The organism is Aquimarina sp. MMG015 (genome assembly GCF_018100855.1).
In the GTDB taxonomy this organism is placed as follows: Bacteria; Bacteroidota; Bacteroidia; order Flavobacteriales; family Flavobacteriaceae; genus Aquimarina; species Aquimarina latercula.
This window is the reverse complement of the sequence record NZ_JAGJEB010000008.1, coordinates 57672-173014: the sequence shown is the minus strand read 5'-3', so window position 1 is coordinate 173014 and position 115343 is coordinate 57672. Positions and strand designations below refer to the sequence as shown.

The 115343-nt window shown below is 32.3% G+C and carries 95 protein-coding genes and 5 tRNA genes (2 of these 100 cut by a window edge); 62 read left to right on the top strand and 38 right to left on the bottom strand.

The window, feature by feature from the left end:
• The 19 genes from J8L88_RS16475 to J8L88_RS16385 form a co-directional block, all read right to left on the bottom strand.
• Positions 1–3181: the 5' portion of a DUF6531 domain-containing protein gene (locus J8L88_RS16475; protein WP_211061302.1), read on the bottom strand. It extends 926 nt beyond the left edge of the window; only the first 3181 of its 4107 coding nucleotides appear in the window; its start codon is at positions 3179–3181; its stop codon lies beyond the left edge, outside the window.
• A 2-nt stretch (positions 3182–3183) separates the two neighbouring features.
• Entirely contained in the window at positions 3184–4545 is a 1362-nt protein-coding gene (locus tag J8L88_RS16470; RefSeq protein WP_211061301.1) for a hypothetical protein, read from the bottom strand.
• A 6-nt stretch (positions 4546–4551) separates the two neighbouring features.
• On the bottom strand, positions 4552–6339 hold the full coding sequence (locus J8L88_RS16465; RefSeq protein WP_211061300.1) for a type VI secretion system Vgr family protein: 1788 nt from the start codon (positions 6337–6339) through the stop codon (positions 4552–4554).
• Positions 6340–6766: 427 nt separating this feature from the next.
• Positions 6767–8239 (bottom strand): SH3 domain-containing protein, encoded by a 1473-nt coding sequence (locus tag J8L88_RS16460; RefSeq protein WP_211061299.1) that lies wholly within the window; start codon positions 8237–8239, stop codon positions 6767–6769.
• Between the two features lie 90 nt (positions 8240–8329).
• On the bottom strand, positions 8330–8926 hold the full coding sequence (locus J8L88_RS16455) for a hypothetical protein (protein WP_211061298.1): 597 nt from the start codon (positions 8924–8926) through the stop codon (positions 8330–8332).
• A complete protein-coding gene (locus J8L88_RS16450; RefSeq protein ID WP_211061297.1) occupies positions 8927–9910 on the bottom strand; it encodes a hypothetical protein in 984 nt (327 codons plus the stop codon).
• Between the two features lie 156 nt (positions 9911–10066).
• The gene (locus J8L88_RS16445; RefSeq protein ID WP_211061296.1) at positions 10067–10801 is read right to left on the bottom strand and encodes a hypothetical protein; all 735 of its coding nucleotides are present in this window, start codon (positions 10799–10801) and stop codon (positions 10067–10069) included.
• A 1-nt stretch (position 10802) separates the two neighbouring features.
• Entirely contained in the window at positions 10803–13001 is a 2199-nt protein-coding gene (locus J8L88_RS16440) for a hypothetical protein (protein ID WP_211061295.1), read from the bottom strand.
• Positions 13002–13009: 8 nt separating this feature from the next.
• Positions 13010–13669, bottom strand: coding sequence for a hypothetical protein (locus J8L88_RS16435; RefSeq protein WP_211061294.1), 660 nt, complete (start codon positions 13667–13669; stop codon positions 13010–13012).
• Positions 13666–15198, bottom strand: a complete 1533-nt coding sequence (locus J8L88_RS16430; protein ID WP_211061293.1) for a PAAR-like protein — start codon at positions 15196–15198, stop codon at positions 13666–13668. Before J8L88_RS16430 ends, J8L88_RS16435 begins: the two co-directional genes overlap by 4 nt.
• The gene (locus J8L88_RS16425; protein WP_211061292.1) at positions 15191–16078 is read right to left on the bottom strand and encodes a hypothetical protein; all 888 of its coding nucleotides are present in this window, start codon (positions 16076–16078) and stop codon (positions 15191–15193) included. Before J8L88_RS16425 ends, J8L88_RS16430 begins: the two co-directional genes overlap by 8 nt.
• Before the next feature lie 10 nt (positions 16079–16088).
• Positions 16089–17528 (bottom strand): DUF2235 domain-containing protein, encoded by a 1440-nt coding sequence (locus J8L88_RS16420; protein ID WP_211061291.1) that lies wholly within the window; start codon positions 17526–17528, stop codon positions 16089–16091.
• Positions 17529–17536: 8 nt separating this feature from the next.
• Positions 17537–18616 carry a DUF2931 family protein gene (locus J8L88_RS16415; RefSeq protein ID WP_211061290.1) on the bottom strand — a complete coding sequence of 360 codons (1080 nt, stop codon included), beginning with the start codon at positions 18614–18616 and terminating at the stop codon, positions 17537–17539.
• Complete coding sequence (locus J8L88_RS16410) at positions 18606–20390, bottom strand: type VI secretion system Vgr family protein (RefSeq protein WP_211061289.1); 1785 nt, start codon at positions 20388–20390, stop codon at positions 18606–18608. Before J8L88_RS16410 ends, J8L88_RS16415 begins: the two co-directional genes overlap by 11 nt.
• A gap of 450 nt (positions 20391–20840) precedes the next feature.
• Positions 20841–21236 (bottom strand): type VI secretion system tube protein TssD, encoded by a 396-nt coding sequence (gene tssD, locus J8L88_RS16405; protein WP_027392886.1) that lies wholly within the window; start codon positions 21234–21236, stop codon positions 20841–20843.
• Between the two features lie 147 nt (positions 21237–21383).
• Positions 21384–21770, bottom strand: a complete 387-nt coding sequence (gene tssD / locus J8L88_RS16400; protein ID WP_027392885.1) for a type VI secretion system tube protein TssD — start codon at positions 21768–21770, stop codon at positions 21384–21386.
• 256 nt (positions 21771–22026) lie between these two features.
• A complete protein-coding gene (locus J8L88_RS16395) occupies positions 22027–22902 on the bottom strand; it encodes a TssN family type VI secretion system protein (RefSeq protein ID WP_211061288.1) in 876 nt (291 codons plus the stop codon).
• Positions 22899–23822 carry a hypothetical protein gene (locus J8L88_RS16390; protein WP_108803058.1) on the bottom strand — a complete coding sequence of 308 codons (924 nt, stop codon included), beginning with the start codon at positions 23820–23822 and terminating at the stop codon, positions 22899–22901. The genes J8L88_RS16395 and J8L88_RS16390 overlap by 4 nt, the downstream gene beginning before the upstream one ends.
• A 35-nt stretch (positions 23823–23857) precedes the next feature.
• Positions 23858–24487 (bottom strand): C40 family peptidase, encoded by a 630-nt coding sequence (locus J8L88_RS16385; RefSeq protein ID WP_108803059.1) that lies wholly within the window; start codon positions 24485–24487, stop codon positions 23858–23860.
• 202 nt (positions 24488–24689) lie between these two features.
• Here J8L88_RS16385 and J8L88_RS16380 point away from each other — a divergent pair, with 202 nt between their 5' ends.
• Genes J8L88_RS16380 through tssO form a run of 5 tightly spaced genes read left to right on the top strand, consistent with a single transcriptional unit; the run spans position 24690 to position 29712 of the window.
• Positions 24690–25121, top strand: a complete 432-nt coding sequence (locus tag J8L88_RS16380) for a GPW/gp25 family protein (protein WP_027392882.1) — start codon at positions 24690–24692, stop codon at positions 25119–25121.
• 8 nt (positions 25122–25129) lie between these two features.
• Complete coding sequence (locus J8L88_RS16375) at positions 25130–26965, top strand: type VI secretion system baseplate subunit TssF (protein WP_211061287.1); 1836 nt, start codon at positions 25130–25132, stop codon at positions 26963–26965.
• Positions 26966–26988: 23 nt separating this feature from the next.
• Complete coding sequence (locus J8L88_RS16370) at positions 26989–27978, top strand: PKD domain-containing protein (protein WP_027392880.1); 990 nt, start codon at positions 26989–26991, stop codon at positions 27976–27978.
• A 33-nt stretch (positions 27979–28011) separates the two neighbouring features.
• Positions 28012–29169, top strand: coding sequence for a hypothetical protein (locus J8L88_RS16365; RefSeq protein WP_027392879.1), 1158 nt, complete (start codon positions 28012–28014; stop codon positions 29167–29169).
• A 27-nt stretch (positions 29170–29196) separates the two neighbouring features.
• Complete coding sequence (tssO, locus tag J8L88_RS16360) at positions 29197–29712, top strand: type VI secretion system TssO (RefSeq protein ID WP_027392878.1); 516 nt, start codon at positions 29197–29199, stop codon at positions 29710–29712.
• Positions 29713–29778: 66 nt separating this feature from the next.
• Here tssO and J8L88_RS16355 read toward each other — a convergent pair whose 3' ends face one another.
• Positions 29779–31587 (bottom strand): M61 family metallopeptidase, encoded by a 1809-nt coding sequence (locus J8L88_RS16355; protein WP_118386539.1) that lies wholly within the window; start codon positions 31585–31587, stop codon positions 29779–29781.
• Between the two features lie 394 nt (positions 31588–31981).
• Between J8L88_RS16355 and folE the strand changes: the two genes are divergently transcribed.
• The 9 genes from folE (at position 31982) to J8L88_RS16310 (ending at position 39098) form a co-directional block, all read left to right on the top strand.
• Positions 31982–32680: a GTP cyclohydrolase I FolE gene (gene folE, locus J8L88_RS16350; protein ID WP_027392876.1), complete on the top strand. Its 699-nt coding sequence runs from the start codon at positions 31982–31984 to the stop codon at positions 32678–32680.
• Between the two features lie 43 nt (positions 32681–32723).
• On the top strand, positions 32724–33356 hold the full coding sequence (locus J8L88_RS16345) for a flavin reductase family protein (RefSeq protein WP_211061286.1): 633 nt from the start codon (positions 32724–32726) through the stop codon (positions 33354–33356).
• A gap of 1 nt (position 33357) precedes the next feature.
• Positions 33358–33774, top strand: a complete 417-nt coding sequence (locus J8L88_RS16340) for a hypothetical protein (protein WP_211061285.1) — start codon at positions 33358–33360, stop codon at positions 33772–33774.
• 169 nt (positions 33775–33943) lie between these two features.
• The gene (locus J8L88_RS16335) at positions 33944–34093 is read left to right on the top strand and encodes a DUF2256 domain-containing protein (RefSeq protein WP_081415588.1); all 150 of its coding nucleotides are present in this window, start codon (positions 33944–33946) and stop codon (positions 34091–34093) included.
• A 15-nt stretch (positions 34094–34108) separates the two neighbouring features.
• Entirely contained in the window at positions 34109–35407 is a 1299-nt protein-coding gene (locus tag J8L88_RS16330; protein WP_211061321.1) for a DASH family cryptochrome, read from the top strand.
• Positions 35408–35410: 3 nt separating this feature from the next.
• Positions 35411–36943, top strand: coding sequence for a cryptochrome/photolyase family protein (locus J8L88_RS16325; RefSeq protein WP_211061284.1), 1533 nt, complete (start codon positions 35411–35413; stop codon positions 36941–36943).
• Positions 36933–38411 carry a cryptochrome/deoxyribodipyrimidine photo-lyase family protein gene (locus tag J8L88_RS16320; RefSeq protein WP_027392871.1) on the top strand — a complete coding sequence of 493 codons (1479 nt, stop codon included), beginning with the start codon at positions 36933–36935 and terminating at the stop codon, positions 38409–38411. The genes J8L88_RS16325 and J8L88_RS16320 overlap by 11 nt, the downstream gene beginning before the upstream one ends.
• Positions 38412–38415: 4 nt before the next feature.
• Positions 38416–38697, top strand: a complete 282-nt coding sequence (locus J8L88_RS16315; RefSeq protein ID WP_118386534.1) for a TIGR03643 family protein — start codon at positions 38416–38418, stop codon at positions 38695–38697.
• Positions 38697–39098: a DUF2452 domain-containing protein gene (locus J8L88_RS16310; RefSeq protein ID WP_211061283.1), complete on the top strand. Its 402-nt coding sequence runs from the start codon at positions 38697–38699 to the stop codon at positions 39096–39098. The genes J8L88_RS16315 and J8L88_RS16310 overlap by 1 nt, the downstream gene beginning before the upstream one ends.
• A gap of 138 nt (positions 39099–39236) precedes the next feature.
• On the opposite strand, the gene J8L88_RS16305 is transcribed toward J8L88_RS16310, so the two are convergent.
• Positions 39237–39321 (bottom strand) — tRNA-Ser (locus J8L88_RS16305).
• A gap of 170 nt (positions 39322–39491) precedes the next feature.
• Here J8L88_RS16305 and J8L88_RS16300 point away from each other — a divergent pair.
• Entirely contained in the window at positions 39492–40538 is a 1047-nt protein-coding gene (locus tag J8L88_RS16300; RefSeq protein WP_211061282.1) for a M28 family metallopeptidase, read from the top strand.
• Positions 40539–40608: 70 nt separating this feature from the next.
• Here J8L88_RS16300 and J8L88_RS16295 read toward each other — a convergent pair.
• The 4 genes from J8L88_RS16295 to J8L88_RS16280 form a co-directional block, all read right to left on the bottom strand.
• Positions 40609–40684, bottom strand: a tRNA-His gene (locus J8L88_RS16295).
• Positions 40685–40743: 59 nt separating this feature from the next.
• The gene (gene bshB1 / locus J8L88_RS16290) at positions 40744–41460 is read right to left on the bottom strand and encodes a bacillithiol biosynthesis deacetylase BshB1 (protein WP_027392867.1); all 717 of its coding nucleotides are present in this window, start codon (positions 41458–41460) and stop codon (positions 40744–40746) included.
• 1 nt (position 41461) lies between these two features.
• Positions 41462–42631: a PLP-dependent aspartate aminotransferase family protein gene (locus J8L88_RS16285; RefSeq protein ID WP_027392866.1), complete on the bottom strand. Its 1170-nt coding sequence runs from the start codon at positions 42629–42631 to the stop codon at positions 41462–41464.
• Positions 42632–42728: 97 nt separating this feature from the next.
• On the bottom strand, positions 42729–44978 hold the full coding sequence (locus J8L88_RS16280) for a response regulator (RefSeq protein ID WP_211061281.1): 2250 nt from the start codon (positions 44976–44978) through the stop codon (positions 42729–42731).
• Positions 44979–45253: 275 nt separating this feature from the next.
• Here J8L88_RS16280 and J8L88_RS16275 point away from each other — a divergent pair, with 275 nt between their 5' ends.
• The 3 genes from J8L88_RS16275 to J8L88_RS16265 all read left to right on the top strand — a co-directional run bounded on the left by J8L88_RS16275 (position 45254) and on the right by J8L88_RS16265 (position 46514).
• Positions 45254–45892, top strand: a complete 639-nt coding sequence (locus J8L88_RS16275; protein ID WP_027392864.1) for a peroxiredoxin — start codon at positions 45254–45256, stop codon at positions 45890–45892.
• A gap of 69 nt (positions 45893–45961) precedes the next feature.
• Positions 45962–46276: a co-chaperone YbbN gene (locus tag J8L88_RS16270; protein WP_027392863.1), complete on the top strand. Its 315-nt coding sequence runs from the start codon at positions 45962–45964 to the stop codon at positions 46274–46276.
• Positions 46257–46514: a hypothetical protein gene (locus J8L88_RS16265; protein ID WP_027392862.1), complete on the top strand. Its 258-nt coding sequence runs from the start codon at positions 46257–46259 to the stop codon at positions 46512–46514. The genes J8L88_RS16270 and J8L88_RS16265 overlap by 20 nt, the downstream gene beginning before the upstream one ends.
• 82 nt (positions 46515–46596) lie before the next feature.
• Here J8L88_RS16265 and J8L88_RS16260 read toward each other — a convergent pair whose 3' ends face one another.
• Entirely contained in the window at positions 46597–48696 is a 2100-nt protein-coding gene (locus J8L88_RS16260) for a T9SS type A sorting domain-containing protein (RefSeq protein WP_211061280.1), read from the bottom strand.
• Between the two features lie 135 nt (positions 48697–48831).
• Between J8L88_RS16260 and tpx the strand changes: the two genes are divergently transcribed.
• The 6 genes from tpx to ribB all read left to right on the top strand — a co-directional run bounded on the left by tpx (position 48832) and on the right by ribB (position 56070).
• Positions 48832–49332 carry a thiol peroxidase gene (gene tpx / locus J8L88_RS16255; protein ID WP_211061279.1) on the top strand — a complete coding sequence of 167 codons (501 nt, stop codon included), beginning with the start codon at positions 48832–48834 and terminating at the stop codon, positions 49330–49332.
• 9 nt (positions 49333–49341) lie between these two features.
• Complete coding sequence (locus tag J8L88_RS16250; protein WP_211061278.1) at positions 49342–49710, top strand: diacylglycerol kinase; 369 nt, start codon at positions 49342–49344, stop codon at positions 49708–49710.
• Between the two features lie 67 nt (positions 49711–49777).
• Positions 49778–52252, top strand: coding sequence for a DNA translocase FtsK (locus tag J8L88_RS16245; RefSeq protein ID WP_211061277.1), 2475 nt, complete (start codon positions 49778–49780; stop codon positions 52250–52252).
• 45 nt (positions 52253–52297) lie between these two features.
• Positions 52298–52933, top strand: coding sequence for an outer membrane lipoprotein carrier protein LolA (locus J8L88_RS16240; RefSeq protein WP_118386529.1), 636 nt, complete (start codon positions 52298–52300; stop codon positions 52931–52933).
• Positions 52934–53076: 143 nt separating this feature from the next.
• The gene (locus J8L88_RS16235; protein WP_371813677.1) at positions 53077–54849 is read left to right on the top strand and encodes an LptF/LptG family permease; all 1773 of its coding nucleotides are present in this window, start codon (positions 53077–53079) and stop codon (positions 54847–54849) included.
• A 69-nt stretch (positions 54850–54918) separates the two neighbouring features.
• Positions 54919–56070, top strand: a complete 1152-nt coding sequence (gene ribB, locus J8L88_RS16230; protein ID WP_211061275.1) for a 3,4-dihydroxy-2-butanone-4-phosphate synthase — start codon at positions 54919–54921, stop codon at positions 56068–56070.
• Positions 56071–56084: 14 nt separating this feature from the next.
• Here ribB and J8L88_RS16225 read toward each other — a convergent pair whose 3' ends face one another.
• The 3 genes from J8L88_RS16225 to J8L88_RS16215 form a co-directional block, all read right to left on the bottom strand.
• Positions 56085–57275 (bottom strand): DegT/DnrJ/EryC1/StrS aminotransferase family protein, encoded by a 1191-nt coding sequence (locus J8L88_RS16225; protein ID WP_118386526.1) that lies wholly within the window; start codon positions 57273–57275, stop codon positions 56085–56087.
• Positions 57276–57359: 84 nt separating this feature from the next.
• A complete protein-coding gene (locus tag J8L88_RS16220; protein WP_211061274.1) occupies positions 57360–57815 on the bottom strand; it encodes a thioredoxin family protein in 456 nt (151 codons plus the stop codon).
• Between the two features lie 71 nt (positions 57816–57886).
• Positions 57887–58516, bottom strand: coding sequence for an NAD(P)H-dependent oxidoreductase (locus J8L88_RS16215; protein WP_211061273.1), 630 nt, complete (start codon positions 58514–58516; stop codon positions 57887–57889).
• A 91-nt stretch (positions 58517–58607) separates the two neighbouring features.
• On the opposite strand from J8L88_RS16215, the gene J8L88_RS16210 reads away from it, so the two are divergent.
• Positions 58608–59003, top strand: a complete 396-nt coding sequence (locus tag J8L88_RS16210) for an acyl-CoA thioesterase (RefSeq protein ID WP_027392852.1) — start codon at positions 58608–58610, stop codon at positions 59001–59003.
• Positions 59004–59059: 56 nt separating this feature from the next.
• On the opposite strand, the gene nhaC is transcribed toward J8L88_RS16210, so the two are convergent.
• Positions 59060–60544 carry a Na+/H+ antiporter NhaC gene (gene nhaC / locus J8L88_RS16205; RefSeq protein WP_027392851.1) on the bottom strand — a complete coding sequence of 495 codons (1485 nt, stop codon included), beginning with the start codon at positions 60542–60544 and terminating at the stop codon, positions 59060–59062.
• Between the two features lie 964 nt (positions 60545–61508).
• On the opposite strand from nhaC, the gene J8L88_RS16200 reads away from it, so the two are divergent.
• Entirely contained in the window at positions 61509–62189 is a 681-nt protein-coding gene (locus tag J8L88_RS16200; RefSeq protein ID WP_233557438.1) for a type II CAAX prenyl endopeptidase Rce1 family protein, read from the top strand.
• On the opposite strand, the gene J8L88_RS16195 is transcribed toward J8L88_RS16200, so the two are convergent.
• Genes J8L88_RS16195 through J8L88_RS16185 form a run of 3 tightly spaced genes read right to left on the bottom strand, consistent with a single transcriptional unit; the run spans position 62186 to position 64060 of the window.
• The gene (locus J8L88_RS16195; protein WP_211061272.1) at positions 62186–62758 is read right to left on the bottom strand and encodes a non-canonical purine NTP diphosphatase; all 573 of its coding nucleotides are present in this window, start codon (positions 62756–62758) and stop codon (positions 62186–62188) included. The genes J8L88_RS16200 and J8L88_RS16195 overlap by 4 nt on opposite strands.
• A 29-nt stretch (positions 62759–62787) precedes the next feature.
• On the bottom strand, positions 62788–63312 hold the full coding sequence (locus J8L88_RS16190; protein ID WP_027392848.1) for an HAD family hydrolase: 525 nt from the start codon (positions 63310–63312) through the stop codon (positions 62788–62790).
• Positions 63296–64060 carry a Rossmann-like and DUF2520 domain-containing protein gene (locus J8L88_RS16185; RefSeq protein ID WP_027392847.1) on the bottom strand — a complete coding sequence of 255 codons (765 nt, stop codon included), beginning with the start codon at positions 64058–64060 and terminating at the stop codon, positions 63296–63298. Before J8L88_RS16185 ends, J8L88_RS16190 begins: the two co-directional genes overlap by 17 nt.
• Before the next feature lie 132 nt (positions 64061–64192).
• On the opposite strand from J8L88_RS16185, the gene ccsA reads away from it, so the two are divergent.
• The 11 genes from ccsA to J8L88_RS16130 all read left to right on the top strand — a co-directional run bounded on the left by ccsA (position 64193) and on the right by J8L88_RS16130 (position 91576).
• Positions 64193–67387, top strand: coding sequence for a cytochrome c biogenesis protein CcsA (gene ccsA / locus J8L88_RS16180; protein WP_211061271.1), 3195 nt, complete (start codon positions 64193–64195; stop codon positions 67385–67387).
• Positions 67388–67535: 148 nt separating this feature from the next.
• The gene (locus J8L88_RS16175) at positions 67536–69182 is read left to right on the top strand and encodes a solute:sodium symporter family transporter (protein ID WP_027392845.1); all 1647 of its coding nucleotides are present in this window, start codon (positions 67536–67538) and stop codon (positions 69180–69182) included.
• Complete coding sequence (locus J8L88_RS16170; RefSeq protein ID WP_211061270.1) at positions 69183–71990, top strand: triple tyrosine motif-containing protein; 2808 nt, start codon at positions 69183–69185, stop codon at positions 71988–71990.
• Between the two features lie 254 nt (positions 71991–72244).
• Positions 72245–75262, top strand: coding sequence for a TonB-dependent receptor (locus J8L88_RS16165; RefSeq protein ID WP_211061269.1), 3018 nt, complete (start codon positions 72245–72247; stop codon positions 75260–75262).
• 14 nt (positions 75263–75276) lie between these two features.
• Positions 75277–76737, top strand: coding sequence for a RagB/SusD family nutrient uptake outer membrane protein (locus J8L88_RS16160; RefSeq protein ID WP_371813680.1), 1461 nt, complete (start codon positions 75277–75279; stop codon positions 76735–76737).
• Positions 76738–76757: 20 nt separating this feature from the next.
• The gene (locus J8L88_RS16155; protein WP_211061267.1) at positions 76758–78815 is read left to right on the top strand and encodes a hypothetical protein; all 2058 of its coding nucleotides are present in this window, start codon (positions 76758–76760) and stop codon (positions 78813–78815) included.
• 46 nt (positions 78816–78861) lie between these two features.
• Positions 78862–80478, top strand: a complete 1617-nt coding sequence (locus tag J8L88_RS16150; protein WP_211061266.1) for a family 16 glycosylhydrolase — start codon at positions 78862–78864, stop codon at positions 80476–80478.
• A 106-nt stretch (positions 80479–80584) separates the two neighbouring features.
• A complete protein-coding gene (gene bglX / locus J8L88_RS16145; protein WP_211061265.1) occupies positions 80585–82909 on the top strand; it encodes a beta-glucosidase BglX in 2325 nt (774 codons plus the stop codon).
• Position 82910: 1 nt separating this feature from the next.
• Positions 82911–83669, top strand: a complete 759-nt coding sequence (locus tag J8L88_RS16140; RefSeq protein ID WP_027392838.1) for a family 16 glycosylhydrolase — start codon at positions 82911–82913, stop codon at positions 83667–83669.
• A gap of 319 nt (positions 83670–83988) precedes the next feature.
• On the top strand, positions 83989–87903 hold the full coding sequence (locus J8L88_RS16135; RefSeq protein ID WP_211061264.1) for a family 16 glycosylhydrolase: 3915 nt from the start codon (positions 83989–83991) through the stop codon (positions 87901–87903).
• Between the two features lie 205 nt (positions 87904–88108).
• Positions 88109–91576 (top strand): glycosyl hydrolase, encoded by a 3468-nt coding sequence (locus J8L88_RS16130; RefSeq protein WP_211061263.1) that lies wholly within the window; start codon positions 88109–88111, stop codon positions 91574–91576.
• 97 nt (positions 91577–91673) lie between these two features.
• Here J8L88_RS16130 and J8L88_RS16125 read toward each other — a convergent pair whose 3' ends face one another.
• The 4 genes from J8L88_RS16125 to J8L88_RS16110 form a co-directional block, all read right to left on the bottom strand.
• Positions 91674–92282, bottom strand: a complete 609-nt coding sequence (locus J8L88_RS16125) for a hypothetical protein (protein ID WP_211061262.1) — start codon at positions 92280–92282, stop codon at positions 91674–91676.
• A gap of 172 nt (positions 92283–92454) precedes the next feature.
• A tRNA-Arg gene (locus J8L88_RS16120) sits at positions 92455–92528 on the bottom strand.
• 26 nt (positions 92529–92554) lie between these two features.
• Positions 92555–92629 (bottom strand) — tRNA-Pro (locus J8L88_RS16115).
• Positions 92630–92660: 31 nt separating this feature from the next.
• Positions 92661–92744 (bottom strand) — tRNA-Ser (locus tag J8L88_RS16110).
• Between the two features lie 256 nt (positions 92745–93000).
• Between J8L88_RS16110 and J8L88_RS16105 the strand changes: the two genes are divergently transcribed.
• Positions 93001–94623, top strand: a complete 1623-nt coding sequence (locus J8L88_RS16105) for a hypothetical protein (RefSeq protein WP_211061261.1) — start codon at positions 93001–93003, stop codon at positions 94621–94623.
• Between the two features lie 81 nt (positions 94624–94704).
• Here the strand turns inward: J8L88_RS16105 and J8L88_RS16100 are convergent, their stop codons facing one another.
• Positions 94705–95946 carry an NAD(P)/FAD-dependent oxidoreductase gene (locus J8L88_RS16100; protein WP_027392763.1) on the bottom strand — a complete coding sequence of 414 codons (1242 nt, stop codon included), beginning with the start codon at positions 95944–95946 and terminating at the stop codon, positions 94705–94707.
• 103 nt (positions 95947–96049) lie between these two features.
• On the opposite strand from J8L88_RS16100, the gene hutH reads away from it, so the two are divergent.
• The 24 genes from hutH to J8L88_RS15980 form a co-directional block, all read left to right on the top strand.
• Positions 96050–97579, top strand: coding sequence for a histidine ammonia-lyase (gene hutH, locus J8L88_RS16095; RefSeq protein WP_118386511.1), 1530 nt, complete (start codon positions 96050–96052; stop codon positions 97577–97579).
• A 98-nt stretch (positions 97580–97677) separates the two neighbouring features.
• A complete protein-coding gene (locus tag J8L88_RS16090) occupies positions 97678–98817 on the top strand; it encodes a WG repeat-containing protein (RefSeq protein ID WP_158594391.1) in 1140 nt (379 codons plus the stop codon).
• Between the two features lie 140 nt (positions 98818–98957).
• Positions 98958–99689 carry a 3-oxoacyl-ACP reductase FabG gene (gene fabG / locus J8L88_RS16085; RefSeq protein ID WP_027392760.1) on the top strand — a complete coding sequence of 244 codons (732 nt, stop codon included), beginning with the start codon at positions 98958–98960 and terminating at the stop codon, positions 99687–99689.
• Between the two features lie 9 nt (positions 99690–99698).
• On the top strand, positions 99699–100916 hold the full coding sequence (locus J8L88_RS16080; RefSeq protein ID WP_027392759.1) for a beta-ketoacyl synthase: 1218 nt from the start codon (positions 99699–99701) through the stop codon (positions 100914–100916).
• A gap of 26 nt (positions 100917–100942) precedes the next feature.
• A complete protein-coding gene (locus J8L88_RS16075) occupies positions 100943–101188 on the top strand; it encodes a phosphopantetheine-binding protein (protein ID WP_027392758.1) in 246 nt (81 codons plus the stop codon).
• A gap of 8 nt (positions 101189–101196) precedes the next feature.
• Positions 101197–102087 (top strand): lipid A biosynthesis acyltransferase, encoded by an 891-nt coding sequence (locus tag J8L88_RS16070; RefSeq protein ID WP_027392757.1) that lies wholly within the window; start codon positions 101197–101199, stop codon positions 102085–102087.
• A 3-nt stretch (positions 102088–102090) separates the two neighbouring features.
• A complete protein-coding gene (locus tag J8L88_RS16065; protein WP_211061260.1) occupies positions 102091–103014 on the top strand; it encodes a flavodoxin in 924 nt (307 codons plus the stop codon).
• Positions 103015–103027: 13 nt separating this feature from the next.
• Positions 103028–104164, top strand: coding sequence for a beta-ketoacyl-ACP synthase III (locus J8L88_RS16060; RefSeq protein ID WP_027392755.1), 1137 nt, complete (start codon positions 103028–103030; stop codon positions 104162–104164).
• Positions 104164–104619: a hypothetical protein gene (locus J8L88_RS16055; RefSeq protein WP_035085073.1), complete on the top strand. Its 456-nt coding sequence runs from the start codon at positions 104164–104166 to the stop codon at positions 104617–104619. The genes J8L88_RS16060 and J8L88_RS16055 overlap by 1 nt, the downstream gene beginning before the upstream one ends.
• A 35-nt stretch (positions 104620–104654) precedes the next feature.
• The gene (locus tag J8L88_RS16050; protein ID WP_027392753.1) at positions 104655–105056 is read left to right on the top strand and encodes a hypothetical protein; all 402 of its coding nucleotides are present in this window, start codon (positions 104655–104657) and stop codon (positions 105054–105056) included.
• The gene (locus J8L88_RS16045; protein WP_027392752.1) at positions 105053–106051 is read left to right on the top strand and encodes a BtrH N-terminal domain-containing protein; all 999 of its coding nucleotides are present in this window, start codon (positions 105053–105055) and stop codon (positions 106049–106051) included. Before J8L88_RS16050 ends, J8L88_RS16045 begins: the two co-directional genes overlap by 4 nt.
• Positions 106052–106057: 6 nt before the next feature.
• Complete coding sequence (locus J8L88_RS16040; RefSeq protein WP_118386506.1) at positions 106058–106816, top strand: ABC transporter ATP-binding protein; 759 nt, start codon at positions 106058–106060, stop codon at positions 106814–106816.
• Positions 106809–108101 (top strand): ABC transporter permease, encoded by a 1293-nt coding sequence (locus tag J8L88_RS16035; RefSeq protein WP_211061259.1) that lies wholly within the window; start codon positions 106809–106811, stop codon positions 108099–108101. Before J8L88_RS16040 ends, J8L88_RS16035 begins: the two co-directional genes overlap by 8 nt.
• On the top strand, positions 108079–108525 hold the full coding sequence (locus tag J8L88_RS16030; RefSeq protein WP_027392749.1) for a thioesterase family protein: 447 nt from the start codon (positions 108079–108081) through the stop codon (positions 108523–108525). Before J8L88_RS16035 ends, J8L88_RS16030 begins: the two co-directional genes overlap by 23 nt.
• Positions 108522–109661 (top strand): beta-ketoacyl synthase N-terminal-like domain-containing protein, encoded by a 1140-nt coding sequence (locus J8L88_RS16025; protein WP_211061258.1) that lies wholly within the window; start codon positions 108522–108524, stop codon positions 109659–109661. Before J8L88_RS16030 ends, J8L88_RS16025 begins: the two co-directional genes overlap by 4 nt.
• Positions 109658–110272, top strand: a complete 615-nt coding sequence (locus J8L88_RS16020; RefSeq protein WP_371813676.1) for a hypothetical protein — start codon at positions 109658–109660, stop codon at positions 110270–110272. The genes J8L88_RS16025 and J8L88_RS16020 overlap by 4 nt, the downstream gene beginning before the upstream one ends.
• Before the next feature lie 2 nt (positions 110273–110274).
• Complete coding sequence (locus tag J8L88_RS16015; protein ID WP_027392746.1) at positions 110275–110532, top strand: phosphopantetheine-binding protein; 258 nt, start codon at positions 110275–110277, stop codon at positions 110530–110532.
• A 1-nt stretch (position 110533) separates the two neighbouring features.
• Positions 110534–111730, top strand: coding sequence for a beta-ketoacyl-[acyl-carrier-protein] synthase family protein (locus J8L88_RS16010; RefSeq protein ID WP_211061257.1), 1197 nt, complete (start codon positions 110534–110536; stop codon positions 111728–111730).
• Positions 111730–112794 (top strand): beta-ketoacyl synthase N-terminal-like domain-containing protein, encoded by a 1065-nt coding sequence (locus J8L88_RS16005; protein ID WP_211061256.1) that lies wholly within the window; start codon positions 111730–111732, stop codon positions 112792–112794. Before J8L88_RS16010 ends, J8L88_RS16005 begins: the two co-directional genes overlap by 1 nt.
• Positions 112788–113561 (top strand): polysaccharide deacetylase family protein, encoded by a 774-nt coding sequence (locus tag J8L88_RS16000; RefSeq protein ID WP_211061255.1) that lies wholly within the window; start codon positions 112788–112790, stop codon positions 113559–113561. The genes J8L88_RS16005 and J8L88_RS16000 overlap by 7 nt, the downstream gene beginning before the upstream one ends.
• Positions 113554–114183, top strand: coding sequence for an outer membrane lipoprotein carrier protein LolA (locus J8L88_RS15995; RefSeq protein ID WP_027392742.1), 630 nt, complete (start codon positions 113554–113556; stop codon positions 114181–114183). Before J8L88_RS16000 ends, J8L88_RS15995 begins: the two co-directional genes overlap by 8 nt.
• Entirely contained in the window at positions 114164–114787 is a 624-nt protein-coding gene (locus tag J8L88_RS15990) for a hypothetical protein (RefSeq protein ID WP_211061254.1), read from the top strand. The genes J8L88_RS15995 and J8L88_RS15990 overlap by 20 nt, the downstream gene beginning before the upstream one ends.
• Position 114788: 1 nt before the next feature.
• The gene (locus J8L88_RS15985) at positions 114789–115154 is read left to right on the top strand and encodes a 3-hydroxyacyl-ACP dehydratase (RefSeq protein ID WP_027392740.1); all 366 of its coding nucleotides are present in this window, start codon (positions 114789–114791) and stop codon (positions 115152–115154) included.
• A 10-nt stretch (positions 115155–115164) separates the two neighbouring features.
• Positions 115165–115343: the 5' end (the start) of a hypothetical protein gene (locus tag J8L88_RS15980; RefSeq protein WP_211061253.1), read on the top strand. 292 nt of this gene lie beyond the right edge of the window; 179 of the gene's 471 nt are visible here — the first part of the coding sequence; its start codon is at positions 115165–115167; its stop codon lies beyond the right edge, outside the window.

Here is a 115343-nt window from a genome sequence, read left to right as displayed (position 1 = left end):
CCGTGATCTTAGCTGTACGACGACCAAGTGCGTCGTATTCAAATTCAGTAGTGCTATTTTTTGGATCAGTAACTGATCGTAGCATTCCGTTGCCGTACCAAGAATATTCAAATGTGCCAGTGGCACTGATTTTGGTGATTAGATTTCCTTCGGCATCGTACTTAAACTTATTTCCATTGGCTTCCAGTAATTGTCCTCCAGTTCCATATTTTCGATCTCCTTTACCCTCGGTTCTGTATAAATTACCTACTTCGTCTGGTAGTTTATAGTCAAACTGTTTGTTTTCATATCGTGCTCCTGCCAAATTATTGAACTCGTCATAACTATAGGCTACAGTTCCATTGGTTAATTGATCTACCATTTTGGTCAGTCGATCATTTACGTTCCAGGTATAGGTGCGATGACGCATTTCTTTATTGGTAGCCGTTACTTTGTGTTGTATTGGTCTGCCCGCTTGATCATATTCGATATGATTAATGATACCACCAGGAAGCATTCTTTCTACTTCCATTCCTAAGCTATTGTGTGCAAATTGTGCATTCCAAGCTTTCGTTGATTCTTCAGTTTGAGATAGATTGCTAGCATTTATTTTTTCTACCAATCCAAGTTTATTTCTTGTCAACGCAATATTGGCTCCAAGACTACTTGTAATGTTGGTTCGGTTGCTTAAAGAGTCGTATTCACTTTCTACCAGGTGTCCGTCTTGATTTTCAGCGATTATGCGTCCTGCAGTATCTCGTATGAGTTGCACACGACTATTTTCATTTACAGCTTCAATCAGATTACCGTTAAGATCATAACTATAGGTTTCCCATGTACCATCGCTGTATTCTGCTCTTGTAATTCTACCGTTAAAATCATATTCGTACTCCGTGTATTTATCATCGGGTCTATTTACTTTTAATACTTTTCCTGCTCGGTCCCGATCATATTTTCGGGTAAGTCCATCAAAACCAATTTCTCTAATAATTTCTCCTTTTTCATTTCTAGAAAAACGATAATATTCATTGTGCTCATTGGTAATGGTATTCAGTTGTTCTTCTGTATCATATTTAAAGTAAACTTTTCTACTATTTTCTTCTCTCATTTTGAGACTTCCCATAGGAGTGTAGTCAAAATTAACTTCTCGTTTCTTTTGATCTATGGTCTGGATTACCTCATCATAGGCATTATACTTTAATTTAATAAGATTATTATCTGCTTGTCGTATTTGATAAATACGGTCTAATTCATCATAAAAGAATTGTTGTTGATGGTCTTCAGAATTTTTGGTATGTAAACATCTTCCCCAAGGGTCATATTCCCAAGTAGATTCAGCATTATTAGGTAGTGTTAATTTATTTAGGTTATGATCTTCATCATAATTTAGAAAAGTTCTATTCCCTGCATTATCTCTTACTTCCTGAATTAACCCTTTATTATTGTACTCAAAAGAAGTAACGCCTCCATCTAATCCAATTACAGCGTGTAGACGGTCATTTTCAAAAGTTTTTACTACAGATCCTCCAACTGGGTCTTTGGTAAGAACCAATCTATCTTTTTTGTCGTAAACAAATCCAATTACAGAACCATCTGGCTGATGTAACCCGGTTAGATTTCCACGTTCGTCATAACTATATCCTGTTATATTTCCTTCTTCATCAATATCCCGATAGGGTTCCATATATGGCGTATATTCATGGAAAATATGATCTCCCATTGGATCGGTAACTTGTGTACAAAGATTTTGATTGTTAAAGTAATAGATACTCTCTTGATCTAGTGAATTGGTAATTACATTATACCCTTGGTTATATTCAATTGTTCCTGATAATATGCCTCCATCTCCCCAGGTTCTAATACATTTAGCACCAGTTTTTTTTCCGTCATATTCCCAATAGAATGCCTGACCATTACGATCAGTTTTCTTTATCATTAGGTGATTTTCATATTCCATCACCGTTTTTTGATCTAATGCGTCAATGATTTCAATTAAATCTCCTTCTTCATTATAAGAATATTTTACTAGCGTTCTGGTTTCTCCCTGATGCGTAGCGGAAACTTTAGTTATTTTGTTTTCTTCATTTAGATCTAAATCAATTCTTCTGCCAGCAGTATCGATGATTTGTTCTAATTTATAAACAGCGTTATAAATGAATTGAATTTCAAAACCTTCAGGATTTTTTAAACTTGTCGGTTTGTATAATGTATCCGTATATTTCTTAAATGTATATGTTTGTTGTGATTCATTGTCAATAACTTCATAGGTGCTTCCATCAATAAAGGTAAGTGTTAGTTTTTCCGTTCTGTTATAAGAAGTTTCATTTTCTGTAAGCAACATTGGGAAAGAAGTTATTCTTCCATCTGGTAATCGCATTACAATGGAATCCTCATCATAATCAACGTGTAATGAGAGATCATAATTGCAATGCATTCCATGTCCCATCATTCCTTCATATCCAGAATCTGAATACCAATTTCGTTCCCAACGAATAGGTATTTGTCCAGCAATGCTAAAATCTTCTCCTTCATATACCATACGACCTGTAATTAGGTCAACCGGTTCGAATCCCATTTTACACATTTTTTTACTAAGACCTTGTGTGGCAGGAAATTTCTTTAATACTTTATGATTTAATTTGGTCAATCCTTTTCCAGCTCCTTTCATAAGAGCTCCAAAACCGTATGACATCACTAAAGCCATTAGCATTCCCATCAAATCTGGAGCGTAGGGTCCTCCAACATTAACAGGCTTTCCCATTGGTAAAGGAACACTCATTGACGATGGTAGATACAAACTAGGAATTGGTTTCATCTTTTTTCCAGGAGTCAATGACAACGGCATCCCGATGTCATTACATGTCATTGTCATATATCCTGCAGGAGTAAAATAGGCATCTTCTGCGCTTACTTTTGTGCTTCCAAAAAAGTTCATAGAATCGTGACCAATCATCGGAGCCATTGCAAACGGACCTCCCATAGGTATATGAACTACTGTTCCGATCATTCCTGCTGTTCCACTATTTCCTTTGGGAACACAGTTTACATTTACGGTAGATCCAATAATAGGAACATAATCCATAGGATCAATAACCATACCTATGTATGGATGAGGAATTGGAATAGGAACTCCAGGCGGAACGATTATGATATGTATATCAATTCCGATGACAGGAGTAAAGTGTTTACTTGCTAATAACATATCTAGAACCAGTTTAAAATTGAAAGACTTTTTTTCTCCATTTCTTTACGATGTGTTTCTACTTGTTCTCTCCATTCTTCTCCTTCAATTTCTTTCATAAAGAGATCAATAGATTCACATTCTTCAGTATTTCTGTTTTTTTCGCAATTGTTATAATAATCCGCTGCGATATATGCCATACACGTAGATTTTATTAGCTCTGTTGGCAGTGTTACTCCATATTGGTATGCCTCAGTAATAATAGCTGTATAGCGTTTCTTGTCTCTTTTTTTTATGACATTATATCCCAACCACCATGCTGTCAATGCTTGTGGACCAAAACCATATTCAATAGACATCTGTGCTTGTTTACAAAATAAATCTGCTGCTGTGTCTTTTTGTTTTTGTAATTGCTTACAACTTGCTTGATACCCATAATTTTGCACAATAATTGGCTTACAAGTATCATCACCTACAGATAGACCTTGTTTTGCTATAGCCAGACCTTTTTGTAGTAGTTCTTCAATAGTTTGATATTCTTTGAAATTGAAAAGCATTCCAGCATATATGACATGAGCAGTAGCAAAGGCAGATTTACTTCCAGATTTCTGAGTAACCATTAATCCTTTTTTACCCCAATTATGAAGTCGTGGGAGATTTTTTTTAGTTACACTTTTGGACATTTCTATCATGCATTGTCTAAATTGAACTTCTGGATCATTTGGATCCCCCGCTGCTGCTATTTTGTTAATAGCACCTTGTAAATCAATGGGCACAGCTAAAGATTTAGAAACATCCTGATGTGTTTTTATAAGTTGATCAAAATGCCTTTCTTCTACATAATCAAAAAACATAAGTCTCACTTTATCGGGTATCCCTAATTGTATAAGATTGTCAATCCATTTACCATAATCCTTAGTGTCTTCTATAGAGTAGGGATAAAGCGATAAAGTTAAATGTAGTTGAGGGTTAGGCATTGCTTTTTGAAAAGTACTGAGCATCTCCAATAATAAAATATTAGAATCAGTATTCTCATTCTCTAGTTTTGCCTCATAGTCTGTAATATTCCAATTGAATTTTAAGTTCCTAACTTTTAGTTCTTGTTGTAATTTTTCGTCTTTTTTAAAAGTTTCAATCCAATCTTCTATTAATTTTCTGCTGTGAGTTTCTTTTGTTTCGAAAGCTGTAAGCAGCACAATTGGAACATCGGGAAGTCCTCCATTTGGAGTAGATTCTAATCTTAGAAAACCTTCATATAGTCTAGCTTGATCAGGTTTGATTAACCATCGCACCAATTGAATATGATTGTGCGGACTTACCTCATCAATCCATTTTTGTTGAATTGTGGTAATTAATTGCGCTATGGGATTATGCTCATTATTCATGATATATTACCCACAATTTAGATTTAACAAACCTCCTTTTACATTAGTCATTGCAGTACCATCAATATCCGTCATTCCTTTACTAGTAAGCTTTAGTTCTGCTTTTCCTTCTACCAAAGTACTAGGTGCTCCGACTTCAACTTTAGCTCCACTATTGATAGTAACTTTAGCACTACCATCATTAAGGATTTCTTTGGACTTAACATTTACCTTATTTGTACCGTCAATATTTACGGTCTCCGATGCATTAATATTAATTTCTTTAGACGAAAAATTAATTTTTTCTGGAGCACTGATGTTTATTTCTTTTTTGGAAGTGTCTAAGATGATAGAATTTCCATTTTTGTCAGTTATCGTAATGGTTTCTTTTCCGTCTTCATCAGAGAAGGATAGTGTATGACCACCTCGAGTTTTGATCGCTTTGATATCATTCTTTTCAGTTTTCCAATCACCTGCATTGCTACTTCCTGTAAAAAGAGCTCCCATTACATAAGGTCTTTCTGCATTACCTCCTTCAAAACCTACGATAACTTCTTCATCTTTTTCAGGTGTAAATTGAAAACCTTTACCACCTCCTGCATGCGGAGTTAAAACACGAAGCCATGGGGTTTCTTCTCCGGTTGCTTTTTGCCATGGAAACTGAACTTTTATTCGACTCATTCCTTCTGGATCGGCATTATCCATTACAGTAGCTACTTGTGATTCACTCTTTGGAAATGCCATCATATTAGTATTAGGATAGACATCTAAATCAGCAGTTACTCCTACAAAACGATTTTGATACTTTCCATTTTCCGTAGAATTATGAGATACACTTATAATTCTAAAACTTCCATAATCAGAGTTTTCTCCTTTTATTTTTACAACTTGACCAAGATTTACACCAGGATTATCACTTACTCCATGTATTTCAACTTGTCTTACTTCTGTTGCTTTCTTTTGTTGCTCTACGTGTTTGTCTAGTCGTTTTTTTAATTGCGGATCATAATATGAGTTTACGTAGATGCTTGTTTCTTTAGCAAAGATTGCCTCACTTTTTTGACTTGTAAAACCATTAAATCCATTGACACCAGAATTTATTTGAGCAGTAGCCATTTCGTGCTGCTCATCGGTTAGGTAATCATTCGTAAAATATTTAAAATTATTAGGAGTAGGATTGAGATTTAAAGAGAATTCTTGTAAATCATGGCCGTAATTTAGTTCTGTTGCTTCTTTATCTTCGGGTTTTCCGAATACTAGTTTACTACCATCATAAAAAAACCATTCGCTGTACTGGGCAGCTAATCTACTAGCATATTTGAAAGCGCTCTCATTATGCTGTACGCTATAATGAAGACTTTCTGAGTTTTGAGGACTAATATTAGTATCAAGTTTAGACTTATCATATCCCTGAAAAGTTTTATCCAATATTTCAGAAAGTCCAACATCACTATGAGAGTCATAATGTGGACCATCATCCGTAATAATGCTGCAAGAATGTGCTTTTATAGAAACTAGATCACCGCTTTGTTGATGAAATCCTTTTGTATTACTTACTGAGGTAACAATACCTTTAAACTCTAATTCTTTATATCCGTTTACAGTATCTAAAGAGGATACTTTTACGGTTAGAATTTCGCCAAGATAATTTTTGCTTTCCGAGGCAATTTCTCCTGCGATAGTTTCTAATACATCCATTCGACATAAAAGTTCTAACGCATGATGTGCATCAATTTCTTGATGTAACATTAGTCTTTTATAGGCTTTTATAGGAGATCCTCCGATAAAAATTTGTGTGTTTGATTGCAGTGCCATGATTTTCCTTATTTCCAGTTTTGTAAAATGCCCTAATGCTAAAAATTCATTGTTTAGTCAACTATTAGTATACGATTTATAGTGATAGTTAACAGTTCGAACGATTTGGGGAAAGAATGTATATTCGAATTGCGTAAAAACTATCAAAAATAGTACCTAACTATTCTCTTATAAAAATACTTAAAATTTTAAAAATCTTATAGTTAGCAACGTTATATTTACGTTTTCTTACACAAAAATGGGTTGTTTTCCCCCTTTATTTTGTACGTTCTACTTTATATACAATCTATAGTGTAATTGTTACCCCTATACATTAGAAAATGTTTTATAGGTGTGTGATAGAAATTTATGGAAGGGAAGCGGGGATTCTATTTTGGACAGACTAGAACCTCTAAGATTATTGGAATAAAATGTTATATTAAGTTTTTTATTTATGTATTCTAATATGTATATTCTGATAGGATTTATTATAATTCCCTGAGCTTTCCCACATCGTGGCTATAGGAGTTGCTTTTACTAGAAAAGAGAGATTAGAAGTCCAGAGAATTTCTGTGTTCTCCATATTTTGTCCCCAATAAACTATTTCTATTATACGTTTTAAAGTAATTTGATTCTTATTGTCTATTGTATAAATGAAAAACTCAGAACGATGATTATACGGATTAAAATAAAAACAAATTATAGTTTTTTTGTCTGGCGAAATATGTGGGTAATTTGGGAACCTAGTTTTTATTTCTCCATTATTTTGATCAACAAAAAAGAAATCTCCTTCTTCAAAATAACTTCCTGTTATTAAGTGGTAATTGAATGATTCTAAAAATCCGATATATTCATAAGATTCCGTGCTCTCTAAGTATTTTGTGTTATTAACGAATGTTTTTTTCTTCCCATTTGTTAACGGTAGAGTTATTTCTCCTTTTTCTATTATTACGTCATTATTCTTATTGATAAAACTAGTTGGGATACTATCGTATGATTTATCTAAAACAATGGAATAAGTGTCATCTAAACAAACCTTCTCTCCACTATTAAAAGGAGCCTTATCATCCTCTATATGTGTATTAGAACATAATTGAGTATTATATAATTTTAAATCTGTATCATCAACAAGGTATCCATCAAAAACATATCTTCTTTTGTTGTAACCAGATTCATAATTACATATTTCTACTATAGAGCCATTTATGATTTTTCCATTATCATTTACAGATAATTCTTTATTGGTATATTTTATAATATTTACTTTTTCTCCATACAGTAATTTTCCAATTTTGTTTCCATTTTCATCTCTGATATTAAGCCCATTTAATGCTTGTACATATTTTACTGCTAATGGATCAAAATAATGAATACAGGTATCTGGGATGTCTCCATTGTAATATTCTTTTTCACTAACAATTTCACCTGTATCTTTAAAAATAAAATTTATGTATTCTATCTGTTCTGGTTCGATATATAATGCATCCATTCTGTGAATACGGTGTCGGGTAATAGTACTTTCTGATAAAGTCCATCCTTCTGCATTTTCATCCAATGCAAGTTCTTCTGAATCGATAAAGTTATATTCTAAATCGTAATTTACAAGGGTGGTATGAAGTTCTTCGCCCCAATAATAATAAACAACCCAAGTTTTATAATTCTCGGATAGATCAATACTATAAAGAACACCACAATCTAATCGCTCCCAATCTTCTGTGATTTTATCAAAATGAAGTGCTTTTTTTTGAATTAATGTAATGTGATTCGTCGGTGCGTTCTGATCTAATTTCGTTTTTTCTTCTAGTGGAACTTCTTTTGTAGAATAATCATTTAAAAACTTATAATTAAACTTCTCTTGTCCAAAAGATAAGGTTACAGTAACGATAGAAATGAGCAAAATGAATGTTTTAAGTCTTTTCATAAGATTAATAAACTCCTGTTAGATAATTGTTTTCGAATTGATATAATAGTTTTTCTACTTGAATAGTATTTTCTTATTCGTTATGAAACATTAACATGGAAAGAAATAACGAAGCTCCACTAGTTTTTCGTTTCGAAATGTAAATATATAAAGATCATCAGATAAAGGATGTGTCATCATATGAATTGTAGTAATCCCGTTTTTTTCGTCATCCTTATTTTTCTTAAAAGATACTGGGAAATCTTGTTTAAAATTTAGCAGCGTATATTTTTTTGAAAAAATAACATTCTTATGTTTAATGGTAAAATTGGAAGATTTTAAATCTATTTCTCTGAATGCATATTCAGTTTTTGATACTTCAATTTCACAATTTAGATAATTCCATATTTCATAGGAGTCTTCTATAACATAACCACAATCGTCTTGTTGTTTTCTTATGGAATCAGCTTTTTTTATTAAAGGTTTTAGAATATTTATTTCTCCTTGTAATGGGTATTTGTTATTTATAAATATGATTTCTGACAAATACTCAATATCCGATTGTTGATGCGAAAGAGTACCTTGTTCTATAATTGAAGAAATACTATCTTTTTTAATTATACTTATATCAATTTCTTGAGAACTTATCTTTGTTGTATAACTACTAAGAAATAAAATACATAGTATTAAAGGTAATATGTTTTTCATTTACTTATTTCCAATAATTTCTCTTTTAAGTAGAACTCCTTTATCTGAATATTCTTCGGTCATTAGAAGTTTATCTGTTTTTTTGGTAATGGTATTTATTACGTATCCTTCGTCATTTACCTCCTCAATAGTTTCTAACATATAATAATACCATTTTTTAACAGGAATTCCATTGGAATATTTGGCTTCAACATAAGTTTCTGAATTGACATAACCATAATTTGGTTTTTTTTCTACCCAAGATCCATGTTTTAAATGATCTTTTATTAAACCTTTTTCATATTTGTTTTCATATGATCCATCAGATTTCTCAAAATAATTGATTAAAGTCCCTTCATCATTTAGGGTAAACTTATTTAACATATGAACATAATATTCATCATTTCCAGAGACACTACTTACGGTTCTTGTGTTAATGATATAGTTATTGTCGATAAACCAATATTTAGAGGTTTCTGTTAAATCCCCAAATAAAGTATAACCAATATTATAAAGTTTGATTAATTTGTTTTGTTTTTTTATCACTAAACAATATTGAATTTCCAAGTTACTATTATCATTACATTTCTTAGAGACTTTTTCAATAGAAATATCTAATCCCTTTTTTTGAGGAAGTTTTAAAATATGTTCAAACGAAACAGATTTGGAATCTTCTAATAGTTCTTTTATTTCATAATATGGATATTCGATAGGTATGTTAGAGGTTAAACATTTTGATTCTTTTGTAGAACTGATTTTATCAAAATGATTTGATATAGAATCTAATGTCGAACTTAATTTTTTGTTGTCAAAACTTATAACTTCTGGGAAATCAGTAAGTATTAGTATATTTCCTACGGGTAAAGAAATAGAAAAAGAATCGAAATTAGGTGCATCATAACTACTAATCGATATAACTTCACTTGTTTTATTGTTATAATATTTTTTTTTATAACAACTATTCAGAGAAGTGAAGAGTATTAGCAATATAAATATGGACTTCAATATTTTTATTGTTTTTTGTATATATTATAACGAAAGTAGGTTAATCATTTTTTTTTTAAACCTAATACCGTAAATAATTTGTTTTTTTGATTTGCAAGATTTCATATTAAGTTTGCATGGTCAATAACAAGAAAAATTAAGTGTAAGAATACTTAATTAGGGTTTAATGGATAAAATTTCACCTTCATTAGTTATTTTGAATTTTTCAATATCCGAAAAGTTCACTTTCCCTTCTTCATCTTCCATATAGTATCTAATTGAAATGGAATAATCTTTATCAATAAAAAACAACTTGGTCTTTGCAAAAATACCATCACTATAACTATAATAAATATTAAGAGCATCTACAATATTATTTTTATTATCAAGAATGACTAAATCTTTTCTATTAGTAAAAATCATATTACCATCGTAATCTAAACTTGAAGATTTCCCTTCAAAAATTGATAGTTTTTTGTCGTTTATAATAGATAATTCTTTTACTAATTTAAAGAAGTTATATCCTTCTTCTGATTTTAGAAAAACTGAATCTTTTGAATCTTTTGAATCAGATAAATCAGGTTTGTAAAAAGAATTTAAATTTACGTCGTCAATAGTCTTAAAATGAATACTTGCAATACCATTGATGGTGTCATAATATTTGAGAATTTCTAATAATAAAGAAGAATCTTTTGCAATTTTACTTTCTATATTATTTAGTAACAACTCTTTTTTTCCTATTGGGAGTTTTGTCTTTAAAGTATCTTCTAGTAACCTATTTTGATCACTATTAATAGCAATTGAATCATTTATATTTGTGTCAATGTTCTTCTTACTGTATTTACAACTAAACAAAAAGTTAGTTACTAATAATACATATATTATAATTAAACCAATTTTTTTTGTGTTCATGTTATCTGTATTTTCCTACAAACTCTCCAGAATGAAGATGATTATTGTGAAGTTTTCCTCCGTCGCTAGCATGATTAAAAGCTTTTTTGTCTTTACCTCTTAAAATTTCAGTAAATCCAAAATTATTTAATGCGTCTATAACTTTTTGATCTTTCGTGTTATTTCCGAGATAATTAGTGTCTATACTTTGTCCATTTATGTGTTTAACACTTGGAAAAGATGTTCCATCTTTCTCGCAACTACCGCCAGACTTAATATTTGTATATTCAATTTCCGCTAGTACACCAATAAAGCCAGCAAAGTGTTCTGGGCCGCAATATCTCCTAGCAGTTTTAGTAAAATTAAAGATAATTTTTTGATCTCCTATTGTTTTATTAAGTTGATCAGGCATTTTCACAATTAAGGCTTTTCCCGATCCTTTTTCATAAGTCACTAATCTATAATTAGTACCTTTCTGTGGATGATAAAACTTTCCATACGTTCTTATTGTTCCATCGGGATAAGAGTATTTTTTTCTACTTGCAGCGTGAGAATATGTAACTATATTGTTTGAATCATAGCCTGATTTAACAGTGTGAGCTGTTACTTTATCGTTAGACACTCCTTGTTTTCGTTTATCTATTTCGAATAGATCACTGGAACATATATTATAAATATCACCATTTTTATCATGATACCTATATTTTACTTTTTTAAGGGCCTCGAAATTTAATTTACTGATATATCCATCGTGATATATATGAATAGTATCAGGTGTGGTTAGTTTTAGTGCTCCATTAAAATCCTTTTTTATAGTAGTATTAGGATTTTTAACACTATCACATTGCGATGTTAGCCAAACGGATGTTGTTTCACGTTTAGAGATTTTATTTCCTTTTACAGTGTTTTCATAGACCCAACCTTTAGATACCTTGTGATCGGGAGCTCCTCTGTAAGGTTCTATTTGGATAGTTTTACCCTCTAATGCTTTGTCAAAAACAATAGTCAGTTTATTAGTACCACCTGTTTTAGTAACAGTTCCATCGGCTGCGGTTGTTTCTAACACGTCCACTAATTCTGATTTAGCATATGTATAAAAACCAGCTTTACTTTTGTCCTTGATAACCGTACTTTTTTCATCAACATAAATACACCAACGGATATTGTTTTTATCTTCTGTAGTAGCCGTAGACTTATATTCATCTATTGTAAATACAGCATCTTTTCCTAAAATATCAATATTTTCTGGTCCACTTATCTTTTTTGGAAAACTTTTCTTTGCAGCATTTTCGTCAAAAGTCAGTATAGTTGAACTTTTATCCGCATCTCTAGTTGTTTTAAGAGCTTTAGCATCTTCTATAGCTTTCTTACCATCATCGGTTTCGTCTTCTCGGATATATAAGGCTTCTTGCCAACCCTCAAAACTTTTATGAGCATCCTCGCTTTCAGTTTTGATTTTGTCTTCTTTAGGGCGCAACTGTATTTTTTTGATACCTACTTCTATTTTATTTTCGTTTTCTTTTTTGTACAAAAATAAATCATCCCCATCTTTGTTGCCATTTTCTTCTTTAACTTCTATCTCTATCCAATCACTAACTTCTGTATCGGTAGTAGTGTCTTCTTTTTTAGCAAAAACCTTTACTGGTAAAGTATCATCTTTGGTTTTTAAGATTTTAAAAACACTTTTGTTTTTGTCATCTTTATCTTTTTCCTCCTTTTCGTGAATCTTGATCTTTACTTTTTTGTCTTTAAGATTTTTGGTCTCTGTAATAAGGTATACTTGATATCCCATTGGCGCAGAAGGAATCTTTTTATAATATATCTTGGTTTCGTTTTTATATTGGTCAAAGGTTAAAGTACTATCTTTTGCGTGACTTTGTAAAGGCCATTTTTTACCTGTTTCCTTTTCATTAATAACTTTTGTAATGTCTTTTAGCTTTACTTCCTTATGTTGCGATGATAATTCATCATTTATACTTTTATGGATAGCTTTGACTACATTAGATCGTTTTGTTTTGCTATCGGTACTCGTTTCTTTATCAAACGTATATTGATAGGTGCCATCTTTTAAGGATTCTTTTTTTACTGTTTTTTCCGCAAAATAAGCGCTAATAACTTCAGGTTCTAAGACATTTTCTAAGGTCAACGTTTCATTATAAGTGAATCGTCTGTCAGCCGCTGTTATGGTATCAATAACTATTTCTAATTCCTTATTACTCATAGCATCCTTTATATATAGTTTAGCAAAAGTGATGTGCCCTTATCTTTGAACGTGATATCCAGCACATGGTTATTTTTACTATCAAAAACTTGATAGGTGAAGAGGTCTTTTTGAAGATGATATTGTAATTTTTGTATTTTTTCAAATACCTGATATAATGTTTCTAATCTAAAATTATTATCATCTACTTTTAATTCACAAAAATTAGTGTTCATTTTCTCTTTTATAGAGATGGTGTTTTCTTTATATCTTTCGCCAATAACTATATTTTTAATTGTGAATTGTTCCTCATTCAATTCATATACCATAACCAAATCTTCATCACTTACTTGATCAAAAGAAAATTCATTTGGAGGAGTATATAAATATACATCACTGGCAGTTAACGATAACGAAGTGCCATATTGATGATCTTTATAGGTTTGTGGTAAACTATCCATATAACTAGAGTTTTTTAGAGAGTCTACAAAATGCTTCTGAGCCTCTATTTCTGCTAGTGTAAATTGATGTGTTTTTTTTAGTCCAGTAGTGTTGTTTTTTAAATTAAAGACATAATTAGCGTCATAATCATTAAGGGATGTATAACGAATTTCCATTTCTTGTTTTTGTGATTTACAAGAAAACAGGAGTGTACAAATCAATATGGATATATAACTATATCTTATCATAATTCTATGTTTAGCATAATTGCAAATGGTTGAAACTTATTTTTATCTTCTACGTTTTTAAAATGTTGAAGACAAAACATAGATACTAATCCAGGGATCCATTGTTTAGCCATTCCATCAGCTCCTCCATCTTCCCATCCAGCTCCGAAAGTGTCAAAAAATGAAAGGTTGGTAATCGTGGCACCAATTTCACCATTTTGATCATAAATTTCGTAATTAGCTAAGCAACCTTGAATACCTCCAACAAAAGTTGCAATTTCGTTTACATTAGGATTCATTCCCTGTAAAGCGCTGTAGTAGGGCAGGCTAGTTCTAAAATTATATACTTTTTGTGGATTTTTGGTTACGTAGTTGTTTTTCTTATATTGATCTACCAATTCTTGTTCAAGTTTAGGTATAAACTCATCCTTGAACTGGCTGGAATCTTTGATTTCTCTAACTGGGTTTGATTCGTTGTCAAAAATAAAGTTACTCCCATGTCCATCAAAAAAGTGATTGGCCAAATCCCTTCCGTTTTTACCAAACCCATCTTCGATATCCGAGAAGCTCCATAAAACTGCTTTCATTTCTGTTTTAAGCATCGCAGTAGGGTAGGACTTAGTAAGATTAATGTTTGTAACATCATATCCAGACATTCCATTTTTTTTCATTAAACTTTCACTAGGAGCATCCGCATAGATCCAATCATATGCGCGCTTACCCTTAGAATTAACAATAATGATCTTTCCATTTTCGTTAATACGATTTCCCTTATTAACAACTCCAGTTTCTAAAATCACCTTTTCAGAAGAGTTTTCATTTGATGGTTCACTATTAGTTACTGTCGTTGGCGAGCTATTAGAGTTGGAAACTGCTGTTTCTTCTTTTTCAGGTTCATCAATACATACTAGATCTAAAGCTACTGTGCCATCGGCTTTTACATTTCCTAAGTAGGTTAACTCATTTTTTCCTTCTTTTATCTCCTTACCGTTTTTTGCTTTTACTCGTACTTCTACTTTTTCACCAACTTCCATGTTTTCCGTTTGTACAAACATGGTTGCTTTTTCTCCATAATTGATTTTATCAATCTTTTCTTTACCAGCAGCATCCATCCAATAACTTTCTACTACCTTGGGAGCTTTGTCGTTGCCCATCATCGCACCAGGAATAGTCATTGCAATTTCCTTGAATTTTTCACTAGCATTACCACCAGTATTGATCTGCATAGGTTGCATAATGGTAACTTTACCTCCAGTACCACACATACATTCAGAATCTTCGTATAAGAACTTTTTACTTCCTCCTAATGTTGAGGTTTTAGTAGTTTTAGTCCACTTTTGTAGCGCTGGAATACAAGGTAAATATCCACCACTAGTTGGTTTTAGTTTACATTGTCCGAAAGTAGCAGGCACCTGCACATCCATATCCGTAGCTTTAAACTTGCCCTGGATTTTTACTTTTTGATTTTGCGTTACTAAAAGCTTAGCAGGTACAAAGCCCTGATTGCATTCTAGTAATGCGCCATCTAATACATATATTTTACTACTCATCTTTTTCTAAATTAAAGGTTATGGTAGTTGTTTTTTTATATAAATCCTTTACTTCGAAGGAGTAATTTAGTTTTCCTTTGGTTACCAGTCCAAATTGGGGTTTTACTTTATAAGTACCCCTATACTCAAAATCTAACGTGTGTTTTTCGCCTGGAGATGTCGGTAATTTACCTAAAAAACCATTTAGTTTAGCTAATGGAAATTTATTATGATCGATATCCATTTCGGCATCTGATGTAATAGTTACTTTTGTGAACCCAATATCTTGTTTAGAAATCTTTTTTTGCTCTAAAATCGGGATGTTTATATTACCAAGGGCATTGGCAGATACTTTAGTTTGTTGTGCTAACTTTTTATCTTCAAATTCTTGATAAAAAATATTAGTAAAAAAGAATTGATAAAAATTATCTTCTAAAAATACGCGCTGAATATTATCTTCTTGTAATTGCCAATCAAAATCACTTGTCATTTTAAGCAAATCTGGGTATTCTTCTAAAAGATCAATTTTTACTTCTTTCCATTTTCGTCTTATTTCTTTGGTGTTGTTTACCTTATTCAATTTAAAACTCTTGTCAACTTTTAGTTCTAAAATATCATTAACTGAAGCAACTTTTAGCGCAATTTTTTGTGCTTTATCTATCTTACGAATAACACTAAATTTTTCATTTAATAGGAATCTCTTTTTAACTTCCATTCTATAATTTAGAAGCCCTTCTTGATCAATTCCATAAAAAGTTAAATCAAATTCGATCCCCACAGCAGCATAGGATTTATTTTTACCTTGTTCTATAAGGTTAACCACCTCAGAAGTATAGGTGCGTGTAATTCGCTCTCCATTGAGTTTTATAATCTGATTGATATGTGGTAGGGCACGTTGCATGATTATTTTGTTATCCAGCTTGTGTTACTCGTTCTCGATTACCATTTACTCTATTTGGTCCCATACCTATACTACTGTAATGAGCAGAAAAATGGAAATAACGGTTTCTAAGCGTCTCTAATAATATTCTATGTTCTGGATTGTCATAAGACATTTCTACACCATCGTTAAATACATATTTATCCAGAATGGTTTTAGCTGAACTTAATTCAGTAGGTATTTTAAACTCTCGAGAGATTTTGCTCATTATTAAATTCACATTTTTATCAATTGAGAATTTTGTCATAATTTGTAAAGGAATAAAACTGTATTTGTTACTTAGACCTTTTCTATCTCCAGTGAGGGTTCCCCAAAAATCACTTACCGTTATTTCTTTAGGTTTAAACCATCCTTGATCAATGAGTAATTGCCTTTCTCTTTCTAGATCATTAAGATTTGTAATTGTATAATCAAGACGAACTTCTTCATCTGCATTATCCACATAACCGCCTCCAATGTCAGAATGAACTCCAGGAAGAAATTTCTCGACACCTCTATTACCTGTACTTCTTATATCCGTAAGTCTAAAATTACTTCGATGTTCATCGGCGGCAGCAAGTTGCAATGTATGTTGAGATTTTTTTACAGCGTTTAACTTTAATTGAGTAGTATTATTATCGTGAGACAGTCCTAAGGAAGCCACCGTATCAAATAATCCTGCAAAATGAATTATTATCATTTTTACTTTGATTCCTTTTTCTTCCAGGAATTCACCAAGTGCTCCATAATCTACCTTATAATAGATTTTTCCACCGCGTCCTACACGTTTTTTAAATTGCCCTTTTCTTTGAGTTATTTCATATATAAAATTCCTTGCAGCTGCTGCACCTCTACTAAAGCCGTACGTTTCTATAGTGAGTATGTTAATATTTGTAATACTTAAATCTGCAATAGCATTAGATACTTCTTCACACCCTTTTTTTACTTTAGCTCGGACTCCAGTAGATCCTGTACCTAATCCCATTCCCGTTTTAGAATCAGAACTTTCATTTTCTGTACCAATACCTTCTATGTAAATAGAAAATTTTTTTATTGTCTCTTCTTCTACAGGTTCATAAGCTGGTTCCATTCGGGATACATTAGAGTGATCATTATCGTAGCTACCTGTTTTATTAGGACTCCATGGAGTTCCCCACCAAAAGTCGCGATACTTTTTTACAAGCTCCTCATCATGTGGCTCACCTCGTTTCATCTTCTCATACTCCAAACGAATATTCGTATTTTCTCTATTGTTGGCTGTTCCATCAAAAAAAACAGCGGCTGTGACATTTACAGAATCATCTGGTGTTAACTCTTCATACTCCGCATTCCCTACATGAACTGGAGCGGTTTGCACATTAACTCCGCTTAGTACATTTTTGCTAGCCTCTTGAGCTCCCGATGATGTAGCTGTCAATCCAATACCTCCCATAATATTTATTAATTAGAAGTTTCGTATACTTTTATTCTTGCCTTTTTAATATCGATGCTTTCTGATGCATTCTGTAAAGCAATAGTAATATCGCTATTATATTTATCAATAGTTAACATCAATTCTGTAGGCACATCTTTTGACTTTTCATACATTTTTTCGAAAACAGTGTGTATTTCATTTTCTTCAAAATAAATTCTAGTCCCATATTGATTATTATTTTGGTCTGTCCATTCCATTCTGATATGATCCGGAATAGCATAATTCTGAAATTGATCTAATATTTTGTTTGAACCAATAGTATATAGACTTTCACCATTAAAAAATGTGATTCTTATTTCTTCAAGCTTTCCTTCTTTTTTAAATGTAACAGAGGGCTTCCATTCGAACTTTTTTCTATACGCATTCCATTTGCCAAATGGAATACTATCAGGATTCATTTTAGCTTTTACTTCGTCTTTAAAATCTTCTTCTAGAACAGAATCAATAAATTCTTCCATAGAAAGTTCTGCGTAAGGTGAAAATTCCTTAATACTTACTTCTGTTTCTGAAGCTTTAAATATACCGATCTCTTTAGACCACCCATTTCCCATCATCCATACGACAACTTCTCCTCCTGGAATTAATCCGATATTAATCCTTCCGTAGGTGTCTTTCTTACCTAGTCGATTAATATAGCCTTCTTTAAAAAGTTTATTTATTTTTTCTGAAGGCAAGTCAAAATTACCTGTATAGAATTTTCTTTCTAAGTAGGAAATCCAAGTTATTTCTAATTTTACAGGTGCAGGCTTTAAGTCTTCACCCACCACGTGTGTTGGCCCTATTTTACCCCATCCTTGATGTAATGTATGCCCTGAAGGAATATAAATACTTTCTCCATTTTCATACAGCAATCGTCCCTTATGAATCTGCATAGGATTATATTTCGGTGCACAAGCAGTAGGTCTCCATTCGTATTTTTCCATTTTTTTTGTAGTCTTAATTTCTTGGGAATTATTCTTTTGACAAGAAACAACTCCAATACTCATTACGGTGAATATTACCATCAATAAAGAAGCGGTATTACGAATACTGCTTTTATTCTCCATATTCCACTGTTTCGGCACTAGCAATAGTAATTTTACCACCTGCGTTGGTTTTTATTTCACCACTGGCATCGGTAGTTATTTCCTGAGCTTCCTGCTTATATTCACTACTAATTACTTTGATTGTTTCTCCTATCTGGCGATCTTCATTAGTCGCACTGATAAAATAATCTTCAGTAATTGTTTCGTTTTTATTTTTTCCAACAGAAATATCTAGATTTTCATCTACATTTATCTGCATGTTTTTAGCATTCAGTGTCATATTTTCTCCCGCTGATATCGTAATGTCATTATTAGCTGTGTCTATATGAATTATATTTTTGTTTTTATCTGTTATCATTATGAATTCTGATCCGTCTGCATCATTCAATTCTACCGTATGACCGCTTCGGGTTCGCAAAGCTTTTACATCATTACTTTGGGTATTCCAACTTGCAGGATTGGCTCCTCCTGTATATAGGGTTCCTAGTACATAAGGTCTTTCTGCGTTGCCACCTTCAAAACCAATTAATACTTCTTCATCAAGTTCTGGGATGAAATGAAAACCTTTTTCTCCACCCGCGTGCGGAGTGACAATACGTAACCAAGGAGTTAATTCTCCTGTTTCTCTTTGCCAAGGAAATTGTACTCGTATTCTACCAATTCCATCAGGGTCACTATTTTCTTTTACAATAGCTACTTGAGATTCACTTTTAGGAAACGCCATTAAATTGGTGTTTGGATACACATCCAATTCGGCAGTAACTCCTTCGAATTTATTTTGATATCTTCCGTTTTCGGTATTAGTATGAGTAACTTTTGTAATTCTGAAACTACCGTAATCTGCGCCTTCTCCCTTTATGGTAACTACTTGTCCAATTTTAACACCAGGATTGTCACTAGATCCTTTAAAAATCACCTGCTTTATTTCTTCAGCCTTTTTCTGTTGCTCTACATGCGTATCTAATCTTTGCTTCAGTGATGGATCGTTGTAAGAATTTAAATAAATATTAGTTTCATTAGGGAAAATTTCATCTCCTTTATTGCTAGTAAAACCATTATATCCATTTACACCAGAACTAACTTCATTCGTGGCTTTTTCATGCTGTCCATCTGTAAGGTAGTCGTTAGTAAAATATTTGTAACTATTGGATGTAGGTTTTAAATCCAAAGAAAATTCCTGAAGATCGTGTCCATAAGTTAAGGTAACTTCTTCTTGATCTTCTGGTTTTCCAAATATCAAAGCACTTCCATCATAGTAAAACCATTGACTATATTGCGCAGCTAATCGACTTGAATATTGAAAAGCACTTTCTTTATTTTGTACACTATAATGAATGTTATCAGATCCAGAAGGGTTAAAGACTGTTTTTAATTTAGACTGATCATATCCTTGAAATGTTTCATCTAAAATGGTAGTGAGATCAACATCATTAAAAGAATTATAATGTGGTCCATCATCAGCTATAATACTACAACTATGCGCTTTTATAGTTACTAAGTCACCATTTTGTTGATGAAATCCCTTGGTGCTATTTACAGAGGTTACCACTCCTTTAAACTCAAATTCTTTGTAGCCCGAAAACGTTCCAATAGAAGAAATTTGTATGGTAATGATTTGTCCTAGATAATCCTTGGTTTGAGAAGCAATATCTCCAGTTATATTTTCTAGAACATCCATTCTACAAACTAATTCTAGTACATGATGCGCATCGATTTCTTGATGCAGCATTAATCGTTTATAAGCATTTATTGCTGTTCCTCCAATAAATATTTGAGTGTTAGATTGCAACGCCATGTCTTTTGTTTTTTAGTGATTTAACAACCGATAAGTTGTCAATATAGTTTTCACAGGTTTTTATAAAGTTACCATTTTTAGATTAACAAATAGTATGTTTTTAAACAATACTATGTATTATCTGGTATAATAAGGATAACTCATATCTATATTATATATTCTAAGATAAGAGATTTTTGTTTTCAAAAATCATTTTTAGCTTTTCCCGTTCTTTCTCAAATAAACACCAAGAATTAAGAAGAGACACTTTTTAGACGGTTTTATCCAATAATATTCCTCTAAAACACTAAAAACTTTATGATAAATATTAAAGCGACCACTTTATAGGTATCATTAGTTTTTAGTAAGTTTATTTAATTTCAGCAATACTGTTATCTTAGAATAAAAATTCTTTGATATTCTATTCAATTATGAAAATATTCAAAATCACAACTGATAATAAAAAAAGAATTATACTTTAGAAGGCCAATTATTGGTAAACGTAGTTCCTTTAATTGAAATTTCTTTTGCGGATAAAACTAAATGTATCTGTAGCGGCTTAGTGCTTTCTGCATTAAAATGCTCCGTGTATTCGATACAATAAGCGTCCTTAACATCTACATTTTTTAGACTAGACATATTATCTCTTCTGAAAAAAGTAATTTTACAACTTTTGGTAATAGTAGGAGAGATGGTCCAGTCCAAGAAATCAGTTTTAGATGTAGATTCTATTAATAAACTAACTTGTCCTCCTTGTGGTTTTGCACAAGGTCTCCCTGTGTAATCGGTATCTTGTCTGAAGGTGAAAGAGCAATCCAAAATGTTTATCTCTTCCCCATCAAGATCTAATTTTGCTAAAAATGACATAAGTAATAATTTTAATGTGAATAACTACTTTATCAGTTCCATTATTGTTTACAAGAAAATGTAATATAGAGGAAATGATGATGTAAGATAAGAAAGGGAGTGAAAAAACCACTCCCTTAATTTAAATCTTATATAAAATGCAGAGGATTATACCCACTCATTTACGTGCTCACCGTTTCCGATAGAAATTTCTCTTGCAGAAATAGTAATTTTTTCTACCATAGGATTTTTTCCTGTAGCATCAAAATTCTCCATATACTTAACAGCGTATGCGTCAGCGAAATTTAATTCTTTAGAAGTTGCTTCTGTATCTCTCTTTAAGAAAACGATTGATCCACTTCTCATTTCGAAATTGTTAAACATCCAATCAGAAAGACTAGTGTCTGAAGTAGACTCTACTTCGATTGTAATCATTCCACCTCTAGTTACAGATGATGGACGTCCTGTTGCGTCAGTTTCTTGAGCTAAACCATAATTACAGTTTAATACATTGTACTCTTTTCCACCAACTTTTAATTTTGCTTTAAAAGACATAATAAATAATTTTTAAGTTAATAATAATAATTAATAATAAATAATAAACGTAACTTGTACGGTGTAAATATAGTAAAATATATCATACTTAAGTTGTTACTATGTCGTTAAGTGTAAAGGGATTAATGGATTAAGAAAGAAAAAGACTACACGGTTTTCAGGGAATTTGCACTTTATCGTGAAGTTTATCCCACAAAAAAAAGATCTCAACGAGTAAATCGAGATCTTTTTTTAACAAAATTTTAACAATAAATTTTTATGCTCTTTTGCAGATGATTACATCATTTTCCTTGATATTATTTCCCTCTATTGTTCGAGTGAAATCAACATGTGTTTGCATGCCCATCCAATTTGGTTTTGTATAGAAAATCCATCCGTAAGGGTTGTTTTTATCATCTAAAAACTCTATTTCACCTTCAGGATGTCTATCATTATAATCATTTATGAAAAAGTAGAATAACTTACCAAACTCCATTTTTTCTGGTGCTTTTAATCTAAAGTTGCTCAACTCATCAATATTTTCACCCTTATTAAATTCAAAAGAAATAACCAACGGGTTAATTAATTCGTCGTCTTTAGGATCTTTCATCTTTTTGTCAATAGGGTAGAACCATTTTTTATATATAGGTACGGGAACGGAGACTGCAAATTCATAAAGTTTCACAATCATCATAGGGATAAGAAAGCAAATTGATGATGCTGTGAAAATATATTTGTAGTCAGGTTTGTAAATCCCAACAACAAACAGAAACGTAATTAATCCAACAAATACTGTTACTATAGTATATAAAAATTCTGGCCAGAATTTTGTTGGACCTTCTTCTGATAGGTTTGGGAAAAATTTACGCATAGCAAACACGTGTAAAGATCCCAAGCATAAAAATATTATTTGGAAACCTATAAAGCTGTTTAAAGGTATGTCATTAAGTACTTTTTCATTACTTAATAGGGCTGTCGCAGCAAATAATAAAAGTACTACTAGCATGTATAGTAAAAACTTCTTTTTGTTTTTGACAAAAAGTTTCTTCAACCCGGCAACAACTCCCATTAAAATAGCACTAACGGCCAATAGTAAGATTCCTACCTTAAAAAAATCAGCATTTAATGCTGCAGATTGTAATATCAAATTCATATCATAGTTGTTAGACCCATCCTGGGACCGTTAGTCTCATTTAATACAAATGTTTCTTCTTTACTCGAATATGTTACGTTAATTTTTGTATCTATTTCCATAGGGATAAAATAGTCACAAAAGATAGTAATAAATTTTTTAGTAGCACCACTTACTATATATTTATCAATATTTTTTTGGTCAACAGGCCCTATTGTTATTTCCCAGCAAGGATAGGAGATTACAGTTTCTTTTAGTTCTAAAACCAAATCAACTCCTAGTTGGTGTTCTTTAGAAGTGTCATTTATATTGTCATCTAAAGTTTTATATTTTTTTTCGATAGTCACTTTTTCTCCTATGATTTTCTCTAGACTTAAAGCAGTTAGTTCAATCTCACCTGATATTTTGTGTACATAAGGTAATAATTGCAAAAGTTTAATGCTATAATCAGAAGGAATCTCAGGGTCTAAATTCCAAAATTTTAAAAGAAAATCTGTCTTTAGGTTCGCAAACTCATTAATTAGTTTACGTTCGTTTTTTTCAATATTGACTCTTTGCGTGAAAAATTCGTTTTCTAACGGGGAGAAAAAAGATCGAGCATCTTTTTCTTGTTTCTTCTGTTTTTGGTGTAATTCTGTAAAGGAAATATCACTTTTCGCTTTTACCGGTTCATGGAATAGTCCTTCCGGTAGGGTGTCATAAAGACCATTTCTAGCAATATTAAATTGTAACTTATCTGTATTTCCAGAATAAGAATCTAATTTAAAATTAATTACATCTCTTCTGTAGGATCTGGAGAAAGTACTGTTATTAAAAACATCAATATCTGTAAGATTTACACTAGATTTTTCTAAAATTTCAGTAACAAAAACTTCTGCTTTTAGATTTTGATAGGTAGTGGTTAATTCTTGATAGATGTCTTGGATCTCTTTGTTCTTCATTCGTTTAGTTGGTGTAAAGAATGCGAGCTTCTTCTCTAGTTTTCTACAGTGTTGGTGTTATTATTAAATTTAGGTTTTTTTCCAGCAGCGACAAACATCCTTTTCCAAGGTTGTTTGGATAAGTCACTAATTTGAACTCCATTTCCTCCAGAATTTCCTCTTCTTGAAGTAGAGTGAACAAATTTATTGTTTCCAAGATAGAATCCTACGTGGGTTATATCACGAAATTCAGAACCTTTATTGTTAAAAAAGATTAAATCTCCCTGCTTTAGATTATGTAATCCTTTAAATTTATTTGTGTCTGGTGCGTCAAATTGTTTTTGTGCGGTACGTTCAATTAAATTACCATAAATGTCGTGATATATATATTGAGTAAAATAAGAGCAATCAATTCCTTGTTTAGTATTTCCCCCTAATTTATAAGGAGCATTCATCCAATCATCTATAAACTCAAATAAAGGAACGTTATCTATTTTCTTTGGTGGAACACCTAATATTGCTCCATATTTTTTCTGGATAGGAAGGATAGCATTTTGTTTCGCCAGTGCAATAGAATCTCTTCTTGCCTGGGCTAAAGCTTCTTGTTCTGCTTTTTTAGATCCACCACAACTCATTGCCCCAACAATAATGATAAATAAAAATAGTGTTTTAAAAAGTGTATTCATTTGAAAAATAAAATTTACACAAATATAAAAAACTTATGCTTATTTTCTACTCTTAGTCCACTGATAACAATAAAATAAAATCATAAAATCTTGGATTGTTGTTTTTTTAGTTAGTTTATTGAATTATGAAGTGTAGATAAATAAAATCTTTATTAAATTGCATTTGCTTTGTAAGTAAATTAAAGCGCACAAATTATCCTGTATGAATACTTCTTATTATAAGTTGCCTTTAGATACGTTTAGAATTGTTAAAAACAAAGAGATTGAGAGTTGTGATCTTAATCAATCTATTGTTGGGTATATTCATTTAATTACTACATCGTATTTTGGAGAATGTACTTTTGATGAATCTTTTGGGTGTTCCATTTGGAATGTGGATTTTGATAATCTTACTAGTACAAATAAGTTGCGTAACACTATTTCCGAATCTTTAGTGGAGAGTATAGTTTCTCAAGAAAGAAGACTTAAGAAAGTCACGGTCGATGTAACGATTCAACAAGAAGAATTTAAAAACAGAGGAAGTTTAAATAGGATTAAGAAACTAGTAGAGATAAAAGTAAATGGGGTTGTGAGTAGAACAAATGAACAATTTGCTTGTTTAGAAAGATTTTATATTGCTCCACTTTCATTTTAATAGGGTTTATGAGTACAGAAAATAAAGTTCAGATTAAAAATAGAATGATCAAAAAGGCGGCTTCTCTTTGGGGAGTTTCCCCTAATGAGATAGAGAGCTCTTTTGATCCTGTGGTATCTCTTCTAATTGGTGCCTGTGCTTCTGAGATAGAAAAAATTTCTGGAGAGATTGATAATTCGCAAACACGAATTACGGAACGGTTGATTCAATTAATGACGCCAGAAACGTTATATGGATCTCGGCCTGCCCACGGTATTGTATATGCGGAACCAATCGAAAAAAAGACGACAATAACTCCTGAGCATTTATTGTATTATAAAAAGAAGATAAAGACTAAGAATGCGAGTACGGAATTAAAGAATATATATTTCTCCCCAATTCAACAGAATCAATTGATAGATGCTACTGTTAGTCGTATGATTTGCGGGAATAAAATTTTTGAACTAGAAGGAAAAAGAAAAACAACTAGTGATTTGTCTTTAAAGCCCGGTGGATCTTTGCCACCATCAACTTTGTATTTAGGTATAAAAACTGAACAGGATAAAATTTCATTAAAAGATGTTTCTTTTTATTTTGAACTATTAGATGTGCAAGAAAATGAGCTTTTTTATCATCATCTTAAAAACGCGAATTTTAGTTTTGTAGATCAAGAGTTTAAAACCTTTCCGGGTTATTATAATAGTGATGTCTCTAGGCGAATTAATTTAGAGTCCATATTTAATTATAAGCCTAATAAAACACGTAATATAGAGGAGCAAGTAAAGAAGTTATATCGAAAACATTTTATTTCTATAAAATCAGATATTTCGTTGAGTTCAAAGGTGGATATACCAGAAGAATTTTCTAAATTTATAGATCAGAAGGATCATGATGATTTGGCTGATTTTAATTGGATTAAGATAGAGTTTCCTAGAATTGTAGATAACTCGATTTTGGAAAGTGTTTTCTGTACTGTAAATGCTTTTCCAGCATTAAATAGAAAATGGGAGAGTATATCGTATCAATTAAAGGACTATATTGATATTGTACCAATAAGTACGCAAGAATTGTTTTTGGATGTAAAATCTATTTCTAACACCTCTGGGAAGGATTATAGATTGCGAGAAAATGATTCGGCTTCGGATGATAAAGGAACTTATGTTATTAGAAGAGATAACGTAAGTAAATTAGATTATAGGAAAGCGAGAGAGTATTTGATTCACTTAATTGAACTATTAAAAGATGAAAGTGCTTCTTTTTCGTTTTTTGGAAATGATTTTTTGCAATCTAATATTAATGAATTAAATCAAAACATTTCTCTTTTAGAGAAAAAGGTTTCTGATATGAAAAAGTCTTCTGAGGAGACTAATTATATTTCTGTAAAACCTTACAAAAAGAAGGATACACTTCTTGTAGAGTATTGGACGACTAGTGGAGAAGATGCGAATCAGATTAAGTCAGGTAATAGTCTTAGTATTTATCAAGGTAGTGATCTTAAGCAAAAAGGAAGTATGTTTCTTACTTCTACATTCCAAGGTAAAAATAACCTAGGGATGGAAGAAAGACTAAATGCTTATAGAAGGGCATTGCTTTCTAGAAACAGAATTGTAACTAGAGAAGATGTAAAAGCGCTTTGTTATGAATTGTGTAGTAATAAGGTAGTGGAAGTAAAGGTGTCAAAAGGTTTTAAAACAGATATTCATGTTTCTAAAGGTCTTATTCCTTGTATTGAAGTAAAACTTTTGGAAAATAAGAAAGAGAATACTTCTTCGGTAGAATGGGATTCTTTAAAAAGTAATATTTTATCTATTTTAGAGCAACAATCTTTAAACGTTTTTCCTTACAAAATAACAGTGGTAAGTTAATTATATATTGAAAAGAGATACTAATGAAAACATCAAATAAAACAACAAATTATCATTTGGATAAAAGTGTGATATTGTTTTTTTTAATAACAATATTAGTAACGGCAACAGTGTTTGCCTTTAAGTATGTGAATTATGTTCCTTGTGAGATTATCGAATTTTCTTTTAAGGAAACTGAAATAAGAGTTGATGAATCTATTGAGTTTGAAGATAAAACAATAGGAGCATTAGAATGGAAATGGGACTTTGGTGATAGTACGGCTATAGATACTAGAAGAAAACCATACCATACTTTTAAAAAACCTGGTGAATATAATGTTTCGTTAATTGTTAATGGTAAATGTCCTAAAATTAGGAAGGTTACTGTTTTAGAGAAAAAAGAAATTTTAGACCCACTTAAGAAAGCTAAGTTTAAAATTTTAACTCCTAGAATTAGAGTTGGAGAAAAGTTAAAAGTTGAGGATAATACCTTAAACGCAGAAACTTGGGAGTGGAACTTTGAGAATGCTTTAGGAGGAACATCTAGAGAGGAAAGCCCTGAATATGTATATACTACGGAAGGAAAGAAAACGATTACCTTAATTGTTAACGGAGAACTTAAGTACTCTACTAAACAAACTATAGAGGTATTGCCAAAGAAAAAAGAAAAAATCCGTAAAGATGATATAGTGGTAAGAGATGTATCCGTTATACCAGATGATCCTATTGGAGATGATCCAATAGCAGATGATCCTAAGGATGAATTTAAAGCTCCTTTTATTAATGAAAAATCATTTAAGTCTAAATTGATTTTAGTATCAACCAAAAAATTGACGGCTAAAGATTTTAAGGATTATTTATGTGGGAATTTAGACCTTCCTATTATCGTAAAGAAAAAGCGAACTACTTTTATTGAATTTTGTGAAAAAATAAAAGGAAAGAGTATCGTTATAAAGGACTTAGATTTAACTCATGAAGATAATAACTGTATAAAGAACATTGTAATTGATTACAGGAAAACGAGTATATTTTAATTTAATGTTCTATAACAAGTATATTTTAAAAAGATGGAATTAAAAAATAAAAATCATCATCGTGTCAATTGGATTGACGGAATGAAGATTAATAAGAATCATTTTATTGAGGCTGATAATGCATTTACTAATTTCTCCCAATTAATAGGTTCTAAGGATATTAATGCTATTAATTATGGTTTGTTACCTGATTTAGCAGGTGATGATGCAGTGGATATGGTTTTTTCTATGGATGGCCAAGACACTATAAAGGTACAGCTTAATAAATGTAAGGCGATTACCAAAGGAGGCTATATTATTAATATCACACCAGAAATATCTTCTGCATTAGAACAAAAGGGGAGTATCATTAATACAGAATATAAGATTAATAGCGCAGAAGAAGAGTGTTATATAGTACTTAGTGTGGATCCTTATGGAAGAGTTCCTGTTGGAGATGCTGATCCAGAGGAAGAGCCTCCGAGGCATCCTTTTGTATTACCTGAATATAGTCTTAATGTAATCAATTTATCAGAGGCTAATGAAGAAGAGTTCGGTAGACATCATATTACTATAGGACGAATCGAATTTAATGATGGTGTTGCTTCTTTAGCAGAGGATTTTATACCGCCTTGTGTGTCTATACAGAGCCATCAAGATCTACGTTATATCTATACTGAAATACATACTTTTTTTAATGCTATAGAAAAGTATTCTATGAACATTATACAAAAGATCTATCAAAAGAAACAGTCTAATGAGTTGGCTACAATGGTTTTAACATTGACTCAGAATACATTACAGTATTTAGGTGGAATGTTGCCAGAATTTAGGTTGTATGATAGGCATTTGCCCCCGGTTACTATGATTACTAAACTAATGTCTTTAGCAAGGGTGATCAAAAATAATATGGATGTGTATGTAGGAACAGGTAAAGAAGAACTACTAAATTATCTATCGGATTGGTGTGATTTAAATCAAGGAGCTTTTGAGAATGTATTGATAGAAATGATGGATTTAGAATATCAGCATACAGATATTAATAAGGCTTTACATAATGTCTCTAGTTTTACAAAATTGATGCTTTCTTTGTTTAAGAAATTAAATGAGCTAGATTATATTGGAAAAAAATCAGATTCTAATATATTTGTGAAAGAAGAGGTAATCGCTAAACCTGATGTTAAGAATAGACGAAGCTTCTTATTAGATTAATGTGTAATTAAATATAATTTTCGGAAAATGAAACCAAAAAACAGTAAAGAAAGAAGAAATAGTGTTTTAAAATTTGCCTTACTATTTTTATTTACAGCCGCATTAATTGTTACTGCATTCTTTTTTGATTTTGATAGAATACCTTTTAAAGAAAATGAAGTCTTACGAGAACGTACAGCAATTGTAGAAAAAGACGCAAAATTTCAGAAAGATTTTTCTAAAGGAATGTTTAAAATAGAAAAACTAATTGATTCGTTAGATAGGCCAGATAAAGAAGAAGATCTGTATTATATAAATAGATCTCTGGAGTCTGAAATTGGAGATCTTACTGAAGCTATCGATCCTAATGATACAACATATCGATATAGGATGTATGTAAATGTTGTGAGTTCTTACAGGCAGATAAAAGAGTTGAAAGCTCAGCTTGCTAAGCAGAAAAAGGAATTTCAAGAGTTTGATGAATATAAAGCAGCTTTAGAGAAAGCTAGAGAACAGTTAGATAGAGCTAGAAGCGATCTTGATCGCTGTAGAGCTGCTCTTTAGTTACTAAATAAAAAAAAGTCGACAATGTCTAATTGTCGACTTTTTTTTTGACTTGTCAAAAACAAATTATTTAGCCTTTAACCAGTTTTCTCTTTTTAGTAAGGCTTTTTTACTCGGTTTAGAAAACTGTGTGATAACAACTGTTGGGTCTACACCAAACCTTACTAAAGCTTTTTTCTCAACTCCAAGTCTTCTGTATATTAAAGTAGCTTTTTTACCAGGCTTGTATTTGCTGATAACATCATTGAACTGATCAATATCTGAAAACGATTTATTATCAATAGCAACAATTACATCTCCTTTTGCTAAACCAATAGTATAGGCTGGAGTTCCTTTTTTCACATATTTAGACACAACAGCATTGTCATCATCGTTAAATGTGATATCTGCGCCTAAATATGCCTTCTTACTGTTTGTCTTAGGGTATATTGCAACAGAACCAAGTAATTTTTTGAAATCCGGAGTTTGACTATCAAAAATGTATTTTTCAAAAAAGTCATCCGCAAAAGATTCGCCAGCATATTCTCTTAAGGTAAAGAATAAGTTTTCTATGGTATAAGGTATTTCTGTTTTCCCATATTTTGTCCATACTAACTTAAGATAATCATCTAAATTTAGATCGTCTTTATCCCTTAACGATAGATCTAAGGCAAGTCCTAGCATACTTCCATAAGAATAGTAAGATATAAATGTATTGTCTCGATTAGTCGGATCTATGGAGCTAGCTGCATCAACAAAAGGAGCTTGGTAGCTCATTTCAATCGGGTTAAAATATTGTAAGGCAGGAGAGTTCCAAACATAATTGTATGTTTTACTTAATCCTGCTATGTATTGATCTTGCGTAATTATTCCTGCTCTACATAAAATTAAATTTGTATAGTAGCTTGTAAATCCTTCAGCAAACCACAACTCACCAGACATATTTGCATTTTCGAAATCAAAAGGTTCTAAGGATATTGGGCGTATACGTTCTACATTCCAAGCATGAAAAAATTCGTGAGCAACTGTACCGATATTTTTTTTCATTCCTCCATCAGCTAAGCTTAGTGTACTTGTTAGAACAGTAGAATTACGATGCTCCATTCCGTCACCAGAAACCTGAGGCATATAGCTAGCTAGGAATGTATATTCTCCGTAATCGAAATTTGGATAATCTCCAAAAACTGCTTTTTCTTGCTCTACAATCTTTTTTATTTGTTCGAAATACTGATCAGCTTCTTCTTCTGTTCCTTGATGCAGAAGCGCTAATTTTATAGTATATTCCGTTCCTCCAGATGCTACTTTAAATTCTTTTACCGTATGATTACTGATTTGAGCCGGACTATCCATGAAATACTGAAGATTTGGTGCTAAAAAAGCATTACCTCCTAGTGGAATCAATTGAGTTGCAACTTTCCAATTAAGATCTTCTCTTACTTGATATGTAACTTGTACCGGACGATCTTTTAAAGTAGGTACATACATAAAAGTTGCTGGCATATTTAAGTGAGCGTGAGTTTCGTCAATTTGTGAATAGGTGCCATCACCTCTATCAGCAAATAGAATATAAGAAACATTTAAGGTTCCATCATGACCAGAAACATCCCATTGATATGGGTTTGGCCTTGTTACTGTAACATCTTTTCCTTTACTGTCTGTAATCTTAACATCATACACATTTTTTGCAAATTCGTGCAATGCATATCTACCTGGAGAAGTTCTACTCATTCTAAGAGAAATTGTACCACTCTCTAAATTGGTAAATACCGCATTGATTTTAGCTTCATGATGCACAGCATTTTCAAAAGAAATTTGGTATTCATTTCGTACTTGAGTATATCCTAGTTGAATAACAAATAGAAATAAAATAGAAAGAAAAAATCGAAAAGATTTCATTAAAAAGGTTTTTGGTTAAAAGATTCGTGCTTTTATTAGCGGCAAAAATAAAAATAATTTATTACCGACAGCAATTAGGGAAGTTCGAAATATTTATGGGGCTCCGAAATAAATTTAAACCGCGGTTTAGATTAAAACAGAATTCAAAAATACAACAAACTCTTAATTGGACAAATATTACCTAAGGAAATTAGATGTTATGTCAAAACAGTAGGTTGATTGTTGTAATTCTTATCTAAAATTGAAACATATGTTAATTTTTGTTTAACTAATAGTTTGAATAGTTAAACAATTTTGTAGCTTTGGTATTGTAAAATTTCACTTAGACTAAGAATACTAGTGAGATGCTTGGTTTAAAAACCGTAATAAATTTTAAAATATAATAGTAAACTAGATGAAAGTAGGAATAGATACATTAATTGAGTCTAACGGATATAATTTAAACGGGTTTTCGATTGATGAAATAGGAGATGATCATATAAGTACAGGGATGGAAACTCCTATGAAAAAAGATGCGTTTAATATATCAGATGAAGAAAAAAAGGAAAAGATCGCATATTTATTTAAAGAAATCATGGATGTTATGGGGCTCGATCTCACAGATGATTCTCTAAAAGGTACTCCTGATCGTGTTGCTAAAATGTATATAGAAGAAATTTTTTCAGGGTTAGACCCTAGAAACAAGCCTAAGGTGGCATTGTTTGACAATAAATATAAATATGAGCAGATGCTCGTGGAAAAAAATATTACGTTTTATTCTAATTGTGAGCACCATTTCGTTCCTATAATAGGAAAAGCGCATATTGCTTATATTTCTTCTGGTAAAGTGATTGGTTTGTCTAAGCTAAACAGGATAGTTCAATATTTTGCTAAAAGACCTCAGGTGCAAGAACGATTGACCAATCAAATTGCTATGGAGTTAAAAGAGATTTTAAGAACAGAGGATGTCGCTGTAATTATTGATGCAAAGCATCTTTGTGTGTCTTCTAGAGGTGTTAAAGACGATACTTCTGCCACTGTTACTTCATATTATGGAGGTGTTTTTAGGGCATCTGATAAAATAGCAGAATTGCAGAACTATCTTAACGACTAGTTGTTTAATATAAATTGTCTTTCTAAAAGATTTTAAGTTTCATATGCATTATACAAAACAGCAGATTGAAGATATGGAACGCGTGAAGCGTTTGAAAATTATTAACTCAGTTTCTGGAATAAAACCAGCAAATCTAATCGGCACAATTGATGATTCTGGAAAAACAAATGTAGCAATATTTAGTTCCGTGATTCATTTAGGGAGTGATCCTGCATTGATGGGTTTTATTATGAGACCAATAGGAGAGGTGCCTAGACACACCTATGAAAATATTTTACAGAATAGGCAGTATACAATAAACCATATTCATCAATCATTTGTGAGAAACGCTCATTATACATCAGCTAAATTGGATAAAAATGATTCGGAGTTTGTGAAATGTGGATTAACGGAAGATTTTATTTCTAACTTTAAAGCTCCTTTTGTCAAAGAAAGTCAACTTAAAATTGGGTTAAAGTTTGTAGAGGAAATAAAAATCCCTCTTAATGGAACTATTCTTATGATTGGAGAAATACAACATTTAATTATTCCTGAAGCGGTTATTACGGATCATTTAGATATAGATTTGAGTCAGACAAACACGGTTGGAATATCAGGGCTTAATACATATTATGCTTTAGAGAAAATAGAGGAGTACCCGTATGCTAGAGTTTCAGAAATGCCGGATTTTAAATAATATGGATTTTGGAATAGCGCGCTTAGTTTTAGATTTTTCATTATTAGTGTTGATCTTAATAGTACAATTAATAATTTATCCGAGTTTTAGGTATTTTCAGACTAAAGATTTAATAAAATGGCATTCTAGTTATACCAAGCGTATTGGTGTAATAGTAATGCCTCTTATGACTGGACAATTGGTTATAGGTATTGTTCAGGTTTTTCAGAATTCTTCTTCGATTTATAATGTTGTTTATTTGTTTTTGGTAATTGGAGTATGGGTATCTACTTTTTTCCAATTTGTTCCAATGCATTCACTTATTTCAAGAAATATGGTGGATACCGAGCTTATTAACAAGCTTATTGTTATGAATTGGTTGCGTACTACTTTATGGCTAATGATCTTTTTGTTAAGCTTGTTTACGTATGTTTACTGATCAAGTGTTATTAATGATTAATGTTTTCTTTCTATACTCTTTTTAGATTTTCTTAGTCTTCCGTAGTTTTTTGGTTTTATACTTCCGGTATGTTTTAATCTTGTTAAAATCTAATTGTTATGATAATTTTGTTTAAACTTTTTGTAAATTTATTAAACAAAATAGAATTATGAAAAAACCTGACCTTCCTACTAAAGTTTGTAAAGTATGTGCACGTCCTTTTACTTGGAGAAAGAAATGGGAAAAAGTATGGGAAGAGGTTCAGTATTGTAGTAAAAAATGCAGAAATAATAGGAATCGATTAAAGACGCTTTCTTAGAAATGAGATGATATGATGAAGACAGGACTTGTGTGGTTTAGAAATGACTTAAGAGTTAGTGATAATTCTTCTCTTTACAAAGCAGTATCTACTAATGATAAGGTAATAGCTGTATTTTGTTTTGATCCCAGACTATTTAATTTAAATCAATATGGTTTTAGAAAAACAGAGGTATATCGAACTAAATTTCTTTTAGAAAGTATAATTGAGCTAAAAGAAAATTTAGCGAAACTTAATATTACGTTGCTTATATATCGTAGTCGTCCAGAACAAATTATCCCAAAAATAATTAAAGATCATTGTATAGATACTGTGTACCTCCAAAAAGAATGGACTAGGGAAGAGGTGATAGTTTCGGAATCGGTAAGGAGTGAACTTAATGAATCAAAAGTAGATTGGATCGAATCTTATGATCAATTTCTTTTTCATCCAGATGATATTCCTTTTGATATACTGGAAATACCAAAAGTATTTACTGTTTTTAGAAAGCAATGTGAAAAACTTATTACGGTTAGACCAGAAGTTTCGATTACACCTTTATTACTAGATAATTTATTAGAAGATTCAACTGAGATTCCTTCGTTAAAGATGTTAGGTTTTGAAGATTTTCAAGTCGATTCTAGAACAGCGTTTCCTTTTCTTGGAGGCGAGAATCAAGTTTTACAAAGAATTGAGGACTATTTCTGGAATAGTAAAAACATATCATTTTATAAAAAAACAAGGAACGGTTTGGTAGGAACTGAATATAGTTCAAAACTTTCTGCTTGGCTTGCAAATGGATCTATTTCTCCTCGTACTATTTATCATCAAGTGATGAATTATGAGGCACAAGTAGAAAAAAATCAGAGTACATATTGGCTTGTTTTTGAACTCATTTGGAGAGATTTTTTTAAATATATTTCGCTGAAGCACGGAGATGATCTTTTTAAAATAGATGGGATTCTTCATAAAGAGTATTCTTGGTCTAAAAATAAAGAAAGTGTTAATCGATGGATTCATGGAGAAACGGAAGAACCATTTGTAAATGCTAATATGATCGAACTATATCATACTGGATGGATGAGTAATAGGGGAAGACAAAATGTAGCATCTTATTTTGCAAAAGAGCTAAGATTAGATTGGAGAATTGGAGCAGCATATTTTGAGTCTTTATTGATTGATTTTGATGTTCATAGCAATTATGGTAATTGGCAATATGTTGCCGGAGTAGGTAATGATCCTAGGGATCGAAAATTTAATATTAAACTGCAATCGGAACGGTATGATCCCAAAAATAAATTTCAAAACCTTTGGTTACAACCAATCTTATTTTAACCTATGAAACTACGTTTATTACTTGGCGATCAACTAAACTATAATCACTCTTGGTATAAGAATGAACAAGATGATGTGTGCTATTTTATGGCAGAAATGCGGCAAGAAACAGATTATACAATACATCATGTTCAGAAAGTTGTTGGTTTTTTTCAGAGTATGAGAAACTTTAAATTATGGCTAAAAAGTAATAAACGCAATGTTGTTTATTATGAGTTGGATCATAATGATAATCAACAAAATCTAGTAGAGAATTTAAAACAAATAATTGCTGAGAAGAATATAACAAAATTTGAATATCAGCTTCCTGATGAGTATAGATTGGATATTCAATTGAAAAATTTTTGTAAAGAATTATCGATAGAAACAGAGGTTTTTGACACAGAACATTTTTTAACCTCTAGAACAGATTTATTAGACTTTTTTAAAGGTAAAAAGCAATATACGATGGAATACTTTTATCGTAATATGCGAAAGAAGTATGATATTTTGATGGTTACTAAAAAAGATCCTGAAGGAGGGAAATGGAATTTTGACCAAAGTAATAGGAAAAAGTGGAGAGGAGACCCTCAGATTCCAGGCAAAAAAGATTTTTATAAGGACGTTAGTGACGTTGTAGACTGTATTTATAAATCTAATGTCAAAACTATAGGTAATATTAATGTCAAGGAGTTCAACTGGCCTACATCGAGAGAAGATTGTTTGTCTCTTCTAGCATATTTCTGTGAAAATCTACTCATGTATTTTGGAGATTATCAAGATGCAATGCATCCAGAAGAAAAGTACTTGTTTCATAGCAGACTTTCATTTGCAATGAATAGCAAGATGCTTCATCCAATGGAAGTTATTACTACGGTAATTGATTATTGGCGTGTTAATAAAGATGAAATAGATATATCTCAAGTAGAAGGGTTTGTTCGTCAGATTCTGGGGTGGAGAGAGTATATGCGCGGAATGTATTGGGCAAAAATGCCAAATTATAAAAATCTAAATAAATTAGATAACCATAATAGACTTCCGTCTTTTTATTGGACAGGAGAAACTAAGATGAATTGTATGCGCTCTGCAATTAAACAAAGCCTCGATGATTCTTATGCACACCATATTCAACGGTTAATGATTACAGGTAATTACGCTTTATTAACAATGACGAATCCTGATGAGGTTGATCAATGGTATTTGGGAGTTTACATTGATGCAATAGAGTGGGTAGAAATTACTAATACTCGTGGAATGAGTCAGTTTGCAGATGGAGGATTGGTAGCTACTAAACCATATGTTTCTAGTGGAAGTTATATTAATAAAATGAGCAATTACTGTAAAGGTTGTCATTATAAAGTAGCTAAAAAGCATGAAAATGATGCTTGTCCTTTTAATTCTCTTTATTGGAATTTTTTAGATGAAAAACAGGCGTATTTTAAAAATAATCAACGAATGTCCATGATGCTTAATTTATTACATAAAATGGATAGAGAAAAATTAAATAAGCTTAAGGAGAGAGCTAATCATATTATAGAAAACCCGGATGAGTACTAATAAAGAACATATCAATATAGTTTGGTTTAAGCGTGATTTGAGATTGCAGGATAATGAGGCGATATATAATGCCATTAATACCAATTGTCCAACATTATTATTATATGTATTTGAAAATTCACTTAAAGAAGATAAACACTACAGTGAACGACATTGGAATTTTATAAAGCAATCATTACAAGATTTGAATAATCAGTTGTTAGTTTATAATACAAAAGTGTTATGTGTATCTTCAGAAGTTATTCATGCGATTGGAACTTTACAACAATTCTGGAAAATAGACCACGTATTTTCGCATCAGGAGACCGGTATCCGATTAACCTATGAAAGAGATAAGGCATTTTCGAGGTTTTGTAAAAACAACCTAATTGATTGGAAAGAAAACACAAACAATGGCATACATAGAGGATTAAAAAACAGAGAGAATTGGAGAGAGGATTGTGAACATTATATGAATCAACAACCGTTTGAGTTTGATCCAAAATCTACTAGTTTTATTCCTATTAAAAAGATTTTAGAGCTTGAGAAGATTTTTAATGTGGTTAGTTTAGATACTTCCTTAGCTAATAATTTTCAACAAGGTGGAACCACAAAAGGGTATGAATATCTAACCTCTTTTTTTAAAGGTAGATACAAAAATTATAGCTTTCATATTTCAAAACCAGAATTAGCACGCAGAGGTTGTAGTAGATTGTCTCCTTATATAGCTTGGGGGAATCTTTCTATTCGGCAGATTTGGCAATATGCTGTTCATCAAAGAGAATTATTAGGAGATAAAAAGCAAATTGATGCTTTTACATCTAGGTTACAATGGCAAGTACATTTTGTTCAAAAATTTGAAATGGAGGATATTATGGAGTTTGAGAGTATTAACAAAGGATATCGAAAATTAAAGAAACAAATTTCTGATGCATATCAATTAGCTTGGAAGGAGGGAAAAACTGGATATCCCTTGGTTGATGCTTGTATGCGCTGCTTGAAGGAAACTGGATACATTAATTTTAGAATGCGTGCATTGGTAGTTTCTTTTTTTACACATAATCTTTGGCAACCATGGCAAAATGCAAGTGCACATTTATCGAGTATGTTCTTGGATTTTGAACCTGGTATTCATTTTCCTCAATTGCAGATGCAAGCTGGTGAAACAGGAATTAATACACTTAGAATATATAATCCAGTCAAAAATAGTGTAGAGCATGACCCGGATGGGGTTTTTATAAAAAAATGGGTTCCAGAATTAAAGAATGTTCCCATAGCTTATATTCATGAACCGTATAAAATGCCACCTATGGAACAACAGTTTAACAATTTTGTATTAGGAGAAGATTATCCTTTTCCAATAGTTGATATAGATACCACTAGAAAAAGAGCAAGTGATACTTTATGGAATATGAAGGATGATGCTTTAGTGAAAAAAGAAGGGTATAGAATTTTAAAGAAACATACATTACCAAATAGAAAAATTTAAAAAAATGCAAAAAGATTTAACAATACGTGATGTCGATAGAATTATAGAGATGGCTTGGGAGGATAGAACTCCTTTTGATGCAATTCTTATTCAATTTGGGTTAAACGAGCAAGAAGTCATTACTTTAATGCGAAATGAAATGAAACCATCTAGTTTTAGGATGTGGCGTAAAAGAGTGCAAGGGAGAAAAACAAAGCATCTTAAAAAACGTACTTTTGAAGATGGAAGATTTAAATGTTCAAGACAAAAACAGATTACACATAATAAAATTTCAAAACGATACTAATGAGCGATAAAAAACCAGATCAGGTAGTTTATAATGAAGAAGAGAAAAGGTATGATGCGGCATTAAAACCTTATGCAACAGGTGTAGGCGCTCCTGTTATTACAATTCCGGATACTGTAGCTTGGAAAAACACAAATGTTCATAAGGTAAATAAGCAAGTGAAAGCAAAATATGATGAATTAAAGGCGCAGTATGATGTTTTGATGGAGCAATTCGAATACAATAATTTAATTTATAATGCTAAGTTTACTTTTGAGCCGATAGTTGGAGAGGTTTATCATTTATATAGAAATATAAAAGAAGAATCGTTTTTATCAATAATAGCGCCATCAGAATGTAGTTTTGATCACTTAGGAACATTTAGGCTAAACGCTGATAAAATGTGGGAACAGTTGCAGTAATTGTCAGGTCAAGGTTATTTAAAGAAAGAATTTCATAGTTTTTTATGAATACCTACCAATAAAAAACATCTTTCTGTCAACGATCTTGTCAACTAAAAAATAAAAGCCTTGTGAATCAAAAGATTACAAGGCTTTTTGCGGAGAAAGAGGGATTCGAACCCCCGGAGGTGTGACCCTCAACAGTTTTCAAGACTGCCGCATTCGACCACTCTGCCATTTCTCCAGTGTTTAGTCTCATCAGGTATTCCCTGAATGCGGGTGCAAATATAGTACCTTTTTTCAATTCTAAAAAAAAAATGTAAAATAATTTCAGGATATTTCTTTTAAGAAAATATTCGCTATTCGATCTCTCTCTAAATCTGTATATTGCATGGAGTTATAAAAAGGAATTAAATGAAAAATATTACAGTTGTATTTGGTGTGCTACTACTGCTATATTCGTGTGGCAGTTCACAAAAATCATCAAATACAGATAGCTCCAATTCTAAAGATGCTAAGTTGGATGTAACATCATATGCAGAGACTATTACTTCAGGGGAACTTAAAGATTATTTATTTACGTTTGCCGACGATAAGTTTGAAGGAAGAGACACTGGAGAACCAGGACAAAAGAAAGCAGCAGAATTCTTAAAAGAACAATATAAACGAATGGGTATTTCTTCTCCATTGGGTGACGATAATTATTATCAAGAAATACCTGAAAGTTATTTTAGAGGAGGTATCAAATCCTCAGAAAATGTATTAGCGTATATAAAAGGAGTAGAGAAGCCGAATGAAATAGTGGTGATATCTGCTCATTATGATCACGTTGGTGTTGATAGTGATGGGAATGTATATAATGGAGCGGATGATGATGGCTCGGGAACTGTAAGTATATTAGAGATTGCTGAGGCATTTGCTAAAGCTGCTAAAAACGGACAAGGACCTAAAAGATCTATATTGTTTTTGCATGTAACGGGAGAAGAGAAAGGTTTATATGGGTCAAAGTTTTATACAGAAAATCCAATTTTTCCTTTAGAAAATACGGTTACAAACCTCAATATCGATATGATAGGAAGGATTGATAAAGATCATGATGAGAAGGATAAGAATGATTATATCTATTTAATCGGAAGTGATAGGTTAAGTACTGAATTGCACAATGTAAGTGAAGAAGTAAACCAAAAATATACTAAGTTGAATTTGGATTATACTTATAATGCAAAAGATGATCCTAATAGATTCTATTATAGGAGTGATCACTATAATTTTGCAAAAAACAATATTCCTATAATATTTTACTTTAATGGGGTTCACGAGGATTATCATAAGCCTACAGATACACCAGATAAAATTGAATATGAACTTATGACCAAAAGAGCACAATTAGTTTTTTATACAGCTTGGGAAGTAGCAAATAGAGAAAAAAGACTTATAGTCGATGGTATAGGAAAAGAATGATTTATTTCTAAATGAAACTGTCTGAAAACAAAAGACTCTGTATATAAATACAGAGTCTTTTTTTTTAAAAGGGTGGAAGATCGGTTTCGAACCGACGACCTCCTGAACCACAATCAGGCGCTCTAACCAGCTGAGCTACAACCACCATTTAATTTCGGCTGCAAAAATAAGGTATTTCTTGCTTTCTGCAAAAGAAAAAATGAAATTATATTAAATCAAAAATGGAATTCACTGCAGGATAGCGTTCTACGGTATACCCTTCAGCATATTCAACTCCTATTATTCTTCCTAAATCTGCCGCACGATAGCGAACACTTTCTTTAAAATTCTTACTAGAGATTGGAGTGGATGGAGCATCACTGGTAGCATCATAAAACTGTGTCTTATATGCTAGTACACTATCCATTTTTTTATCCATATATCCACTAATATCTACAACAAAATCTGGTTCTAGAATTTCCCATTGAATATAGTGATATACTTTTTTTGGTCTCCAGGCTTCTTGTTTCTTACCATCAATAGAAGTTTCTATTTTTCGCAAACCTGATAAGAAACAGGCATCGCTAACTAGTTGACTTCCTTTTTCATGATCAATATGTCGATCCTTAATAGCATTGCAAAGAACTATTTCGGGACGATATTTTCTTAATATTTCAATAATTGCTAGCTGATGAGCTTCGTCATTCCTAAAAAAACCATCTCTAAAACCTAAATTCTCTCGAACTGATACGCCTAAAATAGTAGCAGCATCTTTTGCTTCTTGATCTCTTGTTTCTGCAGTACCTCGGGTACCAAGTTCACCTCTTGTAAGGTCAAGTATTCCAACTTTTTTTCCATTGTCTACTTCTTTTGCAACTGTTCCAGAGCAACTTAATTCCACATCATCGGGATGAGCTCCAATAGCTAGAATGTCTAATTTCATTTTAGTGTTCAAATTCTAAGATCTTTATTTTTTGTAATGCTTGTTCGATATCTGCAATGAGGTCTTCTGTTTCTTCAATACCTACACTAAATCGAAGTAAACCGTCATTGATTCCCTGGTGTTTTCTTTCTTCTTCCGTTAATAATGCGTGGGATGTTAGGGTAGGAGATAGGATTGTACTTTCTACTCCGGCAAGACTCATTGAACTTTTAATTAGTTTTAATTCTTTTTGGAATTTACTGGCGTCAAGTCCTTGATTTAATTCAAAAGATAACATTCCTCCAAATCCTTTCATTTGACTTTTGGCTAATTTATAGTCCGGATGAGATTTTAAACCAGGATAATAGACAGCTTGTATATCATCATGCTTTTCTAGCCATTTTGCCATCTTTTTGGCATTCTTATTTTGTTGTTTTACTCGTAAACCTAGTGTTTTAATACTTCGCTCTAACATCCAAACTGTAAAGTCACTTAAGCTACCTCCAAAATTTTTAGCCAGATGAAAAATTTGCTCCATATTTTTTTCAGAGGAAACAACTGCGCCAGCTAAAATATCACTATGACCGCCTAAATATTTTGTAGCGGAATGTATTACAATATCGATTCCTAGTTCTATGGGGTTTTGATTTACAGGAGAAGCAAAAGTATTGTCTATCATAGTTGTTATTCCTTTTTCTTTTGCTAATTCGGATATTGCTCTGATATCTGTTATAGTTAAAAGAGGGTTAGAAGGAGTTTCAATATAGATAACTTTAGTGTTTTCCTTTATTTTTTCTTCAAACCCATTCGCATCTTGAGAATCGACAAAAGAATATTCTATTCCATACTTACTGAATTCCTCATTTACTAAATTAACAGTTCCTCCATATAGTGTTCTTTGCAATACTATATGATCTCCTTTTTGTAAAAATGCAAATAAAGTAGTGCTAATTGCAGCCATACCACTCCCAAAAATTAAAGATGCTTCTCCTTTTTCTAGCTGTGCTATTTTTTTACATAATGCTTCCTGATTAGGAGTATTAAAGTAACGAGGATATCTTTTGATATCAACGTCTTCAAAAGCATAGGAAGTGGATAAATAAATAGGAGATATTGCGCCCTTAAATTGTTTATCTTCAATTTCTCCAACGTGAGTGCAGATGGTATTAAAACCTTTGTTTTTTGAGTTCATGTCTGTTTAGTAAGCTTGAATTATTGCTCTAAAATAATATATTCGAGAATAATAAGAATAAGCTTTAACAGAATAAATTATGTATACTAATTGAAATCTAACTTATGTATTTCACTTTAGAAATATTCTTCATAATAGTTTGGAAGAATTGTTGCGTATCATATGGTTTTATGATAACGTCATTCATGCCTACAGATAATGCTTGGTCTCTAATTTCCCCTTCTTCTACTGCCGTAAGTGCAATTATAGGAATATGAGAGTTAAAAGTTCTAATAACTGTTGTTGCATCTAGTCCATTCATTTCTGGCATATTAATATCCATCAAGATTAAATCAAAACTTTCATTTTTTACCATCTCTATAGCATCCATACCGTTACTAGCTAAGTTACAGGTATAGCCTTTCTTTTTTAAGATGTTTTGAGTAACAATTTGATTAATTTTATTATCATCTACAATTAAGATATTAAAATTAGTAGTTCCGATGCTAATGCTTTCACCAGTTTGGGAAGTGTTATTTTGTTCTTTAACAGCTTTTTCGTAGCTTAAATCAAATGTAAATTCTGACCCAACTCCTTCTTCACTATTAATAAAAATCTCGCTTTTATGCAGATGGATTAATTTTTTTACAATCGCTAAACCTAATCCTGTTCCTTCGTATTCTTGGTTTTGATTTTTTACTTGAGCAAAATTATCAAAAATAGTCTCCTGCTTACTTTTAGGAATTCCTATACCATCATCTTTTATTATAAAACGAAGTTTATGAATATCACCTTCTAAACCTTGACTTTTTACTTTAATCCAGATGTTTCCATTATTCGTGAATTTAAGTGCGTTACCAATTAAGTTTATTAATATTTGTGATAATCTAACCGAATCTCCAAGAAGTGTGGTTTTGATATTTTTATCAATGTCTATATGAACAGTATTACTATTGTGCTTTTGTTTGGAGTGTAATGAATTTACAATTCCTTCGATTAGAGATCTTATGTCAAAAGAAACTTTCTCTAATTTTACTTCATTTGTTTCTATTTTACTTAATTGTAAAACATCATTTATTAATGCCAGTAAATAGTCTCCCGAGAATTTAAGAGATTCAAGATATTCGTTTTTCTTTTTCTCTTCAGGATGCTCCATTAACAATGAAGTAAGACCAATAACACCATAAAGAGGAGTTCTTAATTCATGACTTACTGTGGATATAAATTGAGACTTTAATGTAGAAACTTGTTCAGCGGTTTCTTTAGCATTTACTAGTTCCTTATTTTTCTCAATAAGGTCATTGTTTAGCTTTTTCTTTTGTAGATTGTTCTTGTATGCGCTAATTAAAAAAGCAAGAGATATTAATATGAGAACAACGCCAAGAATTGTAATAATATGCCATTTTATTTCTTTAGAATAGTTTTTAGCATCTTTTTTATTAGCCTGCTCAACTTGATCTCGCATCTGATCAACATCATTCTCTATGATGGCTCTAAGTAATTCTATTTCTTTTATTAAATCTTCTGATTTAGAAAGATGTTCATAATGCTTTTCTAAAAAAGGGTTTGCTAGTTCAAATTCTTTTTGTGCTTTAAAAATTTTATATTTTGTCAGGTAAGCTGTTGCAAGTTTTACGTGAAATGTGGATATCAATCTTAGATTCTTATCAGATTTATGAACATCAATTTCTTCTTCTGCAAAACTTATAGCGTTATCTACATGTTCACTTGCTCGCTCATACCTTCTAACGCGTAAGAAGTATTTTCCAAGTAAATTACTTAACTTAATTTTTTGTGTACTTTCTATGTTTAATTCAGAACCAATTATAGCTCTTACTTTTGTTAGGTATTTATCACTAGTTTTATAGTCATTATTATCTATATAATGTTCTGCTAGATTTAATAAAGGTTTTACCATTTTTACAGTATCCTTTATTCCTCTGGCGATATCGTGACTTTGTTGAAAACGTTCTACACCTTTATGCCTCGTTTTATCATTTTTGATATAGAGGGTTCCTAAACTATTTAATAATTTGGCTTTTAGTTTGCTACTTTTAGCACTAGCAGCATAAGTTAGTGCAGTAATATAATTGGTAATAGCTTCACTTTCTTGTTCGTTTAACTCATGTATTTGAGCGATTAAATCGTAAATTTTAGCTAAGCTTTTATCATCATTGTTGTATTTGGCACTTTTAAGAGCTGCATTTGCTTTTTCTAAAGCTTGCTGGTATTTATATTCTTCTAAGAATTCTTCGGCCCTTTCAATATATAATTGGATACTATCAGTATCAAGAATAGATTGAGCAAAAGTGTTTATTGAAGAAAACACTAAAAAGGCTAATATAGTATGTTTAATAAAGTTCCTCAACTTTTAAATCTCTAGGCTAAGTTTGTTTAGCGAAAATACAAAAATAGATCTAACAAAGTGTAAATCATCGTGTAAAAAGGACAATTTATCCGTAATTTATGTAAGGTATTTTCTTTTTTTGTAAGAATTTATATAAATACATGAAGGAATTGATGTGTATTAGAAAAAACTATCAACATATAGAAAATTAAAATTATCTCTTAATATATGTTGAGTAATGAGATGTATATTTGCCACTTCAAAAAAATAATTAATCACATTTTAAAAAACAAAAAATGGCATTTGTAGGTAAAAAATTCCCGAATTTAAACGTTGATGCAATGAACGATATGGGAGATACTTTCAAACTTAACGTATTGGAAGAGGCTAAAAATAATAACAAAAAAGTTTTATTGTTCTGGTATCCAAAGGATTTTACTTTTGTTTGTCCAACTGAATTACATGCTTTTCAAGAAGCACTTGCTGAATTTGAAAAAAGAAATACAATTGTTATTGGAGCTTCTTGTGACACTCCGGAAGTTCATTTCGCGTGGTTAAATACCTCTAAGGATAATGGGGGAATTGAAGGTGTTACGTATCCAATATTAGCAGATTCTAACCGTAATCTTTCTAATACATTAGGAATTTTAGATATTACTAACGAAACTTATAATGAAGAAACTGGAGTAGTAACTGTAGAAGGTGACAATGTTACTTATAGAGCTACTTACCTTATTGATGAAGAAGGTACTGTTTTTCATGAAGGAGTTAACCATATGCCAGTTGGTAGAAACGTAGCTGAGTTTTTGAGATTAATTGATGCTTATGCTCACGTTCAGAAAAATGGCGAAGTATGTCCTGCAAATTGGGAAGAAGGAAAAGATGCTATGTCGGCTAATAGAGATGGAGTAGCTTCTTACTTAGCTTCTCACTAAGAAATAATCGTTTAAAAACTTCTTCAAAATTGAGGTTTTGGAGAAGTTTCTTTTATAGTTTTATAAATTATGGTTCAAGAATTAACAACGGATAACCTTTCTGAGGTAATAAAAGATAACAATACAGTAGTAGTTCAGTACTCTGCAACTTGGTGCGGAAACTGTAGAATTATGAAGCCTAAATTTAAAAAATTAGCTTCAGAAAAAAATGATACTGCATTTGTTATAGTGGATGCTGAAAAAAATCCTGAATCTAGAAAAATGGCTACTGTGGATAATCTTCCGACGTTTGCCACTTTTAAAAATGGAGTTTTTGTAAATCAGGTTCAGACAAATAAATTTGATATTCTAAAAGAATTAGTAGATGAAGTTGCCAATAATTAAACACCTTACTTCTTTTATTGAAGAAAACGATGAGGATTTTGTTGTAGAAACGATTGAAACCTTAGAAGCACTTACAGAAGTACCTTCCCTAAAAGACGAAGAGTTAGATGTAATAGGAGAGTTGATCTCTAACATGTATGGAGCTATCGAAGTGAATAAAATGATTAAGGATGGCACTTCTAAAAAAGAGGCGCTAAACAATTTCATGCAACGAGTTATGGGATCGATAGATTCCTAAAAAAAGATTGTTATTAAAATATAAAAAAACCACTCATTGATAATGAGTGGTTTTTTTATGATATAAGAATAAACGATGTGTATTAATCTTTAATAAATTTTAAAGTTCCTTTTTTGTTTTTGAAAGACCCAAAATAAACTCCTTTAGGTAATTTAGAAATGTTTATTCTTGTTATGTTTTCTGTGATCGAAATTTCCATTAATTGTTGACCTACAAGATTATAAATTTGAAGCGTTTCTCTATTGTCAAATTTTCCATCTAAAATAATATTATCCTTGGCTGGAACCGGATAGAGCGTTACACCAGTTTTCTCAATGAAATCTTCAGTGTCCAGCGTGTTGTTATCTACGGTTATATTAAAAGTACAAGAGACCGAAGTGTTTCCGGTTGCTGTTATTGTTATTATATGAACACCTTCGGGTAATGATGTACCTGCTATTGGGTTTTGAGTAATGCTAGCATTACATCCTGTATTAATAGCATTGGCCATTAGCGTATAATCTTGGACTGTATAAGAAGAGCTTCCAGCGTCTAGAGAGACAGATTGATCCTGCGGACAATTAACTACAAGATCAATTGTAGGCATTGTATATCCAGTAGCTGTAAATTCGGTTGTAAATACATCAACGTCTGCACAGCCATATCCCATGTCTATTGCGGCTTGTCTTACGGCTATAGCAGCATTTTCTTGATTAGTAGCGCTATTTGTCATTCCTAACCCTTCTAAAAAAGCCTTGTCTGTTTTCTCTCTACCAATAATATCAAAAATTCTCATTAAACTAGTTGCCCAAATTTGTCCATTATTGTGATTAAAACCTGTAATAAGATCATTAGGATATTGAGCAGAATAATTAGTTGATCTTCCGCCCCAGAATTGATTATGACCGTCCCATCCAAAAACGAAATGATAAGAAGCGTCAGTCGATTGCCATTGTCCTAAACTTCTTTTATACGATTGTGCCCAATAGTCTCCACATCCTTCACTTAAAGCTTCTACTTGTGATAAAGAACCGTTGGTAATCCAATCGTGTAATCCATGTCCTAATTCATGAAGAATAACATCAGCATCCTCTGCATCATCAACTCCTCCTTCTCCAAAATTTAATTGACCACCACCATATGATGAATTGTCAGCTCCATTAAAGCTACTAGGGTCATATTCTAAAACTCCATTATTAAATAATGATACTAAATCAATACCTAGTGTTTCATTAATATATCGTAGACTTTTATCTAAATGGTAATAACAGTTTACGGCCTCAAAACCATCTTCACTTCTGTTAAAATTAAAATTTGAATTTGCTTGAGTGAATAGCCCTTTGGAAGGTGCTTGAAGATCTGCAATTTCCACATATGGCCCTTTTAGTCTGTAGACGCCATTAGTTAAAGTAATATCTTTAAGTACAACAGAGGTGCGAGCTGCATCTAGCTGAGCGTTGGTTGCATCATTATTATCTGCATAATTCCCACCATAGGTTTGGCCGGTTGCAGATAAAGGGTCTGGGTCAAATATCATTCCTGATCCTTCTACCAGAAACGAAGCGGCTTCATTTTTCTTTTGATTCTGATGACCTTTTACTATATTTTTATAATCCTCTTTACTATAAAGAGTCGTTTTTTTCTTATTTATAAATTTAAAATTATGCTCAATATCTATGTTTTGTGAATTTAACACTTCTCCGGTTTGTGCATCTACAATTACTTCCCAATACCCAATAGGAGTGGTTGCTCTAATTTTATTAACATAAACTAATTTAGTGTCACCCATTTTATTGTACACATATAATTTGGATTCTTCTCTCGAAAAATACCCTTTAGCATCTATATATGCCTTGGCTATATCTAACGCAGATGTTTTAAAAACAGCCGGAGTAGTATTTACTTTTGCTACGTTTATATCATAATTGTCCGCTACATGGGTAACTTTGTTTTTTTTAGAAACATGTATGGTTAATTCGGTATCATAAACCGGAATATTATTGATGGTTTGTTGGTATCTTAATGTATGACCAGATAAGCTCGCTCTAGAAGCTCTAAGCATAAGATTGTCATCTATAGCAATTTTCAGATTTGCTTTATTCTCATTGATCCATTCCCGCGCTATTTCGTCGGGTGTCTTTTGTGCATTAACTATGGAAAATAGTGTGAATGTAAATAGCGTTAAGATATTGGTTTTTCTCATAGTGAATAAAGTTTTGTGTTATTATAAAAACAATTATTCTGTTTAAAACCCTAAAAATTTTTTTATTTCTCTTGTTATGTGTAAACTTGAAGTAAAAATAAACCTACCTAATTTTTAGGTATAAAAACACACAAAATGGCAGCAATAACACTAGGTGGAAACGCAATACATACAAATGGAGAATTACCTAAAGTAGGTGAAACAGCTCCAGATTTTGAATTGGTAAATACAGATTTATCAGTATCCAAACTTTCCGATTATAAAGGTTCAAGAGTTGTTTTGAATATTTTTCCATCAATTGATACAGGAGTTTGTGCAGCTTCGGTTAGACAATTTAATAAAGAGGCTAGTAATTTATCGAATACCAAAGTTCTTTGTGTCTCTAGAGATTTACCATTTGCGCAAGCTAGATTTTGCGGAGCAGAAGGGTTAGAAAATGTAGTTAATCATTCTGATTTTAGAGACGGTAAGTTTGGAAAAGACTATGGATTAGAAATAGTTGATGGGCCAATGAAAGGACTTCACTCGAGAGCTGTAATTGTTGTTGATCAAGAAGGTGTTGTTGTGCATGCAGAACAAGTACCAGAAATTGCACAAGAACCTAATTACACCGAGGCTATAAAAACATTAGCATAAAAAGTATCTATGAGTAAATTCTCAACGTTCATTGTTGGTAGATTACGTGGTTGTGGATATGCGATAAAGGGTGCGCTAATACTCTTAAAAACAGAACCAAGTATACAAGTACAGGCTGTTATTGCAATTGTGATGACAGCCCTTGGCTTTTATAATAATATCACAGGAATAGAATGGATATTACAAACCTTTGCTATTGGTCTTGTTATGAGTGTAGAAGGAGTAAATACAGCTATAGAAGCAATTGCAGATTTTATACATCCTGATTTTCATAATAAAATTGGATTTATTAAGGATATTGCGGCCGGAGCAGTATTTATAGCTGCAATAACAGCAGTTATTATTGGTTGTATTATATACTTTCCATATTTATTCTAGAAAATTTTTTTTCCATTTTTACGTTCCAATATAGATATTCGTATTTTTGCGATAACACATCCAAAAAATGGCAAAAAAAAAGGTAACAACAAAAAGGAAAACTTCAAAAAAAACCAAAACTCCTTTAAAAGAAAAACTAACCTTATCCAGACAACAAAAAGTTATTTTGGGTAGTTTCTTGTTTTTTTTGGGGATTGCATTATTCTTTGCATTTGTATCATTTTTCTTTAATTGGAAAATAGATCAAAGCGAAATATCTCAATTTCCAAATAGGACTTCTTCTGCTAAAAACTGGCTAAGTATATCTGGAGCAAAAGTTAGTGACTTTTTTATTTTTAGAGGGTTCGGTATTTCTGCGATAATAATTCCAGTATTAATTTCTTTATCCGGAGTTTATTTGTTTTTTGATTTAAACAAAAAGAAGCTTGCTGGGTTTTGGTTTTGGGGAACCTTGGTGATGCTATGGATTTCTGTGATTTTTGGTTTTGTGCAAAAAGAAAGTGGATTATTTGCAGGAGTAATTGGGTTCGAAATTAATGATTTGATGCAGGACTATATTGGTTTTATAGGAACCGTACTAGTTCTAGCTTTTTTTGCTATTGTTTATATAGTTGTTCGTTTGCGTTATACTCCGGAAAAAATTTCAGCTTCTTTAAGAAAAACTCAAACGGAAATTACAAGGGATTATGAATCTGCTAAAAAGATAAATGGTTCTAGGGCTAAAAGAAAAGAAAATAAAGAGATAGTATCAGATAAAGAAAATATATCTGCAGGTGATACTAAAGAACTATCATTAGATACGCCTGTATTGGAAAAAGTTAAAACATCAACTGAAACTAAGACGGCTACCAATTATGCAAAAACAACGGTAAATGAGTTTTTCGGTAATCCAAAAAATCAATCTGATGAAATTCCGGAAAAATTAATTATCAAATCAGAGGATAACCCCGAAGACATAGCTATGGAGGTTGAGACCGTGGTGGAAGAAGAGGAAGTTGAAAATTTAAGTGCTAAACTGGTGAAAGATTTTGGTGAGTTTGATCCAAAATTAGAACTAGGTAACTTTAAGTTCCCTACTATTGAGTTATTAAAAGATTATTCAATCCAAAACGGAGGAATAACGATTGATCAAGGTGAGTTAGAAGAAAATAAAAATCGTATTGTAGAAACATTAAAAAATTACAAGATAGAAATTGCTCAGATTAAAGCTACTGTTGGTCCTACAGTTACACTGTATGAAATAGTTCCAGAAGCTGGTATCCGTATTTCTAAAATTAAAAATTTAGAAGATGATATAGCCCTTTCTTTAGCTGCTTTAGGAATAAGGATTATTGCTCCGATTCCGGGTAAAGGAACTATTGGTATTGAAGTACCTAATAAAAAATCGACAATTGTTTCTATGAGATCTGCGATCGCATCCTCTAAGTTTCAGGGAGCAGAGATGGAGCTTCCTTTATCTTTAGGGAAAACAATTTCTAATGAGACGTTTGTTGTTGATTTAGCCAAAATGCCTCACTTATTAATGGCAGGAGCAACTGGACAAGGTAAATCAGTAGGTTTAAATGCTATCTTAACATCTCTGTTGTATAAAAAACACCCAGCAGAAGTTAAGTTTGTTCTAGTAGATCCTAAAAAAGTAGAACTTACCTTATTCAATAAAATAGAACGACATTATTTGGCCAAACTACCAGATGCAGAAGAAGCTATTATTACCGATAATAATAAGGTGATTAATACATTGAATTCTCTTTGTATAGAAATGGATGCTCGGTACGATTTACTTAAAAATGCAATGGTACGTAATATTAAGGAGTACAATACTAAGTTTAGGGCTAGGAAATTAAATCCAGAAAATGGACATAAGTTTTTACCTTATATAGTGCTTGTAGTAGATGAGTTTGCGGATCTTATTATGACCGCAGGTAAAGAGGTAGAAACACCAATTGCTAGATTAGCACAATTGGCAAGGGCTATTGGGATACATTTAATTATTGCAACTCAAAGACCTTCTGTAAATGTAATTACAGGTATGATTAAAGCAAATTTTCCTGCAAGAATTGCTTTTAGGGTAACATCCAAAATTGATTCTCGTACTATTTTAGATACCGGTGGTGCAGATCAATTAATTGGTCGAGGGGATATGTTATATACACAAGGTAATGACTTGGTTAGGATTCAATGTGCCTTTGTAGATACGCCAGAAGTAGAAAGGATTACAGAGTACATAGGAAGCCAAAAAGCGTATCCAGATGCTCACTTATTACCCGAATATTCTGGAGAAGAAAGTGGCACAAGTCTTGATATAGATGTAAAAGATAGAGATAAACTTTTTAATGAAGCAGCAGAAGTTATTGTCACAGCACAGCAAGGTTCGGCGTCTTTATTACAAAGAAAACTTAAATTAGGTTATAATCGAGCAGGAAGATTAATTGATCAATTAGAAGCAGCTGGTATTGTTGGCCCTTTTGAAGGGAGCAAAGCGAGGCAAGTTTTAGTAACAGATTTAATTGCTTTAAAACAATTGTTAGACGCTGAAAAGTAATTAAATTATATAAAAGAGTTTTTTAAATACAATAGAAATACATAGATGATACATAGAATATTTTTTTTAGTAGTAACACTTTTTATAGCAAATACTCAAGCACAAGATGCTAAAAAACTTTTGGATGAGGTGTCCACTAAAGTAAAGAGTTATGATAATATAGTTATTGGGTTTAAATATGCACTTAATAACCCAGCAGAAAATGTTTCTCAAGAAACAAGAGGTGATGTAACTCTTTTGGGAGAAAAGTACTTATTAAATTTAATGGGAACGGAGCAAATGTATGATGGTAAGAAATTGCATATGATAGTTCCTGAGGATGAAGAAATAAATATTTCTTCTCAGAGTGCCGAAGATGAATCCAGTGTAACACCTTCTAAAATGCTTACTTTTTACGAAGATGGTTATACTTCTAAGTTAGATATTGTACAAGATGTACAAGGAAGAAAGATTCAATTTGTGAAATTGATCCCTATTGATTCTAATAGTGAATTAAAAGAGATTTTATTAGGTGTAGATAAGCAAACAAAACATATTTATAAATTAATTTTGATGCAAAATAATGGGACTAATATTACAATTACAGTAAATAGTTTTAAAACAAATCAACCATTATCAAAAACATTATTTGTTTTTGATGAATCAAAATATGCTAATTATTATATCAATCGTTTAGATTAGTGATATATTTATAGCCTGATATTAATAACAATTTACATCCCGAAGATTTCGGGATTTATTTTATAGACGAATAGGTGAAAATACTTGACAGATATATTCTAACGACTTTTTTAAAGACTTTTTTCCCACTCTTTATTATCATTATGTTTATTCTTTTATTGCAAACAATCTGGTTATTTATATCGGAGTTAGCGGGAAAGGATTTAGATTTTGCAGTAATAATAAAGTTTTTAACATATGCTACTCCTAGATTAATACCAATGGTATTGCCATTGACTATTCTTCTTACATCGATAATGATATTTGGTAATTTTGCAGAAAACTATGAGTTTGCCGCAATGAAATCATCTGGGATATCATTGCAGAGAGCTATGAGAACATTAGCTGTTTTTATATTTTTTGTGGGTATTGGAGCGTTTTTATTTTCCAATACTGTAATTCCTAATTCCGAACGTAAGTTTGTTAACCTGCGTAAAAATATAGTAAAAGTCAAACCCGCTATGGTGATTACTCCCAATCAGTTTAATGATTTGGGAGATATAAATATACGTGTATCAGAAAAATATGGGGATAATGATCAATTTTTAAAAGATGTGATCATTCATAAAAAAGGTGCAAGACTTGGTAATTTTACAGTAATAAAAGCTACCGATGGTGAATTGCAAGGAAGTATTGATTCTGATTTGATTACACTTATCTTAAATGATGGGAATTATTATGAAGAGGTGCAACCAAAATCTCCCAAGAAAAGAAAAAAACTACCATTCGCTAAAACACATTTTAAACAATATATATTAAATATAGATTTATCGTCTTTGGATAATGTTGATATGGATGCCCAGCAATATAGTAAAGGGTTTAATATGTTAAATGTAAATGGACTAAGACAACAAATAGATACGTTATCTATTCAGGTAAATCAAGAGAATATTGCTACCGAGGATGATGTAAATCGAAGAAACGGTTTTAAAGAGTTAAATAGGAATCTAAAAATAGATACCTTAAAAAAAGCAACAAAGGATACTATAGATTTAATAAATGATCGATTTAGTGTCAAGCAAAAGTCTCAAATATATAATTTGGCATTTTCTAACGTTGATGGAGTCATAAGAAGACTTCAAACAGCTAAAAGAACATTAGATGTTAAAAAGAGAGCACTTAATAAGTATGAAATGTCATTACATGATAAGTACGCTCTAGGCATAGCTTGTATTTTACTGTTTTTTGTAGGAGCTCCATTAGGTGCGATTATAAGAAAAGGAGGATTAGGGTTGCCAATTGTTATTGGAGTGGTCTTGTTTCTAACATATCATTTTATTGGAATCTTTGCTAAGAACGGGGCAGAAGAAGGAGGGATTCCTCCATTTGTTGGATCTTGGTTGTCTACGTTTATTATTTTTCCACTTAGTATTTTCCTTACGTATAGAGCTACTAGAGATAGGGGATTAGCGAGTTTTGATATGTTAGTACAACCTATTCGAGATTTTTTTGAAAAGAGATCCGATAAAAAGAATAAAAATAAAAGTTTATCGATTAATCAAGAAATTGATGTAGAGATAGATCAAAATACTCTTATTGAGGTTGAGAAAAATAAAATAAATTTTCAAGAAAATTCTTCGTTAGTATTTGCATTGTTTTTACTATTGTTAATAGTAAATATTGTAATTATGTTGATCTCAAAGGATGCTGGTGGCAATAAAACAATGCTATTAATTTTTAATGGTCTAGGTGTAATCTCGTATATCGTCTTTTTGGTTAAATCATATGTTAATCTGAAAAGTTTTTATACAAAACTTGAAGGGTTAATAGAGAAACCATCCTTGATTATTTTTCTAATTATTGGTATTCCATTATTTCCAATACTATATTTTTTCTATAATAAAAGATTAAATAAAGATCTTAAGAAAATCAGATAATTAGTGGATACTATTCCATTTGATAATTATATAAAGTACCTTTGCTTTTAAATTAAGAATTGTATTGCTATGTCACAAGTTACTGAGACTAAAAACAAGTTAAAACTGAATACTATCCAAGAAGCTATAGAGGATATTCGCCAAGGAAAGGTGATTATTGTGGTTGATGATGAAGATAGAGAGAATGAAGGAGATTTTCTTGCAGCAGCGGAAAAAGTTACTCCAGAAATGATCAATTTTATGGCAACTCATGGGAGAGGGTTAATTTGTACTCCAATAACAGAACAGCGTTGTGAAGACCTCAAACTAAATATGATGGTCGATAATAATACGGATCCTATGGAAACTGCTTTTACAATTTCTGTGGATCTTAAAGGTAATGGTGTTACTACAGGAATTTCTGCGAGTGATCGAGCTAAAACCGTAAAAGCTTTGATTGACTCGGACACTAAATCTTATGATTTAGCAAGACCTGGACATATTTTTCCATTAAAAGCAAAAGAAGGTGGTGTTTTACGACGAACAGGACATACAGAAGCGGCAATTGATTTTGCAAGATTAGCAGGATTGGAACCTGCTGGTGTTATTGTAGAGATTATGAATGAGGATGGTACAATGGCAAGACTTCCAGAATTAGTAGAAGTTGCTAAAAAGTATGATCTTAAGTTAGTTTCTATTGAGGATTTAGTTGCGTATCGCATGCAGCACGATTCGCTAATAGAAAAGAAAGAAGATTTTGATATTGTAACACGTTTTGGGAGTTTTAGATTAAGAGCTTATAAGCAGACTACTAATAGTCAGATTCATATAGCATTAACAAAAGGAAGTTGGTCAGATAATGAACCCGTACTTACTCGCATCAATTCTACATTATTTAATAATGATATTCTTGGTACTTTGACCAACAATGCTGATAAGCGTTTAGACGCTATGTTCACTCGTATTAATAAAGAAGGTAAAGGTGCAATTGTTTTTATTAATCAAGAAAGTCAGTCGTTTAATTTATTAAACAGATTAAAAGCGTTAAATGAAACGCAGAATGGAAGCGATATCGTTAAAGCACCGAAAATAGCAATGGATAGCAAGGATTTTGGTATAGGTGCTCAAATCTTACACGACCTAAATATTCATAAACTTAGATTAGTGTCTAACTCTGTTCAACAAAAACGTGTTGGAATGATAGGGTACGGATTAGAAATAGTAGAATATGTGAACTACTAGGAAACAGTCCTTTTTTATAATATACTTTGTAGAGCTTCAATCATTTTTGAAGCTCTTTCTTTTACCTCTGCTTCGGACCAACCTACTTTTATTAAACAAGAAATTGTTCTACCCATCCAGGCATCACTAGCATCAAAAGATTGATTATTTCTTTGTAAACCATCTAGTTGTGCTTGCGATAACGCATTTAACGATGTAGGCTGTAATAGATGTTCCCACTTTTTATAATAGTGCCAGTTATTATCGAACCAATAAAAACAGGCATCTACACCATGACTGCCAAGGGTTTTGTGTCCTTTTCTTGCTAGTTCTTCAGAAGGTAAGAATATATTTAAAAAAGCATAACTTTCAATTCCAGTCTCGGGAACTCGTCTAAAGCTTACTTGTGGCATCTCTGATAAAGCCTCTCGAAGAATTGAATAATTTTTTTCTTGAATAGCTATAGTTTGATCTAATTTTCTTAATTGAGCAATACCAACTGCAGCATTCAATTCAGAAAGCCTGTAATTGTATCCCAAAAAGGGGTGTGTTTCTGCTCCACGATCGTTACCAACGTGATCATGTCCATGATCTTGATATTTATGAGCATTATCAGCGTATGTTTTAGAATTGGTGATCAATCCACCACCCTCTCCACAGGTAACAGTTTTTACATAATCAAAAGAAAAACATCCTAAATCACCATAACTACCTAATGGTTTACTATCATAACTACCTCCAATTGCTTGGCATGCATCTTCTAAAAGGATTAAATTGTTCTCTTCGCAGATTACTTTTAAGGCCTTTAGATCAGCCATAGAACCACACATATGAACGGGCATGACCGCCTTAGTTTTTGATGTAATTGCAGCCTTTACCGCCTCAGGATTTAAAGTTAATGTATCATCAATATCACATAAGATAGGAGTAGCTCCAACAGAAAGGATTGCTTCAAAACTAGCTACAAAAGTAAAGGTAGGCATGATTACTTCATCACCTGATCCAATACCAGCAGAGGCTAAAGCCACTGTAAGAGCTGCAGTACCACTAGATACTACTTGAGCATATTTCGTTTGCATTTTTGCAGCTAAATCTCTTTCAAGTTCTAAAGCTTTATAGTGTCCATTACGATTCCCGTCAAAACCATAACGCATTAAAACTCCATTGTCTAATACATCTTGAACTTCTTTTTTTTCTTCAGCTCCAAATAGCTCGAATCCAGGCATAGGTGAGGTGTTAAATTAAAAACTCTTTTCGGCAAAAATACCGAAAAGAGTTTTGATTATATAGTGTATGCTTTATCTTTTTATTTAGTAATTCTCAATAATCATGGTAACAAAACTAAAGTATCTAGCAGGATCTCTAAGAGAAGCACTATAGGAGCCTTGTTTACCAAGTAGTTTCCCTTTATGATTTAGTGCAATTATATTAGGAAACCCACCTTCCTTATTATATTTAGCTAGTAGTTTTTTATTTGCTTTTAATTGTTCCTCAGAAATTACATCCATTCTTCTCGGAATATCTACTTTTAATAAAATTAATCTTTTTGATAGTTCCTTAAATCTCATGGTACTAAAAAAATCTTCTTCAAGCATAATACAAGGAGCACACCAATCACTACCTGTAAAATACATAAGAATTGGTTTCTTAGCATCTTTAGAAATTTCTTTAGCAGTTTCAAAATCATTTAACCAGTACAACTCACTATTTTGAGCAAATACAGACGTTGTAGCGATTAATGATAAAAAAAGAACTATTTTTTTCATTTTTTATTAAGTTTTAGGTGCAACAAAAATATAACATTTTTAAGACACCAAATATCCTGCCAAGTATTTGATTACAATGTAATGACGGTTTCATTAATAGAACGTCTTACTTTTTTTAAATCAGCAAACATATCATCTTTAGATCGATATCCAACGGGTAGAACTAAAACAGAAGTTAACCCCAATTGAGTAAGATTCAGAATTTCGTCATATTTTTCAGAAATAAAACCTTCCATAGGACAGGCATCTATTTTTTCTGTTGCGCATACGGTTAACAGATTTCCCATAGCTAAATATGCTTGTTTTGCTGCCCAATTAGAAATTTCATCCGCACTTTTTTTTCCAAAAGAATCTATCAGTTGCTCTTTAAAAGGTTTTAATATTTCCTCGGGAGTATCTCTTATTGCTTTTACATTATCAAAATATTTTGTGATATATGCTTCACCTACTGTGTTTTCAATACAAAAAATTAAGATATGGGATGCATCCGCTACTTGTTGTTGGTTCCAAGAATGTGCGGTAAGTTCTTTTTGGATTTCCTTATCATTTAAAACTACTAGTTTTAAAGGCTGCAATCCATAAGAAGTGGCAGTCAGGTTAAAAGCTGTAGTAAGTATATCAATTTTCTCTTGTGGCAGTTTACGAGTATTGTCAAACTTTTTTGTTGCATATCGCCATTGAAGGCTTTCAATAATTTCCATCCTAGAATTTTAAAAAATATAGGACAAAGATAAAGGTATAACAAGTATCTTTATTCATTAAAATGATAAGAAAAAACTATATAACTATTGTATGAATACTATTGATGAATTAATCAAAAAATCAGAAACCAGAATCTTTAAGGCTGTTTTTCCTAATACAACCAATCATTATGAAACTTTATTCGGTGGAACTGCGTTACAGTTAATGGATGAGGTTTCTTTCATCTGTGCTACCCGTTTTAGTAGGAAAAAAGTTGTGACGATTTCTACAGGGAAAATTGATTTTGAAAAACCTATTCCAGAGGGCACTATTATAGAGCTTGTAGCTAAGGTTCAAGAAGTAGGTAGAACTAGTTGTATGGTAAAAGTTGATATTTATAAAGAAGAGATGTATAACTATGATCGTGAGATAGCAGTTTCGGGGTTGTTTAAATTTGTAGCAATTGATAATGATAAAAAGCCGATCCCTATTATTGATAAAAATTGAAAAATTAAAAAAGCGCACTCTTTATTGAATGCGCTTTTTTATTATGATATATATTGTTATTTATCCCCTAATTGTTTAATTTTTATTCTGAAAGCAGCAAAAAGTAATGTTGTAAATGGACTAAGCCAATTGAAGATTGCAAAAAAGAAATAATCTACGACAGGAACACCTAAAACACCACTTTGATAAGCTCCGCAGGTATTCCATGGAACTAATACTGAAGTCACTGTTCCGGAGTCTTCTAAAGTTCTACTCAAATTTTCTGGGGCAAGCCCTTTATCTTTAAATGCTTTGGCATACATTCTTCCTGGTACTACAATTGCTAAATATTGGTCAGAAGCAGTAAGATTTAATGCTAAACAACTAGCTACAGTACTGGCAAATAATCCAAATACAGAGTCAAATAAACTTAATAAAGCTTTGCTAATTCTGGCTAAAGCACCAATAGCATCCATAACACCGCCAAAAACCATAGCGCAAACAATTAGCCAAATGGTACCGAGCATTCCGGACATTCCACCGGCTGTAAATAGATCATTTAATTCTTTACTAGAAGTCTCAACAGCTGTATCTACTGTCATTGCTTTCATTACACCTATATATGCAGAATTGAAATCAAGTTTTTCGGATCCAGCGATATTTATAACGATGTCGGGTTGGGCAATAATAGCAGCAATAGCTCCTAATAATGTACCAGCTAATAAGGCAATTAAAGGAGGCGTCTTTTTTATAATAAGACCAATAACAATAATTGGTACAATAAACAACCAAGGCGAAATTGTAAATGCGCTTTTTATTGCTTCTAATTGTTGCCCAATTTCTGGAGTTCCAGAAGTATCCAATGTAAGTCCTATAATAATAAATATAATAAGGGTAACTATAACAGTTGGTACTGTAGTATAGGTCATATATTTTATATGCGAAAATAATTCTCCTCCTGCCATTGCAGGAGCTAGATTAGTAGTATCTGATAATGGAGACATTTTATCACCAAAATATGCTCCAGAAATAACAGCACCTGCAGTCATACCAAGTGAAATACCTAAGGTATCGCCAATTCCTATAAGTGCAATACCCACAGTAGCTGATGTAGTCCAAGAACTACCGGTAGCAATAGAAATAATGGCACAGATAATTACACAAGCAGCCAGAAAAATGGTAGGATTAAGAATTTGTAAACCATAATAAATCATTGTAGGGATAATACCACTAATTAACCAAGTTCCTGCTAACGAACCCACCATAAGAAGTATTAACAAAGCACCAGTAGTTGATTTAACATTTCGAGCAACTTCCTCCATCATCTGTTTGTAAGAGACTTTATTAAAAAAACCAACGATGGCAGCAACCGCTGCTCCTAGAAGTAAAATAAATTGATTACTTCCACTTAAGGCATCATCACCAAAAGCAAAATAAACATTGTAAAATAACATTCCTACTAAGGCAATAATCGGAATTAATGCTTCCCAAATATTTAATTCTCTATTCTCAATAATTTCTTCACTTTGGGGACCAGTGGGATTGATATTTTGACTTTCCATACGTTGTATTCGAAATTTTAAGGATGTAATGTTACGATATTAATAAAATTTATGCAATGTATTTTTTTGTTTGGTTATAAAAACACTTTGGTTTTCGGCTATTTAAAAACATTTTGTGTTTTTTGTCGATTATATTTGTTTTTTGTCGATTAAATATATTATATTTGTATAAGGATATTTATAAAAAAAGTATTTATAAAGTACTTTTGAATCATCAGAAGAAAAGATATAAAGGAATTGAATATATAACGAGAGAGAAAAATTGGAATTATTTGTTTACGTTTTTTTGCCCCAACAAATTTAATTTCCCCCAAGATTGAATTTGACAAATTATAAGCCTCATTAATGAGGCTTTTTTGTGCGTATTACTTTCTGTTAATTATTGATTTAAATAATCTATTTTTTTATCGATTTTTTTTGCTTTTAATCGATGTTTTGTTGTTTGTTTATCTATTGTTATCTATGAAAGTTAAATGTTAATAGTATTTTTGAAATGTAAAAAAAGAGTAATTACTGAATAGAATTAGTTTTAATGTTACCTCTATGTTTAAGTACCTTTTTTTGCCCCAAAATTTATTTCGCCCCCAATGCTAATAAGCCTCTAACCTCAGGAGGCTTTTTTATTATTTAAGTTTACATGTATCTTCCTTGTAGTGTTTTGCAGTGATAAAATGTTTCATATCAAAGTATAAGGTGAGTAGTAATTAGTAATCTTGCGTTTTATCGATTAAAAATGCTTTTTATCGATATTATTTAATTTTTGTAAAATAGCTTTATCGCCTTTTTCTGATATAGCATGTATCTTTGAAGTGTTGTTAATGATTGATATAACATGAATTAGTTTTAAGGTATTCTTGGAATACCGAAGTTTGATTACCCCAAAATTGTAAATCGAATAGACCCCAAAATTTGATTTCCCTAAACAAAAGCCTCTTGCCCAGAGGCTTTTTTTATTTGTTAAAAAATGATTTGTTTCATTTTTTATCCAGAAATTAGTGAAAAATTAATATTGATGCAACCTACTTTTACTAGAGGAATTGAGCTGTTCTTTTTATTCGTTTTACTTCCGGTTAGTTTTTTATTTACCTATCCAACTCCTATAAAAGTTGGTTTAACTGTTGCTGGATTTGTATACATTCTTATTCATTTAAGAAAATCTAAACTTCTTAAAATAAAATTCCCAGATAAAACTTTTTGGAAGCCGTTTTGGAAAGAAACGGTCGTTAAACTAGCTATTATTGTGGTGGTTACTAGTTTGTATGTTTTTTGGGTTGCTCCCGATAAGTTATTTTCGGTTTTAATAAAGAAACCTATGTTATGGGGTGTCATTTTAATTGTATATACCTTTCTATCTGTATGGCCACAGGAGGTTATTTATAGAACATTTTTTTATGATAGATATGAAAATTTGATAAAGAATAAATGGCTATTTATTTTTTTAAATGCAATTCTTTTTTCATTAGCGCATATTTTTTTAAGAAGCTTTCTTGTTCAGTTGCTTACTTTTTTAGGAGGACTTTTATTTGCATTTACATATCAAAGAACAAAATCAACCACATTAGTTTCTATCGAACATGCTATTTATGGAAACTGGCTCTTTACAGTTGGAATGGGTGATATGTTGGCATTTCCAGATGCAGGTTAATTATTTAAAAATATAATCAGTTTTTTTATGGCTATCGCCCTATGACTTATATTATTTTTTTCTTCAAGAGATAGTTCTGCGAAAGTTTCATCAAATCCATTAGGTAGAAAAACCGGATCATATCCAAAACCTTGATCTCCTCTTTTTTCCTTAGTTATGGTTCCTTTACAGATGCCAGTAAACGTATGTAGCCTATTATTAATGCTAAGTGCAATGACTGTTTTAAATTGTGCATTTCGATTTTCCTTTTCTTCTAAGTTTGTTAGAAGTTTCAGCATATTAGCATTAGAATCCTTTGCTTTTCCTGCATACCTAGCAGAATATACACCAGGTTCACCATCTAGACTATTAACTTGTAATCCCGTATCATCAGCAAAGCAATCATATCCATAATGTTCTTTGATATATTGAACTTTTTGAATAGCATTGCCTTCAATAGTTGGAGAAGTTTCCGGAATATCTTCAGTACAACCGATATCGGACAGGCTTAGTAGTTGAATGCGAGAGGGGATAAGCTCTTGTACCTCTTTTAGTTTATTTAGGTTGTTAGTAGCAAAGACTAATTTCATAGTATCTTTTTTATAAATGATAAAAGAGTTTACGCTTTGGCATTATAGTTAGCAACCCACTTTCCTTGTACTTTTAAGACTTGTTCAATAACATCTCTTACACAACCCTTCCCACCTTTTTTAAATGAAACATATTTTGAGGCTTCTTTTACTTCTGCCACTGCGTCTTGAGGACAGGTTGGTAATCCTACCATATTCATAACCGGTAAATCTGGGATATCGTCACCCATATACAAGACATTTTCCAGTTTTATGTTTTTGTTATCCGTATATTCATTAAGTTGCTCCACTTTATGATGAGCTCCTAAATAAATGTCCTTTATTTCAAGACCTTCTAACCTTTTTCTTACGCCTTCATTTTTTCCTCCAGATATAATACATACATTAAATCCTTGTTGAACTGCAGTTTTTAATGCATATCCATCTTTAATATTCATAGTTCTTAATAACTCTCCATCGGTATTAATTAATACTGTCCCATCGGTTAGAACCCCATCTATATCAAAAATAAAGGTGGTGATATGTTGTAGGTACTCTTTATAGCTCTTTTCCATATTTAGATTGTATTGCTTTGGTAAGTGTTTTGTATAGTTCTTTTTGTGAATTATTTTTAAGTATTTTAAGGTGTCGCTCAATCGTTTGGTAATCTTTACGAATAGCTGGTCCTGTTTGAGCATTTTGAGGTTCTATCTCAGTTATTTTTTTTGCAGTTTCCTGTATTAATGGATGTAAGATTTCAAAAGGAACTTCATTTTCTTTACAAATTTCATCTCCCACGGAAAACATATAATTTGTGAAATTATTTACAAATACAGCTGCGACGTGTAATACATTTCTTTGATCAGAATTAATATCATAGATTCTTTTTGATAATTGAGAGGCGATGTTTCTTAAAATTTGTTTGTCTTTTTCATTATCTGCTTCAATACAAAAAGGGATATTGCTAAAATCTACTTTTTTTGTAGCACTGAATGTTTGTAAAGGGTAGAAAACGCCTCGAGCATTTTTATCATTAATAGCAGCTATCGGAACGCTACCTGATGTATGAACAACTAATCTATTCTTAAAAGGTAATTTTTTTGAAACCTCTTCTATAGCATCATCACTTATCGCTAAGATGTATAGATCGGCTTTTTTTAAATTATTTAGAGAATCAGTAATAGATGCTTTTTTTTGATCTTTATGAATTAAAATTCCTTTTCGATTGTAACATTGTACTACTTCTGTCGATTTTTGATTTCGAAAAGCAGTATATAGATGTTGTGCTACATTTCCGGCACCAAGAATAACTACTGTAATCATTTGGCTAAAATAAGGAACATACTTTAAAAATTAGACAAGTTTTATAGTTCTGTTAAAACCAATAAATAGGATAATTAGAATGTCTGATTATCCTGCCAAAAACACTAAATTTGCCGAGCTAAAAAAATTACAATGCAAAAGAGGTTAGCAAGTATTTTATTTTCTACGAGATTAATGGCTGTTCTATTTTTAGTTTTTGCTGCTTCGATGGCGGTAGGAACATTTTTAGAAGATGGCTATGGTACAACTGCAGCAAGAATTTGGATCTATAACACCTGGTGGTTTGAAGCTATTATGGCTTTTTTTATGATTAATTTTTGTGGAAATATCGTACGATATAGGCTGTACAAAAAAGAAAAATGGGCGACTTTACTTTTGCACCTTTCTTTCATTTTAATTCTTCTAGGAGCTTTTATAACTAGATATATAAGTTATGAAGGTGTAATGCCAATACGAGAAGGAGAAACTACTTCAGAGTTTTTATCAGAACGTACATATTTAACAGTTTTTCTTGATGGAGAAATTAACGGAGAACCTCGTAGAAGACCAATTTCGGAACAATTAGAGTTGACTGAGGCTACCAATAATGATTTTACAATTAATACGGATTATAATAGTCAGCCTGTAACAATACAATATAGAGATTATATTACCGGTGCAGAAATGGGCTTAGTCGAGAAGGAAGATGGAGAGAATTATCTTAAGATCGTAGAAGCAGGTGATGGTAATAGACACGACCATTATTTAAAGGAAGGTGAAGTATCAAATATTCATAATATTTTAGTTGCTTTTAATATACCTACAAAAGGGGCTATTAATATAACATATAAGAATGATGAGTACTATATAGAATCTCCTTTTGAGGGATCTTATTTACGAATGGCTGATCAACAGCAAGGTTTAGTAATTAAAGATAGCGTTCAACCTCTTATGTTACGATCTTTATATCAAACCGCTGGAATGCAATTTGTAATTCCGGATCCAGTATTAACTGGAACATATGATGTGGTTCCAATTGAGATAAAAGATAAAGGACAGCAAGATGCACTTATTGTTGATGTTACTACTAACGGTGAAACCAAAGAAGTAAAGTTGTTAGGAGGGAAAGGGTATGCAAATGATATGCAGAAAATTTCTTTAGGCGGACTTGATATGTATTTTAGCTATGGTTCTAAGCGACTAGAGCTTCCTTTTGCGTTAAAATTAAATGATTTTATTGCAGAGAAGCAGCCAGGAACAGAAAAGGTATATAAATCTTTTATGAGTAAAGTAGATATTGTAGAAGAGAATGCGGCGCCTCAACCATATGATATTTTTATGAATCATGTCTTAGATCATAAAGGATATCGTTTTTTTCAAGCATCTTTTGATCCAGATGAAAAAGGAACGGTATTATCTGTAAATCATGATTATTGGGGAACTATGGTTACCTATGCTGGATATATGTTATTATACTTAGGATTAATGCTTATACTCTTCACAAAAGGATCAAGATTTAAGGATTTAGAACAGATGTTAAATAAAGTAAAGTCAAAAAAGAAAGAATTGACTCTTTTATTAACATTGTTTGTTTCAACATTTTCTTTTGCACAACAACAACAACAACAACAACAACAACAACAACAACAGGAAGAACCGAACCATGTAAATCATCTTCAGACTTTACCAAGTAAAGCTAAGTTAGATTCTATTATAAAAGCCAATGCTGTTGGCAAAGAGCACGCTGCGAAATTTGGTAGTATTATTATCCAAGATGAGCGAGGTAGAATGAAACCTGTAAATACATTCTCTTCAGAATTACTTCGTAAGTTAAGTAAAAAAGATACGTATGAGGGTTTAACGGCAGATCAGGTATTTGTATCTATGGTTGAGAACCCTTTTATATGGTATAGCATTCCTATTATTGAGATACAAAGAGAAAATGATAGTATTCGTAAGATTTTAGGGGTTTCGAAATCAGAGAGAAGAGTTTCTCTTATAGATTTAGTAGAACAAGATGGTTCTTATAAGTTAGATCCTTATTTAGAAAAAGCAAGTAGTACAAGTACACCAAGTAGTTTTGAAAAGGATTTCTTAAAAACGCACGAAAAATTCTATTTGTTAAATCAGGCTCTTGGAGGAGGAATTCTTAGAATTTTTCCGGTTCCTAATGACAAAGGAAATAAATGGGTATCAGTCCCGCAGTTAAATGAACACAAATTTACTGGAATGGATTCTGTTTATACTAGACAAATTATTCCTATTTATATACAGTCATTACAGGAAGCAAGAACTACGGGTGATTATAGCAAACCTGATCAGTATCTAGAAAGTATCAAAGCATTTCAAACAAAGTTTGGAAGCGAGGTAATGCCAACAGATGACAAAATACAAGCTGAGATAGCTCTTAATAAGTATGATATTTTTAGAACATTATATAGATACTATGGAATTATTAGTTTGCTATTTATTCTAATTATCATTTTTGGTATATTTTATTATAAAAATAAGTTTGTAAAAGTGTTGGTAAAAATCTTTATGGGAATTACTGTATTGATTTTTATGGTACATACATCTGGATTAATAATTAGATGGTATGTATCTGGTCACGCTCCTTGGAGTGATGCATATGAATCCATGATCTATGTAGCTTGGGCGACAATGGCGTTAGGATTAGCTTTTGGTAAAAAGAGTAACCTTACTGTTGCTGCAACTGGCTTTGTAGCTGCTATTATATTGTTTTTTGCACATGAGAATTGGACAGACCCAGCAATTGCAAATTTACAACCTGTTTTAGATTCATATTGGGTTTTAATTCACGTTTCCATTATTGTAGCCAGCTATGGACCTTTCTTTGTTGGTGCTATTCTAGGAATCCTTTCTTTATTATTAATGATATTGACCACTAAGTCTAACAAAAAGAGAATGGCTCTAAATATCAAAGAGATTACTATTATTAATGAAATGGCATTGACTATAGGTTTGGTGATGTTAACCATTGGTAATTTTCTTGGTGGTATGTGGGCCAATGAAAGTTGGGGGCGATATTGGGGCTGGGATCCAAAGGAAACTTGGGCTTTAGTTAGTATTATGGTATATGCTCTAGTAATACATATGCGATTAGTTCCTGGTTTGCGTGGTCGATGGTTTTTTAATCTGATGTCTGTATTTGCAGTTTCGTCTATTTTGATGACATATTTCGGAGTAAATTTCTATCTAAAAGGGTTACATTCTTATGCTAGCGGGGATCAGGTAGTGACGCCGACTGCAGTCTATTATAGTTTCGTTGTTTGGGCTATTTTAGGAGCTTTTTCTTATTGGAGATATAGTATACATTACAAGAAGTGATATTTTCTAAATAATTGTTTTTCATTGTTTTATTGTTAATAAGACCTATACAAAAACTTTACATCCTTATTTTTTTAATATAATTCTTAATGGTATTGAATAATATCTGATATTTTTATGATTTTTAACAAATCATTAAAATTTTAATATGGGTATTATTTCTTTCGTAGGATTCACACTTTTAGTTGCTATTATATCTTATTTGGCTACAAGAAAAACCGATGAAACTTCTTCAGATGGTTATTTTTTGGGAGGACGTAGTTTGACTGCTGTAGTAATTGCGGGTTCCTTACTACTCACTAATTTATCCACAGAGCAGATTGTTGGGTTAAATGGTTCTTCATATACAGAAGGTATTTTAGTAATGGCTTGGGAGACATTGGCCGCCATTGCTATGGTAATCACTGCAATTTTTTTATTACCCAGATATTTAAAAGGAGGAATCACAACTGTACCACAATTTTTAGAAAGAAGATATGATACTACAACGAAAGCAATTACATCAGGTTTGTTTTTAACTGGTTATGTTGTAGTTTTTCTACCGATTGTATTGTATTCTGGTTCTTTAGCAATTAGTACTATGTTTGATGTCCCAGGATTATTAGGGGTTTCTAAAGAAACTTCTATCTGGATTTGTGTTATCGGTATTGGTGTGATAGGATCAATTTATGCAATCTTCGGGGGATTAAAGGCTGTAGCGGTATCTGATACAATAAATGCTGTTGGTTTACTAATAGGAGGTATTATGATTCCGGTTTTTGGTTTATTAGAAATTGGAGATGGTAGTATTTCAGAAGGTATTAATACATTGATGACTACAAACCCAGAAAAATTTAAGGTAATTGGAGATAGTGAATCTTCTATCCCTTTTGCAACAATATTTACCGGAATGATGTTGGTTCAATTGTTTTATTGGGGTACAAATCAAGCTATTATACAAAGAGCGTTAGGTGCTAAAAATCTTAAAGAAGGTCAAAAAGGTCTATTATTAGGTTCATTTCTAAAAATATTGGGTCCTATTATAGTTGTATTACCAGGTATTATAGCATTTCATCTTTTTAATGGAGAGTTAGAGGTTGCAGATGAGGCATATCCAACTTTAGTTAGTAGAGTATTACCAGTATCTTTAGTTGGTTTCTTTGCGGCAGTATTGTTTGGAGCAATTTTAAGTTCATTTAATAGTGCATTAAACAGTTCGGTTACTCTTTTTGGTCTTGATATCTACAAAGAATATATCAATAAGGAAGCAAGTGAAAAGCAAGTAGTAAAAGCTGGAAAAAGCTTTGGTGTTTTATTAGCAGTATTAGCTATGGCTGTGGCTCCATTTATAGCAAATGCTGGGAGTCTTTTTGATTATTTACAGGAGGTGAATGGAATTTATAGTATTCCTATTTTGACCATTATAGTTGTAGGGTACCTTACGAAAAAAGTACCTGCTATAGCTGGTAAAATTGGTATTATCTCCGGATCTGTATTATATATTTTGAGTCAATTTGTTATAAAACCAATACTTCAGGGTAACGCAGTAGATGCTGCAAAGGCTAATGGTATTACTGATTTATCTGAATTAAGTAGAGTGGAAGCATCTGCCTATCCTCATTTTTTACATGTAATGGCAATTCTTTTTGTAGTTAACATAATTATCATGTTAATTATTGGTAAATTGTATCCAAGAGAAGAAGCATATGAACAGCAATATACTAAGGAAGTAGATATTACTCCTTGGAAATACACAAAAATTGTAGGTGCTATAGTATGTTTAATTGTTATATCTACCTATATCTATTTTAAATAATTGAAATATATTAAAAAGACATTTTTATTTTTATCTCTATTTTTTTCGGCGATAATTATTGCCCAAGAATTACCGCCGATAGAAGTTTATTCTCCAGATGCTTATGGAGGAGAAACACAAAACTGGTCTATATCCCAAGCTGAGAATAAATATATTTATGTAGCGAATAATAAAGGTCTTTTAGAGTTTAATGGTGCCAACTGGGAATTGTACCCAACACCAAATGAAACCGTAATACGATCTGTAAAAGTTGTAGATCAGCGTGTTTATACAGGTTTCTATATGAACTTTGGATATTGGAAAAAGAATAATTTTGGCAAACTTGAATACAACTCACTTAGTGATACTATAAAAGAAAAGCTTATAGAAGATGAGCAGTTTTGGCATATAGTAAATCAGGGTGATTGGATACTATTTCAGTCCTTAGATAGGATTTACTTATACAATATTATTACAGAAGAAATTTCAATAATAGAGTCTAAATTAACTCTTACCAATATTTTTAATGTTAATGGTACAATCTATTATCATGATTTAAATAATGGGATCTATAAAATCGAAAAAGGACAGCCAATATTAGTAATAGATAGTGCTAAGGTAATAAGTGATAAGATTGTAAACATTTGGAAATCTAATAACAAGATTTTTGTACTTACAACCACAAAAGGTTTTTTTGAGTTTTCTAATGGAGAAGTTAGTAAATGGAATACAGAATCAGATGATCTATTAAACGACGCTACGGTTTATAGTAGTACAACACTTAAAGATGGCAGTATAGTCGTAGGCACAATATCTAATGGACTTATTTACCTATCTGATAAAGGTGAGGTTATTTATAAGGTTAATCAGAACAAAGGGTTAAATAACAATACGGTATTATCTTCTTTTGAAGATATGGATGGAAATATTTGGCTCGCTTTGGACAATGGAATTAATTGTCTGAATTTAAAATCACCTATACAGAGTTTTAATGATGATAAAGGGACAATTGGTACCGTATATACTACCATAGTTTTTAATGACTTATTGTATCTAGGAACTAATCAAGGGTTGTTTTACAAGAGATTAGGTAAGGATGAGCAATTTAAATTTGTCGAAGGTACGAACGGACAAGTCTGGAATCTTTTTAGCTATGATGATACATTGTTCTGTGGTCATGATTCGGGAACTTTTCAAATAGAAGAAGATAGTTCTCGTTTAATCTGTGCTATTGGTGGGACTTGGATTTTTCGAGTAGTTCCAGGACATCCTGATTGGTTGTTGCAAGGGCATTATGGAGGCCTTAGTATATTACAAAAACAAAATGATACATGGGGATTGAGACATAAAATAGAAGGGTTTGACTATTCTGCAAGGTTTTTAGAAATATATGAAGATCAATTATGGATCAATCATGAATACAAAGGACTTTTTAATTTAACACTGGATAAGAACTTTACAAAAGTGGAAAAAGTTGTAAAGGATACAACGGCCCCAAAAGGTAAAAACTCTAGTATTGCCAAGTATAAAAACAATATTTTCTATGCACATCAGAAAGGAGTGTTTTCTTATAATAAAGAAAAGAGAAAGTTTGAAGAAAACAATTTAATTAGCAAAGCTTTTGATATAGAAAAAAAAGGTATTGGAAAACTTGTAAAAGATAATAGAGGAGGACTTTGGAGTTTTGCTGAAGATGAATTGGATTATATTTTTCAAAGTCAATTTTCTGATAATTTAGATGTAATAAAAGTGCCTGTACCGTATGTCTTGAGAAAGGAAATGATAGGTTTTGAAAATATCCTTCATATAATAGATGATAAATACCTTTTAGGAACTACTTATGGATATATGATTTTGGATTTATCTAGAGTTCAGTCTAGAGAGCATCAGATTATTTTAGAAAAAGTTTTTGCAAAGAAAAAGACTACAGAATTCAAAGAAATCGATTTTCTAGATACATCTCCTGTTTTCGAATCTAATTTAAATACAGTTTCTTTTTCATATGCAATTCCCGAATATGATAAATACCTTATTTCAAAGTTTCAGTATAAGTTAGATGGTTTTTATGAAGACTGGAGTAGCTGGAGTACAAAAACCAACATTGTATTCGAGAATTTACCATTCGGAGAGTACACTTTTAAGGTTCGAGCTAAAATTGGGAATGATCTGAGCGATAATGTCTTACAGTATAAATTTACTATTGATAGGCCTTGGTATTTTTCTGTTTTAGCTATTATCATATATTCTGTTTTATTTTTGGTTTTATTGTTGATAATGCACAGAGCATACAAACGTTATTATTCAAAGCAAAGAGAAAAGTTGGTTGAAGAAAACAAAAAACAACTTGAGCTTAAGCAATTAGAGAGTGAAAGAGAAATAATGAAACTTAATAATGAAAAATTAACTCAGGATATAGATAGTAAAAATCGAGAGTTAGCTTCTTCTACAATGAATATTATTAAAAAGAACGAAATTCTTAATACTATTAAAAAAGAACTTCAGAAATCGGAGTCTGAGCGAGGTGGATTAAAAAATGTAGAACGAATCATTGATAGAAACTTAAATAATAAGGACGATTGGAATCATTTTGTAGAAGCTTTTAATAGTGTAGATAAAGATTTTCTGAAAAAACTTAAAGCAAAGCACGATAATTTAACTCCTCATGATTTAAGATTCTGTACCTATTTACGACTTAATTTATCTTCTAAGGAAATAGCACCATTGTTAAACATTTCTGTAAGAAGTGTGGAAATTAAGCGATATCGTTTAAGAAAAAAGCTAGAATTAGAGCATTCAGATAGTTTAGTGAACTACATCCTTGAAATTTAGGACTACAACATGTCTTTTTATCACCACAACATTACCTATACTCCAACGTTGTAGTGCTGTTACAGTAATACTTTCTTTACATTTTTTTAATAATTAAGAAACTATTATTACTTCCTGTTTTTATTGGGTTTTTCCGTAAAAAAGTTATTAATTTTTTAAGTATTCTAAAATACTGTATGTTTTTTGTTGTGGTTGGTTATTAACGATTTCTTAATGTTCGTCGGTAAATTTGAGTAAATCAAACGAAAACATTTATGAAAATTGCTTATTTCTTAATGGCTGTGTTTTTAACAACAGTTATTAATGCTCAGGAAATTCAGATCAGAGGAAACGTAAAAGATGCCAATGGACTAGAGTTACCAGGAGTGAATGTCATTGTTAAAAATACTTCTAACGGAGCAGTGACAGATTTTAATGGAAACTACAGTTTAAACAGTGTATCTGTTGGAAGTGTTGTATCCTTTTCATATGTAGGCTTTACTACTCAAGAAATTACAGTTGGTCAGAATCCTGTTATTAATATTATAATGGAGGAGGATAGTGAATCTCTAGAACAGGTCATTGTAATAGGATATGGAACACAAACTAAAAAAGAAATTACTGGAGCAGTTTCTGTTGTGGGAGCTGAAACTATTGAAGAATTAAATCCGGTACGAATAGAACAAGCACTGCAAGGGCAGGTAGCAGGTGTAAATGTCACATCACAATCTGGATCTCCCGGAAGTAGTTCTACGATATCCATCCGTGGAATATCTACAAATGGAGATAGTAGACCATTGATCTTGGTAGATGGAAATGTAATAGAGGATCTTAGTGTACTAAATCCAAATGATATAGAAAGTATTAATGTGCTTAAAGATGCTACCGCTGGTATTTATGGTGTGCGAGCGGCAAATGGTGTAATTCTTATTACAACGAAGTCAGGAGTTCGCAATACAGATTTAAAATTCGAAGTAGACTCTTATGCTGGTTTTCAGGAAACTACAAGAAGATTACCGGTACTTAACGCCACAGAATACGGTGTTATTATTAATGAGTCGTTTGCTGCTGGTGGGCAAACACCGCCATTTCCTAATTTTACCGTGTTAGGCGAGGGAACAGATTGGCAAGATGAAATTTTTAGAACAGCAGCAATTTCTAATATAAATCTTAATGTTTCTGGTGGTGGTGAAAACTCCACATATTCAGGAGGAGCTTCTTATTTGACACAGGATGGAATTGTAGGTGGATCAGATGCTAATTTTGAACGTTTTACAGGGAGATTAAATTACAGTTTAGATTTTGCTAAAAACTTTAAGTTCACAACTTCAGGGATTTTTACACAAACTAATAGGGAAACATTATTAGAAAATACGTTAGGATCTGTTTTGTTTAATGCTTTAAATATGGCTCCTACATTATCAGTTAGAGATGAAAATGGAGATTTTACTTTGGCAGAAGGTTTAGGAAATGAAGTGATTAATCCAATAGCGCAAATAGAAAATACGTTTAATAATACAAGAGTTAATCGAGTTGGAGCAACTTTTGGATTGAGATATAATTTTCTAAGCAATTTTACAGCAGAATCAAGGTTTCAGTTTAATTATTCAGAAGTTGATGGTAAAGTCTTTTCTCCAGAAGTGTTTTACGGATCAGGAAAAGTGTTTAATGTAGATAGAAGTAGTGTTACAGAGTTTAAAAATTTCTTTAGAGATTTTACTTGGGATAATTTTCTGAAATATGAAAAAGTATTTGCTGATGATCACGATGTAAAAGTATTATTAGGAATGTCTGTTTTTAAAACAACGGGAACATTTACGGGTTTTACCGGTTTCGATATTATTGATAATTCATATGATAATGCTAATATTTCGCAAGCATCGGACGTAGTCGATAATTTTCAGAATGGAGGAAACACTTTCGATAGTAGGTTACTATCGTATTTCACAAGATTACAATATGGTTATAAGGGGAAGTACCTACTTTCTGCTGTAATTAGAAGAGATGGATCTACAAAGTTTGGACCCAAAAACAAGTTTGGATATTTTCCTTCTGCTTCAGTCGGTTGGGTAGTATCAGACGAGTCATTCTTGAATAATAGTAGTTGGCTAAATTTCTTGAAACTTAGAGGAAGTTATGGGGTTATTGGAAATGATAGAATAGGTGATTTTGGATTTGTTTCATTATTAAACGGAGAAGGAGCTTATGTAATTGATGATGAATTAATAATAGGTACTGCCATTGGGCAATTATCAAATCCAGAAATTAAATGGGAACAACAAAAGACTTTGGATATAGGGTTTGATACAAGGCTGTTTAATAATAAAATTGATATTACATTTGATTATTTCAAAAAAAGAACAGAAGATTTACTAGTTGTTGCACCTGTTTCAGGAATTTTAGGAGTTTCGGCACCGGGATCAGCTCCACCAATCATTAATGCTGGTATCGTAGAGAATAAGGGATATGAGTTTCTAATAAGTTATAATGATCAATTTTCAGAAGATTTTAAGTTCAACATAAGTTTTAATCTTACGACTTTAGATAATGAAGTAGTATCAGTAAATAGCGAAAATAGTTTCATTGCTGGTGGTTCTTTTGGAGTAGGTCAAGATCCTCCTTCAAGAATGGAAGCGGGTAAACCGATAGGTTATTTTTATGGACTCCAAACAGATGGAATTTTTCAGAATCAATCAGAAGTAGATGCTCACGCAACGCAAGCAAATGCTGCTCCAGGTGATCTTAGATACGTTGATGTAAATGGAGATGGAGAAATTAATTCTGATGATAGAACGGATATTGGAAATCCTATTCCAGATGCTACTATGGGTCTAAATGTTGGTTTTGAGTACAAGAATTTTGACTTTACAACATATGCATTCGCTTCGGTAGGGAATGATATTGTTAGGAATTATGAAAGAAATCAACCTCTGGTAAATAGAAGTAATGCATTTTTAAATCGCTGGACTGGCGAAGGAACTACGAATTCATTTCCAAGAATAACGACAGGTGCTAATTCTAATAGTTTGTTTTCTAGTTTTTATGTAGAAGATGGTTCGTATATCCGAATTCAAAACGTACAGTTAGGGTATACATTTTCAGGACAATATATGACTCCGATAGGAATAGACAAATTTAGAATATATGCATCCGTAAATAATTTATACACATTTACAGAGTATCAAGGATATGATCCTGCAGCATCTTCTGGTGCTCCGATTGGTGGAGGTATCGATCAAGGGTTTTATCCAGTACCAAGAACATATTTATTAGGTGTAAATCTTAAATTTTAATCAAGATGAAAAAGATGAAAAATAATATCAAATTGGTAGTAGTCTTTTTAGCACTATTTACTATAATTTTTTCCTGTAGCGACGATTTTGTAGATGTAGCCTCAGAGGATGAAAATTCAGAAGACTTTTTTAATAGCGAAGAAGATTATCAAAACGCATTGATAGGAGCTTATGATCTATTACAGTCTACTTATATCAATGTAATGTTAGGAGAGATTGCATCTGATAATACATTGGCTGGTGGAGAAAGCGCATCAGATACACCTGGTATACAGGAAATAGATGACATGATGCACACACCTGTTAATGCACAACTTAGAGATATATGGAGTTGGATGTATGCAGGAGTTAATCGAGCGAACTATATTATGGAGTTTCAGGATAAAACTGATTTTTCTGGAAAAGATGAAGTGATTGCTCAGACCCGATTTTTAAGAGCATATTATTATTTTGAATTAGTTAAATGGTTTGGAGATGTACCATTGGCAATAGACAAAAGAATTTTATTTGGAGAAGAAACAGGTATAGATAGATCTGCTAAAGAAGATGTATATGCACTGATAGAGGAAGATTTACAATTCGCAGCTGATAATTTACCAGTAACACAAGCAGAAACTGGAAGAGTAACTCAAGGAGCAGCAAGAGCGCTTTTAGGTAAGGTATATTTATTTCAAGATAAATTTACGGAAGCGGCAGATGTGTTAGATCTTGTGATTGCAGGACCTTACGATTTAGTGACTGATTACAATACAATTTTTGAGCAAGAAGGAGAAAATAATATTGAATCCGTTTTCGAAGTACAATATACAGATGTAGAAGGTGCTGGTTTTGGTTGTTTACAATGTAGTGAAGGTAATGTAGCTGTTGGTTTTAATGGAATCAGAAATTATTCGGGACCATTATTTGATTCAGGTTTTAGCTTTAATGTACCTACTCAAGAAGTTGTAGATGCATTTGAAGTTGGAGATATTAGACTAGATGTAGCTATTTTGGATATAGATGCTTGGGCTGCAGCTCAAGGAGCAACTTTTTCTATAGGTTTTGAACATACTGGATATTTTAATAGAAAATATATTGCTCGTCAAGGAGATCTTAATACCGGAGATGCTAACCTTACTAATCCTAATAATTATCGGGCAATTAGATTTGCAGATGTTTTGCTAATGGCAGCAGAAGCACACAATCGAAAATCACCTAGTAATGATGGTCAGGCGCAAACATACCTTAATAGAGTAAGAACTAGAGCTCAATTACCTGATGTTACTGTAACAGGAACTGCCTTAGCAGATGCAATTTATCAAGAACGACGAGTAGAATTGGTAGGAGAAGGACATCATTTTTTCGATTTAGTAAGAACAGGTAGAGCTGCAGCCGAAATAGATGGTTTCGTTATAGGAAAACACGAAGTATTTCCTATTCCTTTAATAGAAATTCAATTGGCCGGAAATAGATGGGAACAAAATCCAGGATACTAAAAATAAAAAATTAGAAGAAGATGAAATTTTTAAAATCATTATTAATTATAATTATTCTAGCGGCTGGTTTTAACAGTTGTAAAGAAGATGATGTTTCATATGCCTTTGAAGGTATATCAGCACCAACAGAGGTAAATGCAGTTTTTGATATTACGCAAGATGATACGGGACTCGTTTCCGTAACACCAAGTGGTGAAGCTACTTCGTCATTTGAGATCTATTTTGGAGACGTTGATAATGAAGAACCAACCATAATATCTCCAGGAAGTACCGCAGAACATATTTATGGAGAAGGTACTTTTACGGCAAGAGTTGTTGCCGTTGGAGCGACCGGACTTACTAGTGAGTTCTCTCAGCTTTTAACAATCTCATTTAGAGCACCAGAAAACTTAGAAATAACATTAGATCAAGATACAGTAAACCCTGCCATAGTTAGGGTGAGTGCGAACGCCGATTTTGCAATGTTGTTTGATGTGTATTTTGGAGATGTAGAAAATGAAGAACCAACAATTATAATGCCTGGTGAAATATTGGAGCATACTTATGAAAGTCCTGGTGATTATACAGTTAGAGTGGTTGCTCGAGGAGCAGGTGTTGCAACAACAGAAGCTACACAAGTAGTGACTATTACCGAAGCAAATGATCCAGTTACATTGCCAGTAGATTTCGAGTCATTTACAGTAAATTATGGGTTTACCAGTTTTGGAGATGCTTCTTCACAAGTGATAGATAATCCAAATCAAGCAGGTTTAAATACAAGTGCAAGAGTTGGACAAACTATAAAACCTTCTGGAGCGCAAGTATTTGCAGGTTCTTTTTTACAGTTAGAAAACCCAATAGATTTCTCCAGTAATAAATTGTTTAAGGTAAAAGTGTTTTCTCCAAAAAGCGGAATAACAATAAAATTGAAAGTTGAAAATATTTCTGATGGAAATATAGCGCACGAAGTAGATGTAACTAATACCGTAGCCAATGATTGGGAAGAATTAGAGTTTGATTTCAGTGCAATAGATACTAATAATGAGTATCAAAAAGTAGTAATCTTTTTTGATTTTGATGTTGCAGGAGACGATTCAGAATACTTATTTGATGATATAGAATTAACAAGTTCTGTTATGGCTAGTATTGAAGGAGTATGGAAATTAGCCCCAGAAGCTGGAGCTTTAGGTGTAGGACCAGCACCTGGTGATACTAGTTGGTTTGCTTGCGACGATGCATGCGTTACAGAAAGAGCGTGTTATTATGATGATTTATATGTTTTCGATACAGATGGTAGTTTTAGCAATGTACTTACAGGCGAAACTTGGATTGAAGGATGGCAAGGAGGAAGTGATGCTTGTGGTACTCCGGTTGCACCATATGATGGGAATGCCATTGCTACATATAACTATGATCAAGCAGCAGGTACATTAACAATTAATGGAGAAGGAGCTTATGTAGGATTGCCAAAAGCAAATAATCAGGGAGAACTTCCTAATGTTGCAGTTCCTAGTTCAATTACTTATGACGTTTCATTTATTGATAATAATACGATTAGTGTTATTGTAGAGTCTGGTTCAGGAGTATTTTGGCAGTATAGATTAGTTAGAGAAACATACTCAACGCCAATTGAAGGAGTTTGGAAACTTGCCCCAGAAGCAGGAGCTTTAGGTGTAGGTCCAACACCAGGAGATACCAGTTGGTTCGCTTGCGATGATGCCTGTGTTGCAGAAAGAGCTTGTTATTATAATGATCTCTACGTTTTCAGTTCTGATGGTACTTTTGGCAACGTGTTAAATGGTGAATCTTGGATTGAAGGATGGCAAGGAGGAAGTGATGCATGTGGTACACCAGTTGCTCCTCACGATGGATCCAATGCAGCAAGCTATATTTATGATGAAACAGCAGGAACATTAACAGTAAATGGAGATGGAGCATATATTGGTTTGGCAAAAGCAAATAACCAAGGAGAGTTACCTAATGTAGCTGTACCGAGCACTATTACATATAGTATAGCATTTATAGACACAAATACGATATCAGTTATTGTCGAAGCGGGTTCTGGAGTATTCTGGCAATATAGACTAATACGTCTTTAAAATTTATAAGACTAAAAGGTAAAATTGAAGACTAAAAATGATTTAAATGATACAGATATATAAAAAAACATTGCTCTTTATAATTTTAGCAACATTTTTCAGTTGTCAGGATGATGATGCAGAATTAGGAACAATTCTACCGCCATCAAATCTACAGATTGATGCGGTTATAGAGGATGGGCAAACGGGTAATGTTACAATTACTCCACAAGCAGACGATGCACTTAATTTTCATATTTTCTTTACTCAAAATGGAGACCCATTAGTGGCACAACCAGGAGAATCGCAAACGTTTAGATATACACAATCTGGACAATATTCGGTTTTTATTACGGTAGTTGCTTTTGGTACAGGAGGTACATCTTCTTCTCAAACAATTGAACTAGATTTAGATGTGCGATTGTTTATAGATCAAGCAACACTCCAGATGATTGGTGGGGATGGTAGTAAAAGATGGATTTGGGATAGTAGTGTTGGTGGACATTTCGGTGTTGGACCGACTACCAATGATTTTCCAGAATTCTTTAGTGCTTCTCCTAATCAATTAGACCCTTGCATATATGATGATGTACTTGTTTTTAGTTATGATGCTAATGATAATTATAGTTTTGAGCTAATCACGGGTGACGCCAATCAAACTTTTATGAACTGGGCAGAAGTAACTAGATTTTTTCCAAATGATACACCAACGCAGTTTGTAGATGAGTGTAGAGATATTACAGATCAGATTGCAACAAATACTAGTTTTGTGATTTTTGAAAACGAAGAAGGAACAAGAATAATTAGTGTAGAGAATAGTACATTATCTTACTGGTCTGGCGCTATGGAATATCAAGTGTTAGAACTTACTGCGGATAAACTTAGTGTTAGAGGTATTCAGGAAGTTTCAAGTGATTTTGGAGGAGGTCAATTAGCTTGGTATCATACATTTGTACCAGAAGATTCTGGGACAGATGATATAGCAGAACCTCCTTTTGATACATTAGTTTGGGCGGATGAATTCGATACAAATGGTGCTCCAAATACAGCAAATTGGACATATGATCTAGGCACTGGAGATAATGGCTGGGGTAATGGAGAATCACAATCGTATACAAATGATGCTAGTAATGTAATTGTAGAAGATGGATTGCTTAAAATAACGGCAAGAGCAGAAAATGGAGGATATACTTCTGCACGAATTAAAACTCAGGATTTATTTTCATTTACTTATGGTAAAGTAGATGTTCGTGCTAAATTACCAACAGGAGGAGGTACTTGGCCAGCTATATGGATGTTAGGCTCAAATATTACAGAAGTTGGATGGCCTAATTGTGGAGAAATTGATATAATGGAACATGTTGGTAACAATCAAGACGTAGTATCCAGCGCACTTCATTTCCCCGGAAATAATGGAGGTAATGCAATTTTTGAAGAAACCAATATTGCAGGTGCTTCTACAGATTTTCATGTATATAGTGTAGAATGGTCATCATCGGAAATTGTGTTTTCTATTGATGGTAATCCATATCACACGTTTCCTTATGCTAATAATTTGCCATTTTATAATAATGACTTCTTTATGATACTTAATGTAGCAATGGGAGGAACTTTTGGAGGAGCCATAGATCCTGCATTTACAGAGTCTACTATGGAAATTGATTATGTAAGAGTTTATCAATAGATATACACTTAGTTTTAAATTGTTTTTAGCAGGAAGGTTATTTACCACAGATAGCCTTCCTCATTAACATTAATAATGCTTAAATAAAATTTTTAGATTGTTTATAATGAAAAAGAGTGATTTCATATTTGTTAGTATCCTTTGTAGTTTGTTTTTAGTGAGTTGCAATTCTTCCTCGGAGAAACCCGAAGGTATTACTACTAATACAACAATCGTTTCGGACGGTTTAGATAGTAAAATAGAAGCAAAAGTAGATTCACTTCTTGCTATTATGACCTTAGAAGAAAAGATTGGTCAGATGAATCAATATAACGGTTTTTGGGATTTAACGGGACCACAACCTAAGGAAGGAATAGCTGCTAAAAAATATGAACACTTACGAAAAGGTTGGGTAGGCTCTATGTTAAATGTTAGAGGAGTTGAAGATGTAAGGAAAGTACAAAAAATAGCCGTAGAAGAATCAAGATTAGGAATTCCTCTTATTATAGGGTTTGATGTTATACACGGATATAAAACAATGAGTCCGATTCCCTTGGCAGAATCAGCAAGCTGGGATATGGAAGCGATTAGAAAATCTGCTGAGGTAGCAGCTTTGGAAGCTTCTGCAGCTGGAATTAATTGGACTTTTGCACCAATGTTGGATATATCTAGAGATGCCAGATGGGGAAGAGTTATGGAAGGTGGAGGAGAAGATCCTTTTTTAGGTTCTAAAATTGGGGTAGCTAGAATAAAAGGCTTTCAAGGTGAAGATTTATCAGATAATTATACAATTGCAGCTTGTGCAAAACATTTTGCAGGATATGGTTTTTCTGAATCTGGAAGAGATTATAATACCGTAGATGTGGGAACTTCTACCTTAAACAATATGATTTTTCCTCCCTTTGTAGCTGCAAATAAAGTAGGAGTAAAAACGTTTATGAATTCGTTTAATGTGCTTAATGGTATACCTGCAACAGGGAATAAAATGTTACAGAGAGATATTCTTAAAGGGGATTGGAATTTTAATGGTTTTATAGTTTCAGATTGGGGTTCGATTACAGAAATGATAGCTCACGGATATGCAAAAGACGGTAAAAGTGCCGCAGAAATGGCAGCTAATGCGGGATCAGATATGGATATGGAATCCTATTTATATGTAGAACATTTAGCTGACTTAGTTAAAGAAGGAAAAGTAAAAGAATATTTGATAGAGGATTCGGCAAGAAGAATTCTTAGAGTAAAATATGAACTTGGTTTATTTGATGATCCCTATAAATATTGTGATGCGAATAGAGAGAAAACAATTTTAGGAAGTAAAGAAAATCATGAGGCAGTACTTGATGTTGCTAAAAAATCCATTGTATTACTTAAAAATGATAATAAATTACTTCCACTAAAAAAGGAAGGACAGAAAATAGCTTTAATTGGAGCTTTAGCAGAAGATAAAAATAGCCCATTAGGAAGTTGGAGAATTGCCGCAGATGATAATACAGCTGTTTCTGTTTTAGAAGGAATGAGACAATATAAAGGCAATACATTAGTGTATGCCAAAGGAGCTGATGTTTCTTTAGGAAATACGGCATTTGTAACGGAAACTAAAATTAATACTACAGACAAAAGTGAGTTTGGAAAAGCAATTAAGGTTGCAGCGCAGTCTGACGTAGTGGTAATGGTTTTAGGCGAAGTTGGTTTCCAAAGTGGAGAAGGCAGAAGTAGAACAGAACTTGATCTACCTGGCGTACAACAAGATCTTTTAGAAGAAATTTATAAAGTCAATAAGAATATCGTTTTAGTTTTAAACAACGGGAGACCATTGGCTATAACTTGGGCAGACGAACATATTCCCGCTATCGTCGAGGCTTGGCACCTTGGATCACAGAGCGGAAACGCGATAGCTCAGGTTTTATATGGAGAGTATAATCCTAGCGGAAAATTACCGATGTCATTTCCTCGAAATGTAGGTCAAGTACCGATTTATTATAATCATAAAAGTACAGGTCGACCCGTAGAACCAGCTCCTGATATTGTTTTTTGGTCACATTATTCGGATCAAGAGAACACTCCGTTATATGCATTTGGTCACGGATTAAGTTATACTAGTTTTGAGTATAGTAATTTTAAGATAGATGCACAAGACATTTCGGTTAACACTCCAAAAATTAAAGTGTCTATTGATGTAACTAATTCAGGTGATTATGAAGGAAAAGAAGTGGTGCAATTATATATTAAAGATCTTTTTGCAAGCGTTACAAGACCAATAAAAGAATTGAAAGGTTTTGAAATGACTTCTTTAAAACCAGGGGAAACTAAAACAATTAATTTTGAATTGAACGCTGAGACCTTGGGGTTTTATGATAATGATAATAATTGGATTGTAGAAAAAGGAGGGTTTGAAGTCTATATAGGTGGAAGCTCTGATAAAACTATTAAATCAACTTTTGAATTAAAGTAAAATGAAAAAACTCTTAACCTATTTTATTCTTTTATCATTCTTTTATTCTTGTCAAGAATCGAATTCAATTATTTGGGAAGAAAATTTTGATGAACCTCAGTTAAATGAGTCTTATTGGAATTATCAATTAGGAGATGGATGCCCTAACTTATGTGGTTGGGGTAATAATGAAAGACAAATTTATACTAAAGAAAATGCCAAATTAGAAAACGGTAATTTGATTATTACTGCGACTAAAAAAGGCGATATCTATGGGTCTAGTAGGATAACTACAAAAGGCAAAATGGAGTTTCAATACGGTTCTATAGAGGTACGAGCTAAACTTCCCACAGGACATGGTTTATGGCCTGCTATCTGGATGTTAGGTGGTGATATTGATGAAATAGGTTGGCCAGATTGTGGAGAAATAGATATTATGGAATATGTGGGAAAAGAACCTCATACGATATACACATCCTTGCATACAAGACAAAGCTTTGGTGATACTGAGAACTCTAAGAAAACTATTGATTATGCAATAGAAGAAGGTTTTCATGTTTATAAATCCGCTTGGACTAAAGAAAAAATTGATTTTTATATAGATAACAAACTGGTTTATACATTTTCTCCAGAGGAAAAAAATGATAAAACGTGGCCTTTTAATAAGCCATTTTATATAATTATTAACCTTGCCATTGGTGGTAATTTTGGGGGTCCAGAAGTTGATGATACTATCTTTCCAAAGCAATTTGTGATTGATTATATCAAAATCTGGAAATAAATACCATTATAATAACAAGGAATATTTAATTCAGCTCTACCCTTGATTTCGGCATCGTATATATTCAATATACAACTGAAATCAGATTTAAGATGATGATATTTTTTAATATCAAATACGGAAATAGATAATTGAAATATATAAAGTATTTCAGTTTATCGGAATTACTTGGGAAAAAACATAATTGATATTCTGATTATTTAATAGAATAATCTAAATATCAAAGAAAAGTAATGCTGTATGTATAAAATGCATATGGTTAGGAATTACGTATATAAAATTTTTAACACAAACTTAATTACACAAATTGATTTTAATTATGAAAACACACTTATTCTTTAAAACCTTAATTGTATTTACATTGTTTTGTAATGTAGTACAATCCCAATGCTCAGAACTTATATTTAATGATGAATTTGATGGTTCATCTGTCGATCTAACTAAGTGGAGTTTTGATAACGGAGATGGATGCCCCACGCTTTGTGGATGGGGTAATGCAGAAGAACAATGGTATCAACCAGAAAACACTACGGTGCAAAATGGAAATCTAGTGATTACAACTAGAAATGAAGCCGCAGGAGGAAAACAATTTACTTCTTCAAAGTTGATCACTGCAGGAAAATTTAATTCTAGATATGGACGATATGAAGCCAGTATTAAATTGCCTTCTGCGGGAGGAATTTGGCCTGCTTTCTGGATGTTGCCAGAGAATGGAAGTTGGCCCTTTACAGGAGAAATTGATATTATGGAATCTCAACATAAAAATCCAGAGAGTATAGGAGGTACTGTACATTATTCTAATGGAGGTTGGCAGTATAATGGTAGAGAATTTAATGCAGGATTAGATTTGTCTTCAGGTTTCCATGAGTATGTTGTAGAATGGGAACCTAACGAAATAAGATGGTATGTTGATGATCAATTATATCATACTGTTACTCCGGGTAACACTGTAGATCCTTGGCCTTTTAGTGAAGGAGATTGGTATTTAATACTTAATGTAGCAGTCGGAGGTCCGGGTACCCCTTATACCGGAAATATTCCACCTACGCCAGCAGATTACCCTACACAGATGGAGGTTGATTATGTTAGGGTGTATAGCGGAACTTTTAACACACAACTTATTGGAGATAATAGTGTCTATGAAGGTGAAACAGATAAACCGTATACAATAACAGAGACAGTTGGAGCATCTTACAGTTGGACAGTTCCTACTGGTGCTACGATAACTTCTGGCCAAGGAACTAACACTATTTTAGTTGATTGGGGAACGACTGAAGGAGATGTAAAAGTTGTTGTAAATGTTCCACAATGTGGTACTAATGAATTTAAAATGAGCGTTTCGGTTAACCCCATTAAAACCTTAGAATATGTTTTTGAGGATTTTGAGGGAAATAGAAATTTAACCTATACATCAACCACAGATGGGACCTTAACAGAATCTATTTCAAATCCTGGAATAAATAATGTTAATAATTCTTCAATAGTAGGTAGGTATGTTAGGGCTACTGGAGCACAATATGATGGTTTGTACATGACCACTTCTAATATAGGAAATGCTTTGGAGTATACATCAGGAGAAAAATCTATTTGGTTGGATGTGTATAGTGATGCACCGATCGGTACAGAGTTTATACTACAGATAGAAAACAGTTCACTCTCGGCAGGTGATTGGCCAGCTGGTCGTCATAGTCGATACAGTGCGAAAACAATTTCTCAGAATCAATGGGAAACGTTAGAATTTGAGTTATTAGATAGACCAGATGCGAGCGTAGGAGCTTTAGATGTGGATCAATTTGTTTTGTTGATTGATCCAGATAGTTTTACAGGGCATACAGTGTATATTGATAATATGAGAAAAATGGATGCTCCTGATCCTACTTTATTAGAAGAAATTATCATAGCTAATTATGATGGAATAAATCAATTGGAATTATTTTTTGAAAATGGAGAATATACAGCAAATGTTGCCAATCCAAGTCCCAATAGCGTTAACAATAGTACTAATGCAGCGCAATATGATAGAGGAACTTTTGAATTATATGATGTTGTAAGTTTTAATACAGATGCTATAAAGGATTCAAGCCCATTTATAGAAGGAGATAATATCTTTTTTATGGATGTTTTTACATCTGCACCTGTAGGAACTGAAATTTCCTTGAGTTTAGAAAATAGTATTGGATCGGATGGTGATTTTCCAGCAGGAAGAAATAGTCAATATACCAGTGTTGTTAAAGAACAGAATCAATGGCATACCATTGCATTTAGTTATACTACAGCACCTGACGCCGGAACATCAAATTTATCTGTAGATGAAATTTCAATTCTTTTTGATCCTAATTCTAATGTTTCAGAAACATTTTATTTTGATAATTTCAGATATGGAATTACTGAATATCCACCTACGTATGAGTTTTCTGAGATGATTCATAACTATAACGGAGTAAATAAAATTTCGTTGAATAATACAACTACTGGGATCTATGTAGAAAATGTTGGAAACCCAGGAGGGAATGAAGTAAATAACTCATCACAAGCTGGAAGTTACATAAGGGATAATGCAGAATTATATGATGTTTTATTTTTTGATACTAACTTTATAGCAGATGCCAGTGCTTATGTTTCTGAAGATAAAAGATTTGCAATGGATGTCTATACCAGTGCACCTGTTGGAACGATTATTAGTTGGCAATTAGAAGCTAGCTCGTTATCGAACCCTTCAAATTATCCAACCGGAAGACACAGTGTGTATCAGGCAGCGGTAAAAGAACAAAATAATTGGCATACATTAGAGTTTATTCTTACAGGAACACCAGATTTAGTGGTTAATGATGCTCAAATAGATACTATTGTATTTCTATTTGATCCTAATAGTAGTAGTGGAGATACATTTTATATAGATAATCTAAGATCTTTAACAAAAGAAGATGTTATACAAACTCCGGTTTTATCATCAATAATTATTTCTCCTAATAATGTTGAAATTAACCAAGGAGAAACAATGCAGTTTAGTGCGCAAGGTTTTGATCAAAGCGGCGATTCATATGAGACCAATTTTAATTGGACAGTTACTAACGGTATTATAGATTCTAATGGTTTATATACTGCTTCAGATATTGGAACCTATACTATTACTGCCTCAAGTGGATCTGTTACAGGTTCAGCTTCTGTGACTGTAAATGGAAATACTGGAAACTATATAGTGATACCCGGAATACTACAGGCCGAAGATTATAAAGAAGGAGGAGAAGGTATTGGTTATCACGATTTAAGTACCGGAAATACGGGAGGTGCATATCGACAAGATAATGTAGATATAGAAAACACAGGAGATATTCTTGGTGGTGCATATAATGTGGGTTGGATTGATGCTAATGAATGGTTAGCATTTGACATAAATGCTTCGGATTCTAATAATAGTTATGATGTGGACTTCCGTGTAGCCTCTCCTAATGGTAATGGTAAATTTCATTTAGAGCTGGATGGTGCTGCTATTACAGAAGTGATATCCGTACCTAATACTGGAAATTGGCAACAGTATGAAACAGTTTCTGTAACCGGAATCTCAATAAGTAGTGGAAATCATGAATTACGTATTGTTTTTGATTCTAATGGTTTGAATCTTAATTTTATAGAGTTTAGATCTTCAGAAGATACTAATACTACTAACTGTACAGGATTAGCGGTGAATAATCAATATAGTTATGAAATCTCATTAGACAATACCAATCCTACAATAACTTTTATTCCAGAAATTGAGGGAGTAGGAGACAACGTTTGTATCCTATATTATAGTACTTCTTCTACAGGACCATATCCTGGATATTTAGTTACTCCAAATGTTCCATTTCAGATTAATGCAAATTCTGGAGATCAGATTAGTTTTTATTATACATACAGTTTACCAACTGGAGGTGAGAATAATACAGCTGGATCTAAACATGATTTTGTAGTAGGTTCCTGTGGTAATCGTTTAGGGTTAGAAATAGAAAAGAATCCTTTGAAAATAGAGATGTATCCAAATCCAGTTAATAATATTCTTACATTATCAAAAATGAAAGGAATATATCAAGTTAACGTGTATAATACAAATGGGATGTTAGTGCTCCAAAGGCCGGTAAACGTCGAAGAAACTGAGTTAGCACTTGATTTAAGTTCATTGTCTAAAGGTTTATATATGATTAAAACATATGGGCAAAACACAGAATCTTCCATCCATAAAATACTTAAAAATTAATTTTAAGTAAGGAGTAGCTTTTCTTAAAGCTACTCCTTACTTATATAAGTATAAAACCAAGTTTTCATGTTACTTCTTATTCTTTAGGTATTAGAATTTCTCGTTTGAAAATCGAGGAGTATATATCGCATTTAATCTTTTCAAAAACCATATTTAATATCCAAATCTATAAGATGTATTGAAAACTCAAATAAATATCGTACTCATGAAAAAAACCATAATGTTTAGAAAAGTAACAAGTATATTACTATTTATATTAATTTTTAGTGTGTCTACCTGGTCACAAAATGTAATTTCTGTTGGAAGTGGTTCCTATGCAGAATATCCTCCCTCACATGAATATATTGGCAATGATCCTACACAAGGAACATTTCAAAGTGTAGCGTTAAACCCTACTTTAGATGTTGGTTCTAATATGACAGGAAAACCAATACCTACAAATGATTGGTGGACAAGTGTTTTGTATAATGAAAATGCAGATGGTTCTCGTAATGGCGGAAACCTATGGACGTATCCTTTATTGTCTAGAGCTAATGCAGATGGTTATCAAATAGGTCACAGAACAGCAAAAGATTGGGGAGGAGATGAGAGTGTTGGGATTAGTGTTGATTATCTAGTGACGCTAACAGGAGATGGCTTTACAGCTAATAAAACAATAGCCGCGAATTGGTCAGATTGGCATGTAGATTTAGAGGTACAGCATCAAAGTAGTAATCAAACTATTGATGTTACATTAGCTCAAGGAATGCCTTTTGTTTGGACAAAACCGAATGGATTTGATGCGATTATACAATCTATTCATACAGGAGTTAGAACTTATTACGATGCCAATGGTGATATACTTAGTTTTCCTGCTACTGTAGATCGCTTTATTATAGAATATGATGGTAATTTATATGGAATTCATCTTACAGAAAACACTAACATTATACCAAAAGACGGAGTAGATGGGGATCTAGAATTAATAAATAGTGAAGGTAAATACATAGTATTTTCAGCATTAACAGAAATATCAGATTTAAATTTTTTACATGATTATGCTTTTACAAAACCGACAGATACGAAAGCTTTGTATGATTACCAACCAGATAATGGTTTAGTAAATGTTACTTATCAGATAGAAAAAACAAATATCATTGGTGATCAACCTAACGTTTTACAGGGATTTATTCCTCATCATTATCGAGGAAACACGAATAACTTTTCTTTTCTCAACAATAGAGAATATAAGGCTACCCCAAGAGGAACGTTAAAAATAGCTGAAGGAACTACCTTCTCTTTTGACTACGAATTTAATGCAAATCTTTTACCTCATTTTAATGAACCAATAACTAAAAACTCTGATATAAATCCTTATGAAAGAGCAAAATTGATAGAAATGGTGGATGATTATAATGCTCGTTTAGATCGAGATAACTTTGCAAACGGCACTTATTGGGGAGGAAAATATTTAGTCCAATTAATTAAGTATGTTCTCATCGCAAAAGAAATAGGACATCCGGATTATCAGGATCTATTAAGTTTTGCAAAGGAAAGAACTTATGATTGGCTTACTTATACACCTGGAGAGACCTCTTTTTATTATGCATATTATCCTGCTTGGAAAGCATTAGTAGGATTTAATGAGGAGTTTTTCTCAGGTTTTTTTACAGATCATCATTTTCATTATGGATATCTAGCCCATGCTGGTGCATTATTAGAAATGGCAGAACCTGGAGCAATGGATGAGTATTGGCCAATGCTTACAAAGGTTATAAAGACCTATGCAAATTGGGATAGAAATGATGAAGATTTCCCATATATGAGAACTTTTAGTCCTTGGATGGGACATTCTTTCGCCAATGGTTTAGGAAATGCTATTGGGAATAATCAAGAATCTACTTCAGAAGCAATGCAATCCTGGGCAGGAATGTTTATGACTGGTGAAATAACTGAAAACATTGATATGAGAGATGCCGCTGCGTATGGTTATGTAATGGAAGGAAGAGCGATAGCAGATTATTGGTATAATGAGAGTGGAGTATTTGAAGAAATAGGATATGATAAACCGATTGTAGGGATCTTAGAAATGAATAGATATGTTTATGGAACTTTTTTTGGAGCACAAGATACTTATATTCATGGAATACAATGGTTGCCAATTACTCCGGCATATGGTTTTTGGAATGAATTTTTGACCACAAATGAAGTAAATGCTATTGTTGATCCAATAATAAATAATATGGAAGTCGATTTAGGAGGTCTAAGTGGTGATTGGATGAATGTTTCTTGGGGTTTTAAGCTATTTTTTGATCCAGAAGGAGTGACCAGCAATTTTGATGATTTTTGGAATAGTGCCGTGGGATCTCAAGAGTATAATGTTGTTCATAATTCTAATGAAAGTGCATTAACATATTACTATGCTCATAATTCTCAAAATCTTGGATTAAGACAATCGAACTATAGATTGAGTTTACCAATGAGTAGTGTGTTTCAAAAAGAAGGAACCGTAATGTATGTAGTTTATAATTCTAAAAATACAGATCAAACATGTATCGTTTATAAAGATGGTGTTGAGGTAGATTCATTTATGGTGCCGGCCAATACATTGATAACAACTGATGGAAATGAAATTGTTACACCTCCTAATAATAGTTTTACAATTCCCGGAATCATAGAAGCCGAAGATTATAAAGAAGGTGGAGAAGGGGTTGGTTATCATGATTTAAGTACAGGAAATACTGGAGGTGCTTACAGACAGGATAATGTAGATATAGAAAACACTGGAGATGTTATTGGTGGAGTATATAATGTTGGTTGGATTGATGCTAATGAGTGGTTAGCTTTTGATATAAACGCTACGGATTCTAATAATAGTTATGATATCGACTTCCGTGTAGCCTCCCCTAATGGCAATGGCAAATTTCATTTAGAGCTGGATGGAGTTGTCATTACGGAAGTGATATCTGTACCTAATACTGGAAATTGGCAACAGTACGAAACAATTTCTGTAACCGGAATTCCGATAAATAGCGGAAATCATGAGTTAAGAATTGTTTTTGATTCCAATGGTTTAAATCTTAATTTTATAGAGTTTAGAGCTTCAGAAGATACCAATACTACTAATTGTGTAGGATTAGCAGTGAATGGTCAATATAGTTATGAAATCTCCTCAGATACTACAGACCCAACGGTAACTTTTGTTCCGGAAATTACTGGAATTGGAGAAAATATCTGTATTCTTTATTACGGTACCTCTACTTCTGGTCCATATCCGGGATATATTGTAACTCCAAATATTCCATTTCAGATTAATGCAAATTCTGGAGATCAAATTTATTTTTATTATACCTATAGCTTGCCAACCGGAGGAGAAAATAATACGGCAGGTTCTAAACATGATTTCATAGTTGGATCTTGTAATAATCAATTACAACGTGTCGATGATAGTACTTTAGATGCTTACATATATCCCAATCCTATATCAGATATTGGGCAAGTTGTATTATCAAGAAATCATAAATATATTGGATATAGAATAATAGATATATCAGGAAAAACAATAGAAGATAATATGATTAGTCAAAAACAAGAAAGAATAGACCTTGATTTATCAGAAAAAGAAACTGGGATATATTTTCTGAAATTATATGGTAATTCGTCTACACAACTTTATAAATTACTCAAAAAGTAGAAGTAATTTAGACCTAATATGGAATCTAAAATATTAAGAATCATAAAAAAAGCGGTAATACTATTACCGCTTTTTCTATTCCAAAAGTTAAAAAGGATTATTTGGCCTTTTTCTTAATATATTTTGCAAGTTCTTTAGAAAGTTTTGCATATCCTTCAGAAATTCTGTAACCAGTATTATAATCATTTCCAAATGCTCCTCCTCCTGGAACTTTTATGTAATTAGTAGAATATAATATCTTGTCTGGATTAGCAGTTTCATAAACTGTAATCGTAGCATTAATTTTAGCAGGCTGTCTAGAAACACCAACATTATATCCAGGATATATCCAAGTAGTTTTAACTTTCATAGTGTGTGTAGCATTAGCAAGGTCTTTACCAACTTTTACAGCCCCTTCATCAAAACGTTTGTTAAAAGATTCGATAAACTTTGGTTCATATCTTTCTTCTCTATCTGCAAACCAAGAGTTCTTAAATTTTTCACCTCTTCCTTCTCCCGGATGTTTCTTTTCTCTTTTTTCCATTTTATCCTTTAGAAACTCTTCTTCAGTATCGAATTTATGGACTTTAATATTTTCATAATCAAAGACAAGGTTGTACTCAGTAATTCCTTTTAGGTTTTTGACACTTCCTTCTTGATCTTTTCTTTTTTGAGCAAAAACAACAGTAGTTGCCATAATAATGGCTGCAAATAATAGTTTTTTCATAATTGGGTTTTTTTTAACGTTAGCAAAGATATTTATTTTTTAAAATTATCGATGTATTACGTCATATAATTAATAATTACAATCGGGAAATATCAACTAGTATGCCAATATTGATGATAGGATAGTATCTAGAAAACAAAAAAGCCTTACTTTAAAAAAGTAAGGCTTCTTGTGATCGCGACAGGATTCGAACCTGTGACCGTCTGCTTAGAAGGCAGATGCTCTATCCAGCTGAGCTACGCGACCGGATAAATTGTATATTTTTCAAATTGTCGGGGTGGCAGGATTCGAACCTGCGACCTCCGCGTCCCAAACGCGGCGCGATAACCGGGCTACGCTACACCCCGAATTTTGAAAAATAATACTCAAAAGTTATTGCGGAGAGACAGGGATTCGAACCCTGGCAACACTTACGCGTTGACAGATTAGCAATCTGCTCCATTACCACTCTGGCACCTCTCCGGAATCAAAATTGATTAAGAACTACACATTAATATTTCAAATGCGGATGCAAATGTAGCTTTTATGAATCTACAATGCAACATTTTTTTTGCATTATTTTTAATTTATTAATGACGCTTTTTTAAAAAGTTGAAAATCAGTTTTCTTTGGCTGAAATATTTTTCTGAAACATCTAATTTTAGTTTAAAAATTTCCAAAAACAGTAGTTTCAATCAAGAATCATATATTTGTGATACTTGACCTAATGTTAGATGTTATGAATTTAGACAAAACCCTTTCAGTACTTAATATGAAACACCTATTATTTTTAACAATTTTTCTATGCGGGTATTCTTATGCTCAAAAACCTGTTCTTTCTAAGGATTTTGATTTTAAAATAGGAGAGAAGTATAAAAGAATTAAAAGTGCTAATTCTTATTATGTGGCTTCAGGAAATAGAATGGTTGCTATTAAAAAAGGAAGAAAGGATATGACAATTCAACGCTTTTCTTTAGAAGATTTAAAAGAAGAAGTAAAGAAAAGACAGGTTATAGAGGATAAAGGAGATTTTCAGACCGTTATGGATCTTAATGGGAAGGCTGTGGCTTTCTATACTATTAAAGATAAAGCTTATGCTCAAAAAATATCTCTTACAGGTATTATAGCAGAGAAACCAATTTTGGTAGGGAGTGATAAAGAAAATATTAATAATGATGTAGGTTTTAAAAGTACCTATGGTTTTGATGCTGGAGGAAGAATTAACAAGTTTGTTTTTAAGAAATCATTTGATGGAACTAAATTATTAGTGTTGTTTAGAGTTAAAACAGCAAATGATAAAGCTGATAAAATAGGAATTAGTGTATATGATTCTAGTTTGAAGCTTATTTGGAGTCGAAAAGTAAAATTACCTTATGCCAATAAGTGGTTGGAAAATGAGGATTTTGCTATTGATAATGAAGGGAGTTTCTATATGACAGCTTCTGTTTTTAGTTCTAATGTTGAAGAAAAAAATAAATTAGAGTATTCTTATAGAACTGAAGTCTTTAAAATAAAGGAAGACCCTAAAGAAATCATTAAAAGCAAAATAGAATTACCTGGAAGATCTATAATGAATGCTGTGATTGGTCTAGACAAGCAAGGCAAAATGAGTGTTTCAGGTTTTTATGCTAAAAATGATAATAAGGTAGAAGCTACTGGCTTGTTTTCTGCAAAGTTAGATGTCTCTGGAGTTGTTTCTTCTGTTATTAAAAGTGACATTCCTACAACTATTGTTCAGGACTATGCTTTAAAAAGAGAGACAAGGATTAATGAAGGTACCCAGGATGAAAAAGATAAGCTTGATTTTGAAAGTTTAAAGGTGAATAATGTTGTTTATAACGATGATGCCAGTTTTGTGATTTTGGGAGAACAACGATATGTTGAATCATTTACTACATCAAGTTCTTCTGGTTCTAGAACAACATATAAATATTATTACAGAGATGTAATTGCTTCTAAAATTTCTTCTGAAGGTGATGTGAAATGGTTTCATAGATTGCCTAAGTATCAAACAGGAGCTAGAGGTAAAAAGAGTATGTCTTATATTAATTTTAAAAACCTAGGTAAACATTATTTATTCTATATAGATGATTTTACCAATCTTAAAAGATCTTTTGATGAGTACCCAACGAGGTATTTTGATGGTAAAAAAGAGTTTCTTTATCTAACATCATACACTATTGATGATGCTACTGGAGAAGTTATTAAAGAACCTATTCTTACAGGTAGTGACATTAGAAATTCACGTTTAGATAATTTAGAAGTGTACAAAGCTGCGATTTTACCTAATCAAGACATGATTTTTGAAGCTTATGATGGTAAAAAGAATAACTTGTTGCTAAAAGTTTCTTTGGCTAAATAATAACTGCTAAGGATTAATAATATAGGTACATAATAAAAAAGGAGGCAATTGCCTCCTTTTTTATTATTGTTGTCAGAAAAACTATTCTGACATATTTTCTTCCATTTCTACAAGCTTCGCTACATTTCTTACAATGTGATTATGCTTTTTAACAAATGGGTTTGTTTTATCCCAAACATAACCAGCAAGCACTGCGCAGATTTGTTCTTTAAAATCTTCATTTGGTTTATCATGAAAAATAATTTTTTGCAAATTTCCTGTGTACCATTCTTTTACATAAGTTGTAAATACATCAACTCCTTGTCTCATATAATCTACAAAATCAGTTTGCCAATCAACTTCTTCATTGTTCAGTTGTTTGATAGCTAATTTAGCAGATAAAAGACCTGTTTCTGTTGCAAAAGATACCCCTGATGAAAATACAGGGTCAAGAAACTCTGCACTATTACCAGTTAAGACGAAGCCATTACCAAATAATTTCGTTACATTTTTTGCAATATTTTCTACTTTATAAGGTTCGAACAAATAAGGAACGTCTTTAAACTGCTCATAGTAATAAGGAGAAGTTTTCATCATTTCTTGTAAAACTTCTGTTTTATTTCCTTCGAATTTATTAATCCATTCCATCGGTCCAACAAATCCAATACTGGTATTACCATTAGAAAAAGGGATATACCAAAACCATACTTCAGTTTCGATAATTTCAAATGTAATAGTTGTACCTTCTATTCCCTCAGGTCTTTTGATGTCTTTTACTTGTGTGAAAATGGATCCGTGTTCTGCTAATTTAGAGGGAGCTTCAAGGCCAAGTTGTCTTGCAACAACACGTCCAAAACCACTAGAATCTATAATGAATTTTGCTTCTATCTGACTTTCAGAACCGTCTTTGTGTTTTACTGTGGTTAACGAATCTGTTCCGTTAAATTCTACATTAGTTACTTCAGTTTCAAAATCTACACTTACTCCTTGTCGAATTGCTTCATCGATCAGAGTTTTGTCAAAATGATCTCTTGGAACTTGCCAAGTCCAATCCCAACCATCTCCATACTTTTTACTAAAATCGAAACTCCCAGTGACTCCATCCTTAATAAATCTAGCACCATATTTTTTCTCATACCCTTGTTTCATAAGGCAATCTAGAAGACCAGCTTCTTCAAAATTATCCATACATCTAGGAATCAGACTTTCTCCTACCTGAAATCGAGGGAATTTTGTTTTTTCAACCACCTTAACGTTAATTCCATGTTTGTTAAGATAAGCCGCGCTAACGCTACCAGAAGGACCGGCACCGATTACTAGCACATCTACATTTTCTTTTTTCATAATTTTCAAAGGTACTTTAAATACATTACATTTGCCCTCTGTAAAAATAGAGAGTAAACTTGAATTTTTTTACAAATATTGGAAAAAACTTACTAATTCGCGAATGCTAATACTAAAAGAAAGGTTGGAAATTAAAGATTTCCTAAGTGTTATTTTTAATCAAGAAGAGCTAACGATAGATGATTCTATAATCAATAGAGTTGATGATAGCTTTAAATTTCTGGAGAAATTTTCTGAAAACAAAGTAATCTACGGTGTAAATACCGGATTTGGCCCAATGGCCCAATATAAAATAGATGATAAAGATAGGATTGAATTGCAATTCAATTTAATTAGAAGCCACTCATCTGGAACGGGTAAAGCAATGGAGCCTGATTATGTGAAAGCATTAATGTTAGCGAGATTAAACACCTTGTCTTTAGGGAAATCAGGAGTTAATACAACAGTTATTAATGGCTTGAAAGATTTGATAAATCATGATGTAACACCATTGATTTTCGAACATGGAGGAGTGGGTGCAAGTGGTGATTTAGTTCAATTAGCGCATTTAGCATTGGTACTAATTGGTGAAGGAGAAGTTTTTTATAAAGGAGAAAGAAGAGAAACTGCAGAAGTTTTTAAAGAATTAGGACTTAAACCAATTGAGGTAAAGATTCGAGAAGGATTAGCTTTAATGAATGGTACGTCGGCGATGACTGGAATCGGTATCGTTAATGTTATTAATGCTCAAAAATTGCTAGATTGGTCTATAGCTTGTTCTTCAGCTATAAATGAGATTGTTGAAGCGTATGATGATCACCTTTCTGAAGAATTGAATCACAGTAAATTACATTTAGGACAACAGAATATTGCGCGTAAAATGCGTGAACATTTATCAGATAGTAAGTTAACAAGAGATAGAACAAAGCATTTGTATTCTGGTCAAAACGGAGATACTTATTTCAAGGAAAAAGTTCAGGAATATTATTCTTTACGTTGTGTTCCGCAAATTTTAGGGCCTGTTTGTGATACGATTAAACATGTGGGTAGGATTTTGATTGAAGAATTAAATTCAGCGAATGACAATCCAATAATAGATGTAGAAACTAAGCATGTATATCACGGAGGTAATTTTCATGGAGATTATGTTTCTTTAGAGATGGATAAGCTAAAACTTGTTGTCACTAAATTATCAATGCTTGCAGAGCGTCAGTTAAATTATCTGTTGAACTCTAAGCTAAATGATATACTACCGCCATTTGCTAATTTAGGTAAACTAGGATTTAATTTTGGGATGCAAGGGATACAGTTTACAGCGGTTTCTACAACTGCAGAAAACCAGACTCTTTCCAACCCAATGTATGTGCACAGTATTCCTAATAATAATGATAATCAAGATATTGTTAGTATGGGAACCAATGCAGCGAATATGACCAAAACAGTGATAGAGAATACATTCGAGGTGTTAGCTATTGAGTTAATGACAATAGTTCAGGCGTTAGAATATCTTGATTTTGGAGATAAGTTATCTAGTAGAACTCAAAAGTTAGTTAAGGATATTAAAAAAATTGTTCCTCCGTTTACGAAGGATTATGTTACTTATCCATTTGTTCAGGAGGTTAAAGACTACCTTAAAGAAAATGATGCCTATTAGATTATTTGATTAAGATTTAATTTATTTATTAATATAAGAAAGCATGTTAACCTATGCTTTTTTATTTGTACTAAAAATAAACCTTAAATATAGATATGATGAAAAAAGCACTTTTAATTACACTAGCATTAGTATTTGGTTTACAAACCTTGTTTTCTCAACAACTAGCAAAAGCTAGGAAGGATGGAAAGTTTGGGTACATTAATAAAAAAGCCGAGTTTGTTATCCAACCTCAATTCAAGAAAGCAAATAGTTTTGCTGATGGAGTTGCATTGGTTTTGGAGGGTAAAAAATGGGGATACATCAACCCAGATGGGAAATGGTTGTTAGAAGCCCAATTTGATAAGGCAAAGGATTTTAATAATGGAGTTGCTATGGTATTGAAAAATAAGAAATGGCAATACATTGATAAAGAAGGTAAAGAGTTGACGTACTCTAATGCCGAAAAAATATATCCTTTTAAAGAAGGAGTTGCTTTTGTTAGAGAAGGCAAGATGGTTGGATTAATGAATCCAAAGGGAGAAGTCATTGTAAAACCACAATATAAGACTATCAAAGGATTTCAGAATGGTTATGCCAGATTTGCAAACCAATCTGGTCAGTGGGGTATTATAGATAATAAAGGAGCTATAGTAATTAAACCAGAATATACATCTATAGGTAATTATGTGAATGGAGTAGCTAGAGCTGAAAAAGGAGAAGAAGTTTTTGGAATAGCATCTTCCAACAGTTTTAATAAAGTTGATGGGGCTACTAAAATATGGGATTTTAGAACAGGCGGAACCTATACTATTGCAAGAAAGGATGAGAAAATAGGTTTTGTTGATAAAGAAGGCAAATGGGTTATAGAGCCGCAGTTTGTGAAAGCGAAACCTTTTAAAAATGGATACGCAGGTGTTTTTGACGGTAACAAATGGGGCTTTATTGATACTAATGGTAAAGTGGTTATTGATTACAAATATGCAGATGTTGATTATTTCGATAATAATGGAATGGCTCCTGTCAAAATTGAAGATTGGGGATTTGTAAATTTGAAAGGAGAATTAGTTATAGAAGCTAAATATGGTATAACCGCAGGTAGTTTTGGGTTTTTGTCAGGTAGAGCGGCAGAGAAAGGATTTGTGGATGGTTTAGCTCGTGTAAAGTATGAAAAAAAGTGGGGATTTTTAACTCCAGACGGGAAGCTTTTAGGTGATACATGGTTTGATAATGCAGAGCCTTTTGTTAACGTTAAATAAATATTTTGTATTCCTTACAACATTAGACGATTGTTAAAGTTGTAAGGAATCTTTTAATATTGTTAATTAAATCTTAATTTGGAATAATTGTTGTTTTAAACATTGTTCAATAATTATTTGATCTTAAAAAAAAGATGTAAATGAAATACGCCCTTGTAACTGGTGGATCCAGAGGAATAGGAAGAGCAATTGCTGTTAAGTTAGCTAAAGATTTGGAGTACCCTGTTTTAATTAATTATCAGTCTAATGATACAGCTGCTAATGAAACTAAAAAAATTATTGAAGATGAAGGAGGGCAGTGTACATTATTAAAATTTAATGTAGCTGATAGGGAGGATACACATAAAGTTTTAGATAATTGGATGGCTGAAAATCCAGATGCTACTGTTGAAATTATTATCAATAATGCGGGAATTACAAGAGATGGATTATTTATGTGGATGAAACCAGAAGATTGGCATGATGTTCTTAATATTAGTTTGAATGGTTTTTATAATGTAACCAATCACTTGATTCAAAAGATGTTAACTAATAGGTATGGTCGTATTGTAAATGTTGTATCTGTTTCTGGAGTAAAAGGAACACCTGGGCAAGCTAATTATTCTGCTGCAAAGGGAGCTTTGGTAGCCGCTACAAAAGCGTTGGCTCAAGAAGTAGCAAAAAGGAAAATTACGGTAAACGCAGTTGCACCAGGTTTTATAAAAACGGATATGACAGCGGAGATGGATGAAAAAGAATTGAAGCGTATGATTCCGGTGAATCGTTTTGGGGAAGCAGAAGAGGTCGCTGATTTAGTGTCTTTTTTAGCCTCCAAAAAAGCTTCATATATAACTGGAGAAGTTGTGAATATTAATGGAGGAATTTATTCATAAGAAATTAGTATGCGTAGAGTAGTTATTACTGGAATGGGAATATATTCTTGTATTGGTTCTAATGTAGAAGAAGTAAAAGAATCATTATACCAAGGGAAGTCTGGCATTGTTTATGAACCATCTCGAAAAGAGTTTGGTTATAGATCAGCTTTGACAGGAACCGTTCCTAAACCTAATTTAAAAAAGGAGCTAAGTAGAAGGCAAAGAGTAAGTTTTGGTTCTGAGTCTGAGTATGCTTATATAGCTACGAAACAGGCATTTGATCAAGCAGGTGTAGATCAAGAGTTCTTAGACAATGAAGAAATAGGCGTGCTATTTGGAAATGATAGCACTGCAGAGTCGGTAATGCAAGCAATCGATAAGATAAGAATTAAGAAAGATACTACTTTAGTAGGTTCCGGAGGTGTTTTTAAGTCTATGAACTCTACGGTAACAATGAATCTTTCAACTGTTTTTAAACTGAAAGGTGTTAATTTTACAATAAGTGCTGCTTGCGCAAGTGGATCACACTCGGTTGGAATGGGATATTTGTTGATTAAGCAAGGGCTTCAGGATTATGTGTTGTGTGGAGGTGCTCAAGAAATTAATGATTACGCCTTTGGTAGTTTTGATGGATTAGGAGTTTTTTCTGTGAATGAAGAAAACCCAACAAAAGCATCGAGACCCTTTGATAGCGGAAGAGATGGATTAGTGCCTAGTGGCGGTGGTGCTGCCTTGTTTATGGAGTCTTATGAAAGTGCGGTTAAAAGAGGGGCGACTATTTTGGGAGAAGTTGTAGGTTATGGTTTTTCATCTAATGGAGATCATATTTCTACGCCAAACCAAGAGGGACCTGCTAGAGCTATGAAACGAGCAGTGGATCAGGCGAATGTAAAACCTGAAGATGTTGATTATGTTAATGCGCATGCTACATCTACTCCTATAGGAGATGCAAATGAGGCAAAGGCGATTAATGAAGTTTTTGGAGAATCAAGACCTTACGTGAGTTCTACAAAATCAATGACTGGGCATGAGTGTTGGATGGCAGGTGCAAGTGAGATTGTTTATTCTTTAATAATGTTAAACAATTCATTTATAGCGCCTAATATTAACCTTGAGTCTCCTGATGAAGATTCGTCAAAGTTAAATTTGGTAAAAGAAACTGTAGATAAAAAAATTGATGTATTTTTGTCGAATTCATTTGGGTTTGGGGGCACAAATTCTGCAATCGTCATAAAAAAGATTTAGAATAGAAAAAAATTACAAGAAAGATGATGGAAACAAGTGTAATTGTTGAAAAAGTTGATGACTTTTTGATAGAAGAATTCGAGGTAGAAGCGGATGAAATTGCTCCCGAAGCAAACCTTAAAGAAACATTAGATTTAGATAGTTTAGATTACGTAGATCTTGTTGTAGCTATTGAAGCCACTTTTGGAGTGAAATTGGTTGGTGATGATTTTGTTGGAGTAGAAAGTTTTCAAGATTTTTATGATTTGATAGAACGTAAAGTCAATATTTAGAAGAAGTAATGGCCCAATGGGAAGGTAAAGCTAAAGGAACGCCTTTAGGATATAAAATATTCATTTTCTTTATAAAGAATTTAGGATTAAATGCTGCTTACTCAATTCTAATATTTGTAGCAGCGTATTATGTTATATTTTCTTATTCAACTACAAAAGCTAGTTATTATTTCTATAATAAAAGACTAAAGCAATCTCGCTTTAAGTCTTTTGTCAGTGTGTATAAAAATTATATAGTTTTTGGTCAAACACTTATCGATAGGACAGCTATATCTTTTGGGCTAAAAAATAAATTCACTTTCACCCACGATGGTCGGGAAAAAATGCAAGCACTCTTAAGTAAAGGTGAGGGTGGAATTATCTTCAGTGCTCACGTAGGAAGTTTTAATATAGCACGTTATTTTTTTGATGATTTTGATATGACTAATACCGGTGTCAATCTAATGGTTACCGATCAAGAAAATGAACAAATCAAGGAGTATGTTGGAGCTGTGTCTAACGATACTAGTATGAAATTTATTGTAATTAAGGAGGATATGTCTCATATCTTTCAGATGAATGATGTTCTAGCAAATGGTGAGGTGATAATTTTTGCTGCAGATAGATATGTAGAAGGGATTCAATTTCTGGAACATGAGTTTTTTGGTAAGTCAGTAAAGTTTCCATCAGGTCCGTATAAGTTAGCTGCGAGAAAAAAGAAGCCTATTCTTTTTATGTATATAATGAAAGGAGCTAAAAAACAATATAATTTGTACGCTCGTGAACCAGAATTTACAGAGCAATCTATCAAACCTAGCCATGTTTTAAAAGAGTATGTTAGAAATACTGAGATTATGGTTAATAAATATCCCTTGCAATGGTTTAATTACTACGACTATTGGGATGATCTTAAAACCTAATGTATGAAGAATGTACTTGTTTTGTATTATAGTCAAAGTGGTCAATTAGGTGAGATATTAACGAATCTGGTAGAGCCGTTGATGATTGATGAAGAATGTGATTTAACAATATATCAAATAAAACCGGAAGAGCCTTATCAATTTCCTTGGAATAAAAAAGACTTTATACAAGCTTTTCCAGAATCCTATTTACAAATCCCAAGCCCTAATATTCCTATTCCGGAAGAAATAAAGAAAAAAAAATATGATCTGATTATACTGGGCTATACAGTTTGGTATCTTTCACCCTCGATTCCTATTAATTCTTTTTTGAAAAGTGATGACGCTAAAGTATTGTTGAAAGATGCTTCTGTTATTACCGTAAATGGTTCCAGAAACATGTGGATCTTAACTCAGGAAAAAGTTAAGAAGTTATTGGTGGATTGTAAAGCACAATTAGTTGGTAATATTGCTTTTGTAGATAGGCATTGGAATCATATTAGTGTTATTACGATTGTTCATTGGATGATGGGAGGTGAGAAAACTAAATATTTAGGGATTTTCCCAAAACCTGGAGTTTCAGAAGAAGATATTAACGGTGCCGGAAAGTTTGGGGCAATTATAAAAAAATATCTTTTTAAAGAAAATTATGAACAATTACAGGAAGAGTTGGTTAAAGATGGAGCAGTTCGAATAAAACCTTTCTTAATTAGGTCAGATAAATCTGGAAATCATATCTTTAGTAAGTGGTCAGCACATATATATAAAGTGGGACTTAAATCACAAAAAAGGAGAGCAAAGTGGTTAAACTTTTTTGAGTATTATCTACAATTTGCTATTTGGGTTTTTGTACCTATAGTTTTTATTATATTTTTGTTGACTTATGTACCTTTTTATGCACGCATAAAAAAAGATATTAAATATTATCAATCAACAAGATTACGATAAGTAATCATTATTTATGAAAAACGTTTACATAACAAAAACAGGGCACTTCTTGCCGAATGAGCCAGTCTCGAATGATGAAATGGAAAAGAGACTAGGGATGATTGATGATCAGCCTTCGAGAGCTAGAAGAATTGTTTTGAGAAATAATGGGATTAAAGAACGGTATTATGCTGTAGATAGTCATGGAAACATTACTCATAATAATGCTCAACTTACAAGAGAAACGATCAAAAATCTATGCGATTCTGATTTTTCAGAAAAGGAAATAGAGTTGCTTTCTTGTGGAACTTCTACTCCGGATAATTTGTTGCCTTCTCACGCATCGATGGTTCATGGATTGTTAGATACTCAGGATAGTATTGAATTAAATACAGCTTCAGGTGTATGTTGTTCTGGAATGAGTGCGCTAAAGTATGGTTTTCTGTCTGTTAAATCTGATAGTACTAAAAATGCTATTTGTACAGGAACAGAAAGAGTTTCTACTTGGATGCAATCTAGAAAATTTGATAAAGAAGTAGAGAATTTAAAATCTTTAGAGGAACAACCAATTATTGGATTTAAAAAAGACTTTCTTAGATGGATGTTATCTGATGGAGGAGGAGCTTTTTTATTGGAAGATAAACCAAGAGGAGAAAATTCTTTGCGAATTGATTGGATGCAAGCTTATTCATTTGCGCATGAATTAGAGGCTTGTATGTATGCTGGAGGAGATAAAAATGAGGATGGAAGCCTTAAGCCTTGGAGCGAATATGAGCCGGCAGAGTGGTTGTCAGAATCTGTTTTTTCGTTAAAACAAGATGTAAAAATCTTAGATAAACATGTTGTTCCAAAAGCAGTTTCTAGTATGAAAGATGCTTTTGAGAAAAACAATCTAAATGAGGAAGAGATAGATTACTTCTTACCTCATATTTCTTCATTTTATTTTGAAGAAAGGTTAAGTAATGAAATGATAAATCAAGGAATTTCAATTCCTAAGAGTAAATGGTTTACGAATCTAGAAAAGGTTGGAAATGTTGGTTCTGCATCTATTTATTTAATGATAAATGAATTGAAAAACTCTGGAAAGTTAAAAAAGGGAGATAAGGTAGTTGCAATGGTTCCAGAGAGTGGACGTTTTTCGTATTTTCATATTTTATTTACTGTTTGCTAATGAGTAATCAACTAGAAGAAAATATTACAGATACTGATTTTATAAAAAAGTTGATTCCACAAAAGGATCCTTTTGTTATGATTGATAAGTTATTATACTTTGATACTGAAAAGGTTATTTCAGGATTAAAAGTTACATCTGATAATATATTAACCTCAGGAGATTATCTAACAGAAGGTGGGCTTATAGAAAATATGGCACAAAGTATTGCCTTGCATAGAGGTTATAGAGGATATATAAATAGAGGGAAAGATGATAAACCTAAAACAGGTTTTATAGGCTCTATAAAACATGCCACCATTAATTCATTACCAAAAATTGGCACTGAGCTTATAACTACAGTAGAAATTGTAGCAGAAATTATGCAAGTTTCGCTTGTTCAGATCGAGGTTAATGACCCGGAAGGGAATTTAATAGCCTCTTCAGAGATGAAAACTATTATAGTAGATTCTTAGTTCTGGAAACTTTTAAATTTTAATTTATTGATAGTATGAAGAAAGAAGACGTACCTCAGGATGAAAGTAGCCTTTCTAAAGCAAATATAAAAGAGGTTGTGTATGCTGTCGATAAGGATGGTAAATACGGAAAAGCCCTTAGTTCTGGTTGGGATGCAAAGACAATTGCATTAAACGAATCATTAGAATTGATAGAAGAGCAACTTCAAGATACAATCAAAAAAATAAAAAGTGGAGAGCTTAGCCCTATTGCGTATTATATGGAATTACAGCGAATGGACGTTGTCGTTTTATCTGGATATGTAGGGTTGTGGCAGTGGAAAGTAAAAAGACACCTTAAGGCCAAAACATTTAGAAAGCTAAATGAAAAGACATTAAGTAAATATGCAGAAGCTTTCGAAATATCTTTAGAAGAACTTAAAAATCCTAAGATTTGAAAATAAACTTTGAACACAATCAATCTGCCCATTGCGAAAATGGAGTGGTTTCTAACTTGTTAAATTATAATGGGCTTAAGGTAAGTGAACCGATGGTATTTGGAATTGCTTCAGGAGTCTTCTTTATATATATACCTTTTATCAAGGTGAATTTCGCTCCAATGTTTAGTTTTAGACCTGTTCCGGGCTTTATTTTCTCTAGAGTAAGTAAAAGATTAGGATTTAAGATAAAAAGGCATAAATTTAAGTCAAAGGAGAAAGCTCAGCAGACATTAGATGCAGAATTATCAAAAAATAATCCGGTAGGACTACAGGTTGGAGTGTATAATTTGACTTATTTCCCTGATGAATATCGTTTTCACTTTAATGCACACAATTTAGTGGTGTATGGTAAGGATGGAGATAATTACCTTATTAGTGATCCTGTAATGCAGGAAGTAACTACATTATCTTCTAAGGAATTAGAAAAAGTACGTTTCGCTAAAGGTCCTTTTGCACCAAATGGACATATTTATTATCCGACAGAATTACCAAACGATATAGATCTTAAAAAAGCAATTACTAAAGGAATAAAACAAGCATATAGACATATGTTAGCACCAGTTCCTATTGTTGGATTTAGAGGAATTAGGTTTGTGGCCAAAAGAATTCGAAAATGGCCGGATAAAATTGGTATAAAAAAGACAAATCATTACTTGGGTCAATTGGTCCGAATGCAAGAAGAAATAGGAACTGGAGGTGGAGGTTTTCGATTTATTTTTGCTGCTTTTTTACAGGAAGCATCGGTGATTATGGAAAACCCTCGTTTAGCTGAATTATCTAAAGAAATGACGGTAATAGGAGATCAATGGAGAGATTTTGCAATTGATGCTTCTAGACTTTATAAAAATAGAAGTAGAGAAACGGATGCTTATAATAAAATTGCTGATAAACTAGATGCTATTGCATTAGCTGAAAGAGCATTCTTTTTGGATCTTAAGAAAGCAATTAAATAACTGCGAATGGATAAAACTCCTCTTATTGACATAAAAAATATCTCTAAACAATATAAAGGAGCTGCATTTCTTTCATTAGATAAGGTGAACTTACAAATAAAATCCGGAGAAGTATATGGACTTCTTGGACCTAATGGAGCAGGAAAAACTACATTAATATCCATTTTATGTGGATTGATTAAACCCACTTCAGGAGAAGTGCTAATTTCTGGAAATAGTTTTAAAACACACGCAAAAGATATTCAAAAATCCATAGGGGTTGTACCTCAAGAATATGCATTATATCCCAAGTTAACTGCTAAGGAGAATTTGTTTTATTTTGGAAGTATGTTTGGAATAAAAAAATCCGAACTTACACCAATAATCAAATCTCATTTAGATCAATTAGGGTTGTTGCCTTTTGCGGATAAAAAAATTAAAACGTTTTCAGGAGGTATGAAAAGAAGGGTGAATCTGATTGCAGGGATACTACATAACCCGATGTTGTTGTTTTTAGATGAACCTACCGTTGGAGTAGATGTTCAATCTAAACAAGCGATTACTACTAAACTTATAGAACTCAATCAGTCAGGAACAACTATAATTTATACGTCCCATCATTTAAGAGAAGCACAAGATTTGTGTTCTATGGTTGGGATTATTGATTCAGGAAAAATTATTGCAGAAGATACACCGTCTAAATTGATTAAGAATACTAAGGAGGCTAGGAACTTAGAAGATGTATTTATAGAACTTACAGGTAGAGAACTTCGTGACTATGCATAGATTTTTAGCATCCATAAAAAAAGAATTTTTGTTGCTCCTAAGAGATCCTGGAGGATTAATTATTCTGTTCTTAATGCCGATTGTTTTAGTAGTTACTGTTACATTAATTCAAGATGCGACATTTAAATCTGTATCCAGTAGTTCAATAGAAATACTACTGGTTGATAAAGATAATGGGAAGTTATCGGCTGAAATCCAAAAGAGTTTTTCTGAAATAGAATTTTTGGAACCTGTTTCTAAGATAGATAATATATCATTAACAGAAGAAAAAGCAAGACTTTTGGTAGCTTCTGGAGATTATCAGTTAGCTGTTGTGATACCAGAGGGGTTAAGTAAAGAACTCCAAAACCAAATAGATAAAAATATTTCTAAAATACTCGAAGAGTTCGAAGGTTCTGTAGATTCTTTGAAAACAGCTGACGTTACAGAAACGTTACCGGATAATAAAGTCGTAAAGCTTTATTTCGATCCTATTACTCAAGAAACCTTTAGAAGTTCTGTGATATTTGCGGTTGATAAGTTGGTGGCGAGTATAGAAACTAAATCAATTTACGAAGCTTTTGAAAAAGAATTAGGAGAGTCAAAAAGTCTTAAGTCTTTTAATAGAGATACTTTTGTTAAATATGATCAGATAAATCCATCTTTATCCGGAGAGTTGATTATTCCAAATTCTGTTCAACATAATATCCCAGCTTGGACCTTGTTCGCAATATTTTTCATGATTTTACCTTTATCATTAAACCTTGTTCATGAAAAAGGACAAGGAACATTTGTTCGATTGCAAACAACACCGATTAATTACGCAACTATTATTGGAGGAAAGGCATTTCTGTTTTTATTGGTTAGTCTTTTGCAATTTACATTAGTTTTGTTATTAGGGCTTTATGTGTTTCCTAAATTAGGTCTTCCGGTTTTGGATTTAGGGAATAATCTAGGTTTACTATACGTGGTAGCGCTATCTTCTGGATTGGCGGCAATAGGATTAGGAGTGTTGTTGGGTACGGTATTTAACTCACACGAACAGGCAGCACCATTTGGTGCTGTTTTGGTTGTATTACTTGCGGCGATTGGTGGAGTATGGGTTCCTGTGTTTGCAATGCCAGATACGATGCAGATTATAGCCAAAATATCTCCGATGAATTGGGGATTAGAAGCTTTTTATGATTGTTTTTTAAGAAAAGGTAGTCTGATAGATATTCTTCCCGAAATAGGTTTGCTTATTGGGTTTTTTATTAGTACTATCGTAATCGCTATACTATATTATGAAAAGAAAAAAGCGGTCTAAAGAAGTTGTAACCGATATTAAATATGTTCACGAGGTAAGAGTCAGGTTTAATGACTGTGATCCTCTTAGCATTGTTTGGCATGGTATTTATATTACCTATTTTGAAGAAGGTAGAGAAGCTTTCGGTAGAACTCATGGTATTTCGTATTTACATGTAAAGGATAATAATTATGTTACTCCGATTGTTAATTCCAATTGCGATCATAAGTTACCATTAAAGTATGGGGATATTGCTACCGTAGAGACTATATATGTAGATAGCCCAGCTGCAAAAATGATTTTTAGGTACAATGTGTATAACCAGAATAAAGATTTGGTTTGTGTTGGAGAAACTACGCAAGTATTTTTAGATCTGGATGGAAATATGTCTTTAAGTATTCCGGAATTTTTTCTTGATTGGAAACGTAAAGTAGGTTTGTTATGAAAAAAGTCTACATAGTTGCTGATAATATAGTTTCGCCACTGGGTTTTTCTACAGAAGAAAATATAGTAAATCTCCGTAATAATCGTACTGGCATTCAGAAAGTTGAGGATGATTTGATATGGTCTGACGCATTTTATGGCGCCGTAATTAATAATGAAAAGCTTTCTAAAGCTTGGAGTGTAATATCAGGAAACTCTAGCTATACAAAGTTGGAAAAAATGATGTTATTATCTGTTTCTAAACTGCTAAAAGAGAATCCTGGATTAAATATTACTAAAAGTGGAATTGTAATTTCTACAACTAAAGGAAATATTAATAATCTGCGAAGAGATAAAGATGAAAAGGCATATTTAAGTAGCATTTCGAGAACGATTCAGGAGTATTTTAAGTTGGATCATACGCCTAAAGTTTTATCCAATGCTTGTATTTCTGGAGGATTAGCTTTGGCTGTTGGTAAGAGAATGATTCAATCAGGACTTTTTGAAGATGTAGTTGTAATAGGAGGTGATTTACTCTCGGAGTTTACACTTTCTGGTTTCTTTTCTTTTCAAGCGGTAAGTTCTGCACCGTGTAAACCATTTTGTAAAAATAGAACGGGTATTAGTTTGGGAGAAGCTGCAGCCTGCGCCTGGCTTAGTGCTAACAAAGAAAACAATACGGATACCGTAATTAGTATTACCGGAGAGGCTTCTGCTAATGATGCTAATCATATTTCTGGACCTTCAAGAACTGGTGAAGGATTATTTATAAGCATTAGTAAAGCTTTAAAAGAAGCTAATTTAGACAGTGGTCAAATAGATCATATTACCGCACATGGTACAGCGACTCCATATAATGATGAAATGGAAGCTATTGCATTTAATAGAGCTGGGTTGCAAAAGGTACCATTAAATAGCTTAAAGGGGTACTATGGACATACATTAGGTGCTTCTGCTTTGATAGAGAGTATTATAGCTAAACATTGTTTGATTAATAATGAATTATTCGCTTCTTTAGGTTATGAAGAGTTAGGTGTTTCTCAACCGATAAACGTGCTTGCTAAAAATGAAAAGAGAGAACTGAATAAAGTTTTGAAAACAGCTTCTGGTTTTGGTGGTTGTAATGTTGCATTGATTATTGAAAAGGAAGTGCTGTGATAGAAGAAAAGTATTACATATCAGATTTTTGTTTGATTAGAGATAAAAAAGTATTCAAAAATGGGCGCGAGTTATATACCGATTTAGAATCTACAAGTTTAAAGGATTTTGCAAAAGGGGTTTATAAATTTCTAGAGTTAAAATATCCGAAGTTTCACAAAATGGACGAATTATGTAAGCTTGGTTTTTTAGCTTCAGAGGTTTTATTAAATGAGAAAGAAGAAGTAGATCAGGATACCGCTTTAGTTTTATCAAATAGGGCTTCTAGTCTTGATACGGATAGAAAACATCAATTAAGTATTCAAAATAGAGAAGATTTTTATCCTTCTCCTGCTATTTTTGTATATACATTGCCCAATATTATTATGGGAGAAATCAGTATTAAGAATAAAATGAAAAGTGAAAATGCTTTTTTTGTAACAGATAGTTTTGACGCTGATTTTATAACTTCATATTCTAAAATTTTAATGAATACAGGAAAGGCAAGTGACGTTATTTGTGGTTGGGTAGATTTGGATAATGATAAATATGACGTATTTTTGGCTTTTCTTTCAAAAAAAGGTAAAAAAGAGCTAACAAAAGAAGAATTAAATAAATTATATAAGCAATAGTTATGGCTGAATTAAGAGAAGAGCTAAAAGAAAAATTAATAGAGCAATTAAGTCTTGAAGATGTAGAAGTAAGCGAAATAGGAGATGATGATCCTCTTTTTGGTGATGGTTTAGGATTAGATTCTATTGATGCTCTTGAGCTAATTGTATTATTAGAAAAAGACTATGGAATTAAGCTAAAAGATCCAAAAGAAGGTAAAGCTATATTTGAATCGATTAGTGTAATGGCTGATTACATTTCAAAACACCGTACAAAATAATATGAATAAAGGCATTGCCATAACTGGTATGGGGATTATTTCTTCTATCGGAAATACGGTAGAAGAAAATTTGAATGCTTTGAAATCAGTATCTCCTGGAATTTCCAGAATTGAGATGTTGAAAACTCGTCATAAGGATCAAATCATGGTTGGTGAAATTAAACAAACCAATGAAGATCTGGAGAAACAATTAGGGTTAAAAACGTTACATAGTTTTTCTAGAACTGCTATGATAGGTGCTATTGCGGCAAAAGAAGCGTTGCGAGATGCACAGATTTCTGATGTTAACGAATATAGAACTGGTTTTGTTTCAGGAACCAGTGTAGGTGGTATGGATACCACAGAAAAGCACTACCTTGGCTATACAGAAATTGAAGATAATCGAAGATTTATACAGGCGCAACATGCAGGTTTTACTACCCAATCTATTTCTAATCATTTAGGAATCAATGGATATGTTTCTACTATAAGTACTGCTTGTTCCTCTGCGGCAAATGCAATTATGCTCGGAGCAAGAATGATTCAAGCGGGCAAAATAGATCGAATGATTGTGGGAGGAACTGATGCGTTATCTAAGTTCACAATCAATGGTTTTGGTACTTTAATGATCTTGTCGGATTCAGAATGTACACCTTTTGATGATAACAGAAAAGGATTAAATCTAGGAGAAGCTGCAGCATTTTTGGTGCTAGAGAGTGATTCGATTGTAGAAAAAGAAAATAAGAAGGTTTTAGGACGTGTAGCGGGATGGGCTAATGCAAATGATGCTTATCACCAAACTGCATCTTCTTCTGATGGAGAAGGAGCTTTTTTAGCAATGAATGAAGCGCTAAAAGTAGCGGATATAACTGCAAATGAAATTGATTATGTAAATGCCCATGGTACGGCAACTCCTAATAATGATTTATCAGAAGGAGTAGCTATGACCAGAATATTTGGAGAAGAAAAACCCCCTGTATTTAGTTCTACAAAGGCATTTACAGGACATACATTAGCAGCAGCAGGATCTGTAGAAGCTGTGTATTCACTTCTATCTCTTCGTGAAAACTTAATTTTCCCGAATTTGAATTTTAAAAATAAAATGAAAGAGTTTTCATTGGTTCCACAAACAGAATTAGCATCCAAAGAAATGAAAACCATATTATCAAATTCTTTTGGTTTTGGAGGTAATTGTTCCACTTTAATATTTACAAAATAATGAGCGATTGCTATATTAATGGAATAGCCAGTATTTCGGCACAGCCAACAACAGATCCAGAAACATTTTTAGAGGATATAATCTCTCATAAAGAGTCTATATTTAGATCTCATGATCCTAATTATAAAGAATATATTAAACCAGCGGCAATGAGACGTATGTCTAAGTCGGTAAAGATGGGAGTTACAGCCGCTTCTATGGCGTTACATAATTCTGGAATAGAAATGCCTGATGCTATTATTACAGGTACAGGAATGGGATGTAAACAAGATTCTGAAAAGTTTTTAGAAAATGTATTAAATAATGATGAGCAGTTTTTAACTCCAACATTATTTATACAGTCTACACATAATACAGTTGGAGGACAAGTAGCTTTAGGATTAGGTTGCAAAGCATATAATGTTACCTATGTACAAGGTTCTGCTTCTTTTGAGATCTCTGTTATGGATGCGCAATTGATGTTGTCAGAAAAGCCGGAAAAACAAATTCTTGTTGGAGGTATTGATGAAGTAGCTAAAAATTCAACATTATTACATAAATTGGATGGTCAGATTAAAGACGATAATATTGATGTAATTAACTTGTTAAATTCTAAAACGACTGGAACAGTAAATAGTGAAGGATCTACATTTATGGTTTTGGGTTCTGATAAAACTGAAAAAAGTCTTGCAAAAATTATTGATGTAGAAACCCTTAGTAAAGGTTCTTCAGATGATATTAAAACATCAATAATATCATTCATTTCTCGACATGATATAAGTATCGAAGATATCGATGCTGTGGTATTAGGAAATAACGGGGATATTAATTTTGATCATTATTACGAAAATTTGCAAACTTCGATTTTTTCTGATAAAGAGCAGTTGTGTTATAAGCACTTAATAGGAGATTATCCAGTAGCTTCTAGTTTTGGATTTTGGCTTGGTTGTAAAATATTTGAAAACAATCAAGTGCCAAATGTTTTAAAGGTAAATGAAGTTGTTGCTAATAAATATGATACTGTACTTCTTTATAATCAATATCTTGGGAAAAATCATAGTATTGCGTTGTTACAACGATGCTAATAAGAAATTTAGTTAATATTATATCTATAGTCGTTGGTATTTTAATAATAACGGCGATAAGTTTCAATAAGTTACCGATTTGGTCCTTTGTTGTCTTAATATTGCTTTGGGTAGTAATAACCACTTACGGAGTACTTAATATAAAGGCAGGATATTTTCTTAAAAGTTTAAACAATAATCCAACTACAAAAGGAAAAAAGATTGCTATTACCTTTGATGATGGCCCAGATATTAATACAATTAAAATCTTAGAAATACTAGGCAAGTACAATATCAAAGGAACTTTTTTTTGTATTGGACAGCAAGTAGAAAAACACCCCGATATTGTTAAAAAAATTATTAATGAAGGACATATTGTAGGCAACCATACTTTTACCCACGGGAAGTTTATTGATGTATATAGTACGGATAAATTTATTGGTGAAATAGTAGACGCGGATACTGCGATAGAAAAGATTTCTAAAAAAAAACCATTACTTTTTAGGCCTCCTTATGGAATAACAAACCCCAATATCGCTAGAGCTGTTAAAAAGACTGGACATGCTGTTATTGGTTGGAATAAGAGGTCTTTTGATACAACAATTCCTTCTGAAAAAGTGATATTAAAGAGAATAACCAAAAACCTTAAAAATGGTGATGTTATACTTTTGCATGATACAAAGTTGATCACTTTAACAGTATTGGAACAATTGTTGCTATTTTTGCAGAGTAATAATTATACAACCGTTACGATAGATGAATTATTTTCAATACAGGCATATGCTTAGATTTTTATTATTTGGTTTTATTTTACTAAGTGGTTCTTACCTGCAAGCTCAAGAGGTAGAGCTTTCGACATCAGAGATTACATCTTTTAAAAACTCTGTAAGTAAAAGTGCTAAGCAATCAAAAACCATTGTTAACACATTCACACAATTAAAACATATAGATTTTCTTTCTAACGATATAGAAAGTAGTGGTGATCTGTATTTTAAATCACCAAATATTATTAAATGGTCATATACAAGTCCGTATGAATATAGTGTAATTTTTAAAGATAAAAAGTTGTTTATCAATGATGCAGGAAAGAAAAGCGATATTAATTTGGCGTCTAATAAAGTTTTTAAAAAATTAAATGACTTGATAGCAAAGAGTGTTAGTGGCGATATGCTAGATGACACTCAATTTTCCATACGTTTTTTTAAAAACAAAGAACTTTTTATCGCAAAATTATCTCCAATTGATCAAACTTTAAAAAATATGTTTAAGGAGATTGTTTTAAATTTTGAATCAAATAAGTATTTAGTTTCTAGTGTTAAACTAATAGAACCTTCAGGAGATTATACTCTTATCAATTTCGAGAACACATCTGTAAATAAACCTATACCAGATGCGATATTTGCTCATTAGTATATTATGTATATCTGTTTTTAGCTGCAAGGTTGCAACTGTAGAAAATTTTACAGAATCAGAGGTAAAATCAGGAGATCAAGTCGTTAATCCATATTTTTCGAGCGAAACAGTTGATTATGTTTATAAATCAGATATATCAGTTTATGGAAATGAATTTAGTGGTATTCTTATTTTAAAAAAGATTGCTCCCCAAAAGCATCGTATTGTATTTACATCACAATTTGGGAGTACATTTTTTGATATTGAAATAGATAGTGAATCCTATAAAATTCATTCAATTATAGAACAACTTGATAGAAAAATTATCTTAAATACCTTAATAAAGGATTTTACATTATTGGTAAAAGAAAAAGGTATGGCTGTCCAAAGATATCATAATGATACTTATAATGTTCTGAAAAATGAGAAAGGGAAGTACAGTAATTATTATTTTTACAATCTATCGGATCAGAAATTAGATAAGATAGTTAATACCACAAAGAGAAAAGAAAAAGTGATCGTACTGTTTAATGATATCGCAGAGGATCATTTAGCGAAGAATATATATATTGATCATAAAAATATTCAATTGAATATCGAATTAAATTTCTTAAAAAAATAACATGCTAATAGCTGATTTATATAAAATTAACGAAGATTCTGTAAGGGATGGTATACAAACTACGACCATTACTTTAAATCCAAAAAATAAGATCTTTAAAGGTCATTTTCCGGGCAATCCAATTACGCCAGGAGTTTGTACTTTGCAAATCATTAAGGAGTTAACAGAAAATAGACTGGATTGTCGCTTGTTTATGAAAAAGACTTCTAATGTGAAGTTTATGGCAGTGATTAATCCAGAAAAAACTCCTGATTTAGTAATAGTGAATGATTTTAAGGATTCTGAAGAAGAGATTAAGGTAAAGAGTACCGTAAAATATGATGATACCACAGCGCTAAAAGTGGTGTTGACTTTTGTTAAATTATAATATATAGAGTATGAAATTTTTAGTATTGTTTATGAGTCTGTTTTTTGTAAATACCAGCACTGTTGATATTACAGAAGTAAGAAATTTATATAGACATGCTAAAGATACAAAAGAGAATACAGATAAATTTTTTGAAACTACACAGAAAATAAATTTCGAAAATAAACCTGTTTTATCCGCGTATCACGG

Excerpts from the sequence above, each read along its gene's own strand:
- hutH (WP_118386511.1), top strand. The coding sequence starts at position 96,050 with ATGCTAATACTAAAAGAAAGGTTGGAAATTAAAGATTTCCTAAGTGTT.
- J8L88_RS16125 (WP_211061262.1), bottom strand. The coding sequence starts at position 92,282 with ATGAAAAAACTATTATTTGCAGCCATTATTATGGCAACTACTGTTGTT.
- J8L88_RS16250 (WP_211061278.1), top strand. The coding sequence starts at position 49,342 with ATGAGTAAATTCTCAACGTTCATTGTTGGTAGATTACGTGGTTGTGGA.
- J8L88_RS16140 (WP_027392838.1), top strand. The coding sequence starts at position 82,911 with ATGAAAAAACTCTTAACCTATTTTATTCTTTTATCATTCTTTTATTCT.
- J8L88_RS16025 (WP_211061258.1), top strand. The coding sequence starts at position 108,522 with ATGAAAAAAGTCTACATAGTTGCTGATAATATAGTTTCGCCACTGGGT.
- fabG (WP_027392760.1), top strand. The coding sequence starts at position 98,958 with ATGAAATACGCCCTTGTAACTGGTGGATCCAGAGGAATAGGAAGAGCA.
- J8L88_RS16065 (WP_211061260.1), top strand. The coding sequence starts at position 102,091 with ATGAAGAATGTACTTGTTTTGTATTATAGTCAAAGTGGTCAATTAGGT.
- J8L88_RS16235 (WP_371813677.1), top strand. The coding sequence starts at position 53,077 with ATGTTTATTCTTTTATTGCAAACAATCTGGTTATTTATATCGGAGTTA.
- J8L88_RS16415 (WP_211061290.1), bottom strand. The coding sequence starts at position 18,616 with ATGGAGAATAAAAGCAGTATTCGTAATACCGCTTCTTTATTGATGGTA.
- J8L88_RS16440 (WP_211061295.1), bottom strand. The coding sequence starts at position 13,001 with ATGAGTAATAAGGAATTAGAAATAGTTATTGATACCATAACAGCGGCT.
- J8L88_RS16380 (WP_027392882.1), top strand. The coding sequence starts at position 24,690 with ATGAATACTTCTTATTATAAGTTGCCTTTAGATACGTTTAGAATTGTT.
- J8L88_RS16200 (WP_233557438.1), top strand. The coding sequence starts at position 61,509 with ATGATTTGTTTCATTTTTTATCCAGAAATTAGTGAAAAATTAATATTG.
- J8L88_RS16015 (WP_027392746.1), top strand. The coding sequence starts at position 110,275 with ATGGCTGAATTAAGAGAAGAGCTAAAAGAAAAATTAATAGAGCAATTA.
- J8L88_RS16435 (WP_211061294.1), bottom strand. The coding sequence starts at position 13,669 with ATGATAAGATATAGTTATATATCCATATTGATTTGTACACTCCTGTTT.
- J8L88_RS15995 (WP_027392742.1), top strand. The coding sequence starts at position 113,554 with ATGCTTAGATTTTTATTATTTGGTTTTATTTTACTAAGTGGTTCTTAC.
- J8L88_RS16370 (WP_027392880.1), top strand. The coding sequence starts at position 26,989 with ATGAAAACATCAAATAAAACAACAAATTATCATTTGGATAAAAGTGTG.
- J8L88_RS16285 (WP_027392866.1), bottom strand. The coding sequence starts at position 42,631 with ATGAACTCAAAAAACAAAGGTTTTAATACCATCTGCACTCACGTTGGA.
- J8L88_RS16410 (WP_211061289.1), bottom strand. The coding sequence starts at position 20,390 with ATGGCGTTGCAATCTAACACTCAAATATTTATTGGAGGAACAGCAATA.
- J8L88_RS16470 (WP_211061301.1), bottom strand. The coding sequence starts at position 4,545 with ATGAATAATGAGCATAATCCCATAGCGCAATTAATTACCACAATTCAA.
- J8L88_RS16260 (WP_211061280.1), bottom strand. The coding sequence starts at position 48,696 with ATGAGAAAAACCAATATCTTAACGCTATTTACATTCACACTATTTTCC.
- J8L88_RS16215 (WP_211061273.1), bottom strand. The coding sequence starts at position 58,516 with ATGGAAATTATTGAAAGCCTTCAATGGCGATATGCAACAAAAAAGTTT.
- folE (WP_027392876.1), top strand. The coding sequence starts at position 31,982 with ATGAAAGTAGGAATAGATACATTAATTGAGTCTAACGGATATAATTTA.
- J8L88_RS16100 (WP_027392763.1), bottom strand. The coding sequence starts at position 95,946 with ATGAAAAAAGAAAATGTAGATGTGCTAGTAATCGGTGCCGGTCCTTCT.
- J8L88_RS16165 (WP_211061269.1), top strand. The coding sequence starts at position 72,245 with ATGAAAATTGCTTATTTCTTAATGGCTGTGTTTTTAACAACAGTTATT.
- tssD (WP_027392886.1), bottom strand. The coding sequence starts at position 21,236 with ATGTCATTTTTAGCAAAATTAGATCTTGATGGGGAAGAGATAAACATT.
- J8L88_RS16385 (WP_108803059.1), bottom strand. The coding sequence starts at position 24,487 with ATGAATACACTTTTTAAAACACTATTTTTATTTATCATTATTGTTGGG.
- J8L88_RS15985 (WP_027392740.1), top strand. The coding sequence starts at position 114,789 with ATGCTAATAGCTGATTTATATAAAATTAACGAAGATTCTGTAAGGGAT.
- J8L88_RS16010 (WP_211061257.1), top strand. The coding sequence starts at position 110,534 with ATGAATAAAGGCATTGCCATAACTGGTATGGGGATTATTTCTTCTATC.
- J8L88_RS16245 (WP_211061277.1), top strand. The coding sequence starts at position 49,778 with ATGGCAAAAAAAAAGGTAACAACAAAAAGGAAAACTTCAAAAAAAACC.
- tssD (WP_027392885.1), bottom strand. The coding sequence starts at position 21,770 with ATGTCTTTTAAAGCAAAATTAAAAGTTGGTGGAAAAGAGTACAATGTA.
- J8L88_RS16340 (WP_211061285.1), top strand. The coding sequence starts at position 33,358 with ATGGATTTTGGAATAGCGCGCTTAGTTTTAGATTTTTCATTATTAGTG.
- J8L88_RS16035 (WP_211061259.1), top strand. The coding sequence starts at position 106,809 with ATGCATAGATTTTTAGCATCCATAAAAAAAGAATTTTTGTTGCTCCTA.
- J8L88_RS16355 (WP_118386539.1), bottom strand. The coding sequence starts at position 31,587 with ATGAAATCTTTTCGATTTTTTCTTTCTATTTTATTTCTATTTGTTATT.
- J8L88_RS16345 (WP_211061286.1), top strand. The coding sequence starts at position 32,724 with ATGCATTATACAAAACAGCAGATTGAAGATATGGAACGCGTGAAGCGT.
- J8L88_RS16220 (WP_211061274.1), bottom strand. The coding sequence starts at position 57,815 with ATGAAAAAAATAGTTCTTTTTTTATCATTAATCGCTACAACGTCTGTA.
- J8L88_RS16175 (WP_027392845.1), top strand. The coding sequence starts at position 67,536 with ATGGGTATTATTTCTTTCGTAGGATTCACACTTTTAGTTGCTATTATA.
- J8L88_RS16150 (WP_211061266.1), top strand. The coding sequence starts at position 78,862 with ATGATACAGATATATAAAAAAACATTGCTCTTTATAATTTTAGCAACA.
- J8L88_RS16080 (WP_027392759.1), top strand. The coding sequence starts at position 99,699 with ATGCGTAGAGTAGTTATTACTGGAATGGGAATATATTCTTGTATTGGT.
- J8L88_RS16315 (WP_118386534.1), top strand. The coding sequence starts at position 38,416 with ATGCAAAAAGATTTAACAATACGTGATGTCGATAGAATTATAGAGATG.
- J8L88_RS16330 (WP_211061321.1), top strand. The coding sequence starts at position 34,109 with ATGAAGACAGGACTTGTGTGGTTTAGAAATGACTTAAGAGTTAGTGAT.
- J8L88_RS16155 (WP_211061267.1), top strand. The coding sequence starts at position 76,758 with ATGAAATTTTTAAAATCATTATTAATTATAATTATTCTAGCGGCTGGT.
- J8L88_RS16430 (WP_211061293.1), bottom strand. The coding sequence starts at position 15,198 with ATGAGTAGTAAAATATATGTATTAGATGGCGCATTACTAGAATGCAAT.
- J8L88_RS16225 (WP_118386526.1), bottom strand. The coding sequence starts at position 57,275 with ATGCCTGGATTCGAGCTATTTGGAGCTGAAGAAAAAAAAGAAGTTCAA.
- J8L88_RS16270 (WP_027392863.1), top strand. The coding sequence starts at position 45,962 with ATGGTTCAAGAATTAACAACGGATAACCTTTCTGAGGTAATAAAAGAT.
- J8L88_RS16030 (WP_027392749.1), top strand. The coding sequence starts at position 108,079 with ATGAAAAGAAAAAAGCGGTCTAAAGAAGTTGTAACCGATATTAAATAT.
- J8L88_RS16105 (WP_211061261.1), top strand. The coding sequence starts at position 93,001 with ATGAATTTAGACAAAACCCTTTCAGTACTTAATATGAAACACCTATTA.
- J8L88_RS16455 (WP_211061298.1), bottom strand. The coding sequence starts at position 8,926 with ATGAAAAACATATTACCTTTAATACTATGTATTTTATTTCTTAGTAGT.
- J8L88_RS16210 (WP_027392852.1), top strand. The coding sequence starts at position 58,608 with ATGAATACTATTGATGAATTAATCAAAAAATCAGAAACCAGAATCTTT.
- J8L88_RS16185 (WP_027392847.1), bottom strand. The coding sequence starts at position 64,060 with ATGATTACAGTAGTTATTCTTGGTGCCGGAAATGTAGCACAACATCTA.
- J8L88_RS16300 (WP_211061282.1), top strand. The coding sequence starts at position 39,492 with ATGAAAAATATTACAGTTGTATTTGGTGTGCTACTACTGCTATATTCG.
- J8L88_RS16075 (WP_027392758.1), top strand. The coding sequence starts at position 100,943 with ATGGAAACAAGTGTAATTGTTGAAAAAGTTGATGACTTTTTGATAGAA.
- J8L88_RS16040 (WP_118386506.1), top strand. The coding sequence starts at position 106,058 with ATGGATAAAACTCCTCTTATTGACATAAAAAATATCTCTAAACAATAT.
- J8L88_RS16320 (WP_027392871.1), top strand. The coding sequence starts at position 36,933 with ATGAGTACTAATAAAGAACATATCAATATAGTTTGGTTTAAGCGTGAT.
- J8L88_RS16190 (WP_027392848.1), bottom strand. The coding sequence starts at position 63,312 with ATGGAAAAGAGCTATAAAGAGTACCTACAACATATCACCACCTTTATT.
- J8L88_RS16335 (WP_081415588.1), top strand. The coding sequence starts at position 33,944 with ATGAAAAAACCTGACCTTCCTACTAAAGTTTGTAAAGTATGTGCACGT.
- tpx (WP_211061279.1), top strand. The coding sequence starts at position 48,832 with ATGGCAGCAATAACACTAGGTGGAAACGCAATACATACAAATGGAGAA.
- J8L88_RS16365 (WP_027392879.1), top strand. The coding sequence starts at position 28,012 with ATGGAATTAAAAAATAAAAATCATCATCGTGTCAATTGGATTGACGGA.
- nhaC (WP_027392851.1), bottom strand. The coding sequence starts at position 60,544 with ATGGAAAGTCAAAATATCAATCCCACTGGTCCCCAAAGTGAAGAAATT.
- bshB1 (WP_027392867.1), bottom strand. The coding sequence starts at position 41,460 with ATGAAATTAGACATTCTAGCTATTGGAGCTCATCCCGATGATGTGGAA.
- J8L88_RS16325 (WP_211061284.1), top strand. The coding sequence starts at position 35,411 with ATGAAACTACGTTTATTACTTGGCGATCAACTAAACTATAATCACTCT.
- ccsA (WP_211061271.1), top strand. The coding sequence starts at position 64,193 with ATGCAAAAGAGGTTAGCAAGTATTTTATTTTCTACGAGATTAATGGCT.
- J8L88_RS16460 (WP_211061299.1), bottom strand. The coding sequence starts at position 8,239 with ATGAAAAGACTTAAAACATTCATTTTGCTCATTTCTATCGTTACTGTA.
- J8L88_RS16070 (WP_027392757.1), top strand. The coding sequence starts at position 101,197 with ATGGCCCAATGGGAAGGTAAAGCTAAAGGAACGCCTTTAGGATATAAA.
- J8L88_RS16055 (WP_035085073.1), top strand. The coding sequence starts at position 104,164 with ATGAGTAATCAACTAGAAGAAAATATTACAGATACTGATTTTATAAAA.
- J8L88_RS15990 (WP_211061254.1), top strand. The coding sequence starts at position 114,164 with ATGCGATATTTGCTCATTAGTATATTATGTATATCTGTTTTTAGCTGC.
- J8L88_RS16050 (WP_027392753.1), top strand. The coding sequence starts at position 104,655 with ATGAAGAAAGAAGACGTACCTCAGGATGAAAGTAGCCTTTCTAAAGCA.
- J8L88_RS16465 (WP_211061300.1), bottom strand. The coding sequence starts at position 6,339 with ATGGCACTGCAATCAAACACACAAATTTTTATCGGAGGATCTCCTATA.
- J8L88_RS16265 (WP_027392862.1), top strand. The coding sequence starts at position 46,257 with ATGAAGTTGCCAATAATTAAACACCTTACTTCTTTTATTGAAGAAAAC.
- bglX (WP_211061265.1), top strand. The coding sequence starts at position 80,585 with ATGAAAAAGAGTGATTTCATATTTGTTAGTATCCTTTGTAGTTTGTTT.
- J8L88_RS16390 (WP_108803058.1), bottom strand. The coding sequence starts at position 23,822 with ATGAAGAACAAAGAGATCCAAGACATCTATCAAGAATTAACCACTACC.
- J8L88_RS16130 (WP_211061263.1), top strand. The coding sequence starts at position 88,109 with ATGAAAAAAACCATAATGTTTAGAAAAGTAACAAGTATATTACTATTT.
- J8L88_RS16060 (WP_027392755.1), top strand. The coding sequence starts at position 103,028 with ATGAAAAACGTTTACATAACAAAAACAGGGCACTTCTTGCCGAATGAG.
- J8L88_RS16160 (WP_371813680.1), top strand. The coding sequence starts at position 75,277 with ATGAAAAATAATATCAAATTGGTAGTAGTCTTTTTAGCACTATTTACT.
- J8L88_RS16420 (WP_211061291.1), bottom strand. The coding sequence starts at position 17,528 with ATGGGAGGTATTGGATTGACAGCTACATCATCGGGAGCTCAAGAGGCT.
- J8L88_RS16395 (WP_211061288.1), bottom strand. The coding sequence starts at position 22,902 with ATGAATTTGATATTACAATCTGCAGCATTAAATGCTGATTTTTTTAAG.
- J8L88_RS16135 (WP_211061264.1), top strand. The coding sequence starts at position 83,989 with ATGAAAACACACTTATTCTTTAAAACCTTAATTGTATTTACATTGTTT.
- J8L88_RS16090 (WP_158594391.1), top strand. The coding sequence starts at position 97,678 with ATGAAAAAAGCACTTTTAATTACACTAGCATTAGTATTTGGTTTACAA.
- J8L88_RS16195 (WP_211061272.1), bottom strand. The coding sequence starts at position 62,758 with ATGAAATTAGTCTTTGCTACTAACAACCTAAATAAACTAAAAGAGGTA.
- J8L88_RS16005 (WP_211061256.1), top strand. The coding sequence starts at position 111,730 with ATGAGCGATTGCTATATTAATGGAATAGCCAGTATTTCGGCACAGCCA.
- J8L88_RS16000 (WP_211061255.1), top strand. The coding sequence starts at position 112,788 with ATGCTAATAAGAAATTTAGTTAATATTATATCTATAGTCGTTGGTATT.
- J8L88_RS16425 (WP_211061292.1), bottom strand. The coding sequence starts at position 16,078 with ATGCAACGTGCCCTACCACATATCAATCAGATTATAAAACTCAATGGA.
- J8L88_RS16375 (WP_211061287.1), top strand. The coding sequence starts at position 25,130 with ATGAGTACAGAAAATAAAGTTCAGATTAAAAATAGAATGATCAAAAAG.
- ribB (WP_211061275.1), top strand. The coding sequence starts at position 54,919 with ATGTCACAAGTTACTGAGACTAAAAACAAGTTAAAACTGAATACTATC.
- J8L88_RS16240 (WP_118386529.1), top strand. The coding sequence starts at position 52,298 with ATGATACATAGAATATTTTTTTTAGTAGTAACACTTTTTATAGCAAAT.
- J8L88_RS16445 (WP_211061296.1), bottom strand. The coding sequence starts at position 10,801 with ATGAACACAAAAAAAATTGGTTTAATTATAATATATGTATTATTAGTA.
- J8L88_RS16310 (WP_211061283.1), top strand. The coding sequence starts at position 38,697 with ATGAGCGATAAAAAACCAGATCAGGTAGTTTATAATGAAGAAGAGAAA.
- tssO (WP_027392878.1), top strand. The coding sequence starts at position 29,197 with ATGAAACCAAAAAACAGTAAAGAAAGAAGAAATAGTGTTTTAAAATTT.
- J8L88_RS16275 (WP_027392864.1), top strand. The coding sequence starts at position 45,254 with ATGGCATTTGTAGGTAAAAAATTCCCGAATTTAAACGTTGATGCAATG.